This window comes from Bradyrhizobium sp. HKCCYLS1011 (assembly GCF_051167795.1).
In the GTDB taxonomy this organism is placed as follows: Bacteria; Pseudomonadota; Alphaproteobacteria; order Rhizobiales; family Xanthobacteraceae; genus Bradyrhizobium.
Map to the genome: position 1 here is coordinate 1 of NZ_JBNPTT010000011.1, position 104,108 is coordinate 104,108.

General features: G+C 60.7%; 148 protein-coding genes and 6 tRNA genes (1 of these 154 running past the window's edge). 70 read left to right on the forward strand and 84 right to left on the reverse strand.

Annotated elements, in window-relative coordinates; genetic code table 11:
• The first annotated feature begins 88 nt into the window (after positions 1-88).
• Positions 89-505, forward strand: coding sequence for a hypothetical protein (locus tag ACQR1W_RS30945; protein ID WP_434854312.1), 417 nt, complete (start codon positions 89-91; stop codon positions 503-505).
• Between the two features lie 518 nt (positions 506-1,023).
• Entirely contained in the window at positions 1,024-1,278 is a 255-nt protein-coding gene (locus ACQR1W_RS30950; protein WP_434854313.1) for a hypothetical protein, read from the forward strand.
• Positions 1,279-1,485: 207 nt separating this feature from the next.
• Here ACQR1W_RS30950 and ACQR1W_RS30955 read toward each other — a convergent pair whose 3' ends face one another.
• The 4 genes from ACQR1W_RS30955 to ACQR1W_RS30970 all read right to left on the reverse strand — a co-directional run bounded on the left by ACQR1W_RS30955 (position 1,486) and on the right by ACQR1W_RS30970 (position 5,720).
• The gene (locus ACQR1W_RS30955; protein ID WP_434854314.1) at positions 1,486-2,229 is read right to left on the reverse strand and encodes a hypothetical protein; all 744 of its coding nucleotides are present in this window, start codon (positions 2,227-2,229) and stop codon (positions 1,486-1,488) included.
• Between the two features lie 75 nt (positions 2,230-2,304).
• Positions 2,305-3,363, reverse strand: a complete 1,059-nt coding sequence (locus tag ACQR1W_RS30960) for a hypothetical protein (RefSeq protein ID WP_434854315.1) — start codon at positions 3,361-3,363, stop codon at positions 2,305-2,307.
• A gap of 33 nt (positions 3,364-3,396) precedes the next feature.
• Positions 3,397-4,278 (reverse strand): hypothetical protein, encoded by an 882-nt coding sequence (locus tag ACQR1W_RS30965; protein WP_434854316.1) that lies wholly within the window; start codon positions 4,276-4,278, stop codon positions 3,397-3,399.
• Between the two features lie 704 nt (positions 4,279-4,982).
• Positions 4,983-5,720 carry a hypothetical protein gene (locus ACQR1W_RS30970; RefSeq protein WP_434854317.1) on the reverse strand — a complete coding sequence of 246 codons (738 nt, stop codon included), beginning with the start codon at positions 5,718-5,720 and terminating at the stop codon, positions 4,983-4,985.
• Between the two features lie 344 nt (positions 5,721-6,064).
• Here ACQR1W_RS30970 and ACQR1W_RS30975 point away from each other — a divergent pair, with 344 nt between their 5' ends.
• The 16 genes from ACQR1W_RS30975 to ACQR1W_RS31050 all read left to right on the forward strand — a co-directional run bounded on the left by ACQR1W_RS30975 (position 6,065) and on the right by ACQR1W_RS31050 (position 13,283).
• On the forward strand, positions 6,065-6,217 hold the full coding sequence (locus ACQR1W_RS30975) for a DUF6884 domain-containing protein (RefSeq protein WP_434854318.1): 153 nt from the start codon (positions 6,065-6,067) through the stop codon (positions 6,215-6,217).
• Between the two features lies 1 nt (position 6,218).
• Entirely contained in the window at positions 6,219-6,515 is a 297-nt protein-coding gene (locus ACQR1W_RS30980) for a hypothetical protein (RefSeq protein WP_434854319.1), read from the forward strand.
• A 3-nt stretch (positions 6,516-6,518) separates the two neighbouring features.
• Positions 6,519-7,205, forward strand: a complete 687-nt coding sequence (locus tag ACQR1W_RS30985) for a DUF4326 domain-containing protein (RefSeq protein WP_434854320.1) — start codon at positions 6,519-6,521, stop codon at positions 7,203-7,205.
• A 519-nt stretch (positions 7,206-7,724) separates the two neighbouring features.
• A complete protein-coding gene (locus tag ACQR1W_RS30990; RefSeq protein ID WP_434854321.1) occupies positions 7,725-8,474 on the forward strand; it encodes a hypothetical protein in 750 nt (249 codons plus the stop codon).
• On the forward strand, positions 8,474-9,061 hold the full coding sequence (locus ACQR1W_RS30995) for a deoxycytidylate deaminase (protein WP_434854322.1): 588 nt from the start codon (positions 8,474-8,476) through the stop codon (positions 9,059-9,061). Before ACQR1W_RS30990 ends, ACQR1W_RS30995 begins: the two co-directional genes overlap by 1 nt.
• Before the next feature lie 221 nt (positions 9,062-9,282).
• The gene (locus ACQR1W_RS31000) at positions 9,283-9,522 is read left to right on the forward strand and encodes a hypothetical protein (RefSeq protein WP_434854323.1); all 240 of its coding nucleotides are present in this window, start codon (positions 9,283-9,285) and stop codon (positions 9,520-9,522) included.
• A 10-nt stretch (positions 9,523-9,532) separates the two neighbouring features.
• Positions 9,533-9,724, forward strand: coding sequence for a hypothetical protein (locus ACQR1W_RS31005; protein ID WP_434854324.1), 192 nt, complete (start codon positions 9,533-9,535; stop codon positions 9,722-9,724).
• A complete protein-coding gene (locus ACQR1W_RS31010; RefSeq protein WP_434854325.1) occupies positions 9,721-9,894 on the forward strand; it encodes a hypothetical protein in 174 nt (57 codons plus the stop codon). The genes ACQR1W_RS31005 and ACQR1W_RS31010 overlap by 4 nt, the downstream gene beginning before the upstream one ends.
• A gap of 65 nt (positions 9,895-9,959) precedes the next feature.
• Positions 9,960-10,586 carry an MT-A70 family methyltransferase gene (locus ACQR1W_RS31015; RefSeq protein WP_434854326.1) on the forward strand — a complete coding sequence of 209 codons (627 nt, stop codon included), beginning with the start codon at positions 9,960-9,962 and terminating at the stop codon, positions 10,584-10,586.
• A gap of 13 nt (positions 10,587-10,599) precedes the next feature.
• Positions 10,600-11,112, forward strand: coding sequence for a CHAP domain-containing protein (locus ACQR1W_RS31020; protein ID WP_434854327.1), 513 nt, complete (start codon positions 10,600-10,602; stop codon positions 11,110-11,112).
• A gap of 19 nt (positions 11,113-11,131) precedes the next feature.
• Complete coding sequence (locus ACQR1W_RS31025; RefSeq protein ID WP_434854328.1) at positions 11,132-11,353, forward strand: hypothetical protein; 222 nt, start codon at positions 11,132-11,134, stop codon at positions 11,351-11,353.
• The gene (locus ACQR1W_RS31030) at positions 11,350-11,874 is read left to right on the forward strand and encodes a hypothetical protein (RefSeq protein WP_434854329.1); all 525 of its coding nucleotides are present in this window, start codon (positions 11,350-11,352) and stop codon (positions 11,872-11,874) included. The genes ACQR1W_RS31025 and ACQR1W_RS31030 overlap by 4 nt, the downstream gene beginning before the upstream one ends.
• Positions 11,875-12,084: 210 nt before the next feature.
• Entirely contained in the window at positions 12,085-12,576 is a 492-nt protein-coding gene (locus ACQR1W_RS31035) for a hypothetical protein (RefSeq protein ID WP_434854330.1), read from the forward strand.
• Positions 12,576-12,755 carry a hypothetical protein gene (locus ACQR1W_RS31040; RefSeq protein ID WP_434854331.1) on the forward strand — a complete coding sequence of 60 codons (180 nt, stop codon included), beginning with the start codon at positions 12,576-12,578 and terminating at the stop codon, positions 12,753-12,755. The genes ACQR1W_RS31035 and ACQR1W_RS31040 overlap by 1 nt, the downstream gene beginning before the upstream one ends.
• An 11-nt stretch (positions 12,756-12,766) precedes the next feature.
• The gene (locus ACQR1W_RS31045) at positions 12,767-13,045 is read left to right on the forward strand and encodes a hypothetical protein (protein WP_434854332.1); all 279 of its coding nucleotides are present in this window, start codon (positions 12,767-12,769) and stop codon (positions 13,043-13,045) included.
• Between the two features lie 49 nt (positions 13,046-13,094).
• Complete coding sequence (locus ACQR1W_RS31050) at positions 13,095-13,283, forward strand: hypothetical protein (protein ID WP_434854333.1); 189 nt, start codon at positions 13,095-13,097, stop codon at positions 13,281-13,283.
• 52 nt (positions 13,284-13,335) lie between these two features.
• On the opposite strand, the gene ACQR1W_RS31055 is transcribed toward ACQR1W_RS31050, so the two are convergent.
• The 51 genes from ACQR1W_RS31055 to ACQR1W_RS31305 all read right to left on the reverse strand — a co-directional run bounded on the left by ACQR1W_RS31055 (position 13,336) and on the right by ACQR1W_RS31305 (position 56,683).
• On the reverse strand, positions 13,336-14,298 hold the full coding sequence (locus ACQR1W_RS31055; RefSeq protein ID WP_434854334.1) for an AlbA family DNA-binding domain-containing protein: 963 nt from the start codon (positions 14,296-14,298) through the stop codon (positions 13,336-13,338).
• Complete coding sequence (locus tag ACQR1W_RS31060) at positions 14,298-15,290, reverse strand: hypothetical protein (protein ID WP_434854335.1); 993 nt, start codon at positions 15,288-15,290, stop codon at positions 14,298-14,300. The genes ACQR1W_RS31055 and ACQR1W_RS31060 overlap by 1 nt, the downstream gene beginning before the upstream one ends.
• A gap of 550 nt (positions 15,291-15,840) precedes the next feature.
• On the reverse strand, positions 15,841-16,095 hold the full coding sequence (locus ACQR1W_RS31065; RefSeq protein ID WP_434854336.1) for a DUF7220 family protein: 255 nt from the start codon (positions 16,093-16,095) through the stop codon (positions 15,841-15,843).
• Between the two features lie 17 nt (positions 16,096-16,112).
• Complete coding sequence (locus ACQR1W_RS31070; protein ID WP_434854337.1) at positions 16,113-16,799, reverse strand: hypothetical protein; 687 nt, start codon at positions 16,797-16,799, stop codon at positions 16,113-16,115.
• Positions 16,800-16,830: 31 nt separating this feature from the next.
• The gene (locus ACQR1W_RS31075; protein ID WP_434854338.1) at positions 16,831-18,789 is read right to left on the reverse strand and encodes a hypothetical protein; all 1,959 of its coding nucleotides are present in this window, start codon (positions 18,787-18,789) and stop codon (positions 16,831-16,833) included.
• Between the two features lie 137 nt (positions 18,790-18,926).
• On the reverse strand, positions 18,927-19,691 hold the full coding sequence (locus tag ACQR1W_RS31080; RefSeq protein WP_434854339.1) for a hypothetical protein: 765 nt from the start codon (positions 19,689-19,691) through the stop codon (positions 18,927-18,929).
• Between the two features lie 261 nt (positions 19,692-19,952).
• Positions 19,953-21,464 carry a hypothetical protein gene (locus tag ACQR1W_RS31085; protein ID WP_434854340.1) on the reverse strand — a complete coding sequence of 504 codons (1,512 nt, stop codon included), beginning with the start codon at positions 21,462-21,464 and terminating at the stop codon, positions 19,953-19,955.
• A 539-nt stretch (positions 21,465-22,003) separates the two neighbouring features.
• Positions 22,004-22,366 (reverse strand): hypothetical protein, encoded by a 363-nt coding sequence (locus tag ACQR1W_RS31090; RefSeq protein ID WP_434854341.1) that lies wholly within the window; start codon positions 22,364-22,366, stop codon positions 22,004-22,006.
• Complete coding sequence (locus ACQR1W_RS31095; protein ID WP_434854342.1) at positions 22,366-22,506, reverse strand: hypothetical protein; 141 nt, start codon at positions 22,504-22,506, stop codon at positions 22,366-22,368. The genes ACQR1W_RS31090 and ACQR1W_RS31095 overlap by 1 nt, the downstream gene beginning before the upstream one ends.
• 58 nt (positions 22,507-22,564) lie before the next feature.
• Positions 22,565-22,996, reverse strand: coding sequence for a hypothetical protein (locus ACQR1W_RS31100; RefSeq protein WP_434854343.1), 432 nt, complete (start codon positions 22,994-22,996; stop codon positions 22,565-22,567).
• A 2-nt stretch (positions 22,997-22,998) separates the two neighbouring features.
• On the reverse strand, positions 22,999-24,165 hold the full coding sequence (locus tag ACQR1W_RS31105) for an N-acetylmuramidase domain-containing protein (protein WP_434854344.1): 1,167 nt from the start codon (positions 24,163-24,165) through the stop codon (positions 22,999-23,001).
• Positions 24,166-24,179: 14 nt separating this feature from the next.
• A complete protein-coding gene (locus tag ACQR1W_RS31110) occupies positions 24,180-25,286 on the reverse strand; it encodes a phage late control D family protein (protein WP_434854345.1) in 1,107 nt (368 codons plus the stop codon).
• Between the two features lie 88 nt (positions 25,287-25,374).
• A complete protein-coding gene (locus tag ACQR1W_RS31115; RefSeq protein ID WP_434854346.1) occupies positions 25,375-25,596 on the reverse strand; it encodes a tail protein X in 222 nt (73 codons plus the stop codon).
• A complete protein-coding gene (locus ACQR1W_RS31120; RefSeq protein WP_434854347.1) occupies positions 25,596-26,099 on the reverse strand; it encodes a phage tail protein in 504 nt (167 codons plus the stop codon). The genes ACQR1W_RS31115 and ACQR1W_RS31120 overlap by 1 nt, the downstream gene beginning before the upstream one ends.
• Before the next feature lie 87 nt (positions 26,100-26,186).
• Positions 26,187-29,858: a hypothetical protein gene (locus tag ACQR1W_RS31125; protein ID WP_434854348.1), complete on the reverse strand. Its 3,672-nt coding sequence runs from the start codon at positions 29,856-29,858 to the stop codon at positions 26,187-26,189.
• Positions 29,859-30,053: 195 nt separating this feature from the next.
• Entirely contained in the window at positions 30,054-30,326 is a 273-nt protein-coding gene (locus ACQR1W_RS31130; RefSeq protein ID WP_316200889.1) for a phage tail assembly protein, read from the reverse strand.
• Positions 30,327-30,408: 82 nt separating this feature from the next.
• Positions 30,409-30,939: a phage major tail tube protein gene (locus ACQR1W_RS31135; RefSeq protein WP_434854349.1), complete on the reverse strand. Its 531-nt coding sequence runs from the start codon at positions 30,937-30,939 to the stop codon at positions 30,409-30,411.
• Between the two features lie 100 nt (positions 30,940-31,039).
• The gene (locus tag ACQR1W_RS31140) at positions 31,040-32,473 is read right to left on the reverse strand and encodes a phage tail sheath subtilisin-like domain-containing protein (protein ID WP_434854350.1); all 1,434 of its coding nucleotides are present in this window, start codon (positions 32,471-32,473) and stop codon (positions 31,040-31,042) included.
• Positions 32,474-32,543: 70 nt separating this feature from the next.
• Positions 32,544-33,287, reverse strand: a complete 744-nt coding sequence (locus tag ACQR1W_RS31145) for a hypothetical protein (protein ID WP_434854351.1) — start codon at positions 33,285-33,287, stop codon at positions 32,544-32,546.
• A complete protein-coding gene (locus ACQR1W_RS31150) occupies positions 33,271-34,569 on the reverse strand; it encodes an SPASM domain-containing protein (RefSeq protein WP_434854352.1) in 1,299 nt (432 codons plus the stop codon). The genes ACQR1W_RS31145 and ACQR1W_RS31150 overlap by 17 nt, the downstream gene beginning before the upstream one ends.
• The gene (locus ACQR1W_RS31155) at positions 34,566-35,174 is read right to left on the reverse strand and encodes a hypothetical protein (RefSeq protein WP_434854353.1); all 609 of its coding nucleotides are present in this window, start codon (positions 35,172-35,174) and stop codon (positions 34,566-34,568) included. The genes ACQR1W_RS31150 and ACQR1W_RS31155 overlap by 4 nt, the downstream gene beginning before the upstream one ends.
• Positions 35,175-35,187: 13 nt before the next feature.
• Entirely contained in the window at positions 35,188-35,733 is a 546-nt protein-coding gene (locus ACQR1W_RS31160; RefSeq protein ID WP_434854354.1) for a hypothetical protein, read from the reverse strand.
• A gap of 2 nt (positions 35,734-35,735) precedes the next feature.
• Positions 35,736-36,062 (reverse strand): hypothetical protein, encoded by a 327-nt coding sequence (locus tag ACQR1W_RS31165; RefSeq protein WP_434854355.1) that lies wholly within the window; start codon positions 36,060-36,062, stop codon positions 35,736-35,738.
• A gap of 7 nt (positions 36,063-36,069) precedes the next feature.
• Positions 36,070-36,300, reverse strand: coding sequence for a hypothetical protein (locus ACQR1W_RS31170; RefSeq protein WP_434854356.1), 231 nt, complete (start codon positions 36,298-36,300; stop codon positions 36,070-36,072).
• Entirely contained in the window at positions 36,300-38,063 is a 1,764-nt protein-coding gene (locus tag ACQR1W_RS31175) for a tail fiber domain-containing protein (protein ID WP_434854357.1), read from the reverse strand. Before ACQR1W_RS31175 ends, ACQR1W_RS31170 begins: the two co-directional genes overlap by 1 nt.
• A 5-nt stretch (positions 38,064-38,068) precedes the next feature.
• Positions 38,069-38,296 (reverse strand): hypothetical protein, encoded by a 228-nt coding sequence (locus ACQR1W_RS31180; protein ID WP_434854358.1) that lies wholly within the window; start codon positions 38,294-38,296, stop codon positions 38,069-38,071.
• A gap of 12 nt (positions 38,297-38,308) precedes the next feature.
• A complete protein-coding gene (locus tag ACQR1W_RS31185; RefSeq protein ID WP_434854359.1) occupies positions 38,309-40,588 on the reverse strand; it encodes a hypothetical protein in 2,280 nt (759 codons plus the stop codon).
• Between the two features lie 76 nt (positions 40,589-40,664).
• The gene (locus tag ACQR1W_RS31190; RefSeq protein ID WP_434854360.1) at positions 40,665-41,876 is read right to left on the reverse strand and encodes a phage tail protein I; all 1,212 of its coding nucleotides are present in this window, start codon (positions 41,874-41,876) and stop codon (positions 40,665-40,667) included.
• Positions 41,877-41,879: 3 nt separating this feature from the next.
• Entirely contained in the window at positions 41,880-42,755 is an 876-nt protein-coding gene (locus tag ACQR1W_RS31195) for a baseplate assembly protein (protein ID WP_434854361.1), read from the reverse strand.
• Between the two features lie 10 nt (positions 42,756-42,765).
• On the reverse strand, positions 42,766-43,125 hold the full coding sequence (locus ACQR1W_RS31200) for a GPW/gp25 family protein (protein WP_434854362.1): 360 nt from the start codon (positions 43,123-43,125) through the stop codon (positions 42,766-42,768).
• The gene (locus tag ACQR1W_RS31205; RefSeq protein ID WP_434854363.1) at positions 43,106-43,363 is read right to left on the reverse strand and encodes a hypothetical protein; all 258 of its coding nucleotides are present in this window, start codon (positions 43,361-43,363) and stop codon (positions 43,106-43,108) included. The genes ACQR1W_RS31200 and ACQR1W_RS31205 overlap by 20 nt, the downstream gene beginning before the upstream one ends.
• A 12-nt stretch (positions 43,364-43,375) precedes the next feature.
• A complete protein-coding gene (locus ACQR1W_RS31210; RefSeq protein ID WP_434854364.1) occupies positions 43,376-44,806 on the reverse strand; it encodes a hypothetical protein in 1,431 nt (476 codons plus the stop codon).
• Positions 44,806-45,393 (reverse strand): hypothetical protein, encoded by a 588-nt coding sequence (locus tag ACQR1W_RS31215; RefSeq protein ID WP_434854365.1) that lies wholly within the window; start codon positions 45,391-45,393, stop codon positions 44,806-44,808. Before ACQR1W_RS31215 ends, ACQR1W_RS31210 begins: the two co-directional genes overlap by 1 nt.
• Positions 45,394-45,395: 2 nt before the next feature.
• Entirely contained in the window at positions 45,396-45,884 is a 489-nt protein-coding gene (locus ACQR1W_RS31220; protein WP_434854366.1) for a phage virion morphogenesis protein, read from the reverse strand.
• A complete protein-coding gene (locus tag ACQR1W_RS31225; protein WP_434854367.1) occupies positions 45,884-46,327 on the reverse strand; it encodes a gp436 family protein in 444 nt (147 codons plus the stop codon). Before ACQR1W_RS31225 ends, ACQR1W_RS31220 begins: the two co-directional genes overlap by 1 nt.
• Before the next feature lie 14 nt (positions 46,328-46,341).
• The gene (locus ACQR1W_RS31230) at positions 46,342-46,638 is read right to left on the reverse strand and encodes a hypothetical protein (RefSeq protein ID WP_434854368.1); all 297 of its coding nucleotides are present in this window, start codon (positions 46,636-46,638) and stop codon (positions 46,342-46,344) included.
• 87 nt (positions 46,639-46,725) lie between these two features.
• Positions 46,726-47,706 carry a major capsid protein gene (locus ACQR1W_RS31235; protein ID WP_434854369.1) on the reverse strand — a complete coding sequence of 327 codons (981 nt, stop codon included), beginning with the start codon at positions 47,704-47,706 and terminating at the stop codon, positions 46,726-46,728.
• A 102-nt stretch (positions 47,707-47,808) separates the two neighbouring features.
• Positions 47,809-48,846, reverse strand: a complete 1,038-nt coding sequence (locus ACQR1W_RS31240) for a hypothetical protein (protein WP_434854370.1) — start codon at positions 48,844-48,846, stop codon at positions 47,809-47,811.
• Positions 48,847-48,858: 12 nt separating this feature from the next.
• Positions 48,859-48,945: transfer RNA gene (locus ACQR1W_RS31245), tRNA-Tyr, on the reverse strand.
• Between the two features lies 1 nt (position 48,946).
• Positions 48,947-49,022, reverse strand: a tRNA-Asn gene (locus ACQR1W_RS31250).
• Between the two features lie 265 nt (positions 49,023-49,287).
• On the reverse strand, positions 49,288-49,569 hold the full coding sequence (locus ACQR1W_RS31255) for a hypothetical protein (protein WP_434854371.1): 282 nt from the start codon (positions 49,567-49,569) through the stop codon (positions 49,288-49,290).
• 242 nt (positions 49,570-49,811) lie between these two features.
• A complete protein-coding gene (locus ACQR1W_RS31260) occupies positions 49,812-50,129 on the reverse strand; it encodes a hypothetical protein (protein ID WP_434854372.1) in 318 nt (105 codons plus the stop codon).
• Positions 50,130-50,167: 38 nt separating this feature from the next.
• Positions 50,168-51,787 (reverse strand): DUF4055 domain-containing protein, encoded by a 1,620-nt coding sequence (locus ACQR1W_RS31265; RefSeq protein WP_434854373.1) that lies wholly within the window; start codon positions 51,785-51,787, stop codon positions 50,168-50,170.
• A 20-nt stretch (positions 51,788-51,807) separates the two neighbouring features.
• On the reverse strand, positions 51,808-53,274 hold the full coding sequence (gene terL, locus ACQR1W_RS31270; protein WP_434854374.1) for a phage terminase large subunit: 1,467 nt from the start codon (positions 53,272-53,274) through the stop codon (positions 51,808-51,810).
• 12 nt (positions 53,275-53,286) lie between these two features.
• Positions 53,287-53,511 carry a hypothetical protein gene (locus tag ACQR1W_RS31275; RefSeq protein ID WP_434854375.1) on the reverse strand — a complete coding sequence of 75 codons (225 nt, stop codon included), beginning with the start codon at positions 53,509-53,511 and terminating at the stop codon, positions 53,287-53,289.
• Positions 53,512-53,576: 65 nt separating this feature from the next.
• Positions 53,577-54,101 carry a hypothetical protein gene (locus ACQR1W_RS31280; protein WP_434854376.1) on the reverse strand — a complete coding sequence of 175 codons (525 nt, stop codon included), beginning with the start codon at positions 54,099-54,101 and terminating at the stop codon, positions 53,577-53,579.
• Between the two features lie 74 nt (positions 54,102-54,175).
• Positions 54,176-54,871, reverse strand: a complete 696-nt coding sequence (locus ACQR1W_RS31285; RefSeq protein WP_434854377.1) for a hypothetical protein — start codon at positions 54,869-54,871, stop codon at positions 54,176-54,178.
• Between the two features lie 293 nt (positions 54,872-55,164).
• A complete protein-coding gene (locus tag ACQR1W_RS31290) occupies positions 55,165-55,704 on the reverse strand; it encodes a hypothetical protein (RefSeq protein WP_434854378.1) in 540 nt (179 codons plus the stop codon).
• 15 nt (positions 55,705-55,719) lie between these two features.
• On the reverse strand, positions 55,720-55,974 hold the full coding sequence (locus ACQR1W_RS31295; RefSeq protein WP_434854379.1) for a hypothetical protein: 255 nt from the start codon (positions 55,972-55,974) through the stop codon (positions 55,720-55,722).
• The gene (locus tag ACQR1W_RS31300; protein WP_434854380.1) at positions 55,938-56,267 is read right to left on the reverse strand and encodes a thioredoxin family protein; all 330 of its coding nucleotides are present in this window, start codon (positions 56,265-56,267) and stop codon (positions 55,938-55,940) included. Before ACQR1W_RS31300 ends, ACQR1W_RS31295 begins: the two co-directional genes overlap by 37 nt.
• The gene (locus ACQR1W_RS31305) at positions 56,264-56,683 is read right to left on the reverse strand and encodes a hypothetical protein (RefSeq protein ID WP_434854381.1); all 420 of its coding nucleotides are present in this window, start codon (positions 56,681-56,683) and stop codon (positions 56,264-56,266) included. Before ACQR1W_RS31305 ends, ACQR1W_RS31300 begins: the two co-directional genes overlap by 4 nt.
• A 32-nt stretch (positions 56,684-56,715) precedes the next feature.
• On the opposite strand from ACQR1W_RS31305, the gene ACQR1W_RS31310 reads away from it, so the two are divergent.
• Positions 56,716-57,039 carry a hypothetical protein gene (locus ACQR1W_RS31310; RefSeq protein WP_434854382.1) on the forward strand — a complete coding sequence of 108 codons (324 nt, stop codon included), beginning with the start codon at positions 56,716-56,718 and terminating at the stop codon, positions 57,037-57,039.
• A gap of 2 nt (positions 57,040-57,041) precedes the next feature.
• Here the strand turns inward: ACQR1W_RS31310 and ACQR1W_RS31315 are convergent.
• From ACQR1W_RS31315 to ACQR1W_RS31405, 19 genes are all read right to left on the reverse strand, one after another.
• Positions 57,042-57,116: transfer RNA gene (locus ACQR1W_RS31315), tRNA-Met, on the reverse strand.
• A gap of 103 nt (positions 57,117-57,219) precedes the next feature.
• Positions 57,220-57,294 (reverse strand) — tRNA-Phe (locus ACQR1W_RS31320).
• A 374-nt stretch (positions 57,295-57,668) separates the two neighbouring features.
• Positions 57,669-57,902 (reverse strand): hypothetical protein, encoded by a 234-nt coding sequence (locus ACQR1W_RS31325; protein ID WP_434854383.1) that lies wholly within the window; start codon positions 57,900-57,902, stop codon positions 57,669-57,671.
• A gap of 195 nt (positions 57,903-58,097) precedes the next feature.
• Positions 58,098-58,229 carry a hypothetical protein gene (locus ACQR1W_RS31330; RefSeq protein ID WP_434854384.1) on the reverse strand — a complete coding sequence of 44 codons (132 nt, stop codon included), beginning with the start codon at positions 58,227-58,229 and terminating at the stop codon, positions 58,098-58,100.
• Positions 58,229-58,492 (reverse strand): hypothetical protein, encoded by a 264-nt coding sequence (locus ACQR1W_RS31335; RefSeq protein ID WP_434854385.1) that lies wholly within the window; start codon positions 58,490-58,492, stop codon positions 58,229-58,231. Before ACQR1W_RS31335 ends, ACQR1W_RS31330 begins: the two co-directional genes overlap by 1 nt.
• A gap of 2 nt (positions 58,493-58,494) precedes the next feature.
• Positions 58,495-58,851, reverse strand: coding sequence for a hypothetical protein (locus tag ACQR1W_RS31340; RefSeq protein ID WP_434854386.1), 357 nt, complete (start codon positions 58,849-58,851; stop codon positions 58,495-58,497).
• Positions 58,848-59,321 carry a hypothetical protein gene (locus tag ACQR1W_RS31345; RefSeq protein ID WP_434854387.1) on the reverse strand — a complete coding sequence of 158 codons (474 nt, stop codon included), beginning with the start codon at positions 59,319-59,321 and terminating at the stop codon, positions 58,848-58,850. The genes ACQR1W_RS31340 and ACQR1W_RS31345 overlap by 4 nt, the downstream gene beginning before the upstream one ends.
• Positions 59,322-59,464: 143 nt before the next feature.
• Complete coding sequence (locus ACQR1W_RS31350; protein ID WP_434854388.1) at positions 59,465-59,632, reverse strand: hypothetical protein; 168 nt, start codon at positions 59,630-59,632, stop codon at positions 59,465-59,467.
• Positions 59,629-59,766, reverse strand: a complete 138-nt coding sequence (locus tag ACQR1W_RS31355) for a hypothetical protein (protein ID WP_434854389.1) — start codon at positions 59,764-59,766, stop codon at positions 59,629-59,631. The genes ACQR1W_RS31350 and ACQR1W_RS31355 overlap by 4 nt, the downstream gene beginning before the upstream one ends.
• A gap of 2 nt (positions 59,767-59,768) precedes the next feature.
• Positions 59,769-60,014, reverse strand: a complete 246-nt coding sequence (locus ACQR1W_RS31360) for a hypothetical protein (protein ID WP_434854390.1) — start codon at positions 60,012-60,014, stop codon at positions 59,769-59,771.
• Between the two features lie 59 nt (positions 60,015-60,073).
• Positions 60,074-60,229 carry a hypothetical protein gene (locus ACQR1W_RS31365; protein WP_434854391.1) on the reverse strand — a complete coding sequence of 52 codons (156 nt, stop codon included), beginning with the start codon at positions 60,227-60,229 and terminating at the stop codon, positions 60,074-60,076.
• Between the two features lie 20 nt (positions 60,230-60,249).
• Positions 60,250-60,324 (reverse strand) — tRNA-Gly (locus ACQR1W_RS31370).
• 5 nt (positions 60,325-60,329) lie between these two features.
• Positions 60,330-60,455 (reverse strand): hypothetical protein, encoded by a 126-nt coding sequence (locus ACQR1W_RS31375; protein WP_434854392.1) that lies wholly within the window; start codon positions 60,453-60,455, stop codon positions 60,330-60,332.
• Positions 60,452-60,709, reverse strand: coding sequence for a hypothetical protein (locus ACQR1W_RS31380; protein ID WP_434854393.1), 258 nt, complete (start codon positions 60,707-60,709; stop codon positions 60,452-60,454). The genes ACQR1W_RS31375 and ACQR1W_RS31380 overlap by 4 nt, the downstream gene beginning before the upstream one ends.
• The gene (locus ACQR1W_RS31385) at positions 60,696-60,941 is read right to left on the reverse strand and encodes a hypothetical protein (protein ID WP_434854394.1); all 246 of its coding nucleotides are present in this window, start codon (positions 60,939-60,941) and stop codon (positions 60,696-60,698) included. Before ACQR1W_RS31385 ends, ACQR1W_RS31380 begins: the two co-directional genes overlap by 14 nt.
• Positions 60,938-61,282 (reverse strand): hypothetical protein, encoded by a 345-nt coding sequence (locus tag ACQR1W_RS31390; RefSeq protein ID WP_434854395.1) that lies wholly within the window; start codon positions 61,280-61,282, stop codon positions 60,938-60,940. Before ACQR1W_RS31390 ends, ACQR1W_RS31385 begins: the two co-directional genes overlap by 4 nt.
• Positions 61,282-61,452 carry a hypothetical protein gene (locus ACQR1W_RS31395; protein WP_434854396.1) on the reverse strand — a complete coding sequence of 57 codons (171 nt, stop codon included), beginning with the start codon at positions 61,450-61,452 and terminating at the stop codon, positions 61,282-61,284. The genes ACQR1W_RS31390 and ACQR1W_RS31395 overlap by 1 nt, the downstream gene beginning before the upstream one ends.
• A complete protein-coding gene (locus ACQR1W_RS31400; RefSeq protein WP_434854397.1) occupies positions 61,452-61,766 on the reverse strand; it encodes a hypothetical protein in 315 nt (104 codons plus the stop codon). The genes ACQR1W_RS31395 and ACQR1W_RS31400 overlap by 1 nt, the downstream gene beginning before the upstream one ends.
• A gap of 73 nt (positions 61,767-61,839) precedes the next feature.
• Entirely contained in the window at positions 61,840-62,016 is a 177-nt protein-coding gene (locus tag ACQR1W_RS31405; protein WP_434854398.1) for a hypothetical protein, read from the reverse strand.
• A 582-nt stretch (positions 62,017-62,598) separates the two neighbouring features.
• On the opposite strand from ACQR1W_RS31405, the gene ACQR1W_RS31410 reads away from it, so the two are divergent.
• The 4 genes from ACQR1W_RS31410 (at position 62,599) to ACQR1W_RS31425 (ending at position 65,064) form a co-directional block, all read left to right on the forward strand.
• Entirely contained in the window at positions 62,599-63,039 is a 441-nt protein-coding gene (locus tag ACQR1W_RS31410; protein ID WP_434854399.1) for a hypothetical protein, read from the forward strand.
• 107 nt (positions 63,040-63,146) lie between these two features.
• The gene (locus ACQR1W_RS31415; RefSeq protein WP_434854400.1) at positions 63,147-63,497 is read left to right on the forward strand and encodes a hypothetical protein; all 351 of its coding nucleotides are present in this window, start codon (positions 63,147-63,149) and stop codon (positions 63,495-63,497) included.
• A 142-nt stretch (positions 63,498-63,639) separates the two neighbouring features.
• On the forward strand, positions 63,640-64,236 hold the full coding sequence (locus tag ACQR1W_RS31420) for a DNA ligase (RefSeq protein ID WP_434854401.1): 597 nt from the start codon (positions 63,640-63,642) through the stop codon (positions 64,234-64,236).
• Between the two features lie 348 nt (positions 64,237-64,584).
• Positions 64,585-65,064, forward strand: coding sequence for a toll/interleukin-1 receptor domain-containing protein (locus tag ACQR1W_RS31425; RefSeq protein ID WP_434854402.1), 480 nt, complete (start codon positions 64,585-64,587; stop codon positions 65,062-65,064).
• 108 nt (positions 65,065-65,172) lie between these two features.
• Here the strand turns inward: ACQR1W_RS31425 and ACQR1W_RS31430 are convergent, their stop codons facing one another.
• Positions 65,173-65,352, reverse strand: a complete 180-nt coding sequence (locus ACQR1W_RS31430) for a hypothetical protein (RefSeq protein ID WP_434854403.1) — start codon at positions 65,350-65,352, stop codon at positions 65,173-65,175.
• A gap of 214 nt (positions 65,353-65,566) precedes the next feature.
• Between ACQR1W_RS31430 and lysA the strand changes: the two genes are divergently transcribed.
• The 3 genes from lysA (at position 65,567) to ACQR1W_RS31445 (ending at position 67,676) form a co-directional block, all read left to right on the forward strand.
• Positions 65,567-66,835: a diaminopimelate decarboxylase gene (lysA, locus tag ACQR1W_RS31435; protein ID WP_434854404.1), complete on the forward strand. Its 1,269-nt coding sequence runs from the start codon at positions 65,567-65,569 to the stop codon at positions 66,833-66,835.
• A 344-nt stretch (positions 66,836-67,179) separates the two neighbouring features.
• Positions 67,180-67,446, forward strand: coding sequence for a hypothetical protein (locus tag ACQR1W_RS31440; protein ID WP_434854405.1), 267 nt, complete (start codon positions 67,180-67,182; stop codon positions 67,444-67,446).
• Entirely contained in the window at positions 67,443-67,676 is a 234-nt protein-coding gene (locus tag ACQR1W_RS31445) for a hypothetical protein (protein WP_434854406.1), read from the forward strand. The genes ACQR1W_RS31440 and ACQR1W_RS31445 overlap by 4 nt, the downstream gene beginning before the upstream one ends.
• A 102-nt stretch (positions 67,677-67,778) precedes the next feature.
• Here the strand turns inward: ACQR1W_RS31445 and ACQR1W_RS31450 are convergent, their stop codons facing one another.
• Complete coding sequence (locus tag ACQR1W_RS31450; RefSeq protein WP_434854407.1) at positions 67,779-68,288, reverse strand: hypothetical protein; 510 nt, start codon at positions 68,286-68,288, stop codon at positions 67,779-67,781.
• Between the two features lie 11 nt (positions 68,289-68,299).
• Positions 68,300-68,773 (reverse strand): hypothetical protein, encoded by a 474-nt coding sequence (locus ACQR1W_RS31455; RefSeq protein WP_434854408.1) that lies wholly within the window; start codon positions 68,771-68,773, stop codon positions 68,300-68,302.
• 164 nt (positions 68,774-68,937) lie between these two features.
• On the opposite strand from ACQR1W_RS31455, the gene ACQR1W_RS31460 reads away from it, so the two are divergent.
• The 14 genes from ACQR1W_RS31460 (at position 68,938) to ACQR1W_RS31525 (ending at position 75,961) form a co-directional block, all read left to right on the forward strand.
• Positions 68,938-69,141 carry a hypothetical protein gene (locus ACQR1W_RS31460; protein ID WP_434854409.1) on the forward strand — a complete coding sequence of 68 codons (204 nt, stop codon included), beginning with the start codon at positions 68,938-68,940 and terminating at the stop codon, positions 69,139-69,141.
• Between the two features lie 329 nt (positions 69,142-69,470).
• Positions 69,471-69,992 (forward strand): hypothetical protein, encoded by a 522-nt coding sequence (locus ACQR1W_RS31465; RefSeq protein ID WP_434854410.1) that lies wholly within the window; start codon positions 69,471-69,473, stop codon positions 69,990-69,992.
• 565 nt (positions 69,993-70,557) lie between these two features.
• Complete coding sequence (locus ACQR1W_RS31470) at positions 70,558-70,929, forward strand: hypothetical protein (protein ID WP_434854411.1); 372 nt, start codon at positions 70,558-70,560, stop codon at positions 70,927-70,929.
• Between the two features lie 614 nt (positions 70,930-71,543).
• A complete protein-coding gene (locus ACQR1W_RS31475; RefSeq protein ID WP_434854412.1) occupies positions 71,544-72,329 on the forward strand; it encodes a hypothetical protein in 786 nt (261 codons plus the stop codon).
• 195 nt (positions 72,330-72,524) lie between these two features.
• Positions 72,525-73,001, forward strand: a complete 477-nt coding sequence (locus tag ACQR1W_RS31480) for a hypothetical protein (RefSeq protein WP_434854413.1) — start codon at positions 72,525-72,527, stop codon at positions 72,999-73,001.
• The gene (locus ACQR1W_RS31485; RefSeq protein WP_434854414.1) at positions 72,998-73,195 is read left to right on the forward strand and encodes a hypothetical protein; all 198 of its coding nucleotides are present in this window, start codon (positions 72,998-73,000) and stop codon (positions 73,193-73,195) included. The genes ACQR1W_RS31480 and ACQR1W_RS31485 overlap by 4 nt, the downstream gene beginning before the upstream one ends.
• 16 nt (positions 73,196-73,211) lie before the next feature.
• Positions 73,212-73,454, forward strand: a complete 243-nt coding sequence (locus ACQR1W_RS31490) for a hypothetical protein (RefSeq protein WP_434854415.1) — start codon at positions 73,212-73,214, stop codon at positions 73,452-73,454.
• Between the two features lie 91 nt (positions 73,455-73,545).
• Positions 73,546-73,839 carry a hypothetical protein gene (locus tag ACQR1W_RS31495; protein ID WP_434854416.1) on the forward strand — a complete coding sequence of 98 codons (294 nt, stop codon included), beginning with the start codon at positions 73,546-73,548 and terminating at the stop codon, positions 73,837-73,839.
• A 518-nt stretch (positions 73,840-74,357) separates the two neighbouring features.
• On the forward strand, positions 74,358-74,528 hold the full coding sequence (locus ACQR1W_RS31500; RefSeq protein WP_434854417.1) for a hypothetical protein: 171 nt from the start codon (positions 74,358-74,360) through the stop codon (positions 74,526-74,528).
• A gap of 176 nt (positions 74,529-74,704) precedes the next feature.
• Entirely contained in the window at positions 74,705-74,827 is a 123-nt protein-coding gene (locus tag ACQR1W_RS31505; RefSeq protein WP_434854418.1) for a hypothetical protein, read from the forward strand.
• Entirely contained in the window at positions 74,824-75,069 is a 246-nt protein-coding gene (locus ACQR1W_RS31510) for a hypothetical protein (RefSeq protein ID WP_434854419.1), read from the forward strand. Before ACQR1W_RS31505 ends, ACQR1W_RS31510 begins: the two co-directional genes overlap by 4 nt.
• Positions 75,056-75,238 (forward strand): hypothetical protein, encoded by a 183-nt coding sequence (locus tag ACQR1W_RS31515; RefSeq protein ID WP_434854420.1) that lies wholly within the window; start codon positions 75,056-75,058, stop codon positions 75,236-75,238. The genes ACQR1W_RS31510 and ACQR1W_RS31515 overlap by 14 nt, the downstream gene beginning before the upstream one ends.
• A 10-nt stretch (positions 75,239-75,248) precedes the next feature.
• Positions 75,249-75,773, forward strand: coding sequence for a hypothetical protein (locus ACQR1W_RS31520; protein WP_434854421.1), 525 nt, complete (start codon positions 75,249-75,251; stop codon positions 75,771-75,773).
• Positions 75,770-75,961 (forward strand): hypothetical protein, encoded by a 192-nt coding sequence (locus ACQR1W_RS31525; protein ID WP_434854422.1) that lies wholly within the window; start codon positions 75,770-75,772, stop codon positions 75,959-75,961. Before ACQR1W_RS31520 ends, ACQR1W_RS31525 begins: the two co-directional genes overlap by 4 nt.
• Before the next feature lie 913 nt (positions 75,962-76,874).
• Here ACQR1W_RS31525 and ACQR1W_RS31530 read toward each other — a convergent pair.
• Positions 76,875-77,912 (reverse strand): hypothetical protein, encoded by a 1,038-nt coding sequence (locus tag ACQR1W_RS31530; RefSeq protein ID WP_434854423.1) that lies wholly within the window; start codon positions 77,910-77,912, stop codon positions 76,875-76,877.
• A gap of 448 nt (positions 77,913-78,360) precedes the next feature.
• On the opposite strand from ACQR1W_RS31530, the gene ACQR1W_RS31535 reads away from it, so the two are divergent.
• From ACQR1W_RS31535 to ACQR1W_RS31550, 4 genes are all read left to right on the forward strand, one after another.
• Positions 78,361-78,951 (forward strand): hypothetical protein, encoded by a 591-nt coding sequence (locus ACQR1W_RS31535; protein ID WP_434854424.1) that lies wholly within the window; start codon positions 78,361-78,363, stop codon positions 78,949-78,951.
• 231 nt (positions 78,952-79,182) lie between these two features.
• Positions 79,183-79,257, forward strand: a tRNA-Glu gene (locus ACQR1W_RS31540).
• Between the two features lie 120 nt (positions 79,258-79,377).
• Positions 79,378-79,692: a hypothetical protein gene (locus ACQR1W_RS31545; protein ID WP_434854425.1), complete on the forward strand. Its 315-nt coding sequence runs from the start codon at positions 79,378-79,380 to the stop codon at positions 79,690-79,692.
• A gap of 94 nt (positions 79,693-79,786) precedes the next feature.
• The gene (locus tag ACQR1W_RS31550) at positions 79,787-79,993 is read left to right on the forward strand and encodes a hypothetical protein (RefSeq protein WP_434854426.1); all 207 of its coding nucleotides are present in this window, start codon (positions 79,787-79,789) and stop codon (positions 79,991-79,993) included.
• Positions 79,994-80,102: 109 nt separating this feature from the next.
• Here the strand turns inward: ACQR1W_RS31550 and ACQR1W_RS31555 are convergent, their stop codons facing one another.
• The 4 genes from ACQR1W_RS31555 to ACQR1W_RS31570 form a co-directional block, all read right to left on the reverse strand.
• Positions 80,103-80,714, reverse strand: coding sequence for a hypothetical protein (locus tag ACQR1W_RS31555; RefSeq protein ID WP_434854427.1), 612 nt, complete (start codon positions 80,712-80,714; stop codon positions 80,103-80,105).
• Between the two features lie 12 nt (positions 80,715-80,726).
• Positions 80,727-81,359 (reverse strand): HEAT repeat domain-containing protein, encoded by a 633-nt coding sequence (locus ACQR1W_RS31560; RefSeq protein ID WP_434854428.1) that lies wholly within the window; start codon positions 81,357-81,359, stop codon positions 80,727-80,729.
• Entirely contained in the window at positions 81,356-82,102 is a 747-nt protein-coding gene (locus tag ACQR1W_RS31565) for a hypothetical protein (protein WP_434854429.1), read from the reverse strand. Before ACQR1W_RS31565 ends, ACQR1W_RS31560 begins: the two co-directional genes overlap by 4 nt.
• A 574-nt stretch (positions 82,103-82,676) precedes the next feature.
• Positions 82,677-83,126, reverse strand: coding sequence for a hypothetical protein (locus ACQR1W_RS31570; RefSeq protein WP_434854430.1), 450 nt, complete (start codon positions 83,124-83,126; stop codon positions 82,677-82,679).
• Positions 83,127-83,223: 97 nt separating this feature from the next.
• Here ACQR1W_RS31570 and ACQR1W_RS31575 point away from each other — a divergent pair, with 97 nt between their 5' ends.
• The 24 genes from ACQR1W_RS31575 to ACQR1W_RS31690 all read left to right on the forward strand — a co-directional run bounded on the left by ACQR1W_RS31575 (position 83,224) and on the right by ACQR1W_RS31690 (position 100,436).
• The gene (locus tag ACQR1W_RS31575; RefSeq protein WP_434854431.1) at positions 83,224-83,682 is read left to right on the forward strand and encodes a hypothetical protein; all 459 of its coding nucleotides are present in this window, start codon (positions 83,224-83,226) and stop codon (positions 83,680-83,682) included.
• Entirely contained in the window at positions 83,675-84,094 is a 420-nt protein-coding gene (locus tag ACQR1W_RS31580) for a hypothetical protein (RefSeq protein ID WP_434854432.1), read from the forward strand. The genes ACQR1W_RS31575 and ACQR1W_RS31580 overlap by 8 nt, the downstream gene beginning before the upstream one ends.
• 99 nt (positions 84,095-84,193) lie before the next feature.
• A complete protein-coding gene (locus ACQR1W_RS31585) occupies positions 84,194-84,964 on the forward strand; it encodes a hypothetical protein (protein ID WP_434854433.1) in 771 nt (256 codons plus the stop codon).
• 70 nt (positions 84,965-85,034) lie between these two features.
• Positions 85,035-85,409 carry a hypothetical protein gene (locus ACQR1W_RS31590; protein WP_434854434.1) on the forward strand — a complete coding sequence of 125 codons (375 nt, stop codon included), beginning with the start codon at positions 85,035-85,037 and terminating at the stop codon, positions 85,407-85,409.
• A gap of 698 nt (positions 85,410-86,107) precedes the next feature.
• A complete protein-coding gene (locus ACQR1W_RS31595; protein ID WP_434854435.1) occupies positions 86,108-87,580 on the forward strand; it encodes a hypothetical protein in 1,473 nt (490 codons plus the stop codon).
• A gap of 15 nt (positions 87,581-87,595) precedes the next feature.
• The gene (locus tag ACQR1W_RS31600) at positions 87,596-88,588 is read left to right on the forward strand and encodes a M28 family peptidase (RefSeq protein WP_434854436.1); all 993 of its coding nucleotides are present in this window, start codon (positions 87,596-87,598) and stop codon (positions 88,586-88,588) included.
• A 52-nt stretch (positions 88,589-88,640) separates the two neighbouring features.
• Positions 88,641-90,770 (forward strand): ATP-binding protein, encoded by a 2,130-nt coding sequence (locus tag ACQR1W_RS31605; protein ID WP_434854437.1) that lies wholly within the window; start codon positions 88,641-88,643, stop codon positions 90,768-90,770.
• Positions 90,771-90,789: 19 nt separating this feature from the next.
• Positions 90,790-91,254: a hypothetical protein gene (locus ACQR1W_RS31610; protein WP_434854438.1), complete on the forward strand. Its 465-nt coding sequence runs from the start codon at positions 90,790-90,792 to the stop codon at positions 91,252-91,254.
• A gap of 8 nt (positions 91,255-91,262) precedes the next feature.
• A complete protein-coding gene (locus ACQR1W_RS31615; protein ID WP_434854439.1) occupies positions 91,263-93,320 on the forward strand; it encodes a hypothetical protein in 2,058 nt (685 codons plus the stop codon).
• A 15-nt stretch (positions 93,321-93,335) separates the two neighbouring features.
• Positions 93,336-93,734: a hypothetical protein gene (locus ACQR1W_RS31620; RefSeq protein WP_434854440.1), complete on the forward strand. Its 399-nt coding sequence runs from the start codon at positions 93,336-93,338 to the stop codon at positions 93,732-93,734.
• A gap of 68 nt (positions 93,735-93,802) precedes the next feature.
• Complete coding sequence (locus tag ACQR1W_RS31625; protein WP_434854441.1) at positions 93,803-94,225, forward strand: DUF7717 family protein; 423 nt, start codon at positions 93,803-93,805, stop codon at positions 94,223-94,225.
• Between the two features lie 4 nt (positions 94,226-94,229).
• Complete coding sequence (locus tag ACQR1W_RS31630) at positions 94,230-94,439, forward strand: hypothetical protein (RefSeq protein WP_434854442.1); 210 nt, start codon at positions 94,230-94,232, stop codon at positions 94,437-94,439.
• A gap of 1 nt (position 94,440) precedes the next feature.
• On the forward strand, positions 94,441-94,815 hold the full coding sequence (locus ACQR1W_RS31635) for a hypothetical protein (RefSeq protein WP_434854443.1): 375 nt from the start codon (positions 94,441-94,443) through the stop codon (positions 94,813-94,815).
• Positions 94,812-95,183, forward strand: a complete 372-nt coding sequence (locus tag ACQR1W_RS31640) for a hypothetical protein (RefSeq protein ID WP_434854444.1) — start codon at positions 94,812-94,814, stop codon at positions 95,181-95,183. The genes ACQR1W_RS31635 and ACQR1W_RS31640 overlap by 4 nt, the downstream gene beginning before the upstream one ends.
• Before the next feature lie 68 nt (positions 95,184-95,251).
• On the forward strand, positions 95,252-96,859 hold the full coding sequence (locus ACQR1W_RS31645; protein ID WP_434854445.1) for a UvrD-helicase domain-containing protein: 1,608 nt from the start codon (positions 95,252-95,254) through the stop codon (positions 96,857-96,859).
• Positions 96,860-97,232: 373 nt separating this feature from the next.
• Positions 97,233-97,514 carry an HNH endonuclease signature motif containing protein gene (locus ACQR1W_RS31650; protein ID WP_434854446.1) on the forward strand — a complete coding sequence of 94 codons (282 nt, stop codon included), beginning with the start codon at positions 97,233-97,235 and terminating at the stop codon, positions 97,512-97,514.
• Positions 97,511-97,906, forward strand: coding sequence for a hypothetical protein (locus ACQR1W_RS31655; RefSeq protein WP_434854447.1), 396 nt, complete (start codon positions 97,511-97,513; stop codon positions 97,904-97,906). Before ACQR1W_RS31650 ends, ACQR1W_RS31655 begins: the two co-directional genes overlap by 4 nt.
• Positions 97,907-97,926: 20 nt before the next feature.
• Entirely contained in the window at positions 97,927-98,685 is a 759-nt protein-coding gene (locus ACQR1W_RS31660) for a hypothetical protein (RefSeq protein ID WP_434854448.1), read from the forward strand.
• Positions 98,685-98,870, forward strand: coding sequence for a hypothetical protein (locus tag ACQR1W_RS31665; RefSeq protein ID WP_434854449.1), 186 nt, complete (start codon positions 98,685-98,687; stop codon positions 98,868-98,870). The genes ACQR1W_RS31660 and ACQR1W_RS31665 overlap by 1 nt, the downstream gene beginning before the upstream one ends.
• An 8-nt stretch (positions 98,871-98,878) precedes the next feature.
• A complete protein-coding gene (locus ACQR1W_RS31670) occupies positions 98,879-99,202 on the forward strand; it encodes a hypothetical protein (protein ID WP_434854450.1) in 324 nt (107 codons plus the stop codon).
• Complete coding sequence (locus tag ACQR1W_RS31675) at positions 99,186-99,455, forward strand: hypothetical protein (RefSeq protein ID WP_434854451.1); 270 nt, start codon at positions 99,186-99,188, stop codon at positions 99,453-99,455. Before ACQR1W_RS31670 ends, ACQR1W_RS31675 begins: the two co-directional genes overlap by 17 nt.
• A complete protein-coding gene (locus ACQR1W_RS31680; protein ID WP_434854452.1) occupies positions 99,452-99,637 on the forward strand; it encodes a hypothetical protein in 186 nt (61 codons plus the stop codon). Before ACQR1W_RS31675 ends, ACQR1W_RS31680 begins: the two co-directional genes overlap by 4 nt.
• 155 nt (positions 99,638-99,792) lie before the next feature.
• Complete coding sequence (locus ACQR1W_RS31685; protein WP_434854453.1) at positions 99,793-100,044, forward strand: hypothetical protein; 252 nt, start codon at positions 99,793-99,795, stop codon at positions 100,042-100,044.
• The gene (locus ACQR1W_RS31690) at positions 100,044-100,436 is read left to right on the forward strand and encodes a hypothetical protein (RefSeq protein ID WP_434854454.1); all 393 of its coding nucleotides are present in this window, start codon (positions 100,044-100,046) and stop codon (positions 100,434-100,436) included. The genes ACQR1W_RS31685 and ACQR1W_RS31690 overlap by 1 nt, the downstream gene beginning before the upstream one ends.
• A 1-nt stretch (position 100,437) precedes the next feature.
• On the opposite strand, the gene ACQR1W_RS31695 is transcribed toward ACQR1W_RS31690, so the two are convergent.
• The gene (locus ACQR1W_RS31695; RefSeq protein ID WP_434854455.1) at positions 100,438-101,160 is read right to left on the reverse strand and encodes a helix-turn-helix domain-containing protein; all 723 of its coding nucleotides are present in this window, start codon (positions 101,158-101,160) and stop codon (positions 100,438-100,440) included.
• Between the two features lie 231 nt (positions 101,161-101,391).
• Entirely contained in the window at positions 101,392-102,015 is a 624-nt protein-coding gene (locus tag ACQR1W_RS31700; RefSeq protein ID WP_434854456.1) for a hypothetical protein, read from the reverse strand.
• 127 nt (positions 102,016-102,142) lie between these two features.
• On the opposite strand from ACQR1W_RS31700, the gene ACQR1W_RS31705 reads away from it, so the two are divergent.
• Both ACQR1W_RS31705 and ACQR1W_RS31710 read left to right on the forward strand, forming a co-directional pair.
• Entirely contained in the window at positions 102,143-102,970 is an 828-nt protein-coding gene (locus ACQR1W_RS31705) for a helix-turn-helix domain-containing protein (RefSeq protein ID WP_434854457.1), read from the forward strand.
• A 201-nt stretch (positions 102,971-103,171) separates the two neighbouring features.
• Positions 103,172-104,108 carry the 5' portion of a DnaB-like helicase C-terminal domain-containing protein gene (locus ACQR1W_RS31710; RefSeq protein WP_434854458.1) on the forward strand. It continues 638 nt past the right edge of the window, so 937 of the gene's 1,575 nt are visible here — the first part of the coding sequence; its start codon is at positions 103,172-103,174; the stop codon falls past the right edge of the window.

Genomic DNA, 104,108 nt, shown 5'->3' on the forward strand with positions numbered 1-104,108 from the left:
GCTTCCGCTTCATCTGTCCGTCCTTCGTCAGGGCGGACTCTAAATCCTTCTGGAGGAAATTCTTAGGGGCAGGTCAAGAGCGAGCACCGTGTTGCCGTACAGCACGAATGCCTTCACCATATCCGACGGACCGAAGAAACGTGTTCTGCTTTTTTTTGGAGCGATCGTCGTCTATCGGGATGGGTCAGTATCGCGCATCGAAAACATCGAATTTCTAGGCCTTTGGGGCAGCAACATATTGCGTAAAGCCATCAGCCTAATGAATGGGAGCACTCGCCGAATCTCCGTGACCTTGCGTCCGCGACCCGAGTTCCGGTTCGAAGATGTGCGCCAACGTACCGTCGAGTACCTCGGCAAAGATCCGGATCTCCTCGAGCAATACTTCGATCAGGAGGAGGATCCAGAACCGGTGTTGGACCGGGTCAAACGATCTTCGACATACGAGGAGCTGTTTGACGTTCTTGAAGTCCCCGAGCCGACGGATTGTCTGGACATTCTGGTTTGATTGGACGCGCCAGATTGCGGCTGTGGCCTGGCCACGCGGACCGTCAAGCAGCTGCAAGCCTCGCAATCTTACGAGGCCGCGACCGACACGCGGCCAAAGCTGTAACCACGGTCGTCCGCAGGGGACTGATCTCCGCAACGTCTTTTGCTCCTGGCGCGCCCGTTTCGGTCGAGCGCACGCCTCCCGCTTGACGCAGCTATCGCTGGTTACGGAGGCCTTCGCCGGCGATGCGGCCGACAGAGCATGTCACTGGAAAGCCGGAGGAGTGATTGGCCGAAAATCGGCCCATATCGGCCCGGCGACATCAGCCGGCCTCGAAGCAGTGGAAAATGGTCGGAGCGGCAGGATTCGAACCTGCGACCCCTGCGTCCCGAACTTGAGGGCACCCCTATTGCTCTTTGAAATTATTGGGCTTTTTGGCTTTTATCGACCGTGATCTTCTTGCTTTGTTCACGTTCAATCTGTACCCAATCTGTACCCTATCCCCACCGTCCACGATCCGTTCTTTGGAGTAGATCATGACCAAAACCATGGTGGCAATCGCCATGCTCGTGGCGACGTCGGCGCATGCCGAGAGCCCCTATCCGACCCCGACAGGCGATGGCCGCGAGCGGCTGCAGCGGCACGGTACCTGCCCGACTGGCTACGTCGGCCTGGGAGACAAGTGCGAGGCCCTGCATCGGGACACGCCACGCGCCTACCCGAAGATCAAGGGCTCCGCCTGCCCGTCCGGCACCTTCGCCAGCGGGGACTACTGCAAGAGCTTCCGATGAATGAGCCGTCTGTTTCGCCGCCCTAAGCGGACCAGAACAATGCCTCGCTCAGATGTCCGCTAAGGCCCCAAAACCCGACAATCAATCCCACCGCCAACGCGATCAATGCGCCCGCGCCGCCACGGCTGCACCAATGATCGGGATGGCGAGCGCCTGCACATAGGACACCCATACTGGCACTTGCGGTGTCATGTGCCGACGCTCGGCTTAGATGTCGATGAAGGCAGGGATGCCGACGCGCTCGGGTGCAGGCGCATCCAGCACATTGATACGAATCTGCTGCGCGTCCTCAGCCGGCTGCCCCATCACGTCATTCATCAACAGCACGATTAAGCCGTATAGCAAGGTGTGCATGTGCCAGTTCGCCTTGTTCACATCATCGAGCGCGATCTTGGTGCCTTTGTGCACGCGCTCATCGTGACTGCCGATGATTGCTCCCTCGGTCTTGTCAGCGATCATGGCGAACGCGGCGCGGAACACGAGAGCCGAACCGATGTAGTAGAGCGAGTTGGCCGGATGCTGAGCGAGGTAAAGACTGTTCTCGCCGGCAGCGAGGTTGTCGGCTGCCTCCGTAAGATTGAACCGGTCATAGTGGAACGCGGTCTTGTCGCGGATGATCTTCAGCGCACTGTCCTTGAACGGCTGCCCGTTGCCAAAGTAGTCAGTCAGCCATTGCAGGCTCGCTTGGTGCGCGGGCTCAAGACGCGGCACAACATCGGGCGGATTGGACTGTAAGAACCGCTCATTGAGCATCACCCACGTCTCGAACAGCTTGGCCGCCAGGAGTTGCAGCATGAACCACATCTGCACCGATTGCGCTGAGTTGTGCAGCTCACCGTCGCCGGTGTCGTTCTTCGTGAACATGAGCAAGCGGTTCAAGACCGTCAGCTCATTGTGTGCGTGCATGCAACCGACAAACTGATTTCGCAGGCGGTTGCTTGCGCCCTTCAAGCGCGCCTCATCGACCGTGAGATGGATGAGCTGAAAATCCTTTGCCATCGTTGCTCTCAATCTGCGCGATGCCCATCACGGGCCACCTAATTGCCCATCGTGGATGTAACGCGGGTCGAAGTCGGCAAGCGCGTCGGTCGGATTGATGGTGGCGCCCCACAGTGTCCGCCGCTCGTTCTCGCTCAGCGCCCAAAATGCTTTTAGCGCGTCGGTACTAGCGAAGTGCGGCCAAAGCTTGCTGTCAAGCAGGATGCGCATCAGCGCGCTGCGCGCGATGTACTCCAACATCTCCAGTTTTTTCACCAACTCAAGACGCGCAACGCGGTCGAAAACCTCCAGGTGCTTGTTCTCGTACAGGTGTTCAACGTCGCTGCGCACGTCATATGCCTCGCCCATCAGCGTGTGATGCCGAGGGCCGATGAACAGCTCTGTCCGGCTCTTAAATCGATTCCTGCCTTGACCCGGCTCCGATACGATCAGTCCCTCGATGCACCGGCAATATTGATGCAGCCGGTCCATGTTGTCGCGGATCGTGCGGGTTTCCAGGTATAAGTGCAGGACGCGAAAGAGCCGCCAGTGACCGCCGGCCGGGAACGCGGTTTCGATGGCGGCGATCTGTGAGGCGATCTTGGCCGCCAGTTGCAGCTCAGCGAGCGTCACGGGCGGATAGTGCCGGACCATGCTCGGAATGGCCGGATCGTAGTCGTCCTGCGAGCGGACGTTGATTTCGCCTCGGTGACGGTATCCGGCAAGCATGACCGGCTTGTGTGCAGGCGAAAATGGGCTCGCGAGCAGAAGCCCGGCATAGAAGTGGCCAGCGTGCCGCTTTAGTTCGGCAGTCTCGGCATCGACGACTTCCGGCACATCCGACCGCATCTTGCTGAGCAGGAACAGATTGCTGTCCTCGACTTCCTCGGTGCGGATCGTGCCAAGCCACTCGCGCCAGTGCGTCGGCATAGCGAACCGCGCATCCGCGAACGCCCAATGGTTCGGCGTCATCTCCTGAATCGGCACCGGGTCATCAAGTTTCACGCTCAGCGCGATCACGGCGTATTTCTGGCCGTCATCGATCCAGGAAGCCGAATTGCGCCGGCTCGGGTCTATCGTCACGGCATCGTGTGCGAGTGGCTGCATCGTGGCAGTTCCTAGCTGTGGCCGCACAGTGGCTTAGCTCCAGCCTTTCTTGAGGATCATAAAGACAGGCTTCGCCGCGTCGTAGATCGCCAGATCGAGATGCCGAAACCCCCACGACAGTTTCGACGTGGCTGGCGCATCCTCGGGTGGGCTGTAAAGGCTTTTGACGTACTCGGAGTCGTCAAGCTTCGGCTCGAACTCGCGGATGATCCGCGCGCAGTCCTGAGCGTATCGAACTACATGGACGGTATGACCGGAAGTTGCGATCATTGCAGGCACCACGACCGTGCCCGGCGCAATGCCACGGCTTATGATGCTCTCGTGAAGCGCCCAAAGCCGCATGCGTTCGGCAGAACCCTTGTCGAACACGTCATGGTCGAAGATCGCAATCACCTTGAAGGTGTCGCGGCGAACCTCAGCGAAGATCAGATCATCGGTGCGATCAACGTGCCCGCGCTTTTGCGTTGCCGTGCCGAGATGAAAATGGTGGAAGCCCATGACGTTCAGGAGGAAGTCTTTATCGGACCACCGGTCATCCGGCGTAGCGCCGCGTGCGCGTGCCGCAGGGGAATATCCCCGAGTGTGCGGCTCGATAGAAAGGTGCGGCGTCAGGTCGTCGCCCCGTTCCACCTTGTCGAGGAAGGCTTTGATCGCCGCAGCGTGGTCCGACCAGCGCGGGTCGGCCTGAGCCGCCGGCTCGATTGAAATGGTACGGGGTCGCTCACCGACATAGCGCGAGCGCCAATTGATGTAGGCGATCAGCAGATCGGTAAGGTGCTTCGCCTCCATGTGCTGGAGTGAAGCCTTATTGTTCGGAACGCGCGGGATCGCCTTGATAAGATCGCGCCGCAATCTCTTGATGCGCGGTCGCTCGACGGCGGTCGCCTGCGCGGCTGCCGTGCCAGGGTTGCGCATGCGGTCGTTACCTCATCTTCCATATATAGGGAGCGCGGTTCCGTAGTTCCAGCTATAGACCGAGCTTCCGAAAGTGAAGCCAAATCAATCGCTTAGGTCCTAAGCTAGCCGATCCAGTCGTCCGCTCAAGTCGCCTTTGGGTGAAAACCGGACTCACGCAGGGCAACGAAAACATTCGCGCGGGTTGCACTAATTGAGCAACCAGCGAGGCCCGCCGTCTTATCGGGCGGCTGTGAAATCTTTGCGTGCAGGGTGTGCGCAGCTTTTTCAGCGCAGATGGCTGGAGGTCGTGGATCGACGGGCCGCCGGGCTCATCGACAAACCCAAACGCGCCCCCGTATCCCGAGACCATCCGGCGCGTCACCTAACCTTACCTGTTTGTACGCGCACCAAGACGGACGCCCACCGCTCTCAGGTCGCGGGTTATTGTAAAAACATACGACCACGAAATCTTTTGTCGTTGGATTACAGCGTGGTCCTTCTGGGGTGGGACCCCATGAATAGGGCGGAATGTCTTTATCATTCCAATCGGCGTCAAATCCGGCATCTTGCCAAGTTTCCGCAGAAGCCTCAGCGACACAGAACAGCAAACATGCCGTCGCGAAGAGAAGTCGTGTGCTCATTATTGCTCCCCGTACTTGTCGGCCCAGATGAGGTATGCAGCGCGCCGCAGACCCCCGAGGCACGCAATTAGCCTGGTGCGCTTACTTCGGGCAATAAGCGCCCTCTGCAGCCGGATTGCACGGGACATTCAACTGCGTCGAATTGTTCCTGGCGAGCCATGGATGTTCTCCCGTCAGTTCGCAGTTTTTGTAAACGTTTTGCCAGCCGGGGACCGCTTTGACCATTACAACATCGAATGAAGCCGCCACTCTATGATCTCCACCTCTGCTGAAGGGGACGGTCATAGACCAGCCTAAACCGTCAAAATTATTGCCCGGAATAACTCGGTTGATGGTGCTGTTGAATGTCGAGTCGCCGTGCGTCTCAATTCCCTTATCTCCTGCTCCCATATTCGGATTTGATGGGCGAGCGTAGCAGATAGTGTAACCCACAGGCGATTGTATGAGACCGTTCGTATCCTGCACGCCCGCCCGGGGTGCGGTGGCTGCGAGCGCAGCGAGCCCAATTGATGTCACCTTCGGATTGACACCGATATAGGTCGCAACTGCACCTATGATGGCTTTTCCCTCAGGCGTGTTTGCTTCTTTCACAGTCTTCTCGACGAATGACTGTTTATCGTGCTGAACAATCCAATCGAAATGATGCACAATGACGTCATCATTTTGCTGCGCAACAACCGGATGAGAAAGCCAGATCCATGCGATCAGCGCTACCGCGAGCGCAGTGAGCGTCTTCATTGCTGAGCCGTGCGGTCCCTTTGGCGGAGTTAAGAAAATCGCGGCTGCTATTGCAATGGCCGTCTGATTTCTTTCCAACATACAGACCTCTCTTCTAGAAGTATTTCCTCCTTGATTGGAGACCTACAATATTGGAGACCTACAATATCACGCTGTGGACCATGGCACGATCATCTCAAAGTGGTACCCCATTCGCGCCACGATGGGGTCCGTTCAGGGTCAGCCCCAGGAGCGGACATCACTGGAGTAGATCGGAAGGTCGAGATGCGCCGGTTTGGGCTCCGGAGCTGAGCGGCTCGGCCGAGTATGGTCTGATCGGGCCGCGACGGACGCCCGATCCGCAGACGACCTTGAGCGGCAAGCGCATCGCCGACCGCCAAGCCTGAGGCCGCCCGGGTCATTCATCGAATCGCCGAACCGGATCCGTGGCGCCAGGGCAATCGTGCTCACGGGCCAGAATCTATCGTGAGTTTCTCATGCACCCACTGACCGCGAGATTTGACAGGGTCGATGTTCCGATGGAAGGACTTCAGATGGGCGAACAGCTCAGTTGGATGAAGAATATCCTTGGAGGTTAACGTGAAGAAACTTGTGCTTATTGCTCTTGCTCTCGGCATCACCCAGGCTGAGGCCGCCCCCACCTACACCTACATGTGCAAGGATCATGGCCGCAAGCTGCCGGTGAAGATCGACGAAACGAACAACACCCTAACCTGGAAGGGCACCACCTACAGCATCAAGGTCAAGGAGGATTGCGGTAGGTACGGCTGGCACGCCGAGAAGGATGGTGTGGGGTTCGACTTCTGCACCGCCACGCAGGGCGTCGCTGACTTCGAACTGGACGGGGTTAGCCACGACTGCGACATGAAGAGGTGATGCATGCCGGCACCGCGGGTTTACAACAAGCACCATGGGGACGCTCCCCCTGGTGCAATCTACATCGGGCGCGGCTCGCCATGGGGCAACCGATTCGTCATCGGTGAGCACGGTGACCGCGACCAGGTCTGCAACCTTTTCGAATGCGAGCAGCTCCCAGAGCTGGACGTGTCGCAGCTGGCCGGCAAGGACCTGGTTTGCTTCTGCGCGCCGCATCGCTGTCATGGCGACCCGATCCTGCTGAAGGCGAACTTCCGTGTCGTGGTGTTCGGCGGCCGTAACCTCTCCGATAGAGGATGGCTGTATCGCGTTTTAGACGATGTCCATGCGCGCCGGACAATCACCTGCATCATCGAGGGGGAGATGTCGGGAGCTGATCTGCTGGCTCGCGGATGGGCCGAGGATCGCGGAGTCAATGTCGACCCCTACCCGGCGGACTGGGACAACATCGATCGTCCAGGTGCGGTGGTCAGAAGAAACCGCCGCGGCAAGCTCTACGATGCCGCGGCAGGTCCGTTTCGGAACGAACAGATGCTGCGGGAAGGAAAGCCGCAGCTCGCGATCGGATTCCCGGGCGGCACTGGCACTCGTGATATGACCATCAGGTGTCTGGAGTACGGACTTCTTCCCTACGCTCCGAAGAACCGAACCTCGCCGCAATTATGCAAATCCATCTTGGGATGGAAATGAACAACTGCGCCAGGGTTGTTTGCCGGCGCAGCGCCCTCAGCGAGATCCAGGTCGATCGACACGATGTTCTTCTCGAGACAGCTATGGATCCACAATGGCGCCTCACCTAGAGCCTCAAGCGCGTTCCAGAGGTCGTCGACGCTTCTGAGGATACGCAAGATGTGAAAGGACCACATCGAGAACCCCTCCCCGTCTGCGGAGCTGGCAAAATATCGGCCATCTTGGGCCGAAACCACGTAACCACGATAATCGAAAGGCTCTCTCATCCTATGCCCCACACCGGTCATCCTCAGGCCACCTTCTGACCTTCATTCATTTGCACTAGCGGCGTTTGCGCGAAAATGCAAGTTTTGGAACCTTGTCATTTGGGAGATAATTGTCCACCAAAGTTGTTCCACAATTTCAATTGGTTCCACACCCGGAACGGGTGGTTCCGCAAGAAGAATTGGCCTCCTAACAAAACTTGCTCATTTGCATTTTATCGTGTAATGCAAATACATATTGCAAACGGAGGTGTCAATGTTGAGTCGGTTGCTCAACCGAATTTCATCAAGTGTTTCTGGAATTTTCATCCGGAAGGGTGAGGTGGTGCGCGTGGTTTCCGCGCCTGACCTCGCAGTCGAGTTTGCAGATCTCGGAAGATCTGAACAGGCCGCCAATCCGGCCGCATCCGCGCGCGCTCCAAGTCGGAGCAGGAAGCATCGCGAAAGCACGACTGCCGGCGTGTCTCCGGTGGCAGTCAAAACCGCTCATGTCGTTTCACAACCTATCCACAATAAAGCGAGGCGTGTCCGCCGCACCAAGCAGGAGCTTGATCTCGGCCTGACCGTCGAGCAGGCGATCAAGTTCCGATCCGCGGAATTTGCACTGGTTGCAGGCCAGAAGCAAAATGCAACACCGGTTGTGGTTAAGAAAGAGGGAAAGCGCTTCCGTCGCACCGCCCGCGAGATCGAGCTCGGACTCACCAAGGAGCAGGCGATGGCCATGCGCCAGGGTGTCGCTGAGCCTGCTCCGAAACAGTACGTAGAACGCCCACCGGCAACGCCCGAGAAGCCGGTCGACGAGCAGCTGGAAGACATGCTGTCGCCTCAGACGCGCGCCCGTGCCCGCGCTGTTTCGCGCTACAGGGCCGGCGGAGCGAGGGGTCCGATCACCCCCGAGGTGATGAGCGCTATCGACAGCTTCATCGCCAAGAAGGGCGTCACCAAGTGCCCTCCCTGCACCGACAGCGACGGCTACAACCATCTCAGCGGCAAGGAGACGGTGTGATGGCCTGGTGGGATCACGAGGACCTCAAGGATAAGTCCGGCCAGCGGCTGATGTTCGACGGCAAGCCTTACGATGGATCGTACGGTCGCCCGCTGACGAAGGCAGACGTTGCCATCCCGCACCGGTCACAGCTCTGGTGGGATCTCTATCACCTGGGCGTGGCCCGCGAGATCGCCGTGGGCTCGAAGGATCCGAGCACGCAGGTCGGGGCTGTGATCGTGCGCCCCGATCGCACGGTCGCCTCGACCGGGTACAACGGATTCCCGCGTGGCATCGCCGACACCGCGGAGCGCCTCAACGACCGCGACGTGAAGATCGACATCATCCTCCATGGCGAGATCAACGCGATCCTCACGGCCCGCGAGCCGCTGCACGGCTACACCCTGTACACATGGCCGTTCCTGACCTGCCACAAGTGCGCTCTGGTGGTGATCCAGGCCGGCATCAAGCGGGTGGTCGCGCCGACCATGCCGGCGGACAAGCGGGAGCGTTGGAAGGTGTCGATGGACAAGGCAGAGGCGTTCTTCGCCGAAGCTGGCATCCGCTGCGATCTAGTCGATATGCCGGAGGACTCCGATGTCGCATGACCGCGGCTGCCCGTGCGGCAATGAGCGTTGGGACTACCGGGAGTGCGCCATGCGTAAGGGAGAGGATTGCTTCCGGTATCATCTCGTCCAGAGCTGGGGCGCACCAAAGGTGAAGCCCCGCATCAGAGTGAAGGCGATCACGGAGCGCGTCGATGCGACTTGAAGACTGGCCCCTCCCGACCGTGCGCGTGAAGTGTGCGCAGTGCGACCGCGAAGGCCGCATGAGCAAGGTCAAGCTGCTGGAGCGCTTCGGTCATGACCGCGAGATGTTCGAGGTCAGGGCCAAGCTGACGGAGCCTACCTGCAACCGGCAGGACAAGAAGCAGCCCTGCATGTCGATCCTGCCGGACGCAATGCTGGTCCAGGCGATCCTCGCCGAGCGCAAGGAAGACGTGCTCAAGCCCGAGCTGATCGAAGAAGCGATGCAATACCAGCCGCGGTGGCTGCAGGCGGAGAAGTGAGGGTATCGAAGTGAACGCACGTGAACTGAAGGCGCTGCAGGAAGCGGCGGATCGCCCGGATGGCTGGGGCCTCTTCCAACCCAAGACCACTACCAAACTGGCCGAGTGCGGATTCTTCGTGAAGGAGAAGCACCCTGTCTATGGCATGCAGTGGCGGATCACCGAAGCTGGACGCGCCGCTCTCGCGGAGGTCTCGAAATGAAGATCGGAGACAAGGTCGAGAAAACGAAGGGCTACAGGTGGCCAGGTGTGATCGTCTCTGATTTCACGACGCTGAAAGGAGAGCGACGCCTAATCGTGGAATGCACTGTTACTGAAGTGGCCGGCGCGCTCCACATCTACAATCCAGAGCAGCTCCGATTGCTCGATTGAAAACCAAAAGTTGACAGGACTCGCTCGCCCTGTCATTTGCATCAATGCAAAGGATGCGAATGCAAATGACAGCGTTCCAGCTCTTCCCACTCCTCAGATATCACTATGGGCTCGCCAAGATCGACCCGCCGTGGCGCTTCGAGACCTATTCGGAGGATGGGAAGGGCAAGTCGGCCGAGCAGCACTACGATTGCTGGGACATCGAGCGCATCTACTCGTTGCCGATCGCAGAACTGGCCCATCCGAATGGAATGTGGGTCTGGCTCTACACCACAGCGCCAATGCTGCTGGAAGCCATCAAGTGCTTCGAGCGCTGGGGCGTCAAATACGTCACCAACGGCGTCTGGGTGAAGATGGTGAAGGACGGAAGCCGTCCCACCTTTGGCACGGGCTACGCGCTCCGCAATGCCCATGAGCCCTTCCTGATCGGCAAGATCGGCAAGCCGAAAATCCACGACAAGGGCATCCGTTCCGCAATCCTAGAGCCGCGCCGCGAACACTCTCGCAAACCAGAGCTGGGCTACGACTACGCCGCTCGGATGGCCGGCGACTATCCGAAGGCCGACATCTTCGCCCGCGAGGTGCGCCCTGGTTGGGACGCCTTCGGTAACGAGGTCACCAAATTCAATTCCGAGCTGATCGGTGAGCCAGCTCTGAACGTCGCTGGCGAACCAGCAATCCTCGCAGCCTAACCAGGAGACCAAAGTGAAGAGAGCAATCTCGGCGCTGCTCTGCGCCGCTGCCTTGGCCGTGACAGTCAGGACGGCTGAAGCTCGTCCTTGTCATCATCATCGCCACCACCAGTACCAGGTGGTCGTGCAGCAGGAGGAGCGGAGCTTCTTCGGCGGCTTCCAGAATGGTCTGCAGCAGGGCTTTAGCGCCGGCAGCAGCTTCGTGGAGCGCGCTCGCCAGTTCGTCGGTGAGACGGCGCATCAGGTCGGTGTCCGCAGCACCCTTTGGTGCTCCGCCTTCCTGCGCAAGGTTACTGGAGCCACTGGCGTCGATGATCGCGCCCTGTCCTGGGAAAACCATCGCCATATCGCGCCGCAGGTCGGTGCCGTCGTGATCATGGGTCGCCGCGGCGGAGGCCATGTCGGCATCGTCTCGGGCTTCACCGCGAAGGGTGACCCGATCGTCATCAGCGGCAATCACGGGCACCGAGTGGCGGAGAGCATCTATCCGCGCCACCGCATCCGCGCGTGGGTTTCTCCGACGTAGGTCACTGGAGTCGATGGCAATGAACTTCGAGCGTGTCTTCCTCACATTGGCAGCAGCAGTCGTGATCGCTTTTATCGTGGCGTTCGCATTCGCCTTCTCAGCGGCCGAAATGGACAAAGAAAGATGCCTTGCTGCGTCTATGGAGTGGGTCAACTTTGGCCACTCGATCAGATCTATCGCGTGCGTTGACGCAAACGGTCGGCTCATCATGCCGAACAAGGCAACGACGCAGGCAAAATGATGCCAACCAACCGCAAATACACCGCCGAAGTGTTCAAGCAGAAACTGCCTCGGCGTCACAGCCGGGGTTGCATCGCCATTCCCGAGCTGCGTGTCGGCTGTGGCTATGCCGGCGGCGCCGAGCGCTCGATCGACTTGTGGGTGATCGAAGCCAACGCGACGAAGGGCTGCACGGCGACGAGCTACGAGATCAAGGTCTCGCGCTCCGACTTCCTGAAGAACGTGCAGCAGCCGCTCAAGCAGCGCGGCGCCCGCCTGTTCTCGGATCAGTTCTTCTTCGTGACGCCACCGGGCCTGCTCAAGCCGGAAGAGATTCCGGACTGGGCAGGCCTGCTGGAGCCTCAGGAGCCGCACTTCTGGGGCAACTGGCCGACGTTCAAGACGGTCGTGCCGGCGCCGATCCGATCGAAGGACGGACCTTCCTGGCCGCTGGTGGTCAGCCTACTCCGCCGACAGCCGATCATCGTTCCTGATGTTCCTGAGTACGAGGTAGAAGAAGCCTCGAACACCGACGCATTTTAGAGGGGGCGCATGTGCTACGTCACAGAGCAATCTAAGACGATCAACAAACTAGAGATCAGAAACTGGGACGGCGACAAGCGTCCGAAGCTGAAAGGCTGGGCGCCTGGAAACTACATCTCCCTGCTGCTTCCTCTGTGACGAGCAATTCATTGGCGACAAGCGCTCCATCCACTGCGCCGACTGCGCCTACGGCACGAAGGAGCACCCCTGATGCCGATCGTCCGACAGAAATTCATCTCCCGGAAAGACCTCTGGGACAACCCCTCCAAGTTCTACGTCTTCGGCGACAACGTGCAGCGCCGTGGCTACGGCGGCCAGGCGAAGGAGATGCGCGGTGAGCCCAACGCAATTGGCGTGGCCACCAAGTGGTCGCCCAGCATGGACGCCAACGAGTTTTTCGATGACACCCTCGCCTGCAGGGCCATCGTTGGACGCGACCTGCTGAAGATCGACGATCTGCTGCGCGCCGGCAAGACCGTGGTGGTGCCGTCTGATGGCATCGGCACGGGCCTATCGCAGCTGCCGCAACGTGCGCCGAATCTCCATCGCTTCATCGAGGACTGGTTCAAGGGACGCGAGAAGCGGATCGGACTCGGTCGCTGCCCGATCTGCGGCGAGCCCGGCCACATGATGGAGAAGCGGCCGAACGGCGACACGATCTGCTCCAAAGGCCACCGACATCCCTCATCGGAGTTTCGTTGATGATCGACCTGTCCTGGCGGCCCAGCGAGGAGTGCCTCGCACACTGGGCAAAGGTTCGCGAGAAGATCGAGGCGAACCCGACCGTAATCAAACCTCAGCCGCTCGCTCACGTGCGCGTGGCAAATCTCGAAGCGGAGCTGCTCAATCTGAAGGCCGAGCTTCGCAAGCTGTCTGAATAAGGGGAGTCATCATGGGCGTGGAAGCATCGAGAGCCGGGAAGAAGCTGATCCAGGAGCTGCAGCGGGCGACGCGGCGCAGGATCGAGCTGGCCAACGAATTCCGAGAAGCTTCGGAACGCGAGGACGCAGCCAAGAAGGCGATCGCCGACTGGATCCTGCCGTCAGACGCCAAATATGGCGAGAAGATCGCCATCTGGGACCGCGACGAGCACGACCGTGAATGCCTGATTCAGGTCACTCCCTATGGCGAAGACAATCCTCCCGCGATCGAGTTCAGGTACCGCAAATGAGGCGCCGGTCGCAGCGGACCAAGATGGTCAACTTCATCAGGAGGATCGAATGCCGCTCAGGCTGCGACCAAACCCAACCCCAGAACAGCTCGCCCGCCTCGAAGAAGGGGACTTCTACCGGGCGAGCGGCGGCTGCATCTGCGAGACCTGCGGGAAGCTCTACTACGACCACCCGTACTTCGCCGAGGAATGGGCGTTCCTCACGATCCTTTGCAACGGGGACTTCGTGAAGCTCTGAGATCGAGCGGTCTGCATCGGCCAATCAAAGAGCGAGACCTAATCGGCTCGTCTTAAGATCCGCTATGCTTCAGCAAGTGCAGACGTCCACTATTGCACCTCATAAACCACTCTTCACTTTTTGTGAAACCGGGCGACTGTATCCTTGTCTCAAAATAGCTCTGAGAGCTATTCCGATGTTTCATCGGAAGCTTGAGCGGGATATCTGCGACGTGGTCGGCATGAACTGCCTCCTTGAAGACCGGAAGATGGTAGGGAGTCGCGATCGTGCGCTGATACACACGGAACTGCCCACCCATCGAATGGTTCTCATACCGAGTGACCCGAAACGGATCCAGCGCAAAGGCTGACTCCAGGTCATCGTCCACCCAGACCTCAACGATGACATATTGAGCCGGTGCCGGAGAATGATTGATTACCGTACACCGCAGCGAGAATGGCTCTGATAGATCTTTGGTTTTGAATTCGGCGACCGCTCTATAGTCGCCCGCTTCAAAAGACAGCCTAGCTTCTAAGAGTGGTGTCGTGGCACGGCGTAGAATGTCTCTTATCTCGTAATCATCCATCGCCTTCGCTTCGAGTTCAAACCGCTTATAGTACTTCTTGTTTGGTGCTTGGTGCGGACCGTTGACGGTCGGCTCGACGTCAATCACAAAGCCGTAGCCTCCAGGACTAAGTTCGACGCGAGTTACTCGAACCCTTTCGATCCTCGGCTGGATATTCGAGCTGAGTATCTGATGGATCCATTCGCGAGTTATTTTTTCGTCTCTAACGCCTTCATCCACTCGCACGGGCTTATGAGTTTTCTTGTCTTCCTCGATCCCGTAAATTATTCGACCACCGGCAGAATTTGCCATTGCCGAAACATCTTTGCAAAGCTCTTCTATGTCCTTGCTTCCCCGAGCGAGCGCTGGAGACGCCTTGTACTCCAGCGTTAAGGTCTCCTCGACCTGAGCATCAACCATCGCCTGGAAATCGGAGAGAGCCTTAAACTCGGGAGGAAACAGATTGTTCATCAGATGCAATTCCGAAATGCAATGCGTGCGGCCTGAGATAGATTCACCGCTGACATGTCCGTAAAGACGCTGGCGAAGGCACGCACCTCGGCCATGCTGCCGTCACTCAGACCGATACTTCCACTCAACCGGTTTGGATTGACACCGCTAAGATTGATCTCCCAAAGAACAACATTGCCATTGAATGTAATCCTGGTGCGGTCACCTCTGGCAGACACACCGAAAGCCTGGTAATCGGCTTCGCCGAACAGGCTTATGGTATTCTGCGCACTATAATAGATGGGCATCGTCACGAGCGCGCGCGGTATTCTGTCGCCACGACAAAACAGGGTCACGGTTTTTTGCCGGTCTGCAGTTTTGCTAAATGCGACTACGCCTTGATTCCGAAGTTCTATAGCCCAAGCGTCAAACTTGTTAGGCTCCCACGTCACCCTCAGGCCCCTGGCTTCCTCTTCGGAAAAGTAATGCATCTCTGCGGGCGACGATTTCGCGACAATTAGCATGAGACGCGCGTCAGCACCCATGCGGGTGACATAGTCCGAAATCAGAGCGCTCATCATTTGCTGATCTGAGTAGTCTATCGCTGTGAACACCTTGGCGGAGGGATCACGGATCGCATCGGGATCATAGAATTGATGCACACCCAGCCGACCGAACGTACGCTGCACGCCTCCCAAGTATGCAAACACGCAAGCCGAGGCGCACACGCCAGTAGTTCGGTCAGATACATCAATGGCGGCTCCATCCGCAAGCTTCGATCCGCCAACAGAGGTCGACATTCCTTGCTTGCGGATGAATGTGCCGAGCTTGATTCCCCCGAAAAGACTGCCACCCGGAGAATCAAAAGTGATGTCGCCTTGCCAGTCAGACAGCTTTTCGCTCTCAAGATACGCCTTGAGTTGCTCAGCCGAGTCGAGCGTGATCTCGCCCGATGCTTGCAACCACTCACAGCCACTGCAGTTACCGCCGTTGCCAGTCAACTTGAAATGCATAGGCTCCGCAACAGACAAATTTAGGGGAAATACCAACAATACCAATAACAGCAACGACCTAACGTATCGCATCCATCTGCCCCTACTCCCGGGAATCTTCCCCCGACGTACCGCACCCGGTTTCCGGAAGCTACCATGAGTTGCGACACGCTTCGAGCTTCATGGAGCGAAGATCACAACGAAAAGGCCACCCGGTTTCCCCGGGTGGCCTTCACGTCATGCCATACCAGACAGTAAGGCGATAATCGAAGCCAGATGCAATCTGCATCGTAAGCCTAGACGATACGTCTTACCGCTCGGCTGGCTGGCTTCGAGAGTGAGTGACACCAACACGGTGTACCTCCATCTCTAGTGCGCGAGGGTCCCTTACGGTAGCCGCCTTCGCACATTAGGCCAGCTGACTGGGGGGCTAGAGATTAAAGAGCCTGACCCCCCAACGGCTGCGGCTCTTGATGTCACAAGTAATTGAGAGAGCGGCTCATTCAAGGTGCCCCTACGAAAAAATCTTTGGCACCCTCCGTAGACATACGGCCACCACGCGAAATCTCCCTTACGTGAGATGTCCCATCTTCGAAAAATCGTCGTAGACGACCTGGCACCAGGCTGCGAACCGCTTCAGGTGAACGGCGAAAAACCGGCGAACAAGATAGCTTCTGGCGATCGAGATCACGGTGAACACGGCTGTGATAGCCAAGCTCTCTGATAGCTTCACCTGAAAACCGAACAGCGGCAGTACAGCGTAGTTGGCCCAGACGGAGACGCCGAACCCGATCAAGGTCGACGTCACCACCTCAACCAGCGACATGACTGGCGACTGTTCCATCAGCGAACCATGGAGCCGGCAGCCAGTCCGAACGCAGCCTTTGCGGCAGCGCTCCGATCCGAGTGCTTGAAAGAGCTATTCACAACCCGCTGATAATGCTTGACCATCACCGAATCGAGGTCAGCCTGGAGCTGCTCGATCGAAGCGTCGTTGTGGATGATGAAATCCGGTTTGATCCGGTCGATGCGCTCGCTGTCGTGGACGCCCCACATCAGTCCGAACTTGTCGAAGAGGAACTCGCCGATCTTGCCCCATTTGAACTTGGCCGGCCTGGTACCTGGGCGCTTGATCATGATGACCACGCCGCCGAGCTTCCGGATCGCCTCAGCCTCGTTGGGGAAGCGCACGGAGTCGTTCATGACGGACTCGCCATCCCTGACGCCACGCATCCAGGTGTTCGACCACAGATCCTCGTTGATCAACTCACGGCCCCACTCGGTGCCGATCGTGATCTGGGCATAGCGTGAGGTGACGCCAAGCTCCGGGATCACGGACTCCTTCAGATCACCCTCCAGATAGCGGGTGATCATCTCGCTAGACATGCCGTTCGCCTGCAGCAGCACGGCCAGCATAGCCCGCAGCGGCTCGGCGATGTGACGCCGCTTGATGCCGTACTTCGTTTCGAGATGCAGAGCTGCGGTCGTCTTTCCAGAGCGCGCATAACCTGACAACCCAACTACCGACATTCAAATTCTCCTTTTGCATTCATGCAAACGATTAGGCAGCCAAAGACTGCGCCGGGACGCGGATGACGCGCTTCCCTGGCTTCCACTTGCCCTTCTGCAGGGTTGCGAGTGAGCGCTTCCCATCTGGGTATTGGATGGTCACGGTCACCGCCCAGCCCGATAGGCCCTTGTTGTAGCCCATGCGCAGATTCATCACGCCGGAGACGTAGACGCCCTCGTCGATCTCCGGCGAGTGCTTGTCGCCGATCGACATCTTGCGGCCGGCCTTGGCGAAGCCACGCACGGTGCCACGCGCGCCGTTGGCGCCACGGAAGCCGTGGTTGCCGACCTGGATGCCGTCGATCAGGTGGCTGTATCCGTCGACGCACCACTCGACCATGTCGCCCAGCTCAGGGCGCTTGAGTCGGATGGCATGCTCCAGCAGCGAGAACTTTGGCACCGGCAGGTCATTGTCGAGCGCATAGGAGCGCTCCTCGACGTATCCTAGATACGCATCCTCCAGCTGGAGTCCGTAGCGGATGTTGGTGCCGTCGTTGCGGTAGCGGCCCTCGCGGACATACCGCTCTAGCGCCAGGTCGTGGTTGCCCTCGGCGATGATTGTCTTCCGGTCTTTGCGCGCCAGCAACGACAGGAAGTCACAGACGCCTTCCACCTCGCTCTCGATGCTGTCGCGGCCACGGATTGCCATCTCATAGCTGTGAGCGTTGTCATTGACGTGGTGGTGGTTCCGCGCCTCGTTGTCGAAGATGTCGTGGAGGATGACGTTCTCTGGATTGAGGACGTCGACCATGCTGTTGAGATATTGTGAGCGACCGCCGCGCAGATCCCACCCGAAGATGGCCATGCAGTTGGTCTGATCCATCTTGCGGACATGGATATCCGGCATGGTGATCGCCTTTACGCGATGACCGACCGTCACCTCGGCATCCGCCACATGGGCGTCGAGGTCATAGAACGAGCCATCCTCGTTGGCCGTGATTTGCCGGCAGAAGACGTCACCGTCCTCGTCGACCTGGACTACGGTGGCACCCACCACCTGATGGAAGATCGACTTCACGCCGGCCTTACGCGGGATGACCTTCGGGCGCGTCACGGCGCCGGACGTCATGACCTGATGCGCCTGGACCGCCGGATCATCGGACGGGACTGACTTCAGCTGCCGCTTGGCATGCGGGAACACAGCCCAGCGACCGCGGCTGTAGGTCACGAGGTCGGAGATCGGCTGCGATGCGGTCGGCAGCGTGTTCATCTCGCCGCAGAACACGAAGTTGTCGCCGATCTTCATCTGGCCGAAGCACAGATACTCGGTCAGCTCGTTGCAGTACGAGCGCGCGGTCGGATTATTCTCGGCCCACCACTGGGTCTCGTAGGTCCACGGCCCAACGACGATCTCGGCGTCGAGGTATGCCGCATAGGCCTGGAGGTTGGCCCAGAACTCTTCGTGGAGCAGCGCATCGTTCTGCGCGCCCGTGAAGATGAAGTTCCGATTGCGGGCGTCCTTGATGGGGGCGACACGCAGGGTGTCGGTCATCCAGGTCCGCGGCGTCCCTTCCTTGGTCACGTAGCCGCGCAGGTTGCGGTCGTATCGCCGGACTAGGTAGGAGTCGATGATGATCGCTTCCGGATTGATGACGGGATAGCGGGATCTGGTTATCAGGTCGGTCACTTCCGACGACAGATCGACTGCCCGCATGTGGGCGTGCTGTTCGGCTGACAGCTCCTCGCCAGCCTCATCGGAGCCGCGGGTGACGGTGGCGGCGGGCTGCGGCGGGACGTAGAGAGACCAGTCGACGGCGAAGTGCTCTTTGCGCTTGCGCTTCAGCGCCTCTTCGGCACGGACCCAGTTCGGATAATTGATGCCCTCGCGGCGCTCTGCGGTCTTGGTGGCGGAGGCAAGGCCTCCACGCGAGCCCTGAGGATGATACCCCAGCTGCAGCAGGTCTTCGACGACCTTCTTTCTGCGGGCGCGCTCGGTAGTGGATAGCGTCATGGACCTGTCTAATTCTTGGAACAACCAATGATTTTGCACTAGCACATAATTTGCATTCATGCAAATATAAGGAGGATGCCGTGGGTCGAGGGAGCCAAGTTCTGGCTCAACGAGAAGGTGCGCGACGTCAACGACGGTTAGTGGGGCGCCGCCAGCCAGCGTCGTGCGATTGTTTCGTACATTTCTACCTGGTAATCAGCTAGTCGGATTGCACGGTTGCTGCGCGCGTTGGCTGCAGTATCCGCTGGACACGTGCCATCTGACGTTTTGCCGGTGGCGTTCGTCTCCGCGTTCATTTCATCCGTGCAAGATAGTCGATGATTGCATGCCGGCGACGGCACACAGTTTGGGGCATCAGGCGGATTCCGATCTCTCGGCATCGGCAGTGGAATATGGGGGCCACCCTTATCTGGCTTTGGACAAGAGAAGCGAACAAAGTTTTGCCAAGCCTCCTCACAGTGGATACTGTCCCGCATTTGAGCTGTGATTTGTAACAGCCGCGCAGCAAACCCGGTGACGTCCTGCCGGCTGACATCGGTCCACTGCTCGTTTGCACTCGCACGAATTGCGAGCCACACCTCGACGGCAACTACAAAGGACGGCAACGCGGAACGCGGATCGAACCTATCAAGTGCTCCGACCGTGCGCCCAGGCAAAGTGTAGAATGTGGGACTCGCAAGCGCATGGGCCGCTGCCAGCGCCTGTGCTAGAGCGGCAGAATCACCTGGTCGATCTGCAGCAACATCAAGTGCTGCATACACTTGCGCGCGCTCCTGCTCAACGGCACGCGCAAGAGCCAGCGCTTCCTCGCGTCGTTGCTCGAACGACAGGTTTGCCACCTGCCCTTCAAGGTCGTGCAAGTCAATTTCGATCGACACAACCTTGAGATAGAGATCGCGCAACGTCGTCGGATCCTGCGGGCCAGCGAGAGCAACCGCTTTGTCAGTGACCTTACAAAACGCAGCGATAACAGGCTGTAGGCCTCCGACTGCCCCACAGATCCCGCTCCAGACCTCCATTGGGGAAGCGGTCTGCGCCGCCGGAGCCCAGGCCATAGTGACTGCAGCAAATATCTTGGCAGCCGTGCGAGTTACTTGCCTTTTCGTGGCAGTGTTCTCCCGTGAGCGTTACCGATTAAACTTCACCTAGCGGGGCGTTTCTCCCTACTGTGGCACACTCGCGCAGGCGTTCGGCATTCCTGGGATGCTTCTCCGAAATGCGGTGCAAATCGCTTTGGCTCGTTCCAGGTCGCGCTGCGCTTTGTGCGGATCGGGCCCTGCGCGGGTGGACGCAGGGTGGGCCAGCCTCGGCTGCGCCGCCTCCAGCTTGCTCGGCGTCACCTCGTCAAAGGACCGCGCACGCGCCAGCCTGTTGGTCATCGCTCGCCGTGCATCCGGCGGAAGTTGTTTCTCCAAATTTTCCAGGCGCTGCTCGATCTCGACGAGATGCGGGCCCAACGCCTCGGCTGCGGTGTCTAGAGGCGGCCGGAACACGGCGATGACGCCGGGAGTGACGGTCCACTGGAGGTGGAGCTCGCCGTTGATGCGCGCCCCCTTGGCCGGATCAGGAAGCCCGAACTCTACGATCGCCCCCTGGCCGGAAACCAACGAAACGAAAGGCCCACTTGCCTCGCTCGTGTTCGTCAGGAAGGTCGAAGCAACGACGTTCACAGCGGTCGCAGCCGGCCGCGGAAGCAAGAACGCCATGCGGTTTGTGTCGAGAGGATGTTGGTCCTGGCTACAGTAGCCCTCGTTGCCCCAATTCCTCACGAAGATCGCCCATGTATCGTCCTGCGGGTTATCGTTGACGTGAATCGCGAGCGCGTACACAGGGTGCAGCTCGGTTGCGCAGCCGTGCTCGCAATCGAGCCCGGCAAGCCCGACCACGATGGCGAACTTGCCATCGATCATCGCACGTGCGCTCGCGTCATCCCGATCCACCGCCTCGTGAAAGGAGTTCCACCAAGGCGTTCGGAAGTGGTCGATGGTCTCGTCGGAGTCAAATTCGCTGTGGATATGCCCCCCGCTTGAGACGGTCAGCCCCTCTCCCGCCGGCGGCACGACGTTGATGTTGTAGTCGTCGTCGGTCCCCGGACTGGAGTGACCATCCCACGATACTGTTCCCTCCCAGGTCGCAGGCAACCAGTTCACGTGTCCGTGGATACTGTGCTGTGCACCCTGAGCGCACCAAAACGCATTCCACCCATCAGGCACGTCGATCGACGGGGCCTGGGTAGTACACTGGGTGTTCGAGAAAACGCCCGGGAGCGGGAAGCACTGCGTGTCCGCGTTGGGAAGCGATCCCGGATGGTGTTGCTGCCATGCCCACTTGGGGTTTAGCGGGAATCCATTGGCGTCAGTCGCGGAATGGACAAGGTCGAAGGGCGCGGGCGGGGTTGGAATTATCCTTCCGTGGTCGATCGTTAGCGTCACGAAAGCGTTTCCGACGCCACGGCACTGGTTCTCGGTGCCATCATCGTGGCCCCAATAGCCATTGTCACCGTAATGGTCATCCTCATACCCTAGGCGGAGGATAGCGTTGTGTGGATCAACCGTCGGGGGGATGACCATCGGACCGGTGATCGCGCCCGCAATGCGCACCAAGTCCGAATGGACACCCGGAATCCAGATAAGCCCGTGATACAGCCGGTCCGAATTAGGGCCGGACGGATCCACGTAGCGCTTCCAGGTAGACCCCGTCCCGCCGGTTTGGACGCAGCCGCCCGCCTGCACCGTCACGCGGTCCCCGGGACTGAACGTGATCTGGGGGTACGGCGACAGTCGCCTCGTGACGTTTGGCTCTGTGATACTGCACGTCGTTTGCCCTGGACCCGTCGACGAGCAGCCAACTTGTTCGTTAGCGGTTGCTGGGAGACAGCTCGCAAGCTGAACCACGAGGACGGTTGCCGACATCAGGGCACTTGTTGGATTGCGCGCGCGCATGAAGCTGCCTCGCCCAACAGGAAATGCACACCCTCAGCCACAATTTGCCTTGAATGGCTGAACGCTACGCCCATTCAATTCCAGAAACAAGGGACGGGTTGTAATTTTTTTTAATGTATCTTCCTGCGCGGGCGAACTGTCCGTTCGCTGCCGAAGTTGTTTGACCCCGTCACAAATCCAACTGTGAGATAAACGGGTTAGGCACAAAAAAATGGGCCCCAGGCCAGCAAAGGCTGACACCGGGGCTAAGTCTGGATGCCGGTTGACCCGGCTTATGGTTGTTTGATTGCCAAGTATTTCATGATGCGATCGACGACCGCGTCAGGCATCTTCATCACTTGCTCGGCGATCCCATCCATCCGTTCGGTCAGACGGGTCTCGATAGCCTTCACGGTGTCCCAGGAGGCGTACTCCTCGGCGACTTTCAGCCGGAAGTCGGCCAGCTCCTTTTCGAGATTGTGGGCTTTCTCGGTGGCTGCTTTCGCGGCAGCTTCTCCGGTTGCCTTGGCTTCGTCGATCTTGCCGCTGAGGCGCCAGGAGATGGTGAGGATCAGGCCGATAAGGGCAACGGTCGGGCCGTAGAGGCCGGCGAGACCTTCCAGGCTGATCACGTCCATGGGTGGGGGCGTGGCCATCAGTTCTTTCCAATCTGGTCGATCTCGGCGATGCACTGGGCAACGCCGTCGATATTGTGATTTGCGGTGATGAGGGCAGCTCGGTAGCGGGCGGTGACCGCGACCTTGTCCATGCCGGCTTCGATCGGCGGCAGGGCCACCTTCTGAGCAACTTTCTCGCAGTCAGCCAGGCCGGGCGGCAGGTCGCGCAGAATTTCGTTACCGGATGTTAGACAGCCACCCAGACTCAGCGGGAGTAAGACGAGCGCCGCTGCGCGCAGGATGTTTCGCCACAGGTGCATGGGGCTTGACCTTGGGTTTGGGGGCTTGGGCGGGCTTCGGCTGCTCCTGAACCGGCTCGGGCTGGGGCGCAGGCTGTGCGACCGGCGGCTCGGGACAGACCGGGACGGCTCGGGGTCTCGCCTGCTCGGCGGCGAGCTGCAGCTTGATGGCGCCAAGATCCCTGCGCAGGGACTCGATCGTGCCGCGCTCGCTGGCAATGCCAAGAGCGTGCGCGCAGCCGAGCGCGACGATGAGGGGGATGGCGACGACGCCGATCTTGCCATCCCTGGAGGTGAGGAAGTCCAGGACGGCTTTCGCCTTCTCCCGGACCGTGGGGACGAGCCCCACGATCTTTTCGATGATGGACATGATTACCTGTTGAGGTTCTGGCCGGTCTGGTGGTCCTTCAGACGAGCCTCGATGACATCGCCGTAGCAGCGCCACAGCACGAACCCGACGACGATCGCGCCGACCCACCAGTACGGCAGGAGCCCGACAACCACGTCGTGGGCGGAGTCCAGGATGCCCTTGGCAACCTGCACATGGCTGACCACGTCCTTCGCCTTGTCGAGGACGCCAGCCGTGTTGGCGCCTCCGATCGCGCCGGCACCGACGATGACCTTGGTCAGCGTGGACCCTTTCTGGGCCGCCTGGATCGTCTTGGAGCCGGAGGCTGCCAGATCATCGGCCGTGGCGTTTGCGCGCTCAGGCGAGGCCGGACGAGGCGCTATGGCCTTGTCGAGCGCATCCGTGGTCTCGGCATTCGGATGACCGGTGACCTTCAGGCCCTCGCGCCGCTGGAACGCCGCACAGGCGCCCGTGGTCAGGTCTCCCCAGTCCCCGTCGATCTTACCAACGTTGTAGTTCAGGTCCTTCAGCTTCTGCTGATAGACCAGCGTGACGGACTTGCCGGGCTTGGCCTCATAGTCGCCGCTCGCCAGGCGCCGCTCCCAAGCCGTGTCCGCGGCCTGCATGCGGGTGTCGTAGTGGTTCTGGGCATAGCCGGAGCCGTTGTAGCCCTTGGCGAAGCTGGTGAAGTCCTTCGTGATCAGGAACCGATCGAGCTTCGAGTGCAAGATCTCGCGGCAGAGCGCGTCGACCTGCTCCGCGATGCCCCGCGACAGTTCGGCAACCATCGCCGTGGCGCTCTCGTATTTCAGGCCCTCGGCGTTGAAGCCCATGGTCTGGCCGAGGCCCCAGGACGCCGCCCGGTTGGCGACCTCCTCGTCGATCTGACGCGCCTTGGCTATGAGCGACAGCCTGCCGGCCGACTTGCCCTGGTCCTTGTACTGGGTCTTCGGCGACCACTTCGGGATCGCGAGGCCGGCGGCGATCGCCGCCTTCAGCTTACTCGGCTGGTGGGCCTGCAGCTCGGAATAGAACTTGTGGCGCTCGAACAGCAGCGTCGGGGTGTGGTTGTCCTCCTCGAAGGGCTTGCCGGACGTTTCGCACTCGACGACGGCCAGCAGCGAAGACGCCGGCCAGCCGTGCTGGTTCGCCGCCGCCACGATGGCGTCGATGATCTCTTGACTGAACATGTTGGATTCCGTGGTTAGGGAGCCGCGTTTCCGCTGCCGGGCGCTCCAGGAAGCACACCGCCCATCGGCTCTCCGGGCATTGGTCTGAGGAACAGGTCGTCGGCGCGGTCGCTGTAATCGACGCCATCGCCGGGGGCTCGGCACTGCAGGTTGGAGCGGATGCCGGTGCTCTTGATGTACGTGTGGGTCGCCTTCTCAACGACGTAGGAGCCGTTGATGCCGTCCCGCATTTTGGTCACCAGGATCGTCTGCGCATCGCGGATCCATGGATCACCTTTTGCGAGATCGAAGACGGCCTCGACGGAGGCGCGCTTGATCGCTCCGGCTTTCGCCGCCGCGGCAGCCTCAGCCTCCATCTGGGAGTTGAAGATCTGACCGATGGTGAACGGGTCGCCTTCGCCACCCGGCAGTGCGGACGAGATCCATTTCCGGATGTGCAGGTCCTTGTCCCAGTAGGCGGCCTTGACCTCAGACGCCTCGTTGCGGCCCGAGTAGCGCACGCGCCACGTTCCAAAGTGCTCCGGTTGCAGCACCAGCGTCGGCAGCGCGATGCCGCTGACGCTCTCGGTCGAGTCCCGCGGAACGAAGACCAGGTTGCCGTCAGCCACCTTGCCAACGGCGCCGAACATGCGCTCCAGCTCGTGGATCATGTGCAGGTTGCTGACCTGCTGGTTCTTGAACGGGATTTGCCGGCCGGCCAGATCGCTTGGGATCGACAGCTGGAGGCCGGATTGAGAGGCCATCTCGCCGAGGATGTCGCCGACCGTCTTGTTGCTGAAGTTGGCGATCTGCGGGGCCTTCTTGATGTCGTTGAAGCCGGTCGACGTGCCGGTGAGCTGGATGCTCCGCGGCATGCCCTCGAAGATCACGTCGTCGATCGTGTAGGTCCCGAGATAGGCAAGACCGATCTCCTTATAGCCAAGCCAGACCTGGATCATTTCTCCGCCGAATGGCCTGGCGATGCGCCAGTCGCGATCGTCGACTTCGATCTCGCATCGATCGCCCTCGCCCCCGCCGGACGTGAGTTCGACCTTGATCTTGGTGGTCCGATCATTGAAGTGATCGGTGATATCGACCCCGCCTTTGTAGATGCGGTAGATCGGGGTGTAGCCAGTAGCCACGCACGCCTCCAAAACGAAAAAGGCCGCCCCGAAGGACGGCCCACGCGCGAATGCGTATAGATCTGCGCCATACGCGACTGCGTATGCGTCAGGTCCAAAGGAAAAGCTGCGGAAGGACGGGCACCTCGGTGACCTTCACCGGAGGCTCCGGGAGGTTGATGCTGACGCCCATCGGCAGAACGATGCCATACAGCTCGATGCCGTCGTTCTGCTCGGTCACCCACTCCACAAGCCGGTTGCTGGTCGAGCCGTATCGCGCGTAGACGATGCGGTCGAGCCGATCGAACATCTTGGTGACGTAGGTCGACATCAGGTGGCCCAGAAATCTTGAACGGCTGCCGCGTTCAGGTCATCGCCGTACCGCGTCAGCTCCAGCTGGAAGTCGATCTTGTGCGCGATACCGATCGCGCCGATCTTGGACTCCACGGTGCGGAGCCGCTTGATGACGAAGTTTCCGAGGTTCTCGCTGCCATAGGACAGTGAGCCACCCGGCTGCGTCAGCGGATAGAAGCGCGCCAGGATGTAGGGCTTGCCGGATCGGCCGGCCTGATCGAGTAGCTTGATGGTTGAAAGACCGCCGAAGTGATACGGATACATCCGCCCTTCGACGACGATGTTCTCTTCTCCAGGCCCCGTGAACTGCATCGCAGGATCGCGCGACAGGCGGTCATTCGAGACCCACGTGAATTGGCGATCGCGCTGCAGCTGTTCGAACCCTGGGGTGTCGTTCTTCGGCAGTGGGACGTAGAAAAGGATCACGTTGTCGCTCGCAGTAGGTTCGAGCGAACCCAATCCCATGAGCACAGAAGCCATGGAATCCTCTCAAAATAAAAAGGCCCCGCCGGATGGCGAGGCCTCTATCGGTGGAAGGTGTGTCCCGGCCCCGTGGGGCCAGGCGCGTTAGGTGTATTCGGACTCGCTGTCGTGAGCGCGCCAGTTCATGGACTCGTCGATACGACGCTGGACCAGCAGCGCGAGCGCTTCCGGATCGTGAGAACCACCGTTGATGTGGATCGCGACCTGGCCGCCTGCGCCCGCACGAGCGTCGCCAGCACCAGCACCCGGAGTCGCGGGCATCGGCACCTTGCTCGTGGCATCGCCAGGAGATGGCACCTTGCTGGTCGCGTCGCCCTTCAGACCGTTCTCGATGAACTTGCGATAGTTCATCGCGCCCTGGCGGCCCCTGCCCCAGCTGGAGCCTGGTCCGACCCAGTCTGTGAACTCGTTGCCGTCCTTCGGGCTGATCTTGAACCCCGGGATGCCGGTCCGACGCGATCCGTTCGGGTCAGTCGGCAGGCCCTGGTCGGTGTAGCCACCGACCGCATGGCTGCCGCCGAGCGCCGAGTTAGTGAAGGCGTCGTACTTGGCGAACTCCTTCGGGTTGGCCTGCAGCCTGCGGATTGCTCCGTAGATCTCGCCACGGCGGATCGGTCCGTAGAAGCTCTTCGGGTTGATCTTGCCGTCTGCGCTGAAGCCGAGCATCTGACGCAGGGTCTTGCCCTGCATGTCAGCGCGGTTCATGAGGCTCTCGATCGTACCGCCCCGGCTTGCGCCCTCAGTCGCCTGCATAGCGGCCAGGTGCATCCTGAGCGTCGGATCGTTCTTCAGCTCCTCGGCGAACCGAGCGCGGCGGGCCTTCAGGAACTCAGAGCCGGCCAGGCCAGCTCCAACACCATCGCCAGCAGCCGAACCGCCACCGCCAGTGAAGCTGGGCATCTCGCTGGGGCTGATGATCCCGTTCTTGACGCCGCTGCCGAACGAGGTCACGCCGCTGCGACGCAGGATCGCGCCGCTGGAGCCGACGCCGAAGTCAGGCAGAGCGCCACCGGGCGTGCTGCCGAACAGCGCGGTCGGGCTGCCGCTTCCTGCCCCGAGGGCCACGATGCCACCGCCGGAGCCGCCGCCTCCGAACGAAGATGCGATGGCGCTACCGGTGGACCCGAAGCCGCCGCCGATGAAGGCGGCCTTCTCGACATTGCCGCCGAGCTTCTTCAGCTGATCCGTCAGATCGCCGACCTGGCTGGTGCGACGACGACCGGAGAAATCGGTCGGGCCGGTGTAGCTCGACCGCTTCAGCAGCTCCAGACGCTTGAGGTAATCCTCAGTGCTCTCTCCGGGCTGCATCGCCGGAGGCGGCACCCAACCCTTGCCCTTGAACTTGTTCTCGACCTTGGGCTGGCCCTTGTTCTTCCCGGCCTCCTTCTGGAGAGCATCCATGTCCTCGGTGGTGTTGTCGGCACGCCCGTCGCCCATCATGATGCCGCTGAGCATGCCGCCGCTGATGACGCCGAGGCCCATCTTGGCGATCAAAGCGGTGATGGCTTTGCCCATCACGCCCTTGCCGACGCCCTTGAGCGCAGCGCCGATGGCAACGATGCCGACGACTAGGGACGAGAACACGCTCAACACCGGGGCCAGCGCCGTCAGCGCGACCACCAATGCGGTAATCCGGCCGGCGAACTTTCCGACCACCTCAGGATCGGACGAGTTCTGTCCGAACATCTCGATGATGATCTTCCCGGCAGAGCCGATCGCAGAAACGATCGAGGTGATGCCCTCAGCGAGGCCTTTGCCGAACTTGCCGATGTTCTCTGCACTCCAGCCACTCTGGCTGCCCGGCTTGCCGAAGACCTGGTCCAGGAGATCGCGGAGCGTTGCGCCGTTCTTCCCTGTGAAGCCCTCGATCAGACCGTTGATGAACGCCTTCAGGCGCTCCTTCATGCCGCCGGTCTTGAGCGACTCGTACATGTCGCCAGCCCAGACGCTGATCTGCTCGATGAACGGCTTCAGCGTGTCGCCAATCTCCGCCTTCAGCACCTTCCAGACCGCACCGAGGCGGTCCAGCATGTTCTGAAGGCCCTTCTGATATTCAGCCCAGGCCCGGCTGATGCCGTTGTTCTCTGGGTTCTCCGCCGCCGCTCGGCGGGCGATCTTCAGGTTCTCCCACATGTTTTCCGGCGCATCGATCATGTTCTTGATGATCGGACCGAACTCAGAACCGAAGAAGGCATGGAGCGCCTGGCTGCGCTGTTCGAGATCCTTGATGTTACGGAAGGACTCGATGATCTTGAACAGACCCTCATCCGGGTTGTTCTTGACCAACGCACGCATGTTGCCGAGCGAGCCGAAGCCAAGCTTGCCGGGGATCGACATGAAGAGCTTGTCCTCTTCAGTGCGATGCCCCTTGCTGTTGATCATCTTGCGCTTCGTCTCCAGCTCGGAGAACTGCTCGCCAAGATGGGACAGGAAGCGCGACGCCTGACGTGCCTGAGCGCCGGCCAGGATCGCGGCGTTGCCGAATGCCATGGTGCTGACGTCGGACATGCCAACCGAGGCACCTGCGCCGAGACCGGATCTCAGGAACGACAGAGTTTCTGCCGGGTCGGTTGCGGTCTCTGACGCGAGGGTCGACGCGATGTTGAACTTGCGCGTCAGTCCCGTGATGTCGTTGCCCTGCATACGACCGGAGCCGATTTCCTGGGCGACGGCACGGCCGATCGCAGTCGTCATCTCGCTGGAATCGATGCCGAAGCGTTTCGCGGTCTTGAAGGACAGCTCAGCCGCGGCCTTGGCCATCCCCTCAGGGACGCCGGCCTTTGCAGCTTCGACCGCGCCGCCCATCAGGGTGCCAGGGTCGATACCCATCCTGACAGCGGTGGGGAGCGCCCAGTTGTCGCGGAGGTCGCGAGCATTGAGCTTGGACTGGTCCATGTTCATGCGCGCGGAGGTCTCGGCAGCGTCGACGTCGACAGCCGCGCGGACTGAGGACCTGGTGCCCATGGCAAGGCCAGCGGCGGACAGGGCTCCGCCGATTCCGACCGTCCGGCCCATGGCACCAAGCCGACCGGGGACTTCCCGGACGCGGTTGAACCCGCGCCTCAGGCTGCGACGGACGCGAGCACGCTCCTCAAGCGCCTGCTTCTCAGCGCGAGCGCGCTCACGGGCCGCCTGGCGCTCCTGACGCTCCAGCTTCTCCAGGTGCTGCTTATGCTCCCTTTCCGCCTTGGCGAGCGCCCGCTTCTTCTCCGCCTCGGTTTTGTCGGCGAGTCGCTTTCGGGCTCGCTCCATCACTTCGTCGCGCCGCTGCTTTGCCAGCTCTAGCCGGTTCAGGGCCTGATGGTGTCGGGAGACAGCGCGCTGGTGTCTCTCGTGCTCCTGCATGTAGATGTAGCGGAAGGCACGGGCGTATCCGATCTGGTCGCGGAGCTGACGTGCCAGCTCGACGCGCTTCTTGCCGGTCGACTTCTGGAAAGCGCTGACCGAATTGTTGATGTCGTTGGTGATCTTGGTCCAGACCGTCGTGTTCATCCGCCCGAGCATCTTCTGCTCGCGAGCCCAACGCTTCTGCTCATCGGTCAGGCGGTTGAAGCTCTTCTCGGTGGTCTTGAGCGCCTTCTGCGCTTTGCCCTGGATCTCGGGGTCGATGATGGACCCCTTGATTGGGGCCGCAGCGAAACTCTTCTTGATCTGAGTTTCGAGCTGCTTGATCTGGGTGAGGAGCCGTTTGATATTGGCAGAGGCCTGGTCTTCGGCCGTAAGCCTGGCCCTGATATCGAGAGTTTCGTCGGCCATCACCGCTCCTGGAAAGGGAAAGGGTGACCCGGGGTTAACGCCCCCGGGCCTTTTGCGCTGCTTCCATCGCTTCCTGATCGCGCTTGTTCAGGAACTGAACGCCATCGGCGATTAAGAGGAAGTCGTCCCATTCGAGCGCCTCGACGGCGTCAAGCGTCCAGTGGAAGCGCTCAAAGATTGGGAACGAGTCCTCGATTATTCGTCCGATCCGTTCAGCATGGGCTTCAAAAAACCCTCGAACCACGCCTTCATCGGACCGAAGTCCTCGATGTCGATCTCGGCGATGATCTTCTCGTCGACCTCGCACAGATCGGCGAGCGCCTTCTCGAAGGCCGCAACGCTGTCGCGATCGACGTTCTTCACGAAGTTGCGGAGATCGCGCACCTTCGGCCGGCGAGCCTTGAACTCGATGTAGTTCGCGCCGCGGTACTCGAAGGGCTGGGTGAGGTTGAAAACTTTCTGGGTCATTGGTTTGCACACACCTATGTGACAGGAAAAGAAAAAGGCCCCGCCGGGGATGGCGAGGCCTCAAGTTTCGGAAAATCCGGACTTACGAGTAGAAGCCCAGGATGTTCCGCGCGTTGGCGGTCTTGTCGACGCCGCCGATGTTCGTGATCTTGTTGAAGACGTCGATCTCCGTGACGAGCTTGTTGTCGATGTAATGCGCGTAGTAGTTGGCGCAGACATTGATCGTCAGCTCGACCTTCTTGCCGGGCGTGACCTTGCCGGGCTTGATCGCCTTGATCAGACAGCTGGTGTTGATCAGGACACCCTTCTCACCGCCGTTCGGGGTGATGAGGTAGCCGCGGAAGAAGATCGGCACGTCCAGCGAACCGGGGCCGTAGCCGAGGCTCTGCCAGATGTCCTCGTCCCAGGTGTGGAGCTGAAAGTCGAACTCGATCTTCTCGATGCCCATCGGGATCTCGACCGTGCCGTCCATACCGCCACCGCGGAACTCTTCGACCTCGATGTTGATCTCAGGCGGCTGAAATTCGGGCGACTCGCCGATCTTGCCGATGTCATTGATCCAGACGGTGAAGTCCTGGAGAATGTTGGAGTCGCGAAGGGAATTGGTTGCCATTTAACTCTCCGGCCATGCCAGAGCGCGCCCGGCCCCGAAGGACCGAGCGGCTCATGGATTAGCTCTTGGTGTTGTGGATGTTGCTGAGACGGAGCAGCGCTTAGCCGTTCGCAACCTGCCGGCTGAATTCCTCGATGAAGTCCGTGTAGTAGGCAGGGTTGCGGCGAGCGCGGAACTGCAGGTGCTCCAAGCAGGCCGGCGGCTCCAGATCGAAGTCGACCGTCAGCTCGCCGTTTGCGAAGGTCGCCGGGGTGTTGACGGAGCTGTCGATCCAGCACTTGCCGCCGATCAGGGCGCCGCGGGAGCGGAGCAGTCGGAGGTAGGCATTGACGTCGCTCTGGATGCTGGTCAGCAGCTGCTGGCTGAACGGCTTGTCCAGGCGGGTGCGCTCGGCGCGCTCCAGGCTCTCGTAGACCATGTCCGCGGTGCGGCGGACCGACAGCTGCGCCCAGAGGGCGTCGGTGCCGGTGTTGCGTAGACCCCAGAAACGGAAGCCGTCATCGTGGATGATGGTCGTGATCTGGTTGGAGTTGAGCATGTTGGCTTCGCAGTCGCGGTCGTTCGGCATGAAGTCGACCGGACGTGCGGGGCCGCCGATGTTCTGGATCAGCTCGTTCGAGAACGAGTACCAGAAGCCCTTCTCCTCATCGACGCGCGCCTGGATGCCGGCCGCGTAGGCCGAGGCAGGCTTCTGCACGTAGACGGAGTTCTCAGTGTCCCAGGACAGGACGCCAGGGTCGACGATCGAGATGCGCTGGCTGCCGTAGTCGCCGCGGTACTCGACCGCGTCGTCGTAGCTCGTGCCGGGACCGTCGAGGAAGGCCACCGCGCGGAGGCGATCGACGATCGAGCCAAACGCCACGCCGACCGGGTTGGCCACATGGCCGAGGGTCGCGGTGACGGTCGCGCCTGCGCCGGCACCGCTCACGGTCACCGAGGGGACGTCCGTGTAGCCGTAGCCCGGGTCGGTGATGATTGCGCCGGTCACCTTGCCGCCGACCACCTGGGGCACCGCCTTCGCCTGCCGGCCACCGGCCGGAGGAGCATCGATGGTGATCGTGGTCGTCGCGAGCACGTAGGCGCTGCCGACGTCGCCGATGACAAGGTTCTTGACGCCATTGGTCGGACGACCCGAGGTGAGGCCGGGCGCACAGAGCAGCTTCGGGATGACCTGGAGCAGCGGACGCGCCTTCAGCAGCGACCAGATGCCGGTCTTGCCGGTCGGCGAGCCAACCGCATTGGACCAGGTCTCCCCGATGCTCTTACCTTCCTCGATGCGGGTCACCACGACGACAGCCGACTTCTGGCTGTAGATGGCGTCCACGGCGTCGAGCAGGGTGCCGTCGCTCTTGAGCTGGCCTGCCTTCAGGGCGTCTGCGAACACCGCGACCGGAGTGTTGAGCGGGAAGATGTCCGGGTCGGCGTTCGGGGCGGTGCCGACCAAGCCGATCACGTTCGACTTGACGGTCTCAACCGGTCCCGAGGGGCTGTCGAGTTCGATCGTCTCGATGCCGTGGAGATATTGAACAGTCACGTAGGGTTCTCCCAACAAAAAAGCCGCCCGGTGAGGGGCGGCTGCATGGAGTGATGACGATGGGCGCCGATCAGTCGATCAGCGGCCCTTCTTGATTTTCGATGTATCGCTCGACGGCTTTCGAAACGATCTCGAAGGTCTTTGGCATCCTGATGTCCAGCGTCAGCATGATCGCGTAGCGGTCATCTGCGGAGCGGTTGAAGACGTTGTGATAGTGGGCACTGTTGAAGCACCACGCCTCGCCTTGCGGATAGGCCTTCTGGTGGATCTCCAGGCCGCCTGCTGCGAAGTCGGCCAACTCAAAGACCTGAGTCGGGATGACCTCGTAGCTGACGCGATCGCTTGAAACGATCGGGACATGCACGATCAGCTCGTACCAGTTCGGCCGTCTCTGGCCAGTTGCCGCGACACCAGCGATCATCGAAACCTCTGTGCCGTGTCGATGCCAGGTCAGGCTCTTGCCTGCCCCGAGACGGTTGAGACGCACGCGCTGCCCCTCACCGCCAAGCTCGGCGACGACCTGCTTGATGTAAGGCGAGCTGTCTGCGACGGGCGTCCATGTGCTGTCCGTCCGGCCGGCGTAGCCCTCCTCGGTCAGATCGTCATGGATCGAACCGTGCGGAGCGACCAGCGAAAGGCCATGCCAGCACTCTGCGATGCGGTCCTTGTGCCGGCTCTTGGAGCGAAATGGCACGAACAGTGCTGGATCGATTTTCGATAGCTCCCACTGCAAGATATCGGCATCGTATTTCTCGCCGAGATTTAGGTGCGGGATCTTGTCCAGCTTCGTGACAAGATCAGCGAACTTCGACATTGGCGTCCTTCTTCAATACGGGCCGCAGAATCTCTCCGCTGAAGCCCACCATCCATCGTCCGGTCAGGATGAACAAAGCCGCACGGAAGAAGGCCAGGTTGTAGAAGAACTCGGCGTTGCAGCTGTGCGTCCAGTTGTCTCCGCCCTGGTACATGCAGGCGCCCTGACAGAGCTGCAGCACGGGGCAGCTTTGGCATTCCGGACGCTTGCTCCAGTGCCTGGACGTGTTGAGCGCGATATTATCGAAGTCGCTGACGTGACCAATCTTGTGGTTGCCGTTGGCGCCCACGTTCTGGCAGGTCATGACGTTGCCCTTGAGATCGACGGCCAGATACTCCGGCATGTCCATCCCGCACTTCTGGAACAGCACGTCGGAAGGCCGTTCATTGACCATTGAGCTAACCGCACGGCGCAGCTTGTCGTGGATCGCGCTCGATCGGATGGCGGACCCGTCGACGAGCTGGTGTGACAGCGCGTCGCTGAACTGGGCTAGCTGCTCCTCCGAAAAGATCGAGGACGGGTCGCTGGCATAGCTGTGAACCACGCCCTCGAACGCGACATTGCAGCCGGGGAAGTAATCCTGGAACCAGTCGATGATGGCGTTGACGTTGTGACTGGCCGGCGTCAGAACCGCGTTGAACGAGAAGCGCGGATGGAACGTCCTCTGCGCATACTGGATCATCGCGAACTTGTGTGGGTCGCAGAACGGGTCCTCGCCGCGAATGTGCTGGCCAGGCCCGTCGTGGCTGATCGCCATCGAGAATCCCCAAACCTTCAGCTTGTCAACGATCTCGCGGCTGAGAAGCTCGCCGTTGGTGATGATCGAAAAGCGCGCATTCGGAAACTTCGCGATCAGCGCAGGCGCCAAGATCTCGATATGCTTCCAGTAGAGCAGCGGCTCGCCGCCCCACAGTTCGACCTTCTCCATCCCCTCTGGATTTGCGATCCAGCTGTCGATGTTGGCCAGAAACTCGCTGGCGTCTCGAGTCGAGGACAACGCCGCCTTGTGAACCTGGATCGCCTGCAAGCAGTAGAGGCAGGACTTCTGGCAGGCGAGCCCAAGCTGGATCTTCAACTTCTTGACCTCTCGCACCTTGCGGCCTGGCTCGTCGTAATCGACGGCGATGAATGGCCGGCCTGGCGATGGCGTGGTGTCCAACAGAGGATTGCCTGTGAAGTCGACGGCACGAAACCCGTTGTCGTCCGTGAGACGTGAGGTGTGCTGATCATAGAACAGGGGCACGACATCCCCGTCCCTGCTCAGCATTTCCAGGCGGATCATTTGCTTCCTTCCAGATAGTCTTTCAGGGGGAGCGGGTCGCTGAACTTGCAGATCGTCGTGCCGTAATCGACGGGCGACCAGGTGACCCTGCGGTATTCCGGCGGCGACAGCTCGCCCTTGGCTACGGTGAGCACGGTCTCTTTCTTGAATTGACCGAGCATGCAGTTCGGATGTGCGCTGACGTGATTGGTCTCTCGTCCCGCATACAAGCGAGACCAGAAGCACGAGACGCCTTCGCTCCAGAAGAATCCGACGCCCCAGTTCACGAGGTCGACCGCCGCGTCGGACCAGATCGCGCCATCAGCGCGCGAAAGGTTCGCTTCAGGATCTTCGATGAGAAGACGGATCGTGATATTGGCGCTATCCAGCCATCGGACGAACAGTGTCCAGGCAACGAGATGCCCACCGTCGTCGAAATAGCCCCAGAAGTGGCACATCGCCTCGCCGAAGCAGAGGTCGACGTGATCCTTAGCAAGCTTGCGGAAGTTCGCCGCTGCCGGCGCGCCCCGATCGTTGCACCACGCTCCCGGCCCACTCGAATGCTTGTCGATGATGGCGCACATGTCATCGTAATCTGCCGGCGTCAAATAGCGGATCGAGGGCATGGAGCATTTCCTTTCAGCGCCAGAGCTTGGCGCCCATCACTGGTTCGACGATCGTCGCTTTTAGCGGCTTCGTGATCTCAAGCATCGTCGGACCGATCCATTCGTGTCCGGCCAGGCTGATGTGGCCCTCGGCGATGTAGACGAAGTTTCCAGGCTCGACCTCAAAGGTGTCGCCGGCCTTGCCCCCGACGAAAGCACGCTGCCAGAACACGGGGGTCTGGCTCTTCGGCGTGATGCAGTGATATTCGCTGCAGTCAGCCGTAGCGCGTAGCCGGTAGTTGTCGATGCCCCGCACGAACTGCGTCGCGCCGCTGCCCAGCGGCCGCGGGTCAGGTTCATGATCGCCGCCGAGAGCTTCGAAGCCACCCTTGGTGTAGACCGGTATCGTGTGCAATGGCCTCGCGTCGTCCTTGCCTTTGAGAAGGTGGGCGATCGCCGGGGCGTCGGCTGCCGTCAAGCCGCGCGTCAGCTCGGATGGCGGACAGATCCGCTCATCGCCGGCATTCGCGGTGAAGATCGTGACCGTGAATTTCTCGAACCGAAGTCGCCTGAACTGCATCGTCACACCTTCGGAGTTTCTACTGGCAGGCCGACCGGGTCTTCCATTGGCCTGTCGATGCGATACGTGAACTTCCCCTCCGGCGAGGCTGGGACAAGGAGCTTCCCATCCAGCGCCAGCTGCGCGAGGTACCGCGAATGGAAAGCATGCGCCGGGAACTGCATGACTATCGCTCCGCGCTGCTCCTCAGCCGAGTGATTCAGCGGAATGAATACATTCGGTTTTGTCAGACGCCCAAGCGTGTCGTGGATGAACTCGACTCGTGCCCAGCCATCTGGACTTTGATCCAGGATTTTGTAGCTGAAGGTTGTGCTCAGGGTCTGATCCATGTGGTCCTCACTTCCCGCAAGCGCAATCGCAATTGCAGGCACAGTTCCATTCGTCGTGCCCGGACTTTCCGTAGAACTGCGACATGTGGAAGTTCGACGTCGGAAAGTTTCCGGTCAGGGTTGAGACCCCGTTCGTGTAGTAGTAGACCCGTCCGGCGTACTGGCTCATGTGGTTGCCGTAGCCGAACACGGCGTTAACGGTCGAGAAGCCGACCGCACCTGAGGAGGGCACAGCCATTATGTGCCCTCCAACGCTTCGACTTTATCGGCCAGCGCCTTGATCGCCTCTACTAGAAGCGCAATCACCTGCACGTACTGGATGTTCAGAAATTCGTAACCGGTCTTGCTCTCACCGTTCTCATCACGATCGAACGGTGCGAGCGAAAGAGCTTCGGGAAGCGCTTCGAGGAGATCCTGCGCAAGCAGGCCAGCCTTTCGGCCAATCTGCTCAGGCGCCCCGACGACCTTGGCAAGCGCGCTCTGGACGTATGTGACTCCGCGGAGCCTCCTGACCTTATCGATCGGATCCTCGATGACCTTGATGTCATCCTTCAGACGAATGTCAGAGAAGCCGTAGACGATGTCACCGGTGGCCACAATCGTGCCGCCGCCCACAGGGCCCGTGCCAACTCCGAGCGACGTGCGGAAATAGCCGTCACCAGAAGCAGAGACGCCGAACCGCTGCGATGCGCCATCAGACCAGCCGCCAAGCCGCCACCAGTTGTCGTTGTCGAGGCTCGCCTGTATCGCATAAGCACCGCGATGAAAGCTCATGATCGCAGCGCCCTGATCCGGCGCGTAGACCGTGAGCGCCCCGAAGGTGTTGCGCTGAAAACCGATTCCAACCCCAGAATTGAGCTGGAACAGATGCGTTCCAGTCCAGGTCGGCGAGATCGTGAAATCGATCGGGATACTCGCATCCGACCGCAGATACGTGACCGCGGCCCCACCGGCAGCGGATGCACCAGCCTTGCCGGTCGGTGTTGCGCCAACGAGACCAAGGTTCGTTCGAGCCGCGGCCTTGTCCGGAAGGTCGCTGAGGTTCTGGTCCTTCTGCAGCTTGCCGGCTACCGTGGTTGTCAGCGCGCCGACCACGCTCTCGTCTGAGGCCAGCTTGTCGCTGATCTCCTTGAGCGTGTCCATTGTACCGGGAGCGCCGTTGATCAGCGCATCGATCGCATTTTTCACATAGGCAGTAGAAGCTGCGTTCTGTGAATTGTCGCCGGCCGCAGGGGTAGGAACCACCGGGCTCGTCGTGAAGTTGACGGTAGCAGTGAACGTGCCGCCCACGTCCTTCTTGATGTAGAAGCTCGGATCGAAGAGCTGGGCGTTCGCCGCATAGATTGCGCACTGGTCGCGAGCAGCAAGAGCGTCTGACTTCATCTGGGCGACCGCAGCCTTGTCCTGCCCGGTCTGGGTCGCGTACGTCGAAGCCGTGTCGCGATAGCCCTTGGCAGCGTCTCGCGCCGTCTGGGCATCCGTCACAGCTTGCGTCACTACCTGCGGCAGCGCGGTGCCGACATAGATCACCCAGTCGTCGAACGGTCCGACGTTACCGAATATCTGGATCGGCTGCAGGGTCAGCTGGCCGGCGACACGGTCCCATGCGATCAGCTTGCAGAACGCATAGTCGGTGTTGTTGGCCTTGCGGACCACAGTCACGAACGGCGACGGTGCGAACAGATCCCGCTCCGCCGCATCGAAAATCGCGAAGGTCTGGGTCGTGGCGACGTCGAGCGTCACCGAGTTGTTGGCGTGCGCCAGCAGGAAGCCCTGCTCGGAAACCAGCGCGATCTTGTCGAGCGCTGGCGCCAGAACGAGATCGAGACGATTGAGGGCGAGTCCCTCGACGTAGGAGGTCAAGCCGCCGATGGCAGCAAGACCGTCCTCGTTCGAGTTGATTCGACGGTCGAGGTCTTCGAAGCGCTGGTTCCAATACTCGGGGTCACCGAGATTATCCCTCGCCTTGACCCGATAGAATTGATCGTACCTGCGCGCCATCGGGCTTAGACCTCATCGTAGCCGATGACGGCGTCACCGAGGCCGGCGATCAGGTTTCCCTTGACGATCGCCTCCTGCCCGGGACGCGCCCAGATCTTAGGAGCGATCTCGACGGCCCGAGCGAGCTTCAGGCGATAGTTCTTCGTCGGATCGACGGCCGCCTTCGGGGGAGCGACCGGCGCAGCAGCGGGTGCAGCAGCCGCCGGAGCGGCTGCGTTTTCAGTGTCTGCCATGAAGTTGAGTCCTTACTTGGTGTAGAACGACCGCTCGGCGACGTGGTAGGTGACCTGCGGCGAGTTGGTCGTTCCGGTCTGCTCGATCGTGAACTGCGTGGTCCCGGCCGGTAGACTGAAGGTGTAGGTCTTCTGGTAGCGCTTCGCCTGGGTGTCCATCAGCTCGGTGACCGTCGTGTCCGGCGCGTACTCAGTCGAACCAACCCGGACCGAGATGCCGTAGGTATGCGGCGTCGGATCGAACATTTCGAGCAGGTTCACGAACGTGACGTTGTGCGCGACGTTGGACAGCGCCGGCACGTGCATCGGCGTCGAGACATGCTTGAAGGCAGTCTTTGGCCGCGAGACGCTGACGCGCGACCCAGTCAAATGCAGGATCGGCATCATGTCGGTCGTGCCGACGAAGCGAGCCCGGAACTGCGCGAGCGGCGGAGCCACGGCGAGGACACCAGCGTTGTCTTCGATCAACGGCTGCCATTCACCTGTGCCGTTCGGCCGCATCTCGTAGACCAGTTCGCACGAACCAGGCACCCACTGCTCAGCCAGGATATCGACATCCCGGAATCCGCCGTCCAGGTTGATCGGAGCGAACTCGATCGCGACCTGAGACGAAGCGAACTGAGCACCATAGACCTGGATCATCATGTCCTTGGTCAGGTCGCCCATGTAGTAGATGCCGTCCGTCGAGTAGAAGAACGTTCCATCCAGATAGGACTGACCCGAGGTCATGCCGATCTGATGGTTCGCGTTCGAGATGAACACGAAGGCATAACGCTTGCCCTTCGCAAGGAAGGTCGGCTGGATCGGGCAGATGTTCCAACCCGTGACGATGTTCTGCTGCGCGTAGACCGTCTTGAGGCAGACCTTGTCGAGGTCGGGCTGACCAGCAGTCACTTCGCAGAGAGCAATGTGGATGTCTTCGTTCGCGCCCTTCGCCGTGATGTAGAACCCGAGCTGGGTCGCGATGATGTCGTTTGATACCAGGAAGGTCTGAGCAACCTGAGCACCGTTGATGGCGAGGTTCGTGGTGACCTCGTACATGAACGGCTCTTCCCAGGTGTCGAGCCAGTAGTAGTCGGTGCGGGTCACGCCATAAGGCATGCCGCCATGGGTGCTGTCCTGGAACCAGGCCTGGGTGACCGTCGAATATTCGACCGTGTTGAAGTCGTAGAGGTTAGCTGCGCTCGGCGGCTCGCCTGGGGTTCCCCACTGGTTACCGTTGGTGCAGACCGAATAGCTTCCACCATACCGGATGCGCGTGCGGGACATGTATCCCACCTGCATGCTATGTACCTGATAGCCGTACTGAGCGATGCCGAGCGACTCGGTGTATGCGCCGGTTTGGATCTTCAGTACGTTGCTGTACTTCGGCATCAGATAGCCGCCGGCAAGCGCCGCGTTCGGGTCGTTCGCCGAGAACAACGAGATCTCGAACTGATTCTTGTTGGCATCGTTGAAACGGATGCCCTCCTCGACCTTGGCGTCGAAGCCAAGCATCTGAGAATTGTTCATGTCCGACTTGTTCTGCAGCAGGAAGAAGTCGGTGTCGAAACCAGAGGCGTCCGCTGGATAGCGCAGGCTCTCCTTCACGCGCGCCAGATCCAGATAGACCCTGGTCAGGTCGGACTGGCTGCTCAAGCCGGATACGCGATTTGCGAGGTCCGCAAGGTCGGAGGCCAGTGAGGTGACGCGCGGCTCGATGATCGAGCGGAAGGCTTCGAGCAGGTCGGTGCGGATGTCCAGGGCGTCGGTCGAGACCACCTGGTTCTGATCCTGGACGTCGATCGAGATGATCTGGGTCGTGTCCAGCAGGACGTTAGCGATCACCACGTGGGTCGCCGGCACAGCCGCCGGGACCGGATCGGCGGCCTCGGCGCCGGCCGTGAACACGATCTGGACATCGCGCGAGCGGGTCATCGCGACCGAGCGCGGCTCGACGGTGCCGGTGTCGACATCGGTCAAATAGTCGCGTTGCTCCACATCGGTTTCGACCTCCTGGCCATAGGCCGAGACCGTCACGATGCGCCGAGCAGCTGCGGCCACGTAGGTGGCGAGCGACTGGGTCAGCACCGCGCGAAGTGCGTAGACGGCGCCAGTGTCGTAAACGCGACCTGCACCGACCGTGACCTCGACCTGACCGGTCTTGGTGACCATCAGGCCCGAAAACTTTCGGGTCGCGGAGACCGCATCGGCGACGATGTGGTCCATCGCCGTCTGCACGTATTCCTGGATGTTGTTGTGATCGGTCGCGACCTGCTCCTGATAGTCGCGGAAGATGACTTGCTGGTCCATCTAAGGGCCTCTTGCTGCGAACGCGAAAAAGCCCACCGTCCCCGCGGACGATGGGCTCAATGCATTCTGGTTGTTGTCAGATGATGATCGGCGTGCCCGCGAACCGCGGCAGGCCAGCGACGAAGCCAGGCTTGGTGTCGGTGTCGAGCATGATCTTGTCGGTCAGGCGCTTGGCCGCGATAATGGCCTGCCTGTTCTTGACCATCAGCGTGCCGTCGTGCGGCGTGAAGAATCGCGTCTTCGGAGCGAACGGCTGGGCCAGGCGTGCCTTGTATTTGCTCCACCGCGTCTGCATCTGGATCTTCAGCTCAGCCGAATGCGGCTCGACGCCGTACCGTCCGACGCCCATGAACTGGATCGACGGGCGCTTCGCCTCCGAAACCGAGCCGTCATTGACCGCGTATCGCTCATAGGTCTGATACGGCGCCATCGAGGGCACGAAGAACCGCTTGTAGATCGGGCGCCCGGCATAGACGGCCTTGCCTTCCTTGCCGCTGATCGTGATCAGTTCAGGCGTAGTAGAGACCGGCTCAAGCTGAGGTCCCACAGCTGTACGCCATGGCGTGATCACGATCGGGGCGATCGTGACGATCCTGTTTGATGCCGTGGAGGGCACCGGGAACTTCTTCTTCAGACCGAAGGGCGTGTTGCAGAACATCGAATACGGCCTTACGGCCTTGATGTAGATCCTGAAGTAGGTCCCCTCGTTGTCGATCTTGGTGTCGGTCTCGACACCGTTCACGACCCAGGACGCCCGTTTCGAGAGCCGCGTGATCGCCTCGTTCGGCGTCGGGGATTTTTTCTCCAGGAAGCTGCTGTAGCGGCTTCCTCCTGAAAAGATGCGACGCTTGGCGGCACCACGCAGGTACTGCTGGTAGATGCGAACCTGAGGCAGCTTGGCGAGCCAGGCTTCCCGCTGCGCTTTGTTGAGCGACGGGCCGGAGAACACCTTTGCCGGCGGCGTCGTGGCCCTCAGGACTTTGCTGTCGACGAGTTCGACGTAGGTCTCGATCGCCTTTAGCGTGCCCTTAATCTGGTGGTGCTTGATCGCATTGGCGATCACGCTACGGCGCTTCGTCAGCGGCCATTCCGCGTCCCAGAGGTCAACTGAGAGAGCCCAGGCCAGATAAGGCAGAAGGTTCTCGGGACAGGTCCATGGATTCCAGAGCTTACGGATTGGAATGTCGATGTCGAGCAGGCGTTCGATCTGGGAGGCCAGCGTGCGCTCGTACTCCGTCGCATTCGGGGACAGGACGTGATCCATCCTGCGCGTCGGGAACGGCGCCATGGCTTACTCCAATCTGGTCGGGAGCGGCGTGACCTTTGCGGACTCGATGACGACGCACTGGTCAGACCCGGCCACGACATCGGCTGCCGGCGAGATCAGGTCGACGTTCTGGACCCCATTCTGGTTGAGCGCCGAGATGATCGCCGACCTGGTCAGATCGCGTCCGATCAGGGAGACGTTCGTGCGGACCTTCGTCAGGGCCGTTCCGATGTCCGCCATGACCAGCGCGGAGTCCGGTCCGGGATACAGCGTGACGTTAGCGACGATCTGCGTCCGGAGCGGCATGACCGGCATCACCGAGATGACGTCGGTCAGCGGCTTGATCCCTTTCTGGTTCAAGCGCTTCACCACGTTGGTGATGATGTCCTTCGTCGGGACTGGATCGGTGCCGCTCTGCATGATGGCGACTTTGACGCCGCCGAATTTGTTGACCTTGACTGCCGTGGCATCGCGGATGCGGACGTCGGCGCTCAGGGCCTGGAAGATGTAGGCTCCCTCGGAGCCGGCCGTCGAATAGGCCTCAGGGGCCAGCTGCGCGCGGCGCCGGAGGCTGTCGTCCAGCTCGTCCGGCAGGCGCTCGACGCCGAAGAAGGCAGCGAGGTTGTCAAGGTCCGCGCCCTTGGCGAAGGCGAGCATGACGGCGCGTGCAGCGGCGTTGATCCGCGCTCGCACCAGAACCTCGCCGTAAGCCTGCGGCTGGAGGATGATGTTGGTCGGAGACTGTTCCAGGGCGAGGGCTGCCTTCAGCTTCGGGTTCTTGTCGAGAACCTCGTCCTTGTAGCGCTGGAGCAGATCCTCGTAATCGACGGTCTCGATGACGTCGGGAGGAGGAAGACGCGCGAAGTCGATATACAGCGCGGGCGACGTGTAATTGGGCATTCAACCCTCGCTAGATGGTGACCGAAGTTCTCCGCAGCACCTGCTCGACGAGGTCGATTCCATCGATGGTGATCGTGATCGCACCCGTTGCATCCGCCTCGTCGATGGACACTCGCGTGACCTTGAACTCCGGCTCGTAGGTGTTGATCGCGGCGATCGCGGCCATCATGCCGGACATCATCGTCTCCTCATTGAAGGGCTTGTCCTGCATGTCCTGGAACGTCGACCCCCACCACAACCGCATCAGGCGAACCTTGAGGCGAGTGGTGAGGATGACGAATATGCTCTGCTTGATCCGCGGCCAGCCCTGGATCAGCTCGCCGGTCTCACGATCGATGTCGACCAGGTGCTCACTTGGAAGCGTTGCCATCGGCCGGCTTCTCCGAAGCAACGGCACCGAGCACCTTGGTCTCGACAGCCTTCGCCGCGGTCACGGCCTTGGTGACGGTCGCCTCGACCTTGGCCACGACGGCCTCGACCTCTTCGACCTTCTCCTGCACGGCGTGCTTGAGATACTTGACCTCAGCCTCGACCGCGGTGATGACGGAGCCGGCCGGCACCAGGACGCCCTTGCGCCAGAAATCCTTGATCACTTCGTAGGTTTTCATTGTTCTCTCTCGTTAAGCGAGCTTGGCCCACACCTTCTGGGATGGGCCTGCCTCGGTCATGACGCGCACGTCGGCCTGCTCCGTAGGTCCGGAGACGCCGAGATTGACGCGATCTTGGGTGACGTAGACCCACCGACCATCGACGCCGGCAGAGCAGCTTGTCGCGCCCTTCACCTCGACGTGGTCCTTGTGGACAGTGACTGTGGTACCGTTGCCCTGCGTCAGGACGATCTGGTCCTGGTCGAGCTTGATGTTGGACTGGTTCTCGCCGTAGGTGACGTTGAGGTCGTTTTCCGACCACTTCACGACGGCCTTCTTGTCCTTGAACTGGATCTTGACCTGGTTCTCGTCCATCAGGACATCGCCCTTGGCGTCTTTCTCGCCATAGCGCAGGTTCACCAGCTTCTCGTCCTGCCGGTAGTAGGACTTGTTCTTGCCGACCGTCTTGAGGATCTTCTCCTTGTCGGCCAGCTGCTGTGTGACGCCGTCGTCGCCCTCCTCCGGCACTTCCGGAAGCTTGGGCGCCTGCGTCTGCTGCGATTGCTGCTGTCCGGACGACGAAGCGTCCGAGCTGCCAGAGCCGCCGCTGCCGCCAGAGCTGCCTGCGAGGCTCGCCGGGATGCCGGCTGCTCCGCCCGCGCCGCCGCCGATCATCTGACCGACGACGCCCATGAGGTTGCCGGAGGCGACCTGGTTGGCGATGCCGGCGAGATTGCCGAGCTGGGACAGGCCCGGGAGGCCAGACAGGTTGGCCATCTGGCCGACACTGGCGAGCTGGCCGAGGTTGAGGCCCGACAGCTGCGAGACCCCCGCCATGTTGGCGATGTTCGAGATGTCGAGATTGGCGAGGCTGCCAAGATTGCCGAGATTGCCGAGGCCGCCGAGCATGCTGGAGAAGTCCATGCCGCTCAGGCCGGCCATCTGGCTGATGCCAGCGAGATCGCCGAGACCAGAGATGTCGCCGAGGCCCGTGGAGGCACCTTGCTGTTTCTGCTTGGTCTTGATGATCAGGTGGCTCGAGTCCTTGGTCTGGTGGACCCAATGCTGCTGATCGTCTTTCTCGTGGATCAGGCCGACAGTCTCATCCTGCTTGCCGTGCGGCGATGGCGTATCCGGGCCGTAGTGGAACGGCTCGACGGTCGCCAGCTCAGGCGTCCCGCCAACCGATCGCAGGATGCCATGCATCCCGACCTTCGGCGGAATCGAGTACTTGATTGTCTCGTGCGAGTGGCTTTGCCAGGGCTGCCAGTCGCTCTTGAAGGTGTCGAGCTTCGAGAAAGTATCATTCCCGCTCGGGGTCTGATCCTCGCCGTCGTTCATCTTGACGTACCAGCGATCCTTCTCGAACTTGACCGCGACGATCTTGCCGAGCCGCTCCTTGTTCTGGAACTTGCGCTCCAGATCCTGGAGCCGGCGCTCCATCGCGTGAATTGCACGCACCATTACGGCACCTCGGGTGTCACATCGACCGTTTCGTCGCCGGACAGGCCCGCTGCAGTTTGAACGTGGCCGAGGATCGACACCCTGGAGCTTGGCACCTTGGTAATCATCTGGCCGTTCTGGTCGTAGAAGAACTCACGCTGCAGCACCTTGTTGATGCCGATCATGAGATCGCTCTGCCACTCGACCACGCCGACCGAGACGCCTTCGCGCCTCAAGACCGGCTGGCTGATGCGCTTGAACTGGATGTTCTGCGCCGGAGCAGCGTCGGGATGTCCGAACTGGTTCTGATTGGCCCAGGTGGCCACGGTCTCGACCATGTCCCAAGCTCGCGAGTCGCCATCGAGCGACACGTGTTTGTTTTCGTCGATCAAGACCACGACGACACGGAGCAGAGCATTCAGCTCGCCCGTGAAGGTGTTCTCGCTCTTGGACGCCATCACCGCGACACGAGCGCAGGGCGTCTTCAGCGTCCAGTCGGCGATGTCCTGTTCGTCGAACAGGCCGTCGTACCAGTCGACATCCATGATCGGGTACAGCGTCTTGAGACCGTCGATGATCTTCTGGCGGAAGTCGACGACTTTTCCCATCATCAGCCTCCGTGCGCGAGGTAATCGCGGATCATTTTCGAGATGCGTTTGACGTTCTCTTCCGAGAAGCCCATGAACGGACGCGCCGGCACCTTGTCCGCCTTGCTGTAGCGCTTGCCGCCACGCCGCGCCTTCCGGCCGGCATGATTGAAGCCGTTCTGCATGAAGGAGGCATATTCGGTATCCGCCGTCAGCTCGAAGCCGTGATCGCTCACGTCCGTGACCTCGATGCTGCGGGACAGCTCGCCGCTTTCGAACAGCGGCCGGTCGTGTCCCTTCAAAGCGATGGTCACGTCGGACAGCGCGGCCCACAGCTCACCCTCAGGCGAGCGCTTGGTGCGCAGGATGCGGTTGATGGTGGCGCGCTGCATGTATTCGGAGGCCTGCTCCATCACGGGATGAAGGTGCTCGGCGTCCTGCAGCAGCTTGGTGAGGCGGGCATTGAGGCGGGCGAGGTCTTCGGTATCGATATCGACCGCAAAAGCGCCCATCAGGCCCTCCCGCAGTCGAACGACCGGCCACCTCGTGTGACGTTCGGGTTCGTCGTCGTGATCACCGGGTTGCCGTTTGCGTCGGTGCCAGTCGTGGTGACCGGCGGCAGGCCGAGGCCGACCTTGCCGGTGGAAATCTTTTCGAGGATTGCAAGCGCGTCCTCGTAGCGCACGCGCATCTCATCGGTCCGGCCGGTTCGGCCGAGTGCGATCTTGTAGACCGCGATATCGATGGCGCAGTTCTTGACGATGCCCGGCGTCGGGACCACCGGGACCGTGTATTGAGACGACAGATAGGCGTCGCAGATCTCGTCGGCGCCGTCCAGGCCGCGCTGGATAACCAGCGGATCGGGCACGCCGTCCCGGTCATAATCGGCTATGCGAACGAGCAGATCGGTCCCATAGAGATCGTCGATGTCTTCCTTGCTCGCGTAGCCCATCATGAACCTCTGTCAGGTTACTTCTTCTTGGTCTTGGTCGCCGCAGCAGCGGCATCGGCAGCGGCCTTGTCGGCGGCTTCCTTCTCGGCAGCTTCCTTGGCGGCCTGTTCGGCAGCAGCCTTCTCGGCAGCTTCCTTGGCAGCAGCCTCAGCTGCGGCCTTCGCAGCGGCATCGGCCTTGGCGTCGGCGGCCGGCGCATTGCCGGGAAGGTTGGCGAACCGGGCGGCGCGTACCTCTTCCGAGACCAGGCGCTGCTTGCGCAGCCTGATGTTCGCGGCTGCCTCACGGGCTCGGAAGCCCATCGTTCCCATCATTCGGGTGTCTCCAGATAACGAAAAAGCCCTCCCCGGCAGAAACCGAGGAGGGTCTGTTCTCAGAACCTATCGCCTGAGGTCAGGCGATTAGGAGCCCAGCTTGTGCTTGAACGCCACGATCCGGATGATCTTCGGATCGTACACGCGCTGCCAGTTGCCGACGTTCGCCAGCTCGGAGTTCGCGGGGGTGATGCCGGCCTGGGTCGCACCGAGCCACTTGATGCCGCGCGGATGCATGACCCACTGGCGCCGCTGCACGATGTACTCCTGCCCCATGCCCTTCAGAGCCTGGCGCTCGACCTCGACCGGGGTCTTCGGCGACTTCTCGCCGTAGCCGACCGCGCCGGGGCCGAAGATGTAGGTGGTGAACACGCGGTCCGCACCGGACCCGGACACGGGCATGCTGTCGTCGACGATGACGGTCTTGCCCATGTAGGTCGGGATCGTCAGCTTGCCCTCGGAGTCCGGCATGAACTCGATGAGGTCGGCCTTGACCATCGCCTTCAGGGTCAGGGAGTGGACGGCGACGGCGTTCAGGCCGCCCTGCTCGTCACCTAGCAAGAACGCGGCGTCGATGAACGAGTCGGCGTCGAAGTTCGCCGCAGCGCCAGTCAGCGTGGTGATGTCGTTGACGTTGGCTTCCATTCCGGCCGAGCCCATCGCACCCGCCAGGGTCGAGAGCAGCGCGGTCTGCATGCGCTTGTTCCACCAGTCGGCGAAACGATTGGCGATCAGGTCGATCGGGTCGGCGCCGGAGAGGTCGGCCGACAGGTCGGACGCACCGAACGCCTTACCGCGCAGCAGCTTCACCGCCACGTCCTGGCCGGTGGAGGTCTTGCTGACGGTCAGGTCGCTGTTATCGTCGAGCACCTGCTCGGCGTCCTCGGCGTCCAGATCGTTGAAGAACGGCATGTTGACGGTCTTGCCGCTGATCTCGGCATCGATGACGCTGGTCAGGTCGGTGATGATGCCCGACTGGAACAGGGCCGACTTCTGCGTCGAGAGCACCTGCACGTAGTTGTTGAATTCGGTCGGGACGATCATGTCCGCGAGACGAGTCTCAGTCATTTCTCACTCTTGCTTGTTGAGACGGCGTTTGCGGCTGTTTGCATTCAAACAAACGCCCGGACACAATCCGGGCGCCTGCAATGGTCGGGTGGGCGAGAAGGGTTACTTCGCGCCGGCCGCTTGCTTCAGCTGCTTGGCCAGTTCGGGTTTCGTGTTCATCAGCAGCATCTGCTGCGTGATGTTCCAGCTATCCTTCAGCCAGGGGTTGGTCTGACCACCACCTGCCGGGGGATTGCCGTGGGTGCCGGGTTGCGTTCCCAGTCCACGCTTCTCTTCCGGCTTGAAGAGCGAAGCGCGGCTCTCGCGGATCTCGGCGACGAGATCGGCGACGGTGAAGGGGGTGCCATTGACATCCTTGATGCGGGGGTTGCCGTTGGTGTCGAGCACCTCGACGACGACCTTGCCGTCCTTCATGGACGTCTTGACGAACTTGGACACCAACAGTTCGACGGCATCCCGCGCGTCGTCCAGTGGGTTGGCTTTTGCGACTTCAGACTTGATCTGGCTGTCGGCCATGATCGTCTGCAGTTGCCCCGTGAGGCTCTCGACCGTGGCGGTGGCGTTCTTGACCTGGGTGTTCAGCTCGGTCTCGCGCAGCGTCCACTGTGCGGTGAGCTGACCCTTCAGGGCCTCGAACTTCTCGCCTGCGATCCGATCCGCCTCTTTCGCGGGATCGAGCTTCGACAGTCGTTCTGCGGTTTCAACAGCCGTCCTGGCTGCGTCAGGGGTGATGTCTCCGAAGGCGGCGACACGCTCGATCGCGGTGCGAGCCGCGCCGGCATCGAGGCCTTCGTAGGGCTTCAGCTGCTCTTTGAGGACCGCAACGTTGTTACGCTCCGCTCCGAGAGCCGTCTTCAGGCCCTTGACGTCGTCGAGTTCGAAACCTTCGGCCGGCGTGACGTTCAGGAAGAACTTCCCGTTCTTCTCGACGTAATAGGCGCGATGGGCTTCATCGACGGTGTTGATATCGGTGACTACTGCTTTGAGCATATCCATCCCGGAAATGCGGGGCATCCCGCCCCTCGTGATAAAAGGCCGCTCAAGCATCCCGCCTGAGGGCCGGCGATATCCCCGAGGACCGGGGAATCGGAGGAGCCAGCAGCGATCGTTCCGAGGCCGTCCCGGCGCTCGGTTGGTCATTGCTGGCGAAACTGGTGCGTGGAGACGGAGTTGAACCGCCACAGGATTAACCGGCGCGTTTACAGCGCGTTGGGCTCGCCACCTGCCCAGTGTCCACACATGGCTGGCACGGCAGGTCTCGAACCTGCGACATCCTCGTTAACAGCGAGGCGCTCTACCGTCTAAGCTACATGCCAACGGAATTTGTTCAGCGGCGGCGCGGGCGTGCGGCACGCTCTTGGATATCTCTGCTCGTCTTGTGCGGGATGCGAGCTGAGACCGCTGAAGCCGCGCTCGACCATTCAAGGGAGCGCGGAACCGAAAGAGGTGGCCCGCCGGGCCAAAAAAGATGCCCGCCAGGCGCGAACCGGGCGGGCAAGTGTGAGTAGTGACCGAATGCAGAAAAGCCGCCCAGGGGGGGCCCTGAGCGGCTTCTGGATGCTCCCTGAAGAGAGCGTCGGGTTACGCTGCGATCTGCAGCTCCGTGACGGGCTCGAACTTGTCGAACTCCTCCGGCTTGGCGAACTGGATGCTGTCATCCTCGGTCAGGAGGATGACGTCGCCAGCGGCACAGGATTGCACGCCCCACGCCGACGACATGGTCAGGCCCCCGAGGGAGTTGACCTTCAGCTCACCACTCTGCAGACGTCGGACGAGCCATTGCGGCGCGACCTCGTCGGCAGCCTGCCCCCAGAGGGGCAATTTGAACGCTTGGACCAAGATATTGCGGTGAAACAGGTTCATTTGCACACTATATGCATTTCACCTGACTTGAACCACAATATACGCCTTTTGTCAAGCCTGACTGCAAATCTGCAAGCGAGAATGCAAATCAAGGAACTCAGCCGTAGATCCAGACGTGGATGATGATGTAGATGATGAACAGGCCCATCACCGCCTTAAATGGGTGCATCAGAACCGGCTGCATCATGAGCCAGAAGTTGGTCTTCTCCTGCTCCCGGACCAGGCGCTCCAGGGCGAGCTGCTCAGGCGTCGGAGGTGGAGCCTGAGGTGGCAACGAGACGGGGGCCGTGCTTGGCGGCGGCGCGCCTCCCTCGGGCAAGCCCAGGAACTTTTCCCACCACTTCAGCTTGCTTGCTTCCATTGACCGGCTTCCTCCCCTTGACCGTGAACTTCGGCTCGAAGCAGATCGGGCAGCACCAGTATTCGTCGCCGATCAGCTTGCCGAAGGCCACGACCGAGCGCGGGATCATCCGCACCAACTCGCGCACGGGCGTTCCCTGCCTTTTGGTGCAGGGTTCACAAACATACGCCTCGCATTTGAACGACAGCTTCTCGGTCATGGGCCTGATCGCCTACAACTTGCATTCATGCAAGTCAATCAGATTTGCTTTGTCGGGCGCAGCTGACCGGGCGGGAAGTTCGGCTTCGGCTGGTTTTGGTTAGCAGCCGGCGGCGTCGTGGAGGAGCTGCCTCCTGCCGGCGCCGCGCTACCATCCCCCGCTTTGGTCGGATCTGCCTGCGTCCACCGGCCGGGAAACATGTTCTCGCCGGCAGCCTGCAGGTTCTCGTCAACAGCCTGCCACAGCGCCAGCTCCTGCTGCAGGTCGAAGTCGTCGCCCAACAGGTTGCGCGCTCTGATTTCCTGCAGGAGCACCTCACGCGACAGACCGCGCTGAGACCACAGAGTGACGAGCTGGGCGACCTCGGCGAGGCGATCCTTCGTGTTCGAGAACTCGGTGTTCAGGACCACGTTGACGTTCGAGTAGTCGGCGCCCGTCCAGCTTCCCATCATCCGGATCGCGCGTTCGAGCGCATCCTGGCAGTTGATCGCCATGTCGTGGACGACGGAGTGGACCCGGGTTTCCTGGATGTCGCGCTCGTTCTGCGGGACGTACTGGCGGTGCGTGCCCGTGACCGGGTTCAGCGCCATCATGTCCATCTGCATTTCGAGCTTTTCGAGATCCTTCATGCCGGAGTCGATCGCCGTGCCGCGGGGCTCGACGTAATACCAGCGGCCATTGGCCTCCGGGGCATAGAGCACCTTGTAGGGGCCAATGGCGAACTGTGCCTCGTCTTCCGGGTCGATCTGGACGCCGGAGCACGCCAGCATGGGGAAGCGGGCTGCCGACAGGATCGAACGCTGATCCGAGGACGAGATCCAGTGCTCGATCTGCTTGTAGGCGAGGTCGATGAAGATCGGTCGCACCTGGTAGTCGGCTTCTTTTTCACCGGCATACAAAGTGACGAACGGCACCTCCGTCATGTTGGTCAGAGGCGTCTCTTCGATGAAGGTCCAGTTCGAGCCGCCAGAAGTGGCGAGCTGCTCCCAGAGCTGCACGATGCCCTTGCCGTTCGACGTCGGGTCGATCTCGATGACCCGCATCTGGTTGTAGAGCACTTCCTTGAAGCCGTCCCGATCGGCGCGCTGGCCGCGGATGCGGACGTGGACGGTCTTGGTGTCGCCGCCGACGTATGCATCGTAGGCCGCCGCCACGTCGTCGACCTTGTACATCTTCATGAAGGGGCGAGCGCCGGACGCCTTCTGGTCCGCCAGGCTCTTCATGTTGTAGGTGTCCGGATGATCCACCAGGATGTGGCACATGCCGTCCAGCATAGCATTGTTGAAGAACTGGTGGGCGAAGACGTGTAGGTGGGTGCCGATCAGGTCGATGTCCTGGGTCCACAGGTCCAGGTTGGGATCGCCATTGAGAACCTTCAGCAGAGTCCGGAACGGCTTCGCCGAAGCAGCATCAACGGCCTCGCGCAGCTTGTTCAGAGCGAAGGTGGATGCCAGACGGGCAGCATATCTGGTGTCCGACTCCTTCTCGTACTGCGGCAGGAAGGTCGCGCCCTGGGCGCGCATGGTCTCGGTGCCGCCGTAGACGGCACGCAGCATCGACGTGCGCTGCTGCATGGTCGTCGCGGCGGACGACAGCAGCCCCGGGTTACCGTCCTTCGGAGACGGGGTGTACTTGATCTGTTGGGTGGCGGTTGCCATGGTGGTGGAGTGTCCTGACGTTACCAGTCAAGGACCGCCGCCTTCTTGGGACCGAGGAGCGAGTTGAATGCGTCAGCAGCTGCGTCGACCTGGTCGTCGTAGGTGCCGAGCGGGAAGGTTTCCAGCTCGTCTGTGAAGACGGTGTTCCAGGATGCTGGGACCATCTTGACGTTGCCGGCTTCCGCCTGCGCAGCAAATGCAGCAGCGCGGACTTCCTTCGATCCGGTTGGGCGGGCAGTCTTAACGATGTAGCCGGCGAGCCGGCGAATGAAGCCCTGGACCTGGCTCTTGCCGGCCTGGCCTGGGTCTTGCGGGAGAAAGATCTGGACGGAGCGACCGTCGTTCTTGGCGGTCTCCATGATCTTCTTCTCGACTTCGAGCGGCGATCCGCGGAAGCGGATGACGTGCTCGATGTAGAAGACGCCGTTGGAGTCCTTCGACATCAGGACGCCGACCGTGTAGTCGCCGTCAGCCGATGCGGCCAAATCCCAGGCACGGACCTTTGCCCTGCGCGCGGGCAGCTCAGCTGCGGAGATCGGAGCGAACCAATCGCCGCGGAACATGCCGCCGTCGTCCGACATCGGCTGCTGCTGATACAGCGCCGAGAACGAGCGCTCGCCGAGAACGTCCAGACGGTCCATGAGAGCCGCGTAGGAGAAGCGGTGCGGAGCGAGAGGCTCGTTCATCTTGCGTCCGAGCGCGTCGCCCGGGACGGTGCCGTCCTCGTTGAGGATCGGTGTGCCGTCTGGCGTCTTCTTCACGTAGGGCAGCGCCGGCAGATACAGGATCTCCCAGGGCAGGCCCTTGCCGTCCTCCATCGCCTCGATGATCCGGCCGGCGATATCGTCGTAGTGCCAGCGCGTCAGTGTCAGGATGATGGGTGCGTCTTCTTCAAGACGGGTGTAGACGACGTCGCGGTACCAATCCCACTGGTCGTCTCGGAACGTTGCCGACTTGACCTCTTTGCGGTCCTTGATCGGGTCGTCGATCAGGAAGAGATGGGCGCCCTTACCGGTGGTGCCGGTCCCGACGCCGACCGCGTAATACTGACCGCCACCGGACTCGTCCGTGAGTTGCCACTCGTCGGCAGCGCGGATGTCCGGCCTGATCTTGATATGCGGGAAGAGTCGCTCGAACTCCTTGCCCTTGATGATATCTCGGACGTTGCGGCCGAAGCCGGTGGCGAAATCGCCGTTGTACGATGCCGAGATGATGTTCTTCGACGGATTGCGGGCCATGAACCAGGCAGGGAAGCGCCTGGTCGACAGCTCCGACTTTCCGTGCCGCGGCGGGGCGAAGATCATCAGCCGCTTGCACTCGCCGCGCTCGACACGCTCAAGGGCTTCTGCGACCTTGTAGTGGAACGGATCGGCGTAGTATTTCGGGAGCGTGTAGGTGGTGAAGTCGATGAGGTGCTCGCGGCCCCTCCTACGACGCAGGATCTCGGCCGCTGCCTCCTCGGGGGAGACATCGGTGACCAAATTCACGATTGAGGCCTTTTAGAATTTGAAGCCCGGCGCCTGGATCGTGAGATCGTCCTTGTTGGCGGAGCGGGTCTGGACTTCGAACATCACGGTCGGGGCACCGTTGGTGATCGGGTCGCCATAGAAGCGGATGGTGCGGAGCCATTTCCCATCGACGGGGTCCTGAACCAGATCGGACACGGTGATGAGGCGGCCATCCTCCAAGTTCATCTTGGTGTGCAGGATGCTGAGGTCGGACATCTTCTTGATCTTCCATGTCGACTCCAGCCGATGCCTATTGGCACCGGCCAGAGCGACTTCAGGTGTTAGATGTTGCGGGCCGGAGCAGCCGAGGCGGCGGGAGCATCGACGGCCAGGGCGGCGGCAACCGCGGCTGTGGCATCGGCGGCCGGAGCCTCGTCAGCCGGAGGCGCAGCATCGACCAGAGCCTCGGCGGCCGGCGCATCCTCGGCCGGAGCCGGGTTCACAACAGCCTGGGCATCCGCGACGGTGGCAGAGATATCGGCCGACACGGCCTTGATGGCGTCGAGGTCCTCAGCCGAGATTCCGCCGACAGCCGGGACAGCGTCCAGGCGGGCCTGCAGATCAACGGCCTGGGCCGACACCGTGTCCAGCTTGCTCTTCAGCGCCTCGACAGCAGGCTTCAGCTGCGCGTTGGCGTCGACGAGGGCCTGGACTTCGGGGGTAAGTGCCATAAGCAGATCCTTCACATATTTGAGGTGATGTTCGATCGCGGTGAGGCGATCATTTCCCGTCCGGTCGTGGACCTGATGGGATTGGAAGAGCTGCTGCAGGGTCTGCTTGACGGAAAAATCATCGAAAAAGGACACACAGCACCTCGGTTGTTGTTGTTGTTATTGGAGGCAGAGCCCCGCAGCCGAAGCCGCGGGGATGTCCTTGTTGATCAGACGATGTTGAGGCCGGCGGCGTCGAGCTGGGCGAAGACCTTCTGCTCCCACGCGCGGACCTTGCCGCGGTACATGAAGGAGTACTTCGGGTCCTTCTCGAACTGGCTGAACGGCACGGCTGCCGCATCGACCAGCTCCATCGCCCGCGGTTCGAGCATCGGGATGTCGATCAGGGAGCTGCCGAGCGCGAGCGCCTGGCGGGTCACCTCGTCGATTCCCTTGAAGAACTCGGCGCCGTTGTAGCGGTTGAGCACGATGCAGTGCTTCGAGCCATTCAACAGTTTTGCGATCTGGTCGATCTCGCCGAACGAGTCCATCGTCGACCCGATCAGGTGCATCACGGCACTGTTGATCAAGCCATCGCGAACCATCTGGTTGTAGCCAACCTCCTCCAGGAGCGACAATGTGTCGGTGAGCAGACCAGCGCGGATGTCGATCAGGGTGATCGTCGACGTGTCGATGGTGTCGAACACCTTTGCCTGATCATCCGGATCGCGCAGGTTCACGATCTCGGTGATGTCAGAGAAGAAGCGCTTCAGACTTCCCTTCGGGCTCTCGGTGTCGAACGCGCGGACCGGCAGGCCCTGGGCGCCAAAATAGTCCAGTAAGGTGCGGGACACGGTCGTCTTGCCGACGCCGCCCTTGTCTGCGCCCACAACGACGACCGCGGGCTTATCGGAAACGAAAGGCATAGTTTTCTCCTTTGGGGCATCGGGAAGTCGCACAACTTCCCTTGGTGGTTGGACCGGCTCCGCCCTGATGGGCGCCGGTTCTGAAAGGAAAGCCGGCACGTCCACGGCGGGATCTGGCCGCGGCTCTGGTACTGCCGGCGCGACAGTGACGACCGGGTCGAGTATTGGGGCCGGCTCTGCCGGTGCGGGCTCCGGCTGGCCGTGCGGCGCAGCCACCACTATCGGCGGCGTACGCATGAGCGCTGCAAGGCGTTGCCGACGCACATCTTCATCGAGTGGACGCCGGCTACCCATCAGTGAACGCTCTCTGGTTTCTCCTCCGCCTTCGGCTTCTTCGCGCGGCTCGCGAGTTCGAGCAGCTCGTCCTCCGACATCTCGGAGACCTCCTTGCGGACGTTGAGGTTGGTGTGGTTCTCGTCCTTCTGGCCGAGGTAGTTCTTGCCGAGGAAGATGGAGGCTGGCGCGTTCTTGTCGGCCAGTGCCATCTGCTTGCGTCTCAGGGAGACCTTGGCGTGCTGCAGCCCGTCGTCCCAAACCTCACGCGCCTCAGGATATGCATTGAAGAAGTTGGTCAGGGTGCGAGGGCTTACGCCGAGGATTGCGGCAGCCTCGTCTTGTGTGCCGAAAAGGCGGGCGATCTCAGCCAGAGCACGCAGCGTGTCCTCATCAGGTTGAAGTTTCGTCTTGCGACGACCAATCGGTCGAGCGAGAAGCTCATCGAGAAACTCAGTCTCTTTGGCATCCTTCTCCGCGGCGGCTTTGGCTGCTGCCTCGCGGGCAGCCGCCTCCTCTTTCGTCGGCCGGCCGCGGCGACGCTTGGGCAGGTCGGTCATTGTTCTTCTTCTTGTTCAGTGGGGCTTGTCGTCGACTACAGCTCCGACCTCGCTCGCGATGTCTCCGATCGCGATCGCGGTCACGAGGCCCTCGCCCGGCCATTCGACCAGGATGTATTCGGCCTCGTTGTGATCGTCTGTCTCATCGTCGAAGCGATCGAACATGGCGATGATCGGGACGGCGAACCCGCCGTCGTAGACGATCGACATCGAATCGAAGTCGACCGTGGAGCCTAGTCCATGGCCCTTGGGATCGCCGTTTTGATCCATTGCAAAATCTCAGCCTTGGAGCCTGCGCCGACGCGCTTGGCAGTCACGACGTCTCTGTCGATCGCGACCAGGGCCGGGATCTGGGTCACGCGGTAGAATTGCGCGGCCCCAATGGCATGCTCGACGTCAGCGACGAAGAAGTCGACCTTGCCGTCCAGTTGCTTCTCGATGTCGTCAATGATCGGCTTCATTGCCTTGCATGGCTGACACCAGCGCGCCTCGAACTTAATGACCGCTGGACGCTTGAGACCGCGCAACTCGGTAACTGCAGTGGTGTCGGTGATAGTTTTCATCGGCTGAAGATCTTCTTGACGGCTGACACGCCGCCGATACCGCAGACGGTCAGGATGATGTTGTTCTGCATGCTTGCGTACTGGCCAGGAAGCTCTGCCACATGCCAGCTGCCGATCACGTGACCGAGCAGAGGCATGGAGTCGAAGACGACCGCCGCGGCATGCGAGAGGAAGACGCCGAACGCACATGGGACCATCCAGGCCGTGAACCAGTGTTCCCGGTCTTCGGACCTCTGCTGGTTCACCATCTTGGCGATTTCGATCTTCGCCTTGATATCCTCGACGTTGAGCGCGGTGTCGGCCCCGATAGCGGCCTTGTATTTCTCAAGGTCGCTGTCGGTCTTCTTGTTGAGCCAGGTCAGGAAACCATTGGCGAGGCCCGGGATAATTCCGAGCAGACTGAAAAGCAGGCTCATTGCTCCAACTCAGGATTTGGGGCGCCGTTCTCATGAGCGAACCTGAGAGCGGCGGCCAGATAAGGGAGGAGCGCGTCGCCGATCATGTAGACCCTATTCCGGAGAGGCTCGTTCCAGTCGTCACCCCAGATCTTCCTGCGCTCCTGGTAATCTTCTTCGAAGATCTCCGCGATCTCCTGATACCCAGGGAATTTGTATCCCGGCATGATTTCCTCTTATGCGAAAGCGCTGTCGATCTGATCGAACCTCGTGACCGTTCCAGCCAGGATGCCCGTTATCAATGGTTGAAGATTGTCGAAGGTGACGTGCATGAAGTCAGCAACAGCTGGAGCCAGCAGTATGTTCTTGTTTGTTGAACTGGTGCCAGTGGCGGGAGTTGAACCAACGTCCTGCGGGTTATGGGTCCGCTGCTCTACCGTTGAGCTACACTGGCGATTTGGTGGGAAGGGATGGGCTTTCACCACAATCACCGAAAGGGCACGAGGATACTGCCGGCGTTCACTCGTGGGGGCACCTCTCCCCCGCCTTCCCAGAAGTGGCGTCAGGAGATGGGATCGAACCACCGCGCTCCGGGTTTCAACCGGAAGCTCTTCCGTCTGAGCTATCCTGACGAATGACAAGTGCCCGCCACTTACTTCCGGACCAGGTCGCGCGATGGATTGTCTGGCACTCGGGTTCGAGTGGCGGGCTTGGCTCGCAACCGCGAGCGCTCGGCTTGACGCATGGCCTCATTTAACCCGCCACCCCTATGTCTTCAGGTGACTGTCGGCGGGCACCGAGAAAGCAAATTCATGCCCAGGAGCGACCCGACTCCTATCGTCTTTAGGGGCTTGTGGGTCAGCAACGCCACGGCGCGGTTCCCGCGCTGGATGCTCTTGCATCGTCGCTCGCTGGGGCTTGTATGTCGGGATTTCCGCCCGATGTCCCTGAGCGCTCAGGGTCTGCCGGCACGCAGCGGGGGCGACCCGAGTCGTGCCGACGAAGCTCACTTGTCCTTGCGATCCTCGAAGTGGATCATGGGCTGAAGCAGCGCGATGTAGAACGGCAGCAGGCCGATCACCACCGCCGCGAGTTCTGCACTCATGTAGCGGGTCAGGAGCGGCTTCAGGTCGATGACCTGGAGCTGCTGCAGCAGAACCGGCGTGGCGCAGGTGAAAGCAGCGATGAAGGCATGCCAACGAAACCGCACGCGAGCCCAGTGCTCTCGTAGCTTGTCCATTGTCGTTTCTTCTGGTTGGCGTTGATGGGGCCACGAGGTTTTGCAGTCGGTGGGCGCCGGCTGATTTGTTCTCGTGGCGGCACTTCGCGGGGTAAAGGAGGGAAACCCCCGCGTCAGCGCAGCCGGGCTTGGTCAGACGGTCGGCGCTCTAGTCGCCGCTCCCTGTTACACAACAGCTCCGATCATTCGTGTTCGTCAGCCGCCGGCTTTGCGCCGCGCTCGCTGCTTTCGCTCCAGGCGTAGATCGGTGATGATCCTCGCCCTGGAGACCTTTTTCTTCTTTTTCTTCTTTTTCTTCTTTTTCTTCTTTTTCTTCTTCGTGGCCATCAGGTGACGTGCTCCTGTGGGATGCGCCAGCTCGCCGGCAGCGTATGCACATCCTGTGCGACGCTTGGCACCAGCTGCTCCAAGACCCAGTCCGTATGGTGCTGCTCAATGCCGCGGAGCGGCCTGATGATGAACGCAACACTGTAGAGCTTGGTCACGGGCTGGCCGTAGGCCAGCGCCTCCCACTCCTTGGGGTCCAAATTGTGCCAGGCGATCATCACCTCGGCGTGCTTCTTGCTGTCAGCAACCATTGCTTTGAGCATGGTCAGTCTTTCTGGGCGATCGCGCGGTCGATCCAGGCGTAGATCTCTGGATTGTCGCGGCGGGCCATCATCTGGATGGGGGTCAGCCGGTTGACGACTGTCTCCTCGGCGGCCTTCGATTTGAGAGCTGCCGCGTGCCAGCAGGCGTGGTTGATCTCGTGCTCAAGCACTTCGGCGAACGACGAGTCGGGAATGTCGGAGCGCACACGAATGTCAAAGTTGAAGCGATCACACCGCCCAAGGTTCTCTTCGGCGTCGGCCTCCGCCGGATCCCAGTGGATCAGCTCGTATTCGTAGACGCCGATCTTGATGATCGACGGCAGCTGTGTGCGATCCGGCATCTTGCGGCGCCGGCTCATGGCCCGTCCTTCTCGCAGATCGGGGCGATCTTGCTGAGATCGTCTCCCTCTACCCAGACCATGCCCGGGTGCGCTCCATCCTTGTCTCCATCCCAGCCGAGGCTCTTGATGACCTTGCGGACGTAGACCGGATACAGCGAAAACATCAGGTACGAGAACTCTTGGGCATACTCGTAGGTGACCTTGCCCTTGCTCTCGGTGCGAGTGCTTGCCGTGTGGAAGCCGAGCCGTGCGGTCGGCATCACGCAGTAGTCCGTGGCCGGCATGATGCCGAGGAACAACGTACAAGCCGAAGCGCACTCCCCAGCGACCTGGAGCTTCATGTGGTTGTCGCGCATGTCCGCGTATTTGCGGACGTACTTGACGATGATGCCACCGCCATCGTCGAAAATCGTGTACGGATCGGCATGCGCCGGCGGCGAGGCAAGCGCCAACAGCCCGGCCAGAGCCAGGCGAACCAGAGCTTTCATTATCGGAGGTCTCCAGCTCGCCTCAGCGAACGGTCAGATGGTCTCGGTGGACCGCATCTCGACGGGATTGAAGGTGAAAGCGCGCTCGATCGAGGCCTGCCAGATGGCGTAGCTGAAGATGAAGATGGCCATCGGGAACGGCATCAGAGGTCCTCGTCCTCATCGGATTCGAGGAGCGCGTCCTCGATGGCTTCTGCCACTTTTCGGCCGGCCATCTCGATGCCGACCGCCACATTGTCGATCGCGTCACCGACGTAGTTTAAGCCGAACAAGATCGCGAGAGCGATGATGATGGTCTCAATGAAGCTCATTGTGCCTCGATGCAGAACAGGTTGTTGATCTTGTCCGTGGCCTGGTTGGCATTGATGACTGAGACCAGGCTCATGGCGGCGGAAACGGCGAGCAGCACTGCGAGCGCGATGACTGCGATCTTGTCGGTCGACATGGTCAGATGATCGTGAGGTGACCGTCGCGAGCGAGTCGGCCCATCCACTCGCGGGCCTGATCCTCGAAGTCGATCACCTGGCTGGACGTGACTTGCCAGTGCGGGCGAATGATCACGATACGATCGAACTGGTATCCAAGCTTGATGTCGCCATGCCTAAACACGCGCCAGTGCCTGGTATCGAGGTCGAAGACGGAGATGTATTGCTCGGCGATGTCGATGCTCGCCGCCACGATGGCGTTCCTCATGATTGGATCCGTTTATGTTGACCGAGCAGGCGCCAACGCCTACAGAGCAGCCAGGGCGCTCACCAGCGCTTGAGCGCGTCGATAAAGTTCAAATCCGGAACTGATTGGTCGCTGTATTGGCCCTGCGTCGCGTTACAACCGAGACGAATTGCAGCCCAGTACACGATCCGGCGCGGAAGCGCCCACGCGAGCTTCATCGCGATGTTGTCGAACATCTGTCTTTTCCCTTTGAGTTTGGAGCGAAGGGTGGGGATCGAACCCACGACACCCTGGGTGGAGGCCAGGCGCTCTCCCGCTGAGCTACCCTCGCGAATTTCAGCCCTTGAACACAGTCCAGGCAAACCAAGCCGAGCAGACCACGACCACAGCCGCGTACACGATCCCTTCGAACGGGCTTAGCTGAAGGTTCAGCGGCGGCTGGATGAACACCAGCTCGATCATTTCTCGGCTCCGGGCGGCAGGAACGGCTCCTCGAATATCCCCTTTTCCATGGCCACGACATGCATGGCCTTGATCACGTCCTCGAGCCGGCGCTCCTTGATGGCGCCGACCGGCGTCGTCCCTCCGAGCAGCTCGTTGCTGCTCAGCATCCAGGACTGCGCCGCGGCCGGGCCGATCAGCTTGTCCAGATGCTTGATGACGTTGTAGGCCTGCATCGCCAGCGGCGACGTCGATATCGAGTCAGAGGACGCCATTCAGGCCTCCGATCGGGTGACCCGGCACGCCGTCGATGATCTCGTCGGCGATCCGTTCGCCCTGCACCCCTCCGGCGCACTTTCCGCACAGGTTGCCGGGATCGGGATAACCGCCCTGCATCGAGATTTGACGGAAGCGAGTGGCGAACCAGGAGATGCCGGCCTCGTTCTTCCCGCAATTCTCGCAGGTGTCGCTCGGCTTGGTCGAGCAGTAGTCGCACAGATCAGTCATAGGCCGGCCTCGATGAGCTGGCAGCCGTAGTTCATGCCGCGCTTGATGAATTTGAAAGAGCCAGACACTGAACCCTTGACGAGGTGCGGGATCATGTCCTCGAAGTCCTTCAGGAAGACGACGACCAGCTTGCCGTTGTGATCCTTGAAATCGAAATAGGCAGCGGACCGGCCGCGGCTGTAGCCGACATAGGTCAGCGTCGTCACGAACGGCGCGTTATCTCGCCACTCCGGACCAACACGCTGCGGCCTGCCGTTCTCGCCAGTGATCCACGAGCCTTCGGCGTAGTGCTGCTGATTGCCGTCCTTATCGAACGGTATCTGGTATTGACCCTTCGGCATCAGCGGAACAGAGCCTTCGCTTTGTCGATCTTGCTGTCGAGGCAGATCGAGACGTGGGCGGACGAGATGCGGGCCTGGCACGTGTCCGGCTTCGTGTTGATGATGAGCGCCAATCCGGCTCCGATGCACGCGCCGATCAAGCCGATCACGAACGTTCGTATGCGGTCCATCACGCAGCTTCCTCTGCTGCGGCAACCGCGCTGACGGCGGCCTGCGTGATGTCGTCCTGGACGGCTTCGAGCGCCTTCTCCATCGCGCGGAAGAACAGGTAGCTGTGGACCTGGTCATCCGGGATGTCGTAATGCTCGGTGACTGTGGCCTCAGGCAGCACGTCCGCCGGCCCGATCGGCGCCATGATGTTGCGTAGCTCGTCACGACGCAGCATGGTCATGCCCGGCCGCCAGGTGCCGTGCCTGGTCCACAGCTTCAGCTCGTCGTCAAATGCGAGTTGCGCCTTCGAAATCAACTCGACACTCACGCCCATGAGGTCTTGCCTTCTCGCTTTGAATGGGTGAGCCGGTGTGCCGTAGGCAAGCACCGGTCTCTGGGAAACTGGTTCAGAACGGCCGACGCCGTTTGGGCTGCTCCGGCTTGGGGCGCCCGTTGAGCCTGTCGACGAGCCGTGCGCCGAGAGCGATGATCGTGACGAGGACCATTGCGGCAAATCCGAGCGTGACGAGTTTGCGGACCAGCTGGCTGAGGACGACGACGAACTCGATGTCGACGAACGTCACGAGTGCGCTCCGGGCGGCATCCCGAACCACTGGATGATCCAGAACAGTCCGAGCACGGCAGCGAAAACGGCCGGCGTCAGGACGAGCGAAGCGAGCGAAGCCACAGGTGATCCTTTCCGCGCCATCCCCCGGGCTCGTCAGCGGTGGAGGCCGGCGTTCCCGGGATCGGCGCGAACTGTCGGTTTTTTGAATTTGCACGAATGCCAATATAGCCGTTCTGTACCTCAATATACGCCTTTCGTCAAGTCCATCATGCAAATATGCAAACATGAATGCAAATCATGGAACCCGACAGTTCCATCCGGGGCTCCGGATGACATGGCCGGCGCCCGCCGTCAGGCGGAATGACATGGTTGGTGTGGAGGTTCTGAGTCTGGTTCTAGTATACGGTTATTGGTGTCGGCGTATTTGACAGGGGGTGTCGGCGAGCTTGACAGGGGGTGTCGGCGTATTTGACGGGGGATGTCGGCCTGTTTGACACCACCCCTGCTCCGCGCCGCCCTGTTTCGGTTCAGATCTGGGCGCGACAGCGCCCCCGCCCCTGGCGTGGGCCCGTCAGAAAAACACCCACATTTTTCGGACATGCCACAGCTCACTCGCCGCAAGGACAATGACCCTCACCGCACCGGCTGGCTCGTCTATTACGGCGATGTCCGCGTAGGCCACATCGTCGAGCTTGCCGGCGCCCCCAACCATGCGCCGCAGTGGGAATGGAGATGCGGGTTCTATCCGGGATGCGACCCTGGCCAACAGACCGGTGGCACAGCTGAGACGTTCGAGGAGGCGCGTGCCGGTTTTGAGCAGGACTGGCGCCGCCTGCTGCCAACGCGATCGGAGGCTCACTTCGAGCTATGGCGACACGAGCGAGACCGCACAGCATGGAAATACCGGATGTGGGAGAAGGGCCGCAAGCTTCCGACCCAGGTGACCACCGGCGTCAGTCGATGCTTCTGCGGCGCCGAGATCACCAACGCGTCGATCGGTCGGCATGTCCATGAAGCGCACCGAGGTATCGGCGCCTAACTTCCAATCGTTCCTGCATCATCGGTCCGTCCGGCTCGCCGCTCTCAGACTGATTCGCAATCTCGCCCGCCATGACCTATCTTGGGCTTAGAGCGGTGGAGTTGCAGATGCGTACCTCGCCTTCGATCATTCCGAGCGATCGTCTCGACCGTGACATGTACCTGGTGCTTGAGGATTTCAGCAGCGGCGCGGCATGGCGTGAGACAGACGAGGATCGGACGAATTACCGGACCCTTATCAGCGATTTCCTGACGGGCCAGTACGACAATCCCCTGCGCGTGGTGGCTTTCAATCCACTGGAGGGCTGGTCTCGCGATGCCTCCCACGATGTGGCCCAGGAGCTGGAGCAGTGGGTCGCTGAAGGGCACGAGGTAACACAGTCCGTACGTGAGTTCATTGAACGCTTCATTGGACGGCCGATTGGGGCGCAACTCTTGCTGCCGTTGAGGTCGCTATGAGAATGGTGCTCGACACGTTGGAGGACGAAGACCTCAAGGACGTTCTCGCCAGGATCGCAGAGCGCGCCAAGAAGATGCACCGAACCGCCCAGCGGTAAGATGATCGGATTGATGTTAGTCTGGCTCGGCCTAGATTCCGGCCATGTTGAAGAGGTTTGAGTTTTGCCGGCCTGAGGCGCGGAAGGTGGTGCCCGCCGGCCCTGATTGGATCCACGAGATAAAATTCGACGGCTACCGCGGGCGCGTGATCCGTGAAGGCGCCGATGTGAAGCTTCTATCCAAGACAGGTCTTGATTGGACGTGGCGTTTCCCTTGGATCGCCGAGGTAGCACTCAAGATGAAGATGAAGCAGTTCATCATCGACGGCGAGATCTGCGTGATGGACGTTCAGGGCTATTCGGATTTCAACGCCCTGCACGCGGGCCGCCACAACGCGGAGGCCCAGCTCTACGCCTTCGATCTAATTGCTGCTGATGGCGACGACCTGCGCGAGGCGCCGCTGTTCGAGCGCAAGGAGCGATTGGCAAAGCTCCTGCGGGGCCGGCCGGAGGGCATCTTCGTGGCTCCGTTCGAGCCTGGCGCGATCGGCCCGGGGCTGTTTGAGGCGGCCTGCCGCATGGGGCTGGAGGGCATCGTGTCGAAGCACCGAGAGCGGCGCTACCGGCCAAGGACGTGTGACTGGGTCAAGGTGAAGAACAGATCCCATCCGGCCTACGCGCGGGTAATGGATCAGTTTTAGGTCGTGAAGCCATAAACCGAATGACCGAGAATGGTGGAAAACCTGGCCACAGCCGAGGGTGGCGACGTCGCTTTGCGCTACTCGCGCTTGAGAGAGGCGATGGTACCCGGTATTGTCGGCCGCATGGCTAGATGCACAGCACCAAAAGAGGGCCATCGCTCAGCGAGCGCTGCAGCAGCGTGCCCTGCATGCCGTGGCCGCGTCCGCTACGGCGGCTACAGCAGCTACGGGTCGTACCCGTCCTACCCGTCCTACTCCACGTCGGGGAGCAGCGGGGGCGGCCGAAGCAGCAGCGGCGGGTCCGGCAGCAGCGTAAGGCCGAGATGGTCCCGAGCCGGTTCGTCCGTCGTGTATACGCCTGCGGAGGTACGGGCACTCAGTCCGGTCCGCGACAACGTCGAAAAGCGAGAACCCCTGCCTGACCGTCGGGACGTCTTCCTTTGCCATGCATGGGATGACCGGGGCGGGGCCGCCAAGGAACTGCACGATCTACTCGAGTCACGCGGTGTCAGGGTCTGGTTCAGCGAGAAGGACGTCGTCCTCGGCACTTCGTTGCTCCGCGAAATCGACAAGGGACTGGCGAAGTCGCGAGTCGGGATCGTGCTGGTGACCCCTGCGCTGCTGCGCCGCGTTCAAGCAGAGGGCATCGCCGAGAAAGAGCTATCGGCCCTCCTAGCGCGTGACCTGCTCGTCCCCATCGTGCACGGCACGACGTACGAAGCTCTCCGCGATGTCAGCCCGCTGCTCGGCTCGCGAAGCGGCTTGAGTACTGCAGAAAATTCGATGGTAGACGTGGCGGTCAAGCTCGCCGAGCTAGTCGCCCCCTAGCTCTATTGCCGAGATTGCCGGCCACACGTCGCACAAGCAGTCCGGGTTCCGGCGGCCACCGGCCCGCCGCGCCGGTGGTTTTCTGTGGGAGCGCATGCCAGCCAGAAACTAGTTGAACATGCGTCGAGAGGTCGGGCGACCTTCCAGGATATCGTCGAGCATCAAGGAGATCAGCTCCACCAGCTCGGCATTGTTCATCAACCGCAGCTCGGCGTTGACCTCCTCGGGGGAATCGATGCGGTCATCGATCAGATGAACACGAATACGATCAATCAAACTCTCTGCCATGCGACCTCCGGTTCGGATAACCGGAAGAATGGCACAGGCATCACGTTCCGGCAATGTTCTTTTTCGGAATAGTAGAAACTCTTAACAAAAACACCACGTGTAGTGCCTCTGGAGAGCGATTGGTTTTTTTTCGGGTTCAGGTGCCATCCCGACGATCAACTTTGCATCCTCCGTCGACTGGCGCGAAGCGGCGCGGGCCTGTAGAAGCTCCGGCATGAACCATTTCGAATACCGTGACGACATCCTGCATGCCGAGGACGTCAATCTGATCCAGCTCGCCGAGCAGGTCGGCACCCCGTTCTACTGCTACTCCACCGCGACGCTGGAGCGGCACTACCGGGTGTTTGCTGACGCTTTCGCCGGCCAGGACGCCCTGATCTGCTACGCCTTGAAGGCCAACTCGAACCAGTCGGTGCTGCGCACTCTGGCGAAGCTCGGGGCCGGCGCCGACGTGGTGTCAGGCGGCGAGCTGAAGCGGGCGCTGGCGGCTGGCATTCCCGCCGACAAGATCGTGTTCTCTGGGGTCGGCAAGACCGAGGTCGAGCTGCGGGCGGCGCTGGCCGCCGACATCCACTGTATCAATCTCGAGTCTGAGCCTGAGCTGGAGCTGCTGTCGCGGCTCGCCGTGGAGACCGGGCGCACGGCGCGCATCTCGGTGCGGGTCAATCCCGACGTCGATGCCGGCACCCATGCCAAGATCTCCACCGGCAAGTCCGAGAACAAGTTCGGCATCCCGATCTCGGCCGCCAGGGATGTCTACGCCCGCGCCGCGGCGCTGCCCGGCATCCAGGTCACGGGTGTCGACGTCCATATCGGCAGCCAAATCACCGATCTCGCGCCCATGGAGACGGCCTTCCGCATCCTCACTGACTTCGTGCAGGTGCTGCGTGCGCAGGGCCACCAGATCAGCCACGTCGACTTCGGTGGCGGGCTTGGCATCCCCTATCACCTCGACGCCGCCGCGCCGCCGCAGCCGGCGGATTACGCCGACATGGTCAAGCGCATGACCCACAATCTCGGCTGCCAGCTGCTGTTCGAGCCGGGTCGCCTGATCGTCGGCAACGCCGGCATCCTGGTTGCCAGTGTGATCCGGGTGAAGCGTGGCGAGGCCAAGACCTTCGTCATCATCGACGCGGCGATGAACGACCTAATCCGCCCTACCCTGTACGAGGCGCACCACGACATCCTTCCTGTGAAGCAGGCCGACCCGAGCATGTGGCGGATGGTCGCCGACGTGGTCGGCCCGGTCTGTGAAAGCGGCGACTACCTGGCGCTCGATCGCAAGCTCCCCGAGCTGGTAGCCGGCGACCTGATCGCGATCATGACGGCGGGCGCCTATGGGGCAGTGCAGGCCGGCACCTACAACACGAGGCCGCTGGTGCCGGAGGTGATGGTCAAGGGTGACCAGGCTGCGGTGATCCGGCCGAGGATCGATGTAGCCGATCTGATCTTGATGGATCGCCCCGCCCCTTGGTTGCTCTGAGTCTAGCGCGACGCGCTCGCCGCACACGGCGTTCCTGAAGCGGAGACCAGGTCGGCCGCTTAGCAAGCATGTCGTCAAGAACGAAGGAAATCACCTCGACCAGCTCGACGTTGGTCATCAATTCGATCTCGGCATTGGCCTCGACGCGATTATGGATGCGATCGTCAATCAGGTGGGTGCGGATGCGTTGGATCAGGCTATCAGACATTCAGTACGGTCTCCACTTCGGAATGTCAGAAATGTACCAGAGTGTTCCCGTACCTGCAATGTTCTTCCTTACCTATAGGTAATATATTACCTTATCCACAAGCTGCTTTTCATTTGCATTTGTGCTAATTGGAACCATGACCCAGCAGTGGATGATCTCGATGGAGTGGTTCACCGTCTTCGCCAAGCGCGACGGCGGGCGCGACCGCATCGGCCCGAACAAGGCGATCTGGATCATCGATCAGCACCCGGCCCTGTACCTGGCCGAGGCCAAGCAGAAGCTTAGCGGCCTGAGCTACACCGGCATCGGGCAGGATCGCGCCGACGACATCGTGGCCGTCCATTGGACCATGGAAGTGCCGGACGGCATGCTCACCGAAGATCAGGTCGACTGCCTGTCATGACCAGCCATCTCGAAAAGGTCCAGGCAGACTTCGACGGCGCCGCGATCGACCGCATGACCTTGGCGCGGGCGATGGCGCACAAGGCGTCGATCCAGCACGACATCATGGTCAAGATGGGCGACGCCTCGATCGATGAGGCCCAGGCGCTCTTCGTGCTCGGCACTGTGATCGCCACCTGCGAGACCCGCCTCGATCTTGATAATCCAGCGCGAAGCGCTCGCCGGCCATGACCATTTCGCCGTCGGTCCATGATCTGCTCGCCAAGCTCGGCAGCGAGATCGCTACGGAGGAGCTGAACGTCCGCGACGTTGGACCACTGTGCCCTCGGAGGTCTACGGCGCGACCTGACATGTATCGGCGCCGAAGCTGCGGCTGACGCAAACTGCCCGGGCAAGCGTTTCAGCATCCCGTTCGCATCGATCAATATCCTTGCGGCGCCGGCAAAGATCTTCAAAGGCGTGCCTCTCGGCGCGGCACAGGGTCAGGAGTTCCAGCGGCAGAGCGCCCCGCCTCCCTGCTTTTTCGAGGCATTGGATGAACTGTTCGTCGACTGGGTCGTGCTTCTGCATGGAATTGGCCAGGGCACCTGCGGCCAAGCCGCATTCCATTCCGCTATGGCCGCTCGCTACGCAAGCAGCTTGGTAAGCATCTGCCGCGTGCTGGCAAACATCCATGACCGTGTTACCGGGCCCATATGGCGGATGAAGATCGGCGCGCGCGGCGCAGTCTGCCAGCTTTTGTTCCGCCAGCTCAAAATCTGCTTGCGCCGCCAGAGTCGGCGCGACAGCAGTACAGATGGCATAGACGCCGATACATAGGACGTAGCACCTTTCTTTGATCATCCGGCCCCCGGTCATTGCAGCACGCGACGCAGTCCTGGGTGCATCCAGTAGTGTTCCCCCAACTTGGGGACGTCGTCGTAAACTATCTTGTCCCAGTGGATGAGCTCCGCCTCGCCGCGCATAAACGCAATGCGAAGCATTTCCTCGGTCGACTCATTCCCCCGGATATCTTTGAACGGCCCACTTTCACGGAAAATGATCGAATCGACTTGAGGGAATTTTGCAAAGACGGCCGGCACGACGTGCGCGACTGTGACGTTGAAACCACTCACAGTCCACCCTGCGGAGAGCGCTGCATCGATTGTACGGTTTATTTCCAGGGCGCCGTTATCGAATGTCGCCTGAACCCTGCCACCATCCACTAGGGCGATCGCGAGCTGCTCCGGCGTAGTCGCCTGGTTGATACGCGACTTCCGTTCGTCGTCCGCAGTCCAGATCATCCATCCAACCATCCCCGCAAATAAGAGGAAAAGAACCTTTTTCATCGGCAAAACCTCGTTGGTCAAAAAACTCGTCCTGAGCGAGCGTATCAATATCTACCACTCCAAACTAACCCGGTCTTTGGAGCTTGGACAACAGCTTCTCCGGTGTGCGCTGGGCTGAGCGCGGCGCCTAAGCGCCCGCGCGCTGAATATCTCGATCTGGTGTGATGCTGAGCGCCGCCAGGGCGTATCATCACACTATGCCGATTGAGTTCCTACATGGCCGCGTTCTGGATCCTGAAGAGCTGGACGCAATCCGCCAGCAGATCGAGGATTTCGACTCGATCGAGGCGATCGATCCAGAGGTGCGAGGCATCGTCGAGCGGAATTGGCCGCACCTGATGGCGAAGCTGCCGCCCGACGATGGTTAGCGCGGAGCACTCGCCACAAATGGCCTTTTAGGGCGCCGCGCGCCGGAGTGAACCTCCCCGAAGGGGGTGGGGTCTTTTATCAGGCTCCCCCTGTTTGCATCGACGGACCGCCGAGGCGCAGCGCGAGCCGCCTGTAAGCTCTCCCCTCGGACGTCCAGAGCCCAGCGGCCAGCGCGGTTTGCGCTCTCCTGCCCCCGTTTCTGGCAGCTCAGAGACAGGTTGGGCGGACGTGGCCAGGGCCTCGGCCGATCGACACACACGCCGGCATTGCCTATTGGCGCCGTTGCGCTTACGGGTATTGAGGCCTCACCCTGGACCTAAGGCTAGACATGGACGACGCGAAAAGGCACTACCGGCTGCATGCTGACACCGGTCACATCAAGGTGGTCGAAGGAAGTGCCAGCCCTGTTGTGAACACAGCGATTGTTGCCGCAAGCTCACTTACATCGTTGGGGCACGACTTCGTGGTCGTCCCGCCCTTAGACCCGAACTCGTTCTTAGACCCGGACTCGGTGCTTATCCAAAACAGGACGAGTCTCGGAGACGATGCGCCGTCATCCCAAACTGCGCAAAAACCCGAATCTGTTGGCCGCCGGAGGACGACCGCTGCGGCTTCAGATCCAACCAAATCTCCAGGTGCCATTGCGGTATCGGCGGGATTTACGCTGATTTTCGGCGCAGTTTTCGCGATCACGGTGTTCGGCTTCGTCGCCGAGATCTTCATGGCGATTTTTTGGACCGGCACTTTGACCTCATTGCAGCAGTCGGTCACGTCGAGCGCGGACTGGGCGTTCAAAGCGGGCCTCGGAGCTATCTTGGGTTTGTTGGGCGGCAAAACGGTCAAGAAATAATCCGGGGCAGCCCGCCAAGCGCCGCAGTGAACCTCCCGAAAGGAGTAGGGTCTTTTATCAGGCCGCAACCTGATTTTTGCATTTCGTTTGCATTAATGCTAACGCAATGTCCATGGAACTGCAGACCGAGACATCGCTGCCGAAGCGCCCGAGAGGACGCCCGAGGAAGGATGACACGACGGTCTACGCGACCACCAAGGCCAGCCTGAAGAATGCTCGCCGACGCGAGCGGGACAAACTCGGACTTCCGCCCAGAAAGTCAGGCCGACCAGCTCACGACATCACCAATAGGGTTTTCGGCAACTGGACTGCGGTTCAGCGCGGCACCGAGCGACGCCGTTCGAGTGCCATTCCGTGGCTCTGCCGGTGGCAACGAGTGTGGCGGCGAGCAATGGCTGGAGCCGTCTTGGCTGCTTCGAGCTGATCGCAAGAAGCGGATCCTGGCCGGCGACCTGCTGCTGAACAGCCGCTGGAACAAGATCCTCCGCGGCGCTCGAAGCCGAGACATCGAGGTTTCGATCACCAAGGATCAGGCGCTTGGCCTGTTCAAGCGCCAGAAGGGGCGATGCGTGGCGTCGGCCCGCTGCCGCTCTGTGATGGATGCGGTGCCAGTCGCAAGGCACGCGGCGAGGAGGTCAGTCGCGAGAAGGCGGAGCGCAAAGCCAAGTACGAGCGCTACTGTGCGGCCTTCGAGGAGCGGGTCGAGCGAGGCCGTGCCGTTGTCGTTGCCGCTGACAGCGAGGATGATCTCGACGCCGCTCAGGGCGGGATCGACAGCAGCAAGGGCTACGCGGCCGGCAATGTGCAGTGGATCCACAAAGATCTGAACCACATGAAGCTCGACTTCGACCAGGACTACTTCGTCGAGATGTGCATGAGGGTCGCCGACCATCACCGGGCCGCCGCCAACGACAACGGCCAGGCCCAGGCCGCCTGAGACTGTAGAGATTAGCGCGAAGCGCTCGCCGGAAATGGGCTTTTAGGGGCGCCGCGAGCCGCGCATGACCTCCCGAAAGGGGTGGGGTCGTTTTGCAGGCCACCCCCCTCGTGCAAATGGCCAGAGAAGGCCGTGGAGGTGCATCACACCCCCAGATCATGTCCAGCCAGCTCCTGGACGCCGTTCGCTGCTTGTTGAGATGGCGATCTGAGCCAGGTCGAGGGGTGGCGTAAGTCCGTCTTTTGGCTGCGCGAAGTTTGAAGGTCATGGCCATGCCAGCCCCCTTTCCGAATAAAAAATTCTGAAAATCAGCACTCCGCTGCTGCACGGAGGGAACACTATGTCAAGGTGCGTTTGCATCAAGATCTTGTGATCGTAAAATGCAAATTTCCACTTGAGCTAGACTCCGTTTGCTTTATTGTAATTCGTGCAAATGCAAACGAACTAGACAAACGGAGATTTCGAAACGGACTGAGCTAGGACTCCCATAGGACTCGCATGCGAGTCGTGTGAACTCAGCGAAAACCTCTTCGCAGAGAACGGGAGACCTTTGCCTAAACCTCGAAATTTTCCGGCCCCTACCGGAAACGGCATTTGAGAGAAAGGAAACCGAAATGACTACCGCAAACGCTACCCCTGCCCGTTCACTTGGCCAAATCGTTCTTGATGCGGCTGTCAAGGCCGTCAAGGCGGATGACGCCGCCGCGTTCACTGGAACCGTTTCGCTGGCGCTTGTCATGGCAAACAAGCAAGTGGAACTGGCAGAAACCGACAAGGGAATCGATGACAAGGAAAACAAAAAGGTTTTCCGCGGGTTTCTGAAATACTTCGCCAGCAAGGGCAACCCGGTTTGGCGCGATACGGACCATTTGGTTTCCGGCTTCATGGCAATCCGCGACAAGAAACAGCGCGAGGCTGCGGTTTCCGAATATATCGACGGCGGCAAGAGCGTGAAAACGCAATTCGCCAAGCCGGAAGACGCCAAGCTGAACGAAGGGCTGCAGAAGCTTCGCACGTGGTCTTTCCGCCTGATGACGGACGTCTGTACCAATCATGCGGACGTCATCCGGGACATGCTGGCAAAGCAGAAGGCTGGCGCGTCGGGCGAAGCCTTGGTTCAAAACTTCACGGATTTCGTCAAGCGGACCTATGGCGCGTCATTCGCCAAGATGACGGCGGCGCTTTCGGTCGACAAGCCGGTGAAGCAGGTTGACGCAATCGAGTCCATCTGCAAGCGGGCGGACGGCATGACGGACGGGGAGCTTTCAGTTCTGATCCGGCGCCTCAACGAAATCGTGGCGAAGCGCGCCGCAACCGACGAAAGCATCGAGTCGATTTTCGAAGCCACTGCTTCGAACGAAGCTCCGACGCTGATCCCGGCAGAAGCCAAGGCCGCATAAGCGGCCAAGGCGATCACAAATCCCGCGGAGTAGACCAGACCCTGCCCGGCACCACCGGGCGGGGTTTCGGTGCGACCTTTTTTTGAATTTTTCCGGCAGGGGCCGGCGCTGACAACAAGCGCGAGCTGGCCGGATTTGGAAATTTTCCCGCTCTCGCCAGAGCGACCCCCACCCTCAAATTCTGGAGACCTCACGATGGGCAAGCGCTTCATCGAACGCCCCACTGCGCGCCAAATCGTCGACAGAGCCGAGCGCGAAGCCGCCTATGAGCGAGCCCTTGACCGCGATCGCGACTGGCTGGCCGCGAACTACGCCCCCGCACCGGGTCCGCGCCTGCCCACGAAAGCCGAGCTGAAGGCAGCCGAGGAGAAGGCCACCTTCGATCGCTTCTGCAACGAGTGGGACCACAACGAGATCCCCGATCGCCTGGGCAAGACCGGCCAGTACGAGCCGAAATCGATCTACTCGCCCGCCCCTGCCTCGCGCATCCGCCGTGAAGCGCCTCGCAAGCGCAAGGCTGCCGACCGTGCCGAACGCGATTGCATCCTGCCGGACGATCTGCGCCGGCACCGCACGCTGCACGTCACCGATGGCCGTGGCCGCGACACCGCGACCATCACCATCAACCCGTTCTCGAAACGGATCACCATCACGGGATCTGGCTTCCGATGATGCATCCGCGCTTCGAGGAGGCGTCCCGCCGGCTATCCCGGCTCGGTCGCCACATCCGCTGCCGCCTCACCCGCAAACAGAAGCGGGCCTACGCGGCTGAGTTCCAAACCGCACTCGAGAAGGACGAGCGAGGGGACCAGTGCGTCCTCCTCATCGACGACCTGATCGAGCAGAACCGACCCCTGAAATGGTGAAAGATGAGGAATGACTATGGCCTTCGCCTTTGATACGCTCGGCTACTCGAAGCGCCTGCAGGAAGGTGGCGTGCCACGCCCCCAGGCAGACGCCCACGCTGAAGCCGCACGGGACTTCGTCATGAGCGAGCTGGTGACAAAGACCGACCTGACCACCGCCATCGACAACGCGGTGCTGCGCCTGACTGTCCGCCTCGGCACCATGATCGGTGCCAGTGTCGCGCTCCTGGGCATCCTGGATCGGATCCTGCGCCCGTAGGCGCCCCTCCCCTCATCATCCCCTGATCTGACCAGCGCGTCGCACATCTGCGGCGCGTTTTTCGTCATGCCTTCAACATGGACACGCACCCATGACCATCATGCCCTCCAACATCGACTGGATCAAACTCATATCCGGCGAAGAGCCGCCCATCCCCGGCCTCTTCAATGTCCGCGACATGTCCGGCCGCATCATGCTCTCCTGTGACGTTGATCGCATCGAGGCTGAAGAGTGGCTGGCCTACTACCAGAACCGCTATGCGCAAGGTCGACCCTTCGCCAACGGCAAGGGCTTCCACAGCGATCACGGATTTCACCTGGTCGAGGTCACCGTGGACGGCGCCTACGAGGAGCCCGAAGCAACTCCCGACATCTTCGCGGCCTGACGTGTCCCATGGGTCTATTCTCGTACCGCGTCGACCCCTTCTGGAGCGTCGTCATCCTCATCAGCTGCGCCATCGCCGGCTGGACTACAGGCGGAATTTCGTGGTGAACACAACATCTGGTGCCTGAGACCTCGAAAATGGGGTCTCACACCCGGTTTTGGCACCATTTTGACCCCTCAGCACACTAGATCTTGTGTCTTGCGCGTTGTGTTGAGGCGTGAAAATGCAAATTTGCCTTTTATGGCGACGGAAGTTTGCGATCGACGGACCGTGCGCTCTGTCTGCAATTTGCAGGCAAATGCCGGCTGTCTGTGATCGTCGAGACCATGGGGTCCAATTGGGTGGTTAGCCTCCTCCCTCCTGTTCGCCCTGTCTCTGCTCCCTCTCCTGCTTCTGCTCCATCCCCTGTGTGTGCGCTCTCTTGAGGGTGTGCATGTCCGGCGGCCCTCGATCGGGCGGCTCCTGGATTTCCCGCTGTTTCTTGGAAGTTTCGTCAACTGTAACGCACGGAGCCAATCATGCTCGACATGCTTCAGCAGCTCTATCAGGAGTTGCGTTTCGTCCCCGGCAAGACCCTCCAGCAGTGCTATGCACTGAACGAGGTTGCCTACCTCCTGGGGTCCGGTAACGCCTCTGCCGGTCTCGTCCGAATGGCGATCGACTACCTTCAGGCGGCCTTCGGAAAATGAGGCCGAAATTCCCTCGCGGGAATTTCTGGGGGGTTTTTCGGACCATTTTTGAGCGAATTTCCTGACCTGGAATCGCACCCGTCCGAAGCTTCTTTCTCTCACACAATCATGGCGGAAGTTTGCTCTTGCATTTGCTTTCGTCTTAGTGCAAATGCTCATGCCAATGGAGATCGGACGTGTCCAAGATCCTGTGTGCCGCGTTCCTGATAGGGGCAATCACCCTAGGGCCATTAGCCGGTGTGGCAGCTGCCGCGGCCGGCCTGACGAAACTCGCAGCCATCCTGGTGGTGCTGACATGAAAGTTTGCGACACCTGCGGCCATCTCAAGGTTCCTGCAAACCCTGATCACGCCAAGCACTACCGCCTCTGCACCGTGCTCACGCCGCTGCCGGCCAACATGCACGTCTGGTTCCGCGACCAGATGGAAGGCCGCGTCGAAGGCGCCCAGCGCTGGATCACCATCCATTGCGTCGAAACGAAGCTCGGGCTGAAAGACTGCGAGCTGCACACGCCACGGGAGGATGCCCATGCCAACGAATAACCAGCTGGTCCGGGAGATTGAGCGCGTGCTCTCTCCCGGGCCAACACCGGAAGCCCGCTCCGCCGCATACGAGGCCGAGCTGGTCCGCAGATATCACGCTGGCGAATGCCTCACCTGCGCCGACAAGCGCGAGGCTCGCCGGATCATCCATCGCAACACCACACACTGAGGCCTGACCGATGCCGCACGTCTTCGATCACACGCCGACCGAGCAGGAAGTCTTCGACGAGGCCTGCAGATACTTCGCCACCTCCCCCGGTCCATCGACGAATGACCGCGGGTTCGGCAACAACGCATGCCTGTACCGGAACGACCGCGGCGGGTGTTGCGTGGCCGGCCATTTCATCCCGGATGAGGTCTATGACCGCAGGATGGATAACCTGGAAAATGGCACGTCCATCAGTTCGGTGTTGCGCGCCTTCTCGCGTGTGCTTCCACACTGGTTCGCTGGCAGGATCAAGCTCCTGGGCGAACTCCAGGACATTCACGACGATCACATCCTCTGCTGGGCTGAAAGAAGCCGGCCTTGGCGGATCTGGAACTATATGGCCCTGGCGAACAGGCTGAACAATCTCGCGATCGATCGCGGCCTATCGCCTGCAGCGGTCGACCTAGTGCGCGCCAAGATCCCGGCTGCCGCGCCTGAAACCTTCACTGCTGCTGATGACCAGCTCCTGCAACAGCTGATGGAGCCGGAGGCATGAGCATCAAGCGCAAAACCGCCAAGCAGAAGAAGGCCGAAGCCGATCGCATCCAGCGGGCGATCACGGGGATGATGCTGTCCGTGCTCGCTATCCCGCGCATCTACGCCCATGCCGAGAAGCTGATCGATGAGGGCGCGACGGATGAGCAGCTGCGGGCTGGCATCCGCCAATACATTGGAGAGGCATGATCGGATTACCAGGTCCTCTGGCGATCCTCGCGCTGATCATTGACGCGATCTTTCGCCTGCTCTTCGGCCGGCGACAACGAGGTCCCCGGTGTGCAGTAAAGCGGTCTGCACACAAAGGCAGGGGAAATCCGCAACGGCTCTCATCAAACGGCCTAGCTAGAGGCGCTTAAGCCGTGCGCCTGGCGAGGATGGCCACCCGAGCAAGACGTAGGAAGTTCGCGACCCCGGAGAAATCGGGAGCGTATTTGGTTGCTGCGACCCAAACGCTGTGGCGAGGCCGGCGCTATCCGGCCATCCAATTCATCGAGTCCGAGACCATGAAGAAACGCAAGACGGTCCGGCGCTCGCCGATCGCTCGTGATCTGCGGACGCGCAAGTACAAGCCTCGCATTGTGCCGAACAAGAAGCGCAAGGCGAGGGTCCCGAGTTTCAGCAACGACGACGGAGATAAGCCATGAAGAAGTAATCGCCCCACCGTGAATCCTGGAACGAAAGTGCGACTGCAAGACCGGTGAAGCCGGGAGCGACCGGACCCATTCGCGTGACCAGCGGCACGGTCAATCCGCTGGAGATTTTAGATGAGGAATAGTGGCTACCAAACGCAAGCCTAAGCCAAGCAAGCGCAAGAAGCCATACGGTTACTTGCTCGGGATCGCGCAATGCATCCTGAAGACCGCGCCGGAACAGAAGGGCTCGAAACGAAGCTGAGTACTGACCGGTGAAGCCGGGAGCGACCGGACCCATAGCCCGACCAGCGGCGGGCAAACCAATCCGCTGGTGCAGTTCTTGAGGAGCATCCGATGATGCGTAGCCCTACTGCGTGGCACCAACCATCTCTATCGCGACTTGTACCTGGCGCACAGCGCGGGCCCCGCACTACTTTCTGGGTTCACCTAAGAGGAGGGGCCCTCGGCTACTTGATAGCCTTGCCTCCCAGCAAGCCTACCATCGATCCGAGGCAGAGTTTCCATGCGAAACCCATTGCTTCAAACACCTCCTGCTGTGGCTTAGTCGGATCTGGCCAGGCGAAGGCCAATAGCGTTTGAACCGTTCCAGATAGTAAGGTTATCGCGAGGATCGAAAGAAAAACCAATTTAAAGTGGGAGGATATTACTATCGTTCTTGGCGCTGGCTTGTCTGCGCTTTCCTTACGTTTAGTCGGAGGCTTGGCCTTCCTGGGCGAAGGAATATAAGGTTCATCCTCCCGCTTAGGCGGCCGATTCTCCTGGATTTGCGGGGCATTCGTCTGCTCGCGAACAGTTTGTTCGCGCTGGTCAAACTCAACCTGGGTTTCTATAGCGCGGACGACCGCACTCGCGCCGATCGTTTTGGCGAGGTCAACAACCCACCTACCCACTCCTTGCAGATTGCGAAGTGCCGACCTCAAATCGCCTTGCTGCGCGGCCATTTCAGCCGCCACGATCCTACCGATATCGACGTCCTTGTCAGGTTCGTCGTCGCTCGCCTGAACCTTCATCGCATACTGATGAAGTGCCTTCAGTTCGGCGGCTAGTTCGGCCACCCTGCTTTCTTGGTCTGGATCCGGGCCGACGGTGATAGTAGTGCCGCTTGCACGGCCGGCGGCCATGACCGATCCGGCCGAGTGTGCGACGTATACGTCTCCATAGACGATACCGCGGTTGGTGTAGGTGCGCGTTGCACTTTCACCACTTTCGGAAATAACGGATGTCCCTAAAGGGTTTCGGAATGTCTCGACAACAATTCTCAGCGCGTCGGCAATACCCATATTGCGAAGCCTTTTAGAAAAGAGTTTCAGCTCGCGCGATCTACTACTATCGAGCCTACAACCAAAGCGGTAGTGACGCCAAGGGGCGTTCGCCTCTTCCGTTCGCAAAAACTCGCCAAAACGCTGCCGATCGTCAGCAACTTCGGCATCAAGAAATCCTGCCCGGTCATGCCGGAGTCTGCCATGGAAACTGACAGGCTCCATCGCCCAAACCGTTCCACGACCATATGTCGCGAGCGAGCGGTGGAACGAGGCACACCTTGGCTAAGCAAAGACACCACCTGCCCTGGCCGGGGGCGCCGAGACTAGGGCCACGAAGATGGCGACTCGTGAGTCTTTTGGCGGCTTCAGCTCCGGCTGGCGCTACGACAAGGACGAGAACGACCGGATCATCCTGTCGATCTACGGCCCGATGGGCGCGCGAAGTTCTGTGGCCCGCTCAGTCCGATCCAGGCTCGCGAGTTGCGCGACAAGCTCGATCTCGCCCTGCTCAAGATCAGGGACGCCGAGGTGCGATTTGAAAACGCAGCCGAGTGCGATTGCGGCGGCAGCGAGACAATCGGTCACCAACCGAGCTGTCGATCGCTCCGTTGACGACATTTGTTGACTTTTGCTTTGCTTGAATGCAAATATGATGCAAACAGAGGACGGAATGAAAATCTCATTGAAACGGGCGCTGAAGCTCCGCAAGGAGCTGGAGGCGGTGCTCGCGAAGATCGAGCTGCCGAGCAACGTCAGTCTCTCGCTGCTGATCCAGCAGAACGTCGATGATCCGTCGACGGTACTGGCGCCTGGCACCCGGGCACTGACGGAGAAGATCGACATCTACATGGCGCTCTCGGTGGTGCTGGCGAACCTGCGGGTCGGCATCGCACGCGCCAACGTCGAGCAGGGCATCGAGAATGCCCTCGCCCAGGCGGCTCACCACACCCGGGTCATGGCAATCCTGAAGAAGCTCATGGCCGCGGGCACCACGCCGTCCGAGGAGCAGCTGAAGGCCGAGTTGGGCTACAGCCTGCAGGCGCTGCAGAACCCGGAGCGCGCCGGCTACGGCGGTGCGAGCCGCGCGGTCAACGTGTCGGTCGTGCTGCCTGAGCTGCAGAAGAAGGCGGCCGAGGGCTACCTCGAAACCAAGCGATCGCTCGAAGCGATCGAGGATAATCGCACCGGGCTGAACTCCTCGGTGCATCTCGAAATCGCTGAAGGTGACGCGAACCTGCTCCGGCAGCAAGGCCTCATCTGACGCGATGAGCGGGAGACTGACAGAAGGCACACCTGATCGATAGATCATCATTGGCAAACGCCCTCACCCCGAGGTCGCAACGCTCCTCGTTACCCGGCTGAACCCGCTCCCCATCGTGTGGAGCTTCGTCAATCGTCCGGTTTTATGAGCGATCGTAGCTTGTGGTTTGTTGCTTGTTGATCGTCCCTTGTTCGTGCGCTGACGTTCGTCTCCCGCTTCTCCTCTGAGCAAGCTCCCGTCGTCTATCGGCAAGGACACCGCCCTCTCAAGGCGGAAGGGAAGGTTCGATTCCTTCCGGGAGCGCCATCACCCCCACCACCGACATCGCTGACCTTCCGCCCTGCGCTTCATCACCGGAGCGCAGAACGGAGCGACATGCGTTGCTCTGCCGGACAACCTCCGGCTTCATTCAAAGGAGTCTGCTACATGATCAAGAAGTTCGCCTTCATTGCCGCTGCCACCGTGCTCGCTGTGCTGTCCGTCATGGCTTCGCCGGCAGCTGCCGGCGACTACACGACCTACAACTCGGCCACTGGACAGGTCGGCACCGGCAACCTGCACCTCGACATCACGGCGCCGTCGACCGTCGTCGAGAGCGACATCAGGACCTGGCCGAGCATCGGCGCTGGTTCGGTCGACAGCCGGCCGTCGCACAACTTCTCGCCCGTGTCCTATGCGAAGAGCACGGTCGTCGAGAGCGATCCGTCGACCTGGTACATCTTCAGCGACTCGGCTCGCTGATCGGATGATTACAACATCAGGAGGGGCTTTGGCTCCTCCTGACGACTTGACGTTTGCATGAATTGCGATGCAAACTAGGAGCGGGAGAAAGCAAATGTTCGTGTTCGTCACCGGCCCCGAGTATCACCTTCCCTTCCAGACCTTTGTGGTCTGCAGGTTCCAGCGGAACCACATGCACTGGGACGTGTCGGGCTGCGCGCGGACCGAACCGATGCAGCTGAGCGTCCGAGTCCCCGCGCTCAGGCTCCCCGCCATCCAGCCCCCCAACAACGACAACGAAAGGCCGTCCGATGCACTATGAACTGCTATTCGAGTACACCGTATGAATACTAATCGCCGCAGCGAAACGGACCCCTAGACTTGCCTAGGAGGCGATTGCTTCTTAGCCGCCTTGGCGGCAGCACAATCGTTCACGGCTTGTTTTCAGCAGATTCTGTTGGAGGCGCCGGCGAACTCTCGGCCCTATCGCCGGAGGGCGTGACAATCGGTGGCGCCGCTACGACTTGCAGATGACCTTCATTGAGGAGCTTCTGCCAGAGCCCAGTTGTGATCTTCTCCGTCCCAATCCTCTTCGCCTCTAGCGACTCCGCAAAGCACCGCATCACCTGCTCCCGAGAGTAAAACCGGACCGGCTGGTTGGGGTCCTTGAGAGCTTTGGCCAGTTTGATTGCGTCGCCGATCTTGGTGATCTTGATTACCCAGTGCTTGCCGGCTTTGTTCAACACCGTGTCCACTGTGGTGCCGACCTCTTTGTTCTTCTCCAGGCCCAAATTATTCAAACGCCATTCGCTAATAAAGCGAAAGGTCATCTCCGAGAGGTTCTGCGCGTTCGGGGAGTGGAGCGCCGCGGCGACTCGGTCCATTTCGGGACCATCACGGTCGGCGACTTCCCACACAGATATTTCGTTCCCTCCCTCTAGGAGATCGGCCAAAACATCAGCTGGAAAATCAAGATCTTCGGGCGTCTGGTCTGTTACGCTATCCCAAATAACGCCCGTACTTTTTCGCGCGAGAAGAGCCATCAGCAGCAAAAATCATCTGAGCATCGCGGCGGCGAGTTGCGCTACTTCGCCGGTCCCGTTCCGATTGATGTCATTCAGAGCCATTCGCGCTGCCGGTGCATCCATTCGCCCCAGTGCCCGCACGGCCGCTCGTTTGACGCGATTGTTGGAATCGTTGGCATAGCGGCGTAACGCCTGGACTCGATCAGCTTCGGATTCCTTGTTGCGCGCAGTTCCGATCGCGAGCACCAGAGGCTCGAACACGTTCGGGTTGTTCTTCAACAGCTCCGCCTCAAACACCGCGGTGCACGACGCGGGCTCGCCTATCAAATCAATGACCCTCGCGATCTTATCGACAATCATTTCGTTCTGATCATCGTCGGAACGGTCGACGCTCTCCAATTGCCCATGGATGTAGCTGTGCACTCTGTTGCACTGTGCGCCAAGTATTTTCAACGCTTGATTGTATGAAGTGGCAAAGGTGTATGCTGGCGACGCAACGGGGTAGTTGTCCACGTTGGCAACCAGATCGCAGCCGGTATACGAGCTCCAATGAGATGTAGCGAACGCCGAGACGCTTCCATTGGAAATGGCAACACTCCCGACGGTCGGACTTCCAACGTTTGCCGCAACCGAAAAGGTCATGATCGTTGATGGAAGCGTCATTTCGTGTCTCCATGTTCTATCATATGGACCGCCTGCGCTCGCAAGTCCCGGATAAGTTCGGGCAGATCACCAAGGGGAACGGTGTTCTCAGCATCCGTGTTGACGTCCACGTATGCTCGGGCCGCGAACGTTGTCTCTCCCGGAGCCACGGTCGGTACAGTTGCGGCCATCACCCTGATCTTTGCAAGCTGAACGGTTTCCCATCTTGCCAACCGGTTTATGAGCTTACCTGCCCGATCGTGGGTGGGCCGGTTGATTTGGAACGCGAGGTCGCGATCTGTCTGAGGATCGAAATCAATGGTCGGCAGATAGCCCCGCAGTATGCTCATGGCCTCGGGCATATTTGACGTCTGTCGAATTAGCGTGATCGCGTAGGCCAATCTCGCGGCCCTTTTAAATACATTGGTTGTCCTATCACAGATCTGATCGAAATAAGCGAGACTGCTTTGGTAGGGGCCAACATAGTAGAGCGGGCGATATCCAGGCGTTGACGGATCAATGGTATTCCGGGTCGGTTCATCGCTGAGCGACACATCAACCCGGTTGCCTTGTTGCGTTACGGAAAGATACGCATCGAATAGATTACCGGTTTCTTGGTAGAATTGGATCGGCGGCTGCGCGTTGATCTGGGCCGGGGGAGAAGCCGCGATCTCGGCGAAGATCGGGCGCTGTATCCAATCGGCCACATCGAACAAGGTTAACCGAAAGCTCTCGGCATTCCAATTCGCGAGTTCAGACTGCATACATCCCTCAGACTGCTAGCCAAGCTAAATCATTGGACCTATGCATTCTTTTCCTAAATTAAAGGCTCATGAGACGTTAAGATGGAGTTAACGCCAGCGTGCCAACATCAGAGGCGCCTCGTCAAGCCGATACCTGGCCCCGACCAAGCAATCGGATAGATTGGGCTTGCCGCCCCGCTGCGGCGGCAGTGACCTCAAAAGCGGCCGAGCACGCCGACCAAAAATGCACCCCGTTCTCGTTTTGTTGCACGCTCAAGCTCCCGCTCGCGCGCTTAGGGCCTCTTACCCTGTAAAGAAGCCAACTCGGAGACGCGGCCCATTGCGCTGCGGCCTCATCCGGTCCGGCGGCGCGTTGCTTCCGGCGGCTGAAGCTTGCGCTGGAACCTCGCCGGGAACCATCCCATCCCAACGGAGGGGTCACCATGGAGGACATGCAGACGCACCTGGAAACGCTTCGTAAGCAGATCGCCGAACGCGAGCGGCTCGAGCCTGAGGCAAAGCTGCGATCCTCGCTCGATACGATGGCATCCAATGTGCTGAGGTTTACCATGCTGGGTGAAGGACGACAGTCCGATTATCCAGCGCGCCTGATCGCCTCCTCGATCTTCCGCTTCCGCACCGAGCGCACATGCTCCAGCATCTCGCCATGCGACAGGAACCTGATTCGGGACCTGTTCGTGGCGAGGCGCACGGCCTGCACGGCAAACTCCGTCGTGACATCGAACCAGCTGCCGGCGAGGCGCCGCTTGCCCTTGTCGAACACGTCACAGACGTCACCTGCGATCCGGTTGGCGAGCAGCTCGCCATCCACCCAGATGATGTGATGGACCTGCAGCTCCTTCCAGCAGCCGAGCTGCATGGTCTTCAGGCTGCTCTGCAGGTTCGCTGAGACTCCGATCCGCAGCGGCCGGCCGCCATCCGGCCCCACCGCGTAGACGGAGCACAGGCCAAGCTTTGCGAAGATCTCACGCTCCGGTTTCGTCGCGAACCAGGGCAGACCGTTTACGATTTCAGATTTCCCCATCGCCCCAGTATGGGGTCTTGTGCGCTTGAATGCAAATTTTGCTTGCGTCGAGATCGAATGCAAATTATCCAGATCACACCCACGACAGGAGGGATAGATGACCGACAGAAGACCCGTGATGTCCGCCGAGGCTCTTGGGGTCAAGCCGGCCGAGCATCGGGCGCTGCTCGAAGTCCGTGAGCTGTTCGCCAACAACGCTTTCCATCACGACTGGAACCAGGATTTCGATAGGCCGAACGGCTTCAACATGAACTGCCTGTTCGACGATCGCGAGTGTGGCACCACTGCCTGCATTGGTGGGTGGATCTGGGCCATCATGCACCGGGACGGCGCGACCCAGAGCCAGAGCGGTTCGCGGTACGTCAAGGACGAGCGCAGCTATCGCTTGCAGTTCCTATTCTACCCTCCCCTCGATGATCTCGACGGCATGACCTACGACGACATCACGCCGGGCGCCGCCCTGATGGCGATCGACAGCTTCCTCGCCACCGGAGAACCCAACTGGCCACACGCTTGCGGTGTCGACCAGGCCCACGAGGTTCGCGAAGATGCTTGATTTCAGCAAGCCTATGCAGACCCGCGAGGGTCGCCCTGCCAGGCTGATCGGCCGCGGCTACTGGAACGGCCCGGATTGCGGCCCCCTGTTGTTCGCGATCAGCTTCGACGGCATCGAGCGGCTCGGATATCGCGAAGAGGACGGCCGGTATCCTAAGTCGCTGCGCGGTCCCGATCACAGCTCCATCTGGGACATCATCAACGCGCCGACCCCGGACAACCTGGTGATCGTCCAGGTCAAGGAAGGTCTGGCCGTCATCACCCAGGTGCCTGACAGCGTCGTCGTCAAGGTCATGGATTACGACGTCGAGGGCATGGATGAGAGCAGCCTGATCCGCGACGAGGAAGACAAGCTGTGCCGCGTCGATCTGCACGGCCCGGCCGGCGAGTATTCCGTCTGGCCGTTTGCTTGAAATCAAGCAAATACGAACACCCCCGTTGAGCAAGCGCGCCGCCCTCTGACGGAGGTGGGAATGCACGGCACGCACCAACCACCACAAAGGAGAGACTGAATGGATCCCACCATGGGAGAGACCACCTTCGACCCGTCCGCTGCTGACGTTTCGGAGTCCGCTGCAGTCGTTCAGGCGATGGATGTCGGCGTCATCACCACCACATCGCCAGCCACCGCTCCGGAGACCAGCTATCCGGTCGGAAACGTCGACTTCAACAAGCCATTCGAGGTGTTCGACGCCAACGCCGAGGACGTCCGGCATACCAACGCCAAGATCCTGACTGTCCTGGCCGGCAACAGCTACCCGGTTGTCGTCGTCTCGCACGACGGCAGCGAGGAGGTTGTCACCCAGTTCGACACCGATGGCGACAGCCTCGATGGCGAGCTGAAGGTCGAGAACGTCGCGCCTGCGATCGAACAGACGAAGTTCGTCGCCATCTTCAAGCATGGACGGTCGTTCGGAGCCGGCGAGGTGCTGTACGACACTGCGGCAGCGGTGTTCGACGCCTTCCGCCACAACGGATCGTTCTTCGCGACGCTGCCGGTCACGATCCCTGCCATCAAGCAGGAGATCCCGCCTGTCGTCGTCTCCGATGAAGAGGACGAGGACGAAGGCGAGACGGTGGATGCCGGCCCGAAATACATCAACGGCATGACGCTGAAGGCCGGCGACAAGGTCCGCTCGTACCGCCGCAACCGCGGCTCGCGCACCTGCACCGTCATCAAGACCCGCCACCACCCGTCGCACAAGCAGCTCTTCATCAAGGCCGACAACGGCCAGGAGGAGCCGTACTGGGCGCTGAACAAGAACATCAGCCCCAACTACTGACGCGACACGCCCGCTCTCTTCGGAGGGCGGGCACCTTTCCTTCCGACACCATCAAGAACAGGGCAGTCGCATGAAAGAGCCGACCCGCATTATCGACGAACCGTCTTTCGCCGCCCGCTTCAAGGCGGCACTCGCCGAGGCCGATCTGTCCAACGTCGGTGCCGTGACCGGCCCTGGCCGCTCAGGCGCTGTCGCCGCGGTCTACGCCTCGCACATCCTCGGCATCCCGTTCATTCCTTATGGCGCACGCTGTCCGGAGCAGTTCAAGCTGCTGATCGCCGACACCGCCCGTGAGAGCGGCCGGACTCTGCGCAAGGCAGAGCGGCGCTACAAGCAAAACGCGCCGGTCGTCGTCGTCGCGTTCGAGGAGCCGCCTCGTGTGATGTTCTGGTACGAGGCGCCGAAGCCGCAATTCTACCGGCACGAAAACAAGGTGGCGGCATGAAGCGCACCATCATCCTGGCAGCCCCCGATCAGGCAGCGCTGCGAGGAAGACGACATCGCGGTTCGTGATCTCGATCGTGAGCTGAAGACGGGGCACTACTTCTCAAGTTATTGCCTGGGGTCAAAGGCGAAGCGCCGACTCCCGGTGATGAAGCACATTGCCAAGGCCGTCGATTTCTTCGGCGGCGAATTGGTCATCAACTGGAAAGACGAATAGAGGAGGGAAGGACGTAAGCCGACCGTGAGGCATCTGCACGATCGGTGACTGAAAACGCGGAAACAGAGGGAATACAACCACAGTGATAACTCTTCTAGGACGGGCGGAGAAGAGTAGAAAGTACAGGTCATGCGTCACAACAGGACAGGCGGTCTCGCTCGGCGAGTCCGCCTTTTTCATTCACGAGATAGACCGGCTCGGACAACGACAACTCCACACCGCAACAACAGGAGGCGTTGCCCGTGACCATTATTCGATATCGCGCAAGGGATAGACCATAAGAAGAGGCGCCCAGCGCCCAACTTTCCGCCTGCTCTTTCGTTTGCTTGAATGCAAACCAGCAACGGGAGAGGACCTCTCGCCGGCAGACGTGCGTCCGCACGTTTGCCTGAATGCAATTCGTATGCAAACCGGAGATCTGCATGTCCTTCTACCTCGTCCGGCTTGAGCCGGATCCGAACGAACCCGGCAAGTGCATTGACGTGCCGCTGCCGGACTACGGTCCCTACCCGCAGGGCAGCGTGGCCGCCAAGGAGGCCAAGCGTGTCGGCGATCTGATCGGTTGCCGGGTCCAGCCCCGGCGCATGAGCCAGGCCGGTGACTGGCGGGAACGCCATCGCAGGGCGCTCGCCGAGGCGATCGAGCTGGGCACGCTGAAGCCACTGCCGGAAAAGTGGGACCTGCCACCGATCGCGGATCACTTCGCCCACATCGACCCGATCAACTACCCCGGCATGATCTCGTTCGTGGCGAGCGAGGAAGAAGGCGTCCTCGACCGGTATACCCGCGTCACTCCTGGCCGGTACATCAGCCGATATTACGAAGATCACAAGATCTCAGACTCTAGGCGGCGCAAGCTGATCGCGACGGTCGATCCGACCGGCGAGGTCCAGTTTGCGACCACTCCTGACGAGATCACTCGGGTCTACAAGACTGGCCCCGAGTCCTGCATGGACGGCGACCACACCTTCTCGACGCCGGTCTGGCCCACCTCGGTTTACGGAGCCGGCGACCTGGCTGTCGCCTACACGGTGAACAACCGTGGTCGCATCCAGTCCCGCGCCGTCTGCTGGCCCGACAAGCAGATCTTCGGACGCTGCTATGGCGACGTCGAGCGCCTGGAAAAAGCTCTGACGGACGAGGGCTTCGAGACGCCGCGCGACGATCATTCCGTCGACGGCAACGGCGCCACCTTCGTCGGAGCCAGGATGCTCAAGGTCTTCCTGAACGGGGAAGAGAACTACGCGGTCATGCCCTACTTCGACGATCTCAAGGTTTGCCTTGATGCCGGCGATCACTGGGTCACCGCTGAGTCAGAGCCCCCTGTTCACGCCAAGGACCATCCCGACATGGTCAAGAGCGGAGGCACCAACGGCTACGCGGAGATCCAGCGTTGGTGTCCGAAGATGCTGCGCTACTACAGCAAGCGGTCGTTCAAGTTCGTCCATGGTGTCGAACAGCACTGGTCCGCAGGAGCTATCGAGAGCTACGCCTTCCGCTGCGAATGGTCAGACGAGTATTGGGCCGACGAGGCAAAATACAAGGTCACCATCCCTGATGCCGGTCGCTACGGCGGCAACCTCTACGTCTCCAAGAAGGCGTTCGATCAGGACGGCGCCACCTGCGAGGCCACCAACAAGCCCTGCAGGAAGTCCGATCTCGTCGAGCACGAAGGCAAGATGGTCTCTCGCCATTGGGCACGGCGGGAGAAGGAGCGTGCATTCCGTGAGGCAGAGTTTCGCCGGCCATATCTCGGGATGAAGGCCGACAGGGTCTGGGTCGATGAGTACGAACAAATCCCGGTCAATGTCACCATCTCCGGTCCGACAACGCTCAACGAGATCAGCGTCCGCGAGCTGCTGGAATCTCGCTTGCCGGAGCCCCGCAACCCAGAACCCCACTACGTGAATGAACTCATGGTCGATGGCCGTGTGATCCGCCGTCGCGTCGCCTAATCAGAAAGCAAGGCAATGAGCAACAAAGACCTCGAAACCATCACCAGCATGCTGACGTTCCGCAGGCCGGCAGGATCGCAGACGGAGGCGGAGTTCATCGACCGCTTCCTGAAGCCTCTCGGCGTGAAGAAGGACAAGTTCGACAACCTCTTCCTCATCGTAGGTGAGGAGAGCCCTACTGTCCTGTGGTCGTCGCACACCGACAGCGTCCACCACAAGAGCGGCTACCAGAAGGTCCACTACGATGGCAAGTACCTGCGGCTGCCGGAGAAGTCCAAGTCGAACTGCCTCGGCGCGGACTGTGCGGCCGGCGTGTGGATCATGATGGAGATGATCCAGGCCAAGGTGCCTGGGCTCTACGTCTTCCATGCTGCCGAGGAGATCGGCTGCATCGGCTCCAGCGCGATCGCCGAGAAGGCTCCGGAGTTCCTCAGCGGCATCCAGGTCGCGGTCGCCTTCGATCGCCGCCGTCTGGACTCCGTGATCACCCACCAGGGCTCGCGGTGCTGCTCGGATGCTTTCGGCAAGTCAATCGCCGCCCAGCTGCCCGAGGGCTACAAGCTGGACGACGGCGGCTTCGTCACCGACACCAAGCAGTACATGCCCCTGGTGCCGGAGTGCAGCAACCTCTCGGTCGGCTTCTACAACGAGCATCAGCCGATCGAAAAGCTGGACGTCGGTCATCTGATCAAGCTGCGCGATCACATGGTCAAGATTGACCAGAGCAAGTTCGTGGTCGAGCGCGATCCGAAGAAGTTCGAGCTGCCGGGCTCCGTGCTCGGCAAGCTGTCCAACTACCGGCGCAAGCTGCCCTCGACGGTCTACGACCTGGTCTACGCGAACCCGGGTCCAATCGCTCGCTTCCTGCAGGACGAGGTCGGCCTCTCCTTCAAGGAGGTGAAGTCGATCATCGAGTTCCAGAACCGGAAGCCGGACATCGACCAGGGTCACACGCCCTCGATCGCCGACCTGTTCGAAGACCAGGACGAGTTCAAGTTCGCCTCCTGAGCCAACCCCAGTCACCACTGAAAAGCAGAAAGACCACGCCATGAAGCTTGGAATGAAGGATCACGTCGACGTCGCCTCCGGTGTGCAAGACGAGATCGACATCGCCTTCGAGGCGAACGCGATCGCCTTCTATGCGCAGATCTCCGGTCTGGCGAAGGACAAGATCGGCTACCCGATACGCGAGCTGTCGACCAACGCCTGGGACGTGTCCCGCGGCAACTTCGAGGTCCATCTTCCGACCGGACTGAACCCGGTGTTCCGGGTCCGCGACTATGGTCCCGGCATGCCGCCCGACGACATGAAGAACGTCTACGCTCGCCTCTATGCGTCGACCAAGCGCAAAGACAACGAGCAGGTCGGCGGCTGGGGTCTCGGCTCCAAGAGCCCGTTCGCCTATCTGATCGGTGCTGACGGCGCCGGCTCCTATAACGTAACGTCCTACCACGGCGGCATGATGCGGGCCTATGTGCTGTCCCTGGCGTCGGACGGCAAGCCGAAGATGCGTCTCCTGGCCGAGATGCCGAGCAACGAGCCGCCCGGCATGGACGTGTCGTTCCCGGTTCGCCGCGAGGACGTCCACAGCTTCAACAGCCGTGCCCACCAGATCCTGTGGTCGTTCAATCCGCGGCCGAAGATCAGCCCGGCGCCGCAGTGGAAGGAGGCCGAGGCCTCGTCGTCCGGCGATGGCTGGACCTGGTACAAGGACGAGACCGTGCCGTTCTCCGGTCCGCAGGTTCGCATGGGCTGCGTCATGTATCCCATCGATCTGCGCCAGATCGAGACCACCGGTTTCCTGCATCACGACGACACCGTGCTGTTCGACGCGCCGATCGGCTCGCTGAAGGTCACGCTGTCCCGCGAGGAGCTGGCCTACGACGAGAACACCAAGGCCACGCTGAAGAGCCTTGTCGCCTCCTTCGAGCAAAACTTCATCAACCAGGTGAAGGCGAAGGTCGGCGCCGCCAAGTCGCTGTTCGAGGCCTGCAAGGTATTCGAGGCCGAGCAGGAAGAGCTGGGCATGTCCCGTCTGGAGGCGCTGCGCAACCAGATCAAGTGGAACGATCTCAAGCTGCACCAACACATTCTCAAGCAGGACTTCAAGACGGCGAAGCTGGGCGACGGATGGCGGACATTCGACAAGTTCGAGGACGCTGAGGTCCGCTCGTCCTGGGCTGCTGACGCCACCATCATCATCGAGCACAACCCGAGCTACTCGTTCAGCCGCTTCACGATGGCCGAGCTGATCGGCAAGAAGGTGCTCTGGGTCCGCTGCAAGCGCATCAACCGCGAGGCCACGCTCGCGCGCCTCGGCAATCCCGAGAACGTTGTCGATCTCGACAGCTTCAAGGTACCGGTCGAGAAGCGTCGCGGCAAGACGGTCCGCAAGCGCCGCACCCTGGTGGTCGGCACGAGCGGCCTGCAGAAGGTGACGCAGGACGTCGATCTGGCTGACGGCGGCGAGTACATCGAGGAGTCCTATGCCGGTGGCTATGGCCGTCGTCGCCGCAACGACAGCTACTTCTACGTCAGCGGTCGCTCGATCAGCCTCTACGACCTCGACAGCGTCGTCGCAGACTGCGTGCGGCTCGGCATCCTGGAAGTCGGTCAGGTGTTCCTGATCAAGGGTCAGGACGCGGAGATGCCGGAGAACTGGTCGGAGCTGGACATCGTCGCCGATCTGAAGGCGAAGGTCGATCCGGAGCACGTCACCGACAAGGACAACCGCACCTCGCTCGACAGCAACCTTTCGGTCTGGGCCAGGGTCCGTCCGAACGGTGATCGCCGGATGCCGGACGATTTCCGGCAGTTCATGATCAAGCTGCGCCAAGTCCAGTCGATGATCTCCAACCGCGGCAGCCGGGAGACGTCGCCGTCCGACATCGCCCATGCCGCCCTGAAGCGCCTCGGCATCTCCGTCGAGGTGAAGAAAGCGGACGATCCGGTGGTTGCGGTGGAATGCGAGTACGCCTCGCTCTGCCGCAAGTACCCGCTGCTCCGGCAGATCATCAATCGCGCCGGATACTACAACGTCGACGCCGAAGCCCAGCGTCAGATGTCGCACTATCTGAGCCTCCTCGTTGACAGCGAGGAGTACGCGAAGCTCGCGCCGTCGAAGCAAGAGGTCGTCATCGTCGAGGGTAAGGAAGCCTTCGACGAGGAGGATCTGGACGAGGCTGCCTGAAACGCAAACGGAAACCGTCATGATCCCAAGCATCATCACTGACACTTCGATCACGTTCATCGCCCAGGGCCGACCGTGGGTCCTGGCCCATGACCATCCGAAGTTCGGCGAGATCAAGGAGCTGCTGCAGGCCGGCGAGGCCAACGCGGACAAGCTCGTGCATCTCGCTGACGTTCGGGTGGCGGTCGAAGCGGCCACCGATGGAGCAGTCGTCCTCAATGAGGACGGCCTATTCCTCAACGGCGAGAAGCTCTCGGAGGCGTGGGAGCACAAGGCTCAGGCGGCTCCGGATGCGATGAAAGTCCTGCTCGTGAACCCGGGAGACCGGGTTCGCGTCCAGGGCGATCCCGATGCGCCTGATGGCATCTACACGGTCGGCGATGTCGACAATGCCGATGCCGACAAGCGCGTCTACGTCGAAAGCGACGAGGATTTCTTCGGCTTCGTCGCCAACACCTCCATCATCGAGATCATCAAGGAATGAGAAACCACATGGACTTCTCTCTGCTCAAGCACGCCGTATCGGCGCAGTTCAAGAAGATGGGTGATGCCCAGCTGTTCTGCACTGCGGTCGAGAAGGACGAGCTGTGGGACACCTACCTGGGAAGCTTCCCGGCGGGCACCAATCCCATGTTCCGCGAGCGCACCGAGCACGACTGCAGCTGCTGCCGTCAGTTCATCCGCGCGGTCGGAAACGTGGTCTCGATCGAGGGCGGCAAGCTGGTCTCGATCTGGGACGGCAAGGTATCCGATCCGGCCTACCAGGCCGTGGCCGACGCGATGTCCCAGCTCGTGAAGTCCCGAGCGATCGCCGACGAGTTTTTCCACTACGAGGCCCAGGTCGGAACCGACAAGAACTTCGAGGACGTGCTCGGCAAGGTCCAGACCTGGGAGCACTTCCACCTGCACCTGCCGGCCGGCCGGGTTATGCGCAAGGACAAGATCGCCACCAAGCGGTCTGAGATCCGCTCGGCGCACGACGTGTTCCAGCGTGCCCTGAACGAGCTGTCGCTCGACGCTGTGGACACCGTCCTGGAGCTGATCAGCCAAAACTCCCTCTACCGCGGCAACGAGCACAAGTTCGCCGTGGAGGCCTTCAGGAAGGCCAAGGTGGCGTTCGACAAGCTGCCAGCAGCTGAGCGCGACCCGTTCGTCTGGCTGGCTGTGAAGGCCAATCCAGGCTCTGTGACCAGCATCCGCAACACCTCGATCGGTACCCTGCTCACCAACCTGTCAGAGAACATGGATCTCGACGTCGCGGTGGGCAAGTTCGAGGCCACGGTGGCGCCGCAAAACTACAAGCGGCCGACTGCGCTGGTCACCAAGGCAATGGTCGAGAAGGCCAAGGCCACGATCACCGAGCTGGGCCTGACCGGCGCACTGGAGCGCCGCTACGCCCATCAGTCCGACATCACTGTCAACAACATCATCTTCGCCAACCGCGCCACCCGCAACGTTCTCGAAGGCGATGTGTTCGACTCCATACCCGTCAAGACCAGCACCAGGAAGCTCGACAAGGTCGAGGAGGTGTCGATCGAGAACTTCATCAACCAGATCGTTCCCAACGCGGATTCAATCGAGGTTATGTTCGAGAACAAGCACATCTCCAACCTGGTCAGCCTAATCGCCCCGGTCGATCCCGGCGCGGCGTCGCTGTTCAAGTGGGACAACAACTTCTCCTGGTCCTACAACGGCGATGTCGCCGACTCCATGCGCCAGAAGGTGCAGGAGCGCGGAGGCCGCGTCGACGGCGTGCTACGGTTCACCCATATGTGGAACCATCTGGGCCGCAATGCCAGCCTGATGGACCTGCATGTGTTCATGCCGGGATCTGAGCATCAGGACGGTTGTCACGACCGCTATCCCCGCGGTCGCCGCGTCGGCTGGAACAACCGCAACGACCACATGTCGGGCGGCAGGCAGGACGTCGACTACGTCAACCCCGCTCCCCCGAACTACGTGCCGGTCGAGAACATCACGTTCCCGAACCTCAACAAGATGCCGGAGGGGATCTACACCTTCAAGATCCACAACTGGCAGCTGCGGCAGCCGACCGAAGCCGGCTTCAGCGCCGAGATCGAGTTTGGCGGCAATATCTACGAGTTCGAGCACCAGGCTCCGCTCAAGCACAAGGAGTGGGTCACTCTCGCCCAGATCGAGCTGAACAAGGGGCAGTTCAAGATCCTGAACATGCGCCAGACCTCGCAGTCGACCAAGAGCGCATGGAATCTGCAGACGCAGACCTTCCATCCGGTCAACCTGATGATGCTGTCACCTAACTATTGGGACGGGCACGGCGTCGGCAACAAGCACTACTTCTTCATGCTCGAAGGCTGCCTGAACGACGGACAGGCGCGCGGCTTCTACAACGAGTTCCTCCGTGAGGATCTCAACAAGCATCGGAAAGTGATCGAGATCGTCGGCTCGAAAATGAAGACCGCAGAGTCGAACCACCAGATCAGCGGCCTCGGATTCTCCAGCACCCAGCGCAACGAGATCCTCGCCAAAGTGAAGGGCAATTTCACCCGGACCGTCAAGGTCGTGTTCTAACCGAAGGAGACTGGAATGTCTGATTTGTTCTTGAAAGCGTCGCGGATGAAGCTCCGCTTCGACACCTCGAAGGGGCCGCTCTCGGCCGAAGATCTCTGGGATCTGCCGATCTCCAGCGACCGCAAGCTAAACCTCGCCGACATCGCCCTGGAGGTGAAGGGGCGGCTCGACAAGGTCTCCGGCCTGTCGTTCGTCAAGCAGCCGACCAAGGAGATCGACCAGACCGACCAGCTGCGCTTCGACATCCTGCGCTTCGTCATCGAGACCAAGCAGGACGAGAACGCTGCCGCCGTTGCTGCTCGCGACAACGCGACGAAGAAGCAGCGCCTGCTGCAGCTGATCGCCGAGAAGGAGGACGACTCGCTGAAGGGCAAGTCGGTCGAGGAGCTGCGGGCTCTGGCCGAAAGCCTGTAGCCGGCATCGGGCGGATGGCTTCGGCTGTCCGCCCACTTGCTTGAATGCAAACACACATGGGGACTCCGATGCCAGAGACGGCAAAATGCACGCTTTGCGCCGCGGTGGAATCGCCTGGCTTCTACACCGGCTGCATGGTCAGGGATGGCCATGTGACGGACTGGCGCTGCGACGGCAAAGGGCATCTCACCCGCGCGACATTCCGCGAGGCGCTCGACATCTTCTACCAAGGTTGCCAGCGGATTTCCGAGGAACACCGCGCTGCGAACTACTCGTCGATTCCACCCTACACATGGCACATCGTGGAGCTGAACAAGCGTTGGAAGATCATCCAGGGGACCGGCGTTCACTGCTTCGTCGACAAGACAACCGGTGATGTCCTGAAGGCTGCGAGCTGGGACAAGCCCGCAAAACACGCCCGCGGCAACATCTTCGATGAGCACAACGGCCTGGCCAAAATGGGTCCGTATGGCCCTGCCTACCTGAGGTGATCCGATGCGAATTTACACTTCATGCAGCGACCCGATCGACTTCTGCAAGCGCTGTGCTCCCGACGAGGATGAGGCACAGGAGCGCTATGGCAACCTGGGCGACGGCCCGGACGGACGTGGAAATTGCTTCGGCTATGACGACGACCACCCGCCCTACGGCGGTGAGAACTACACCTGCGCGGAATGCGGCGAAGAGCTGACGGACGAGGACTGATATGACGGAAGAACAGCTCAACGCCCTTCGATCTGTCGAACAGAAGCCGGCCATGATCGGTCCGATCGGCGGACCAGCCCGCACCCTGCTCTATGGGTACAACGTCGACCGATTGTCCTGGCACGTCTACCAGCTAGACGGCTGGCTGCATCACGCCATCTACATGGGCGACAACGGCCGGGCCGAGTTTCACGACTGCGGCGACAAGCTGCTTGCCAGCTCGCTTTCGCCGAACAAGCGCCTCTACCCGGAGGCCTGCGACTTTGCGTTCTGCAGGAAACTGAAGTTGCTCGGCGTCCACCTGTCCTTCACCACCTACGGCCAGATGGGAGACATCTCCGCTCGCCGTCCATTCATCGGAAGGGTTTTCCTGTGAGCAAGACATTCACTGACCTGCAGAACCGGATCATGGCGCGGGCCATCTCGCAGAGCGTCAGCGAGACCATCTACCTACGCAAGGGCCACTTCCCGTCGACGCGAAGCCTTATCGAGAAGGGATTCCTCGACCCGCACTGCTACGGGATGATCCAGACCCAGCACGTGACGCCGGAAGCCAAGACCGCCTTCTTCGCCGAGCACGGCGACGTGTTTGCGATCCAAGACATCTACGACAACTGCTGGATCATCTTCGAGGACCGCAAAGTGATCGCCAAGCCGCGCAGCGAGGAGAATGCCAGGCGCATCGTTGCCGCCCTCCTGACGCTCCGCGCGAAGGAGCAACAGGAGCAGAAAGCCGGCGCTTGATTTGCTTTTTCATTTGTATGAATGCTAATAGACGCTAACGTGTCCGCACCCAACCAGACGAGGAACAAATGTCCAGCACCGCGGGAACGCCCGCCATCTACGTTCCGTCGCCGCAGCAGGCAGCATTTCAGGATGAGGCCTGGAACGGGACCAGCTCGATCGTGCTGATCGCCGTGGCCGGCGCCGGAAAGTCCACCACGATCGTCCACACGGTCAGCCGTATGCGCGGCAGCAGCATCATCCTAGCCTTCGGCAGGAAGATCGCTGCCGAGCTGAAGGAGAAGCTCAAGAAGCTGGGCATCGACTGGAAGAAGGCGGAAGCCTCGACCTGCCATGCCATCGCGCTTCGGAACTATCGCAAGCGCTTCTCCGGCGTGCGGATCGATGAGGAGAAGGTCGGCCGGATCACGGCCGGATGGATCGACACCAACCGGATCGATGCATCCCTCGCCCCTCATGTGGGCGTTGTGGTCCAGCTCGTGGGCCTCGCCAAGCAGTCCGGTGTCGGTATCGAGGGCTGCGGCGATATCGAGGACACTTCGGTCTGGGAGGATATCGCAGAGCATTTCGACCTGTTCGACGAGGAGGCCACGCAGAAGAAGGCCGACGACCTGATCGAGCTGGCGATCGAGGTGTTGAAGGAGTCGAACAGCAATCCGGAGGTCATCGACTTCAACGACATGATCTACCTGGCCCTCCTGTACCGGGTGAAGATGTGGCAGTACGACACTGTCATCATCGACGAGGCGCAGGACACCAACACCGTGCGCCGGCTGCTAGCTCGGGCGCTAATGAAGCCGAACACCGGCCGGCTGTTCGCGGTCGGAGATCCCCACCAGGCCATCTTTGGCTTCACCGGGGCTGACAACGACAGCCTGGACATCATCAGGCAGGAGTTTGGCGCGAAGGAGATGCCGCTCACGGTCACCTACCGGTGCCCGAAAACGGTGGTCAAATTCGCTCAGTCCTGGGTCAACCACATCCAGGCCCATCCGACTGCGCCGGAAGGCAAGATCAGCCTCGAAACCTTCGAGCAAATGATCCAGCAGCGCGACCGACTGAACGGCGACTCGGCGATCCTGTGCCGCAACACCAGGCCGCTCGTGAACGCAGCGTTCGCCCTGATCCGGGAGAAGGTGCCCTGCCGCATCGAGGGCCGCGACATCGGCGAGCAGCTCAAGAAGCTGGCCACTCGTTGGAAGTCGATCAAGACCATCCCCGAGCTGGAGGACAAGCTGGAGGACTGGCTGGAGAAGGAGAAGGAGCGCTGGCTGCCGAAGAAGAAGATGTCGAAGATCCAGGAGGCCGAGGACAAGTTCGAGACCCTCAAGGTCATCATGGATGCGTGCCGTGAGGACAAGCACGACAGCATCACCGCGGTCGTGGCCTACATCGACAACATCTTCGCCGACAACGTCGAAGGCATCCTGACCCTCGCAACCATCCACCGGTCCAAGGGCCGGGAATGGAAGCGGGTCTACTGGCTGGACCGGTTCGGCACCTGTCCGTCCAAGTACGCCAGCATGCCATGGGAGAAGGAGCAGGAGATCAACCTGCAATACGTCTGTGCCACGAGGGCGCAGATGGAGCTGATTGATCTACTGCCTCCACTTCCGAAGCAGGTCGCCAAGCATGTGCCAGACAACGACAACAAGAAAGCGGAAGCTGCGGCATGAGGCGAATACCGGTGGCCGACTCCATCGGCAAGAAATACGGGAAGCTCACTGTCATCGAAGACAGGGGCTTCGCGTGCTGGGCGGTAAGAGGCGAATGACTGAGGTTCTGTGTCGATGCGATTGCGGAACAGAACGTACGGTTCTTCTGAATGATATCCGATCCGGAAAGACGAAGACGTGTGGGTCAAATCATCCGCACTATGAAGACAGGTCTGTCCCCGCCTTCAACTTCGTTTACGACCACGCCTATAGGGCTAGGGCGATTGATCGCGGTTTGGCTTTCGAGCTGACCAAAGACCAGTTCCGCACAATCGCACAAATGGACTGCCACTATTGCGGAGCAGCGCCTTCACACAGCGCCCCTCGAAGCGTCATGACCGGGAAGTTCAAGTCGCAGTACGTCTGCAACGGGATCGACCGGAAAGACAATGGCCAGGGATACACGATCGAAAACTGTGTCCCCTGCTGTTCTGTCTGTAACCATGCGAAACACACCATGGGATACGAGCAATTCATCATGTGGATCTCACGAGCCTACCACCACGTGGCAGCAACCCGCGCCATGGACGAGCTGATCGACCTGATGCCGCCGCCGCCCAGGGTCAAACCCGTCAACGACAACCAGCAGCCTGCGGAAAAGGAGAAGGCGGCATGAGCAATCATGCTGTCTTTATGAAGCCTCCGAATATCGTCTATCCGTTCGGATATCCGTCCGGGACCAACATGCAGGTTCTGTGGCGCTGCGAGGCTCAGCGCTACTCCTACGTCATCGATGCTGACGCCGATAGGTACGGCGTCACGGCGCCAGAGCTGCAGATGACCTGGTACGCCATCACCAGGCGTACTCCAAAAGGGGCATGGATCAGCGGTCGCTTCGTGCTGCTGACAGCCCACAAGCGATGGGCTTGCCCGACCCAGGAAGAGGCCATCGAGTCCTTCATCGCTAGGAAGCAGAAGCACATCCGCATCCTGATGTCGAACCTCAAACGCGCGGAGGAAGAGCTGGCGCTCGTTTTGCCCATTAGGCCTGCCTTGCGATGTGCATGAATGCAAACAAAGGAGTTCCCATGAACGGATGTATCGTGTGGAAAGGTCCGTCCGAGATCGACGGCCAGCCCATTATGCTGCTCGCCACCGGCCTTGAGGATGGCGGCAGCAATTCCAAGACCGGTGCGATGGCGCAGCTCTACATCCTTCGCCAGGACATCGGGCCGCTGCAGGCCAGCCAGATCGGCGCTGACAAGTCTATCTGCGGCAGCTGCGTCCACATGGGCAAGGTGGTCACCGACCCCAAGACCGGGCTTCGCAAGAACGTCGGCCGGTCCTGCTACGTGATGCTGTGGCGCGGACCGCACGTGGTCTTCGATGCCTACCAGCGCGGCGTCTATCCCGAGGTGACGCTGGCCAAGGCCCGCAAGCTTCTGGCCGGAAAGCGCGTCCGTGCCGGCGCCTACGGCGATCCTGGCGCGATACCGATGGCCGTCTGGGAGACGATCCTGGCGAAGGTCAAGGACGTAACCGGCTTCACCCACATGTGGCGCGAGAAGCCCGAGCTGGCGGCCTTCTGCATGGCCTCCTGCGACACCGAGATCGACCGGGTGCTCGCCAAGGCGCTCGGCTTCCGGACGTACCGCGTGCGTCCAGAAGGCGCTCCGAAGCTCGCTGGTGAGGGTCACTGCCCAGCGTCCAAGGAGATGGGCAAGGCCACGCAGTGCGCCCAGTGCCTGCTCTGCGGCGGCCATAAGAGCAAGGCGAAAGCCGACATCACCATCCAGGTCCACGGGCCTGGCCGTAACAACTTCCAATTAGCTCTGGAGGCAGCGTGATGGCCAAGAACGCTGAATTCTTCGGCCGCGGCTCCGTTGGCCTGCTCGAACTGCTCGACGGCGAGGAGGACATCGCGAGCCTCATCAGAACCACGCGCGGCAGCAACCGCTCCGCCCCACGCAACACCGAGTACCGCCGCCGTCATGAGACGGAGGACGGTTACGACGAATTGGACTTCGCATAGGAGACGAAATGGACAACGAGAAGATCGAGCGTCAGATCGCCGAGAAGGTGGTCGATGACGCTCTTGCCGCTGGCTACACGATCGACGTGTGGGACGGCGAAGAGTTTCCCCTGAAGAAGAGCAGCGACCGCGAGGAGATCCTCAAGGCGATGTTCTCGACCGACGAGGACAAGCTGTACCTGACCAAGGACGGAAAGCGCGGCTGGGTGCTTCTGATCTACGGCAACGGATACCACCTGATCAGCGACTACACGATGAGCCTCGAAAGCGTTCTGATGGGCGCCGAGCTGCTTTCTGACCAGCTGGAGACCGAGCATGGCCCAGTTGCTTAAGGAGGCATTCGGTTTCAAGACCGAGCAGCGCGTGCGTCTCAAGATCGAGACCAAGGGCGCAGACCACGAGGACATCGAGCACACGATGCCTGCCGGCTCGATCGGCGTCATCGACCACATCGAGGTCTACACCAACGACCAGGGGATTTCCTTTCACGTCTGGATCCCCGTCGACGACACCAACGAGCGTGGCATCGTCAACGTGTTTGACCAGCTCGACGGACCAATCACCGATTTCTTGGAGGCACTGTGAAGAAGCGCAATTTCCGATCACCGCCGTTGTTCTACGTGGCGCAATGGAAGAACGGGAAATGGATTCTCATGGCGAACGAGCCGGTGCTCCGGCCGGCCGCCGTGCGACTCGTTGCGTCGGCGTGGAAGGATGGCAACCTCGCTCGCATCAAGGCGGCCGATTCGGTCAAGAAGGCTGCGTGATCGTGGGTGCAGATTTGCATAAATGCAACCGCGTGTGCTCTAACCAGTAACAGGACCGATGTCTACATGGCGGTAGGAACAATCCTTTGTTCGTGGTGTATTTGCCTTCAGAGCGCCGCCGGTACGCAATCGGGACCACAGCAGCGAGGTGGGAAATGCCATCACAGGCCCCCGACAACGAGAAGTTTTTGACCGGTGAGGAGGCCAGGATCTGGCGCATCTCGCGCGGGCTGAACCAGGCGGAGGTTGCTCAGTGGCTGGGGATCACCCCACAGGCTGTGAGTAAGCAGGAGCGCCGCGGCGTATCCAAAATTGTTGCATTGGCGCTGGCGGCGATCGATCGTGGCCTGCCTCCGTTCCGTCCGTCCCAGGAGGACTATGAGGCCGCCAAGAAGGGAAAGCGGTAATGAAGGTTACAATCGTCGACGACCCCCCTGAACCGGTTCGCAGGGACATCAACCCGCGGTTCAGGAGCCGGCTCCCGGTCATCATTGGAAGGGCATGCGACTGCCTGGTCAGGATCGAGCCCGAGATCAAGAAGCTCGAAGTCTATTTGAGGGAGTTCGCAGAGTACCTCGACTTCGAAATCGAGAAAGTCCGTCTCGAGATTGCAAAGACGGAATGGCAAGATCGAGTCGATCGGGCGAAGCTGGATGACGCCAGGGAGTGGCTCGCGAAGCTTCGTCAGCTGCGGAAGGACTTCGACATCGACCTGATGACAGCCCCTTCGGGTTACATCAGGTCAATGGTCGATAGGATCGAGAAGCTCTTTGGAGCAATCGACGTAAGTCAGTGCTGACTTACAAACGCACGATCACGGCGACGATGGCGATCTCAGCGACATCCTCAAAAGCCATCCGCTCTTCATCGCCGGCCGGCATCGTCTTCGTCATGACGAGGCCCTTCTCATCGATGCTCGTCAGTAGACGAACCTTCGACTTTCCGTCCTTGCCGGTGACAAGGATCATGTCGCCGGCAACGGGATCACGGCGCTTCGTGCCGTAGCAGAGCGAGCCGGCCTTCAGCCACAGACCGAACGAATCGTCCGGCACATGGAAGGCGAAGCCAGTCTCGTCGCCATCCAGCTGCGGCGGAGCGGGCACATATCCGTCCCTGCGGCTGGAGGCAGCGGCCTGCAGCGAGGCCGGCAGAGCCGACACGTGCTTGAACTCGACGCTAGCCGTGCGAGCTGCTGCGGGACGCAGCCCAGCTCGCTTCGAAGCGCCTTCCGGGACTTCCAAGCCGTTATCACCCGTTTCCGCTCCGAGAGCCTCCAGAACCTTCTTAGTGATCGGGATGCCCGAAGCGTCCGCGATCTTCGAAAGAGTCTTTTGAGTAGGAAGGAACGGGTGTTCGGGATTGTTGAGCAAACGCAGCAGAGTCGACGGAGCAAGTTCCGCCTTCCTCGCAAGCTCCGTCGCATTCCACCGCTTTCGGTCGAGGATGTAATCGATCCACTCGATCACAACCTGCTTCGGAGTTTGTGCTTTCGTTTTTGCTGCCACTTTGAGCGCCAAGGTCATCGCAATGCGCCTTTTTTCTATCAGTCTTTGAAATATGAGACCAGGGTTGAACGGGACTTCCTCTCAGACTCTTTCGCGAATTCTGTTTTTCTGGTCGAAAAGTCCGTTTGCATACTGGCTCCATCCGTTTGTTTGGATGCTAACGCCCTCTCCCGTAGTCTAGGTCTTGTTCGATTGCAACGAAAAAATTGTTCTTGCTTCGTTCGAATTTTCTCAAAAAATCATGCAATATCATGTATTTATTGTCTGTTGGGTAGGTGCGCCGATTTTGAGCATTGCTAACAATTGCTTGAACTCCTGCAAATGCATTCCGGCATGCACGATCGCTATTGCATCTGCAACATGCTCATTGTCCAGATGCAAGTCGCCCTTCCGGTTCAAAATCTTGCCGCCCTTCCCCTTCGTGTCGCGGTCGTAGAGCTGCCAGGGAGCCTCTGGGTAGTGCCCTGCCGCCCAGGAGATGATCTCCGGCTTGTCGGCCTTCGGATTTCCCACGCTGCCCTTCTTCGTCTCCAAGGGCATCACCTGGAAGAGCGGAATTTGGATGGAGGCCAGCACGCCAACTGCCGCTCCAAACCCGTACGAAGCCCGAGCTGCCTGAGCGCCGGACGGTATTTCCGCGAATGCGACGGTACAGCCCTTCAGCTCCTCGTGAAGTCCGGCATGCAGCTCGCGAGCCCGGCGTAGGTCGTCCGAGTTCTGGCGAATCATCTTCCGCCTGCCAGCCAACTTCTCCGTCGAAATCGTCCGGAAGCGGTCGAAAGTCAGGTTGGGCGTCTCAAGGTTGAGCCACATTCGGGCGATCCCGAAGTGGGCGAAGGCCGGATCGAGTCCAGCAACGAGAATGGGGTTCATCGTGCCCTAGTGGGTGTCGGTGTTGCCGCATCACCACATCTCGTGGCTTGCATTTGCATTTGCATTACTGCAAATATATTACCCCTCGCCGGCCGTCAAGCTGGCGACAGCCAACAGAAACCATCGCATGAGCCTAAGAGCACTCACCTGGGCGTTCGACCTTGTCGACGAGGACCTCACGCCTACCCTCAAGCTGGTCCTAATCACGCTGGCGAACTACGCCAACGAGAAGTTCGAGACGTACCCGAAGCAGAGCACGATCGCCGTCAAGACCTGCTTGACCCGGCAGACAGTCTGCACCGCGCTGACGAAGCTAGAGGACCTCAACTTCATCACCTCCACCCAGCGCTTCTACGATAACGGCGGATTCCGCTCCAAGGTCTACCGGCTGAACGTGCCGGCAGCTCTGGAGGAGAGCATCAACGACGATGACCCCCTGTCAAATCCGCCGACACCGGGGGTGTCAAATTCCCAGACACCTAGTGTCAGCGACGACGACAGGGGGTGTCAACCTCCCCGACGAGCCCTGTCAAACACGCCGACAAGGGGTGTCAGCCAGGCTGACAACAATAACCGTGTACTAGAACCAGACTCAGAACCGAAACCAGAACCGCGGCGCAAGCAGCGCCGGACGGCGGAGTGGCCTTCTGACTACAAGGATCAGTTCTGGGCCGTCGTTCCTCGCAAGGTCGGCAAGGACGCAGCGCTCGCCAAGCTGGAGCGCATCGAGCGATCCGACAAGGTCGAGTTCAAGGACATCATCGACGGCATGCGCCGGTACGCCAGCAGTCCCGACGTGCGTCGTGATCTTCGCGATCCCGATCGTCGCCGGTTCGTCGTCCATCCGGTCACCTGGCTCAATCAGGGCCGGTGGTCAGACGAGGACGGGCTGCCACCTGAGTCCTCTGACGACCGGCATCGCCGAATGGCTGCGCGCCGGACTGTCGCGATCTGATGTCGGTCGATGTCCAGAAGGTGCTGGCCGAAGAAGGGATCAAGCTGCGGTCCATCAAGTTCGGAAACCAGTACACGCTCTGTCCGCAGTGCTCTCACCAGCGGAAGGGCAGCCACAAGAGGATCAGATGCTTGAGCGTCAAGATCGACGCAAAGGGGGTCTGTTGGAATTGCAAGAATTGCGGATGGGTCGGAGCTGAGAATGCTAAGCGAGAAGCACGCGAGAGGACTGGAGGACAGAGGCCTGTGCCCCGAACTGGCGGTGGCTATGGGGCTCTACAGCGGGAGTCTCTCGCGCGATGGGCAGGACCAGGTCATCGTCGTTCCGGACCCGGAGGGTAAGGTCCTCTGCTGGCCATACTTCGAAGGCGATGCCGAGGTCAACTGCAAGTATCGCTGGGCACAGGACGGCGAGCGCCGCTTCATGCAGAAGCGGAACGCTGCAAAGACGGTCTACAACGCCAACGTCCTGCTCAACGACGGCACCCTCAACCGGCTCGAAGCCGGATCGGATTCACTCATCTGGACGGAGGGCGAGCCCGATTGCCACGCCGTGCTGCTGTCCGGCTACGACACCTGCATCTCGGTGCCGGACGGTGCTCCGCCGGCTCGCGACAAGAACGGCAAGCTGATCCACGTTCCGGACGACGACCGGGATATCGATCCCGAGGACGACGACAAGTTCTCGTTCATGGGCCGGCTGATGGACTCGCTGCAGCGGGTCAAGCATCACATCATCGCCGTCGATGGCGACGAACCTGGCGGCCGGCTCGCTAAGGAGCTGGTGCGGCGTCTCGGCGCGGCCAAGTGCTTCTGGGTCGAGTACCCGAAGGACGAGGTAGTCCCGGACAAGAAGCGCAGAGGCAAGCTGCGCGCCTGCAAGGACATGAACGAGGTCAAGAAGTACCTCGGTGCCGAGAAGGTGCGTGAGCTGATCGACAACGCCAAGCCGTGGCCGGTCAAGGGCCTGTTCCGGCTGAGCGACTATCCGGAGGTCGAGATCCCGCCGATGGCGGAGGTCGGCATCTCGGACCTGCTTGACAAGCACATGAAGTTCTACCCGGGTCAGTTCGTGGTTGCCACCGGCATCCCGAACGTCGGAAAATCGACCTTCATCAACCAGTGCGCCGTGCTGCTGG

Excerpts from the sequence above, each read along its gene's own strand:
- ACQR1W_RS30950 (WP_434854313.1), top strand. The coding sequence starts at position 1,024 with ATGACCAAAACCATGGTGGCAATCGCCATGCTCGTGGCGACGTCGGCG.
- ACQR1W_RS30960 (WP_434854315.1), bottom strand. The coding sequence starts at position 3,363 with ATGCAGCCACTCGCACACGATGCCGTGACGATAGACCCGAGCCGGCGC.
- ACQR1W_RS30965 (WP_434854316.1), bottom strand. The coding sequence starts at position 4,278 with ATGCGCAACCCTGGCACGGCAGCCGCGCAGGCGACCGCCGTCGAGCGA.
- ACQR1W_RS30970 (WP_434854317.1), bottom strand. The coding sequence starts at position 5,720 with ATGTTGGAAAGAAATCAGACGGCCATTGCAATAGCAGCCGCGATTTTC.
- ACQR1W_RS30985 (WP_434854320.1), top strand. The coding sequence starts at position 6,519 with ATGCCGGCACCGCGGGTTTACAACAAGCACCATGGGGACGCTCCCCCT.
- ACQR1W_RS30990 (WP_434854321.1), top strand. The coding sequence starts at position 7,725 with ATGTTGAGTCGGTTGCTCAACCGAATTTCATCAAGTGTTTCTGGAATT.
- ACQR1W_RS30995 (WP_434854322.1), top strand. The coding sequence starts at position 8,474 with ATGGCCTGGTGGGATCACGAGGACCTCAAGGATAAGTCCGGCCAGCGG.
- ACQR1W_RS31000 (WP_434854323.1), top strand. The coding sequence starts at position 9,283 with ATGAGCAAGGTCAAGCTGCTGGAGCGCTTCGGTCATGACCGCGAGATG.
- ACQR1W_RS31010 (WP_434854325.1), top strand. The coding sequence starts at position 9,721 with ATGAAGATCGGAGACAAGGTCGAGAAAACGAAGGGCTACAGGTGGCCA.
- ACQR1W_RS31015 (WP_434854326.1), top strand. The coding sequence starts at position 9,960 with ATGACAGCGTTCCAGCTCTTCCCACTCCTCAGATATCACTATGGGCTC.
- ACQR1W_RS31025 (WP_434854328.1), top strand. The coding sequence starts at position 11,132 with ATGAACTTCGAGCGTGTCTTCCTCACATTGGCAGCAGCAGTCGTGATC.
- ACQR1W_RS31030 (WP_434854329.1), top strand. The coding sequence starts at position 11,350 with ATGATGCCAACCAACCGCAAATACACCGCCGAAGTGTTCAAGCAGAAA.
- ACQR1W_RS31035 (WP_434854330.1), top strand. The coding sequence starts at position 12,085 with ATGCCGATCGTCCGACAGAAATTCATCTCCCGGAAAGACCTCTGGGAC.
- ACQR1W_RS31040 (WP_434854331.1), top strand. The coding sequence starts at position 12,576 with ATGATCGACCTGTCCTGGCGGCCCAGCGAGGAGTGCCTCGCACACTGG.
- ACQR1W_RS31045 (WP_434854332.1), top strand. The coding sequence starts at position 12,767 with ATGGGCGTGGAAGCATCGAGAGCCGGGAAGAAGCTGATCCAGGAGCTG.
- ACQR1W_RS31050 (WP_434854333.1), top strand. The coding sequence starts at position 13,095 with ATGCCGCTCAGGCTGCGACCAAACCCAACCCCAGAACAGCTCGCCCGC.
- ACQR1W_RS31055 (WP_434854334.1), bottom strand. The coding sequence starts at position 14,298 with ATGAACAATCTGTTTCCTCCCGAGTTTAAGGCTCTCTCCGATTTCCAG.
- ACQR1W_RS31060 (WP_434854335.1), bottom strand. The coding sequence starts at position 15,290 with ATGCATTTCAAGTTGACTGGCAACGGCGGTAACTGCAGTGGCTGTGAG.
- ACQR1W_RS31065 (WP_434854336.1), bottom strand. The coding sequence starts at position 16,095 with ATGTCGCTGGTTGAGGTGGTGACGTCGACCTTGATCGGGTTCGGCGTC.
- ACQR1W_RS31070 (WP_434854337.1), bottom strand. The coding sequence starts at position 16,799 with ATGTCGGTAGTTGGGTTGTCAGGTTATGCGCGCTCTGGAAAGACGACC.
- ACQR1W_RS31075 (WP_434854338.1), bottom strand. The coding sequence starts at position 18,789 with ATGACGCTATCCACTACCGAGCGCGCCCGCAGAAAGAAGGTCGTCGAA.
- ACQR1W_RS31090 (WP_434854341.1), bottom strand. The coding sequence starts at position 22,366 with ATGGCCACGCCCCCACCCATGGACGTGATCAGCCTGGAAGGTCTCGCC.
- ACQR1W_RS31100 (WP_434854343.1), bottom strand. The coding sequence starts at position 22,996 with ATGTCCATCATCGAAAAGATCGTGGGGCTCGTCCCCACGGTCCGGGAG.
- ACQR1W_RS31105 (WP_434854344.1), bottom strand. The coding sequence starts at position 24,165 with ATGTTCAGTCAAGAGATCATCGACGCCATCGTGGCGGCGGCGAACCAG.
- ACQR1W_RS31115 (WP_434854346.1), bottom strand. The coding sequence starts at position 25,596 with ATGTCGACCTACGTCACCAAGATGTTCGATCGGCTCGACCGCATCGTC.
- ACQR1W_RS31120 (WP_434854347.1), bottom strand. The coding sequence starts at position 26,099 with ATGGCTTCTGTGCTCATGGGATTGGGTTCGCTCGAACCTACTGCGAGC.
- ACQR1W_RS31125 (WP_434854348.1), bottom strand. The coding sequence starts at position 29,858 with ATGGCCGACGAAACTCTCGATATCAGGGCCAGGCTTACGGCCGAAGAC.
- ACQR1W_RS31130 (WP_316200889.1), bottom strand. The coding sequence starts at position 30,326 with ATGACCCAGAAAGTTTTCAACCTCACCCAGCCCTTCGAGTACCGCGGC.
- ACQR1W_RS31135 (WP_434854349.1), bottom strand. The coding sequence starts at position 30,939 with ATGGCAACCAATTCCCTTCGCGACTCCAACATTCTCCAGGACTTCACC.
- ACQR1W_RS31145 (WP_434854351.1), bottom strand. The coding sequence starts at position 33,287 with ATGTCGAAGTTCGCTGATCTTGTCACGAAGCTGGACAAGATCCCGCAC.
- ACQR1W_RS31150 (WP_434854352.1), bottom strand. The coding sequence starts at position 34,569 with ATGATCCGCCTGGAAATGCTGAGCAGGGACGGGGATGTCGTGCCCCTG.
- ACQR1W_RS31155 (WP_434854353.1), bottom strand. The coding sequence starts at position 35,174 with ATGCCCTCGATCCGCTATTTGACGCCGGCAGATTACGATGACATGTGC.
- ACQR1W_RS31160 (WP_434854354.1), bottom strand. The coding sequence starts at position 35,733 with ATGCAGTTCAGGCGACTTCGGTTCGAGAAATTCACGGTCACGATCTTC.
- ACQR1W_RS31165 (WP_434854355.1), bottom strand. The coding sequence starts at position 36,062 with ATGGATCAGACCCTGAGCACAACCTTCAGCTACAAAATCCTGGATCAA.
- ACQR1W_RS31170 (WP_434854356.1), bottom strand. The coding sequence starts at position 36,300 with ATGGCTGTGCCCTCCTCAGGTGCGGTCGGCTTCTCGACCGTTAACGCC.
- ACQR1W_RS31175 (WP_434854357.1), bottom strand. The coding sequence starts at position 38,063 with ATGGCGCGCAGGTACGATCAATTCTATCGGGTCAAGGCGAGGGATAAT.
- ACQR1W_RS31180 (WP_434854358.1), bottom strand. The coding sequence starts at position 38,296 with ATGGCAGACACTGAAAACGCAGCCGCTCCGGCGGCTGCTGCACCCGCT.
- ACQR1W_RS31185 (WP_434854359.1), bottom strand. The coding sequence starts at position 40,588 with ATGGACCAGCAAGTCATCTTCCGCGACTATCAGGAGCAGGTCGCGACC.
- ACQR1W_RS31190 (WP_434854360.1), bottom strand. The coding sequence starts at position 41,876 with ATGGCGCCGTTCCCGACGCGCAGGATGGATCACGTCCTGTCCCCGAAT.
- ACQR1W_RS31195 (WP_434854361.1), bottom strand. The coding sequence starts at position 42,755 with ATGCCCAATTACACGTCGCCCGCGCTGTATATCGACTTCGCGCGTCTT.
- ACQR1W_RS31200 (WP_434854362.1), bottom strand. The coding sequence starts at position 43,125 with ATGGCAACGCTTCCAAGTGAGCACCTGGTCGACATCGATCGTGAGACC.
- ACQR1W_RS31205 (WP_434854363.1), bottom strand. The coding sequence starts at position 43,363 with ATGAAAACCTACGAAGTGATCAAGGATTTCTGGCGCAAGGGCGTCCTG.
- ACQR1W_RS31210 (WP_434854364.1), bottom strand. The coding sequence starts at position 44,806 with ATGGTGCGTGCAATTCACGCGATGGAGCGCCGGCTCCAGGATCTGGAG.
- ACQR1W_RS31215 (WP_434854365.1), bottom strand. The coding sequence starts at position 45,393 with ATGGGAAAAGTCGTCGACTTCCGCCAGAAGATCATCGACGGTCTCAAG.
- ACQR1W_RS31220 (WP_434854366.1), bottom strand. The coding sequence starts at position 45,884 with ATGGGCGCTTTTGCGGTCGATATCGATACCGAAGACCTCGCCCGCCTC.
- ACQR1W_RS31225 (WP_434854367.1), bottom strand. The coding sequence starts at position 46,327 with ATGATGGGCTACGCGAGCAAGGAAGACATCGACGATCTCTATGGGACC.
- ACQR1W_RS31230 (WP_434854368.1), bottom strand. The coding sequence starts at position 46,638 with ATGATGGGAACGATGGGCTTCCGAGCCCGTGAGGCAGCCGCGAACATC.
- ACQR1W_RS31235 (WP_434854369.1), bottom strand. The coding sequence starts at position 47,706 with ATGACTGAGACTCGTCTCGCGGACATGATCGTCCCGACCGAATTCAAC.
- ACQR1W_RS31240 (WP_434854370.1), bottom strand. The coding sequence starts at position 48,846 with ATGACCAACCGAGCGCCGGGACGGCCTCGGAACGATCGCTGCTGGCTC.
- ACQR1W_RS31255 (WP_434854371.1), bottom strand. The coding sequence starts at position 49,569 with ATGAACCTGTTTCACCGCAATATCTTGGTCCAAGCGTTCAAATTGCCC.
- ACQR1W_RS31260 (WP_434854372.1), bottom strand. The coding sequence starts at position 50,129 with ATGACCGAGAAGCTGTCGTTCAAATGCGAGGCGTATGTTTGTGAACCC.
- ACQR1W_RS31265 (WP_434854373.1), bottom strand. The coding sequence starts at position 51,787 with ATGGCAACCGCCACCCAACAGATCAAGTACACCCCGTCTCCGAAGGAC.
- ACQR1W_RS31275 (WP_434854375.1), bottom strand. The coding sequence starts at position 53,511 with ATGTCCGACCTCAGCATCCTGCACACCAAGATGAACTTGGAGGATGGC.
- ACQR1W_RS31285 (WP_434854377.1), bottom strand. The coding sequence starts at position 54,871 with ATGCCTTTCGTTTCCGATAAGCCCGCGGTCGTCGTTGTGGGCGCAGAC.
- ACQR1W_RS31290 (WP_434854378.1), bottom strand. The coding sequence starts at position 55,704 with ATGACCGACCTGCCCAAGCGTCGCCGCGGCCGGCCGACGAAAGAGGAG.
- ACQR1W_RS31295 (WP_434854379.1), bottom strand. The coding sequence starts at position 55,974 with ATGGATCAAAACGGCGATCCCAAGGGCCATGGACTAGGCTCCACGGTC.
- ACQR1W_RS31300 (WP_434854380.1), bottom strand. The coding sequence starts at position 56,267 with ATGAAAACTATCACCGACACCACTGCAGTTACCGAGTTGCGCGGTCTC.
- ACQR1W_RS31305 (WP_434854381.1), bottom strand. The coding sequence starts at position 56,683 with ATGAGCCTGCTTTTCAGTCTGCTCGGAATTATCCCGGGCCTCGCCAAT.
- ACQR1W_RS31310 (WP_434854382.1), top strand. The coding sequence starts at position 56,716 with ATGAGCGAACCTGAGAGCGGCGGCCAGATAAGGGAGGAGCGCGTCGCC.
- ACQR1W_RS31325 (WP_434854383.1), bottom strand. The coding sequence starts at position 57,902 with ATGGACAAGCTACGAGAGCACTGGGCTCGCGTGCGGTTTCGTTGGCAT.
- ACQR1W_RS31330 (WP_434854384.1), bottom strand. The coding sequence starts at position 58,229 with ATGGCCACGAAGAAGAAAAAGAAGAAAAAGAAGAAAAAGAAGAAAAAG.
- ACQR1W_RS31335 (WP_434854385.1), bottom strand. The coding sequence starts at position 58,492 with ATGCTCAAAGCAATGGTTGCTGACAGCAAGAAGCACGCCGAGGTGATG.
- ACQR1W_RS31340 (WP_434854386.1), bottom strand. The coding sequence starts at position 58,851 with ATGAGCCGGCGCCGCAAGATGCCGGATCGCACACAGCTGCCGTCGATC.
- ACQR1W_RS31345 (WP_434854387.1), bottom strand. The coding sequence starts at position 59,321 with ATGAAAGCTCTGGTTCGCCTGGCTCTGGCCGGGCTGTTGGCGCTTGCC.
- ACQR1W_RS31350 (WP_434854388.1), bottom strand. The coding sequence starts at position 59,632 with ATGAGCTTCATTGAGACCATCATCATCGCTCTCGCGATCTTGTTCGGC.
- ACQR1W_RS31355 (WP_434854389.1), bottom strand. The coding sequence starts at position 59,766 with ATGTCGACCGACAAGATCGCAGTCATCGCGCTCGCAGTGCTGCTCGCC.
- ACQR1W_RS31360 (WP_434854390.1), bottom strand. The coding sequence starts at position 60,014 with ATGAGGAACGCCATCGTGGCGGCGAGCATCGACATCGCCGAGCAATAC.
- ACQR1W_RS31365 (WP_434854391.1), bottom strand. The coding sequence starts at position 60,229 with ATGTTCGACAACATCGCGATGAAGCTCGCGTGGGCGCTTCCGCGCCGG.
- ACQR1W_RS31375 (WP_434854392.1), bottom strand. The coding sequence starts at position 60,455 with ATGATCGAGCTGGTGTTCATCCAGCCGCCGCTGAACCTTCAGCTAAGC.
- ACQR1W_RS31380 (WP_434854393.1), bottom strand. The coding sequence starts at position 60,709 with ATGGCGTCCTCTGACTCGATATCGACGTCGCCGCTGGCGATGCAGGCC.
- ACQR1W_RS31385 (WP_434854394.1), bottom strand. The coding sequence starts at position 60,941 with ATGACTGATCTGTGCGACTACTGCTCGACCAAGCCGAGCGACACCTGC.
- ACQR1W_RS31390 (WP_434854395.1), bottom strand. The coding sequence starts at position 61,282 with ATGCCGAAGGGTCAATACCAGATACCGTTCGATAAGGACGGCAATCAG.
- ACQR1W_RS31395 (WP_434854396.1), bottom strand. The coding sequence starts at position 61,452 with ATGGACCGCATACGAACGTTCGTGATCGGCTTGATCGGCGCGTGCATC.
- ACQR1W_RS31400 (WP_434854397.1), bottom strand. The coding sequence starts at position 61,766 with ATGGGCGTGAGTGTCGAGTTGATTTCGAAGGCGCAACTCGCATTTGAC.
- ACQR1W_RS31410 (WP_434854399.1), top strand. The coding sequence starts at position 62,599 with ATGCCACAGCTCACTCGCCGCAAGGACAATGACCCTCACCGCACCGGC.
- ACQR1W_RS31415 (WP_434854400.1), top strand. The coding sequence starts at position 63,147 with ATGCGTACCTCGCCTTCGATCATTCCGAGCGATCGTCTCGACCGTGAC.
- ACQR1W_RS31420 (WP_434854401.1), top strand. The coding sequence starts at position 63,640 with ATGTTGAAGAGGTTTGAGTTTTGCCGGCCTGAGGCGCGGAAGGTGGTG.
- ACQR1W_RS31430 (WP_434854403.1), bottom strand. The coding sequence starts at position 65,352 with ATGGCAGAGAGTTTGATTGATCGTATTCGTGTTCATCTGATCGATGAC.
- lysA (WP_434854404.1), top strand. The coding sequence starts at position 65,567 with ATGAACCATTTCGAATACCGTGACGACATCCTGCATGCCGAGGACGTC.
- ACQR1W_RS31440 (WP_434854405.1), top strand. The coding sequence starts at position 67,180 with ATGACCCAGCAGTGGATGATCTCGATGGAGTGGTTCACCGTCTTCGCC.
- ACQR1W_RS31445 (WP_434854406.1), top strand. The coding sequence starts at position 67,443 with ATGACCAGCCATCTCGAAAAGGTCCAGGCAGACTTCGACGGCGCCGCG.
- ACQR1W_RS31450 (WP_434854407.1), bottom strand. The coding sequence starts at position 68,288 with ATGATCAAAGAAAGGTGCTACGTCCTATGTATCGGCGTCTATGCCATC.
- ACQR1W_RS31455 (WP_434854408.1), bottom strand. The coding sequence starts at position 68,773 with ATGAAAAAGGTTCTTTTCCTCTTATTTGCGGGGATGGTTGGATGGATG.
- ACQR1W_RS31460 (WP_434854409.1), top strand. The coding sequence starts at position 68,938 with ATGCTGAGCGCCGCCAGGGCGTATCATCACACTATGCCGATTGAGTTC.
- ACQR1W_RS31465 (WP_434854410.1), top strand. The coding sequence starts at position 69,471 with ATGGACGACGCGAAAAGGCACTACCGGCTGCATGCTGACACCGGTCAC.
- ACQR1W_RS31470 (WP_434854411.1), top strand. The coding sequence starts at position 70,558 with ATGCGTGGCGTCGGCCCGCTGCCGCTCTGTGATGGATGCGGTGCCAGT.
- ACQR1W_RS31475 (WP_434854412.1), top strand. The coding sequence starts at position 71,544 with ATGACTACCGCAAACGCTACCCCTGCCCGTTCACTTGGCCAAATCGTT.
- ACQR1W_RS31480 (WP_434854413.1), top strand. The coding sequence starts at position 72,525 with ATGGGCAAGCGCTTCATCGAACGCCCCACTGCGCGCCAAATCGTCGAC.
- ACQR1W_RS31485 (WP_434854414.1), top strand. The coding sequence starts at position 72,998 with ATGATGCATCCGCGCTTCGAGGAGGCGTCCCGCCGGCTATCCCGGCTC.
- ACQR1W_RS31490 (WP_434854415.1), top strand. The coding sequence starts at position 73,212 with ATGGCCTTCGCCTTTGATACGCTCGGCTACTCGAAGCGCCTGCAGGAA.
- ACQR1W_RS31495 (WP_434854416.1), top strand. The coding sequence starts at position 73,546 with ATGACCATCATGCCCTCCAACATCGACTGGATCAAACTCATATCCGGC.
- ACQR1W_RS31500 (WP_434854417.1), top strand. The coding sequence starts at position 74,358 with ATGCTCGACATGCTTCAGCAGCTCTATCAGGAGTTGCGTTTCGTCCCC.
- ACQR1W_RS31510 (WP_434854419.1), top strand. The coding sequence starts at position 74,824 with ATGAAAGTTTGCGACACCTGCGGCCATCTCAAGGTTCCTGCAAACCCT.
- ACQR1W_RS31515 (WP_434854420.1), top strand. The coding sequence starts at position 75,056 with ATGCCAACGAATAACCAGCTGGTCCGGGAGATTGAGCGCGTGCTCTCT.
- ACQR1W_RS31520 (WP_434854421.1), top strand. The coding sequence starts at position 75,249 with ATGCCGCACGTCTTCGATCACACGCCGACCGAGCAGGAAGTCTTCGAC.
- ACQR1W_RS31525 (WP_434854422.1), top strand. The coding sequence starts at position 75,770 with ATGAGCATCAAGCGCAAAACCGCCAAGCAGAAGAAGGCCGAAGCCGAT.
- ACQR1W_RS31530 (WP_434854423.1), bottom strand. The coding sequence starts at position 77,912 with ATGGAGCCTGTCAGTTTCCATGGCAGACTCCGGCATGACCGGGCAGGA.
- ACQR1W_RS31535 (WP_434854424.1), top strand. The coding sequence starts at position 78,361 with ATGAAAATCTCATTGAAACGGGCGCTGAAGCTCCGCAAGGAGCTGGAG.
- ACQR1W_RS31545 (WP_434854425.1), top strand. The coding sequence starts at position 79,378 with ATGATCAAGAAGTTCGCCTTCATTGCCGCTGCCACCGTGCTCGCTGTG.
- ACQR1W_RS31550 (WP_434854426.1), top strand. The coding sequence starts at position 79,787 with ATGTTCGTGTTCGTCACCGGCCCCGAGTATCACCTTCCCTTCCAGACC.
- ACQR1W_RS31555 (WP_434854427.1), bottom strand. The coding sequence starts at position 80,714 with ATGGCTCTTCTCGCGCGAAAAAGTACGGGCGTTATTTGGGATAGCGTA.
- ACQR1W_RS31560 (WP_434854428.1), bottom strand. The coding sequence starts at position 81,359 with ATGACGCTTCCATCAACGATCATGACCTTTTCGGTTGCGGCAAACGTT.
- ACQR1W_RS31565 (WP_434854429.1), bottom strand. The coding sequence starts at position 82,102 with ATGCAGTCTGAACTCGCGAATTGGAATGCCGAGAGCTTTCGGTTAACC.
- ACQR1W_RS31570 (WP_434854430.1), bottom strand. The coding sequence starts at position 83,126 with ATGGGGAAATCTGAAATCGTAAACGGTCTGCCCTGGTTCGCGACGAAA.
- ACQR1W_RS31575 (WP_434854431.1), top strand. The coding sequence starts at position 83,224 with ATGACCGACAGAAGACCCGTGATGTCCGCCGAGGCTCTTGGGGTCAAG.
- ACQR1W_RS31580 (WP_434854432.1), top strand. The coding sequence starts at position 83,675 with ATGCTTGATTTCAGCAAGCCTATGCAGACCCGCGAGGGTCGCCCTGCC.
- ACQR1W_RS31585 (WP_434854433.1), top strand. The coding sequence starts at position 84,194 with ATGGATCCCACCATGGGAGAGACCACCTTCGACCCGTCCGCTGCTGAC.
- ACQR1W_RS31590 (WP_434854434.1), top strand. The coding sequence starts at position 85,035 with ATGAAAGAGCCGACCCGCATTATCGACGAACCGTCTTTCGCCGCCCGC.
- ACQR1W_RS31600 (WP_434854436.1), top strand. The coding sequence starts at position 87,596 with ATGAGCAACAAAGACCTCGAAACCATCACCAGCATGCTGACGTTCCGC.
- ACQR1W_RS31605 (WP_434854437.1), top strand. The coding sequence starts at position 88,641 with ATGAAGGATCACGTCGACGTCGCCTCCGGTGTGCAAGACGAGATCGAC.
- ACQR1W_RS31610 (WP_434854438.1), top strand. The coding sequence starts at position 90,790 with ATGATCCCAAGCATCATCACTGACACTTCGATCACGTTCATCGCCCAG.
- ACQR1W_RS31615 (WP_434854439.1), top strand. The coding sequence starts at position 91,263 with ATGGACTTCTCTCTGCTCAAGCACGCCGTATCGGCGCAGTTCAAGAAG.
- ACQR1W_RS31620 (WP_434854440.1), top strand. The coding sequence starts at position 93,336 with ATGTCTGATTTGTTCTTGAAAGCGTCGCGGATGAAGCTCCGCTTCGAC.
- ACQR1W_RS31625 (WP_434854441.1), top strand. The coding sequence starts at position 93,803 with ATGCCAGAGACGGCAAAATGCACGCTTTGCGCCGCGGTGGAATCGCCT.
- ACQR1W_RS31630 (WP_434854442.1), top strand. The coding sequence starts at position 94,230 with ATGCGAATTTACACTTCATGCAGCGACCCGATCGACTTCTGCAAGCGC.
- ACQR1W_RS31635 (WP_434854443.1), top strand. The coding sequence starts at position 94,441 with ATGACGGAAGAACAGCTCAACGCCCTTCGATCTGTCGAACAGAAGCCG.
- ACQR1W_RS31645 (WP_434854445.1), top strand. The coding sequence starts at position 95,252 with ATGTCCAGCACCGCGGGAACGCCCGCCATCTACGTTCCGTCGCCGCAG.
- ACQR1W_RS31650 (WP_434854446.1), top strand. The coding sequence starts at position 97,233 with ATGACCGGGAAGTTCAAGTCGCAGTACGTCTGCAACGGGATCGACCGG.
- ACQR1W_RS31655 (WP_434854447.1), top strand. The coding sequence starts at position 97,511 with ATGAGCAATCATGCTGTCTTTATGAAGCCTCCGAATATCGTCTATCCG.
- ACQR1W_RS31660 (WP_434854448.1), top strand. The coding sequence starts at position 97,927 with ATGAACGGATGTATCGTGTGGAAAGGTCCGTCCGAGATCGACGGCCAG.
- ACQR1W_RS31665 (WP_434854449.1), top strand. The coding sequence starts at position 98,685 with ATGGCCAAGAACGCTGAATTCTTCGGCCGCGGCTCCGTTGGCCTGCTC.
- ACQR1W_RS31670 (WP_434854450.1), top strand. The coding sequence starts at position 98,879 with ATGGACAACGAGAAGATCGAGCGTCAGATCGCCGAGAAGGTGGTCGAT.
- ACQR1W_RS31675 (WP_434854451.1), top strand. The coding sequence starts at position 99,186 with ATGGCCCAGTTGCTTAAGGAGGCATTCGGTTTCAAGACCGAGCAGCGC.
- ACQR1W_RS31685 (WP_434854453.1), top strand. The coding sequence starts at position 99,793 with ATGCCATCACAGGCCCCCGACAACGAGAAGTTTTTGACCGGTGAGGAG.
- ACQR1W_RS31690 (WP_434854454.1), top strand. The coding sequence starts at position 100,044 with ATGAAGGTTACAATCGTCGACGACCCCCCTGAACCGGTTCGCAGGGAC.
- ACQR1W_RS31695 (WP_434854455.1), bottom strand. The coding sequence starts at position 101,160 with ATGACCTTGGCGCTCAAAGTGGCAGCAAAAACGAAAGCACAAACTCCG.
- ACQR1W_RS31700 (WP_434854456.1), bottom strand. The coding sequence starts at position 102,015 with ATGAACCCCATTCTCGTTGCTGGACTCGATCCGGCCTTCGCCCACTTC.
- ACQR1W_RS31705 (WP_434854457.1), top strand. The coding sequence starts at position 102,143 with ATGAGCCTAAGAGCACTCACCTGGGCGTTCGACCTTGTCGACGAGGAC.